The organism is Mesorhizobium sp. WSM4814 (genome assembly GCF_055811595.1).
Genome location: NZ_JBVVQT010000006.1, coordinates 113,620 through 228,962, shown reverse-complemented (window position 1 = coordinate 228,962; position 115,343 = coordinate 113,620). Strand labels below are relative to the sequence as shown.

At 63.3% G+C, this 115,343-nt stretch carries 102 protein-coding genes, 1 other RNA gene and 4 pseudogenes (2 of these 107 only partly in view); 71 read left to right on the top strand and 36 right to left on the bottom strand.

Annotated elements, in window-relative coordinates:
- Positions 1–217 carry the 5' end (the start) of a c-type cytochrome gene (locus tag AC0L2V_RS13050; protein ID WP_473510274.1) on the bottom strand. Its footprint begins 458 nt before the window's first position, so only the first 217 of its 675 coding nucleotides appear in the window; it begins with the start codon at positions 215–217; the stop codon falls past the left edge of the window.
- Positions 218–410: 193 nt separating this feature from the next.
- Between AC0L2V_RS13050 and AC0L2V_RS13045 the strand changes: the two genes are divergently transcribed.
- The 4 genes from AC0L2V_RS13045 to AC0L2V_RS13030 all read left to right on the top strand — a co-directional run bounded on the left by AC0L2V_RS13045 (position 411) and on the right by AC0L2V_RS13030 (position 3,622).
- Positions 411–1,139, top strand: coding sequence for a 3-deoxy-manno-octulosonate cytidylyltransferase (locus AC0L2V_RS13045; protein ID WP_473510272.1), 729 nt, complete (start codon positions 411–413; stop codon positions 1,137–1,139).
- 27 nt (positions 1,140–1,166) lie between these two features.
- Positions 1,167–2,030, top strand: a complete 864-nt coding sequence (locus AC0L2V_RS13040; RefSeq protein WP_473510270.1) for a prephenate dehydratase — start codon at positions 1,167–1,169, stop codon at positions 2,028–2,030.
- Between the two features lie 44 nt (positions 2,031–2,074).
- Positions 2,075–2,878, top strand: coding sequence for an alpha/beta hydrolase (locus AC0L2V_RS13035; RefSeq protein ID WP_473510269.1), 804 nt, complete (start codon positions 2,075–2,077; stop codon positions 2,876–2,878).
- Positions 2,879–2,971: 93 nt separating this feature from the next.
- Positions 2,972–3,622 (top strand): glutathione S-transferase family protein, encoded by a 651-nt coding sequence (locus tag AC0L2V_RS13030; RefSeq protein WP_473510267.1) that lies wholly within the window; start codon positions 2,972–2,974, stop codon positions 3,620–3,622.
- Here AC0L2V_RS13030 and AC0L2V_RS13025 read toward each other — a convergent pair.
- Genes AC0L2V_RS13025 through AC0L2V_RS13015 form a run of 3 tightly spaced genes read right to left on the bottom strand, consistent with a single transcriptional unit; the run spans position 3,619 to position 5,326 of the window.
- A complete protein-coding gene (locus tag AC0L2V_RS13025; RefSeq protein ID WP_473510265.1) occupies positions 3,619–3,912 on the bottom strand; it encodes a Dabb family protein in 294 nt (97 codons plus the stop codon). The genes AC0L2V_RS13030 and AC0L2V_RS13025 overlap by 4 nt on opposite strands.
- A gap of 18 nt (positions 3,913–3,930) precedes the next feature.
- Complete coding sequence (gene nudC, locus AC0L2V_RS13020) at positions 3,931–4,872, bottom strand: NAD(+) diphosphatase (RefSeq protein ID WP_473510263.1); 942 nt, start codon at positions 4,870–4,872, stop codon at positions 3,931–3,933.
- 34 nt (positions 4,873–4,906) lie between these two features.
- On the bottom strand, positions 4,907–5,326 hold the full coding sequence (locus tag AC0L2V_RS13015; RefSeq protein WP_023802081.1) for an HIT domain-containing protein: 420 nt from the start codon (positions 5,324–5,326) through the stop codon (positions 4,907–4,909).
- A 365-nt stretch (positions 5,327–5,691) separates the two neighbouring features.
- Here AC0L2V_RS13015 and ffs point away from each other — a divergent pair.
- The 12 genes from ffs to AC0L2V_RS12955 all read left to right on the top strand — a co-directional run bounded on the left by ffs (position 5,692) and on the right by AC0L2V_RS12955 (position 18,405).
- Positions 5,692–5,788, top strand: an RNA gene (gene ffs, locus AC0L2V_RS13010) — signal recognition particle sRNA small type.
- Positions 5,789–5,893: 105 nt separating this feature from the next.
- On the top strand, positions 5,894–7,708 hold the full coding sequence (locus AC0L2V_RS13005; protein WP_473510259.1) for a DNA polymerase III subunit gamma/tau: 1,815 nt from the start codon (positions 5,894–5,896) through the stop codon (positions 7,706–7,708).
- Between the two features lie 94 nt (positions 7,709–7,802).
- The gene (locus tag AC0L2V_RS13000) at positions 7,803–8,126 is read left to right on the top strand and encodes a YbaB/EbfC family nucleoid-associated protein (RefSeq protein WP_065005911.1); all 324 of its coding nucleotides are present in this window, start codon (positions 7,803–7,805) and stop codon (positions 8,124–8,126) included.
- 238 nt (positions 8,127–8,364) lie between these two features.
- On the top strand, positions 8,365–9,252 hold the full coding sequence (locus tag AC0L2V_RS12995; protein ID WP_473510257.1) for a cell wall hydrolase: 888 nt from the start codon (positions 8,365–8,367) through the stop codon (positions 9,250–9,252).
- Positions 9,253–9,376: 124 nt separating this feature from the next.
- On the top strand, positions 9,377–9,982 hold the full coding sequence (recR, locus tag AC0L2V_RS12990) for a recombination mediator RecR (protein ID WP_023802085.1): 606 nt from the start codon (positions 9,377–9,379) through the stop codon (positions 9,980–9,982).
- Positions 9,983–10,158: 176 nt separating this feature from the next.
- The gene (locus AC0L2V_RS12985; RefSeq protein WP_473510255.1) at positions 10,159–11,430 is read left to right on the top strand and encodes a lytic murein transglycosylase; all 1,272 of its coding nucleotides are present in this window, start codon (positions 10,159–10,161) and stop codon (positions 11,428–11,430) included.
- A gap of 319 nt (positions 11,431–11,749) precedes the next feature.
- Positions 11,750–13,393: an ABC transporter substrate-binding protein gene (locus AC0L2V_RS12980; protein WP_473510254.1), complete on the top strand. Its 1,644-nt coding sequence runs from the start codon at positions 11,750–11,752 to the stop codon at positions 13,391–13,393.
- Positions 13,394–13,411: 18 nt separating this feature from the next.
- Positions 13,412–14,479, top strand: coding sequence for an ABC transporter permease (locus AC0L2V_RS12975; RefSeq protein WP_473510252.1), 1,068 nt, complete (start codon positions 13,412–13,414; stop codon positions 14,477–14,479).
- Entirely contained in the window at positions 14,476–15,396 is a 921-nt protein-coding gene (nikC, locus tag AC0L2V_RS12970; RefSeq protein ID WP_473510250.1) for a nickel transporter permease, read from the top strand. The genes AC0L2V_RS12975 and nikC overlap by 4 nt, the downstream gene beginning before the upstream one ends.
- A complete protein-coding gene (locus tag AC0L2V_RS12965) occupies positions 15,393–16,226 on the top strand; it encodes an ABC transporter ATP-binding protein (RefSeq protein ID WP_473510248.1) in 834 nt (277 codons plus the stop codon). The genes nikC and AC0L2V_RS12965 overlap by 4 nt, the downstream gene beginning before the upstream one ends.
- Positions 16,223–16,972, top strand: a complete 750-nt coding sequence (locus AC0L2V_RS12960) for an ABC transporter ATP-binding protein (RefSeq protein ID WP_473510247.1) — start codon at positions 16,223–16,225, stop codon at positions 16,970–16,972. Before AC0L2V_RS12965 ends, AC0L2V_RS12960 begins: the two co-directional genes overlap by 4 nt.
- 155 nt (positions 16,973–17,127) lie before the next feature.
- Positions 17,128–18,405, top strand: a complete 1,278-nt coding sequence (locus AC0L2V_RS12955) for a 4-aminobutyrate--2-oxoglutarate transaminase (RefSeq protein WP_128247975.1) — start codon at positions 17,128–17,130, stop codon at positions 18,403–18,405.
- 169 nt (positions 18,406–18,574) lie between these two features.
- Here the strand turns inward: AC0L2V_RS12955 and AC0L2V_RS12950 are convergent, their stop codons facing one another.
- Positions 18,575–19,828 (bottom strand): NAD(P)/FAD-dependent oxidoreductase, encoded by a 1,254-nt coding sequence (locus AC0L2V_RS12950; RefSeq protein ID WP_473510245.1) that lies wholly within the window; start codon positions 19,826–19,828, stop codon positions 18,575–18,577.
- A 470-nt stretch (positions 19,829–20,298) separates the two neighbouring features.
- On the opposite strand from AC0L2V_RS12950, the gene AC0L2V_RS12945 reads away from it, so the two are divergent.
- The 18 genes from AC0L2V_RS12945 to trmB all read left to right on the top strand — a co-directional run bounded on the left by AC0L2V_RS12945 (position 20,299) and on the right by trmB (position 38,503).
- On the top strand, positions 20,299–21,591 hold the full coding sequence (locus AC0L2V_RS12945) for an imelysin family protein (RefSeq protein ID WP_473520261.1): 1,293 nt from the start codon (positions 20,299–20,301) through the stop codon (positions 21,589–21,591).
- Positions 21,592–21,721: 130 nt separating this feature from the next.
- Positions 21,722–22,033 carry a (2Fe-2S)-binding protein gene (locus tag AC0L2V_RS12940; protein ID WP_023802096.1) on the top strand — a complete coding sequence of 104 codons (312 nt, stop codon included), beginning with the start codon at positions 21,722–21,724 and terminating at the stop codon, positions 22,031–22,033.
- Entirely contained in the window at positions 21,999–22,484 is a 486-nt protein-coding gene (gene bfr, locus AC0L2V_RS12935; protein ID WP_023802097.1) for a bacterioferritin, read from the top strand. The genes AC0L2V_RS12940 and bfr overlap by 35 nt, the downstream gene beginning before the upstream one ends.
- 12 nt (positions 22,485–22,496) lie before the next feature.
- Positions 22,497–24,104, top strand: coding sequence for a di-heme oxidoreductase family protein (locus AC0L2V_RS12930; RefSeq protein WP_473520249.1), 1,608 nt, complete (start codon positions 22,497–22,499; stop codon positions 24,102–24,104).
- A complete protein-coding gene (locus tag AC0L2V_RS12925; protein ID WP_473520248.1) occupies positions 24,104–25,183 on the top strand; it encodes an imelysin family protein in 1,080 nt (359 codons plus the stop codon). The genes AC0L2V_RS12930 and AC0L2V_RS12925 overlap by 1 nt, the downstream gene beginning before the upstream one ends.
- Positions 25,184–25,185: 2 nt before the next feature.
- Entirely contained in the window at positions 25,186–26,292 is a 1,107-nt protein-coding gene (locus tag AC0L2V_RS12920) for a DUF1513 domain-containing protein (RefSeq protein ID WP_473520260.1), read from the top strand.
- A gap of 181 nt (positions 26,293–26,473) precedes the next feature.
- Entirely contained in the window at positions 26,474–27,163 is a 690-nt protein-coding gene (tsaB, locus tag AC0L2V_RS12915) for a tRNA (adenosine(37)-N6)-threonylcarbamoyltransferase complex dimerization subunit type 1 TsaB (RefSeq protein WP_473520247.1), read from the top strand.
- A complete protein-coding gene (rimI, locus tag AC0L2V_RS12910) occupies positions 27,163–27,657 on the top strand; it encodes a ribosomal protein S18-alanine N-acetyltransferase (protein ID WP_023802102.1) in 495 nt (164 codons plus the stop codon). The genes tsaB and rimI overlap by 1 nt, the downstream gene beginning before the upstream one ends.
- Before the next feature lie 143 nt (positions 27,658–27,800).
- Complete coding sequence (gene olsA, locus AC0L2V_RS12905; protein WP_473520246.1) at positions 27,801–28,601, top strand: lyso-ornithine lipid O-acyltransferase; 801 nt, start codon at positions 27,801–27,803, stop codon at positions 28,599–28,601.
- 99 nt (positions 28,602–28,700) lie between these two features.
- Positions 28,701–30,122, top strand: coding sequence for a tRNA (N6-isopentenyl adenosine(37)-C2)-methylthiotransferase MiaB (gene miaB / locus AC0L2V_RS12900; RefSeq protein ID WP_287258257.1), 1,422 nt, complete (start codon positions 28,701–28,703; stop codon positions 30,120–30,122).
- An 83-nt stretch (positions 30,123–30,205) separates the two neighbouring features.
- Positions 30,206–31,198 carry a PhoH family protein gene (locus AC0L2V_RS12895; RefSeq protein WP_287305617.1) on the top strand — a complete coding sequence of 331 codons (993 nt, stop codon included), beginning with the start codon at positions 30,206–30,208 and terminating at the stop codon, positions 31,196–31,198.
- Positions 31,199–31,210: 12 nt separating this feature from the next.
- Positions 31,211–31,717, top strand: a complete 507-nt coding sequence (ybeY, locus tag AC0L2V_RS12890; protein WP_473520245.1) for an rRNA maturation RNase YbeY — start codon at positions 31,211–31,213, stop codon at positions 31,715–31,717.
- Positions 31,718–31,744: 27 nt separating this feature from the next.
- The gene (locus tag AC0L2V_RS12885; RefSeq protein ID WP_023802107.1) at positions 31,745–32,818 is read left to right on the top strand and encodes a hemolysin family protein; all 1,074 of its coding nucleotides are present in this window, start codon (positions 31,745–31,747) and stop codon (positions 32,816–32,818) included.
- Between the two features lie 158 nt (positions 32,819–32,976).
- The gene (locus AC0L2V_RS12880; RefSeq protein WP_287376207.1) at positions 32,977–33,801 is read left to right on the top strand and encodes an alpha/beta fold hydrolase; all 825 of its coding nucleotides are present in this window, start codon (positions 32,977–32,979) and stop codon (positions 33,799–33,801) included.
- A gap of 181 nt (positions 33,802–33,982) precedes the next feature.
- Positions 33,983–35,575 carry an apolipoprotein N-acyltransferase gene (gene lnt / locus AC0L2V_RS12875; RefSeq protein ID WP_473520244.1) on the top strand — a complete coding sequence of 531 codons (1,593 nt, stop codon included), beginning with the start codon at positions 33,983–33,985 and terminating at the stop codon, positions 35,573–35,575.
- A 139-nt stretch (positions 35,576–35,714) separates the two neighbouring features.
- A complete protein-coding gene (locus AC0L2V_RS12870) occupies positions 35,715–36,134 on the top strand; it encodes a helix-turn-helix domain-containing protein (RefSeq protein WP_473520243.1) in 420 nt (139 codons plus the stop codon).
- A 327-nt stretch (positions 36,135–36,461) separates the two neighbouring features.
- Positions 36,462–37,775, top strand: coding sequence for a methionine adenosyltransferase (metK, locus tag AC0L2V_RS12865; protein ID WP_210163894.1), 1,314 nt, complete (start codon positions 36,462–36,464; stop codon positions 37,773–37,775).
- 26 nt (positions 37,776–37,801) lie between these two features.
- Positions 37,802–38,503 carry a tRNA (guanosine(46)-N7)-methyltransferase TrmB gene (trmB, locus tag AC0L2V_RS12860; protein WP_473518123.1) on the top strand — a complete coding sequence of 234 codons (702 nt, stop codon included), beginning with the start codon at positions 37,802–37,804 and terminating at the stop codon, positions 38,501–38,503.
- A gap of 77 nt (positions 38,504–38,580) precedes the next feature.
- Here the strand turns inward: trmB and AC0L2V_RS12855 are convergent, their stop codons facing one another.
- Entirely contained in the window at positions 38,581–38,745 is a 165-nt protein-coding gene (locus tag AC0L2V_RS12855) for a hypothetical protein (protein WP_077377234.1), read from the bottom strand.
- 321 nt (positions 38,746–39,066) lie between these two features.
- Here AC0L2V_RS12855 and rimP point away from each other — a divergent pair, with 321 nt between their 5' ends.
- From rimP to AC0L2V_RS12805, 10 genes are all read left to right on the top strand, one after another.
- Positions 39,067–39,711, top strand: a complete 645-nt coding sequence (gene rimP / locus AC0L2V_RS12850; RefSeq protein WP_473520242.1) for a ribosome maturation factor RimP — start codon at positions 39,067–39,069, stop codon at positions 39,709–39,711.
- 48 nt (positions 39,712–39,759) lie between these two features.
- Positions 39,760–41,355: a transcription termination factor NusA gene (nusA, locus tag AC0L2V_RS12845; RefSeq protein WP_023802116.1), complete on the top strand. Its 1,596-nt coding sequence runs from the start codon at positions 39,760–39,762 to the stop codon at positions 41,353–41,355.
- Positions 41,356–41,393: 38 nt separating this feature from the next.
- The gene (locus AC0L2V_RS12840; RefSeq protein WP_091599993.1) at positions 41,394–42,044 is read left to right on the top strand and encodes an RNA-binding protein; all 651 of its coding nucleotides are present in this window, start codon (positions 41,394–41,396) and stop codon (positions 42,042–42,044) included.
- Positions 42,041–44,608: a translation initiation factor IF-2 gene (infB, locus tag AC0L2V_RS12835; RefSeq protein WP_023802118.1), complete on the top strand. Its 2,568-nt coding sequence runs from the start codon at positions 42,041–42,043 to the stop codon at positions 44,606–44,608. The genes AC0L2V_RS12840 and infB overlap by 4 nt, the downstream gene beginning before the upstream one ends.
- A 226-nt stretch (positions 44,609–44,834) precedes the next feature.
- Positions 44,835–45,272: a 30S ribosome-binding factor RbfA gene (rbfA, locus tag AC0L2V_RS12830; protein WP_128169859.1), complete on the top strand. Its 438-nt coding sequence runs from the start codon at positions 44,835–44,837 to the stop codon at positions 45,270–45,272.
- On the top strand, positions 45,272–46,234 hold the full coding sequence (truB, locus tag AC0L2V_RS12825; protein ID WP_287217761.1) for a tRNA pseudouridine(55) synthase TruB: 963 nt from the start codon (positions 45,272–45,274) through the stop codon (positions 46,232–46,234). Before rbfA ends, truB begins: the two co-directional genes overlap by 1 nt.
- 43 nt (positions 46,235–46,277) lie before the next feature.
- Positions 46,278–47,372 (top strand): magnesium/cobalt transporter CorA, encoded by a 1,095-nt coding sequence (corA, locus tag AC0L2V_RS12820; RefSeq protein WP_473510217.1) that lies wholly within the window; start codon positions 46,278–46,280, stop codon positions 47,370–47,372.
- A 77-nt stretch (positions 47,373–47,449) separates the two neighbouring features.
- The gene (gene rpsO / locus AC0L2V_RS12815; RefSeq protein ID WP_274609416.1) at positions 47,450–47,824 is read left to right on the top strand and encodes a 30S ribosomal protein S15; all 375 of its coding nucleotides are present in this window, start codon (positions 47,450–47,452) and stop codon (positions 47,822–47,824) included.
- 405 nt (positions 47,825–48,229) lie between these two features.
- On the top strand, positions 48,230–50,377 hold the full coding sequence (pnp, locus tag AC0L2V_RS12810) for a polyribonucleotide nucleotidyltransferase (RefSeq protein ID WP_023802123.1): 2,148 nt from the start codon (positions 48,230–48,232) through the stop codon (positions 50,375–50,377).
- A gap of 91 nt (positions 50,378–50,468) precedes the next feature.
- Positions 50,469–51,482: a class I SAM-dependent methyltransferase gene (locus tag AC0L2V_RS12805; RefSeq protein ID WP_473520241.1), complete on the top strand. Its 1,014-nt coding sequence runs from the start codon at positions 50,469–50,471 to the stop codon at positions 51,480–51,482.
- A 142-nt stretch (positions 51,483–51,624) separates the two neighbouring features.
- On the opposite strand, the gene fabI is transcribed toward AC0L2V_RS12805, so the two are convergent.
- The 3 genes from fabI to fabA all read right to left on the bottom strand — a co-directional run bounded on the left by fabI (position 51,625) and on the right by fabA (position 54,317).
- Positions 51,625–52,437 (bottom strand): enoyl-ACP reductase FabI, encoded by an 813-nt coding sequence (fabI, locus tag AC0L2V_RS12800; protein WP_023802125.1) that lies wholly within the window; start codon positions 52,435–52,437, stop codon positions 51,625–51,627.
- A gap of 12 nt (positions 52,438–52,449) precedes the next feature.
- Positions 52,450–53,670, bottom strand: coding sequence for a beta-ketoacyl-ACP synthase I (gene fabB, locus AC0L2V_RS12795; RefSeq protein WP_473520240.1), 1,221 nt, complete (start codon positions 53,668–53,670; stop codon positions 52,450–52,452).
- A gap of 128 nt (positions 53,671–53,798) precedes the next feature.
- The gene (fabA, locus tag AC0L2V_RS12790) at positions 53,799–54,317 is read right to left on the bottom strand and encodes a 3-hydroxyacyl-[acyl-carrier-protein] dehydratase FabA (RefSeq protein ID WP_473520239.1); all 519 of its coding nucleotides are present in this window, start codon (positions 54,315–54,317) and stop codon (positions 53,799–53,801) included.
- 241 nt (positions 54,318–54,558) lie between these two features.
- On the opposite strand from fabA, the gene irrA reads away from it, so the two are divergent.
- Positions 54,559–54,990 (top strand): iron response transcriptional regulator IrrA, encoded by a 432-nt coding sequence (gene irrA, locus AC0L2V_RS12785; RefSeq protein WP_023802128.1) that lies wholly within the window; start codon positions 54,559–54,561, stop codon positions 54,988–54,990.
- Positions 54,991–55,075: 85 nt separating this feature from the next.
- On the opposite strand, the gene AC0L2V_RS12780 is transcribed toward irrA, so the two are convergent.
- The gene (locus tag AC0L2V_RS12780; RefSeq protein ID WP_023802129.1) at positions 55,076–55,633 is read right to left on the bottom strand and encodes an SH3 domain-containing protein; all 558 of its coding nucleotides are present in this window, start codon (positions 55,631–55,633) and stop codon (positions 55,076–55,078) included.
- A 158-nt stretch (positions 55,634–55,791) separates the two neighbouring features.
- Between AC0L2V_RS12780 and AC0L2V_RS12775 the strand changes: the two genes are divergently transcribed.
- On the top strand, positions 55,792–56,793 hold the full coding sequence (locus AC0L2V_RS12775; protein ID WP_023802130.1) for a 2-hydroxyacid dehydrogenase: 1,002 nt from the start codon (positions 55,792–55,794) through the stop codon (positions 56,791–56,793).
- Positions 56,794–56,821: 28 nt separating this feature from the next.
- Here AC0L2V_RS12775 and AC0L2V_RS12770 read toward each other — a convergent pair whose 3' ends face one another.
- From AC0L2V_RS12770 to AC0L2V_RS12695, 16 genes and pseudogenes are all read right to left on the bottom strand, one after another.
- Positions 56,822–57,304, bottom strand: a complete 483-nt coding sequence (locus tag AC0L2V_RS12770; protein WP_473520238.1) for a GNAT family N-acetyltransferase — start codon at positions 57,302–57,304, stop codon at positions 56,822–56,824.
- 18 nt (positions 57,305–57,322) lie between these two features.
- Positions 57,323–58,078: a molybdopterin-synthase adenylyltransferase MoeB gene (locus AC0L2V_RS12765; RefSeq protein WP_473520237.1), complete on the bottom strand. Its 756-nt coding sequence runs from the start codon at positions 58,076–58,078 to the stop codon at positions 57,323–57,325.
- Positions 58,079–58,223: 145 nt separating this feature from the next.
- On the bottom strand, positions 58,224–59,402 hold the full coding sequence (gene recF, locus AC0L2V_RS12760; protein ID WP_473520236.1) for a DNA replication/repair protein RecF: 1,179 nt from the start codon (positions 59,400–59,402) through the stop codon (positions 58,224–58,226).
- Between the two features lie 128 nt (positions 59,403–59,530).
- A complete protein-coding gene (gene dnaN, locus AC0L2V_RS12755) occupies positions 59,531–60,649 on the bottom strand; it encodes a DNA polymerase III subunit beta (protein WP_023802134.1) in 1,119 nt (372 codons plus the stop codon).
- A gap of 334 nt (positions 60,650–60,983) precedes the next feature.
- The gene (gene dnaA / locus AC0L2V_RS12750) at positions 60,984–62,456 is read right to left on the bottom strand and encodes a chromosomal replication initiator protein DnaA (protein WP_023802135.1); all 1,473 of its coding nucleotides are present in this window, start codon (positions 62,454–62,456) and stop codon (positions 60,984–60,986) included.
- A gap of 934 nt (positions 62,457–63,390) precedes the next feature.
- On the bottom strand, positions 63,391–63,657 hold the full coding sequence (gene rpsT, locus AC0L2V_RS12745; protein WP_023802137.1) for a 30S ribosomal protein S20: 267 nt from the start codon (positions 63,655–63,657) through the stop codon (positions 63,391–63,393).
- A 225-nt stretch (positions 63,658–63,882) separates the two neighbouring features.
- Positions 63,883–64,656 (bottom strand): enoyl-CoA hydratase, encoded by a 774-nt coding sequence (locus tag AC0L2V_RS12740; RefSeq protein ID WP_473520235.1) that lies wholly within the window; start codon positions 64,654–64,656, stop codon positions 63,883–63,885.
- Between the two features lie 78 nt (positions 64,657–64,734).
- Entirely contained in the window at positions 64,735–65,643 is a 909-nt protein-coding gene (mutM, locus tag AC0L2V_RS12735) for a bifunctional DNA-formamidopyrimidine glycosylase/DNA-(apurinic or apyrimidinic site) lyase (RefSeq protein WP_473520234.1), read from the bottom strand.
- Complete coding sequence (locus tag AC0L2V_RS12730) at positions 65,636–66,868, bottom strand: phosphopentomutase (RefSeq protein WP_473520233.1); 1,233 nt, start codon at positions 66,866–66,868, stop codon at positions 65,636–65,638. The genes mutM and AC0L2V_RS12730 overlap by 8 nt, the downstream gene beginning before the upstream one ends.
- A gap of 234 nt (positions 66,869–67,102) precedes the next feature.
- Positions 67,103–67,723, bottom strand: a complete 621-nt coding sequence (locus AC0L2V_RS12725) for a TadE/TadG family type IV pilus assembly protein (protein ID WP_027151707.1) — start codon at positions 67,721–67,723, stop codon at positions 67,103–67,105.
- 35 nt (positions 67,724–67,758) lie between these two features.
- Positions 67,759–68,316 carry a TadE/TadG family type IV pilus assembly protein gene (locus AC0L2V_RS12720; protein ID WP_023802142.1) on the bottom strand — a complete coding sequence of 186 codons (558 nt, stop codon included), beginning with the start codon at positions 68,314–68,316 and terminating at the stop codon, positions 67,759–67,761.
- Positions 68,317–68,467: 151 nt separating this feature from the next.
- Positions 68,468–68,890, bottom strand: coding sequence for a pilus assembly protein N-terminal domain-containing protein (locus tag AC0L2V_RS12715; protein WP_473520232.1), 423 nt, complete (start codon positions 68,888–68,890; stop codon positions 68,468–68,470).
- A 486-nt stretch (positions 68,891–69,376) separates the two neighbouring features.
- Positions 69,377–69,934: pseudogene (locus AC0L2V_RS12710) on the bottom strand (transposase); the annotation flags it as partial.
- A gap of 105 nt (positions 69,935–70,039) precedes the next feature.
- On the bottom strand, positions 70,040–70,399 hold the full coding sequence (locus AC0L2V_RS12705) for a DMT family transporter (protein ID WP_091599962.1): 360 nt from the start codon (positions 70,397–70,399) through the stop codon (positions 70,040–70,042).
- Between the two features lie 4 nt (positions 70,400–70,403).
- The gene (locus AC0L2V_RS12700; protein WP_091599960.1) at positions 70,404–71,105 is read right to left on the bottom strand and encodes a class I SAM-dependent methyltransferase; all 702 of its coding nucleotides are present in this window, start codon (positions 71,103–71,105) and stop codon (positions 70,404–70,406) included.
- A gap of 23 nt (positions 71,106–71,128) precedes the next feature.
- The gene (locus tag AC0L2V_RS12695) at positions 71,129–72,115 is read right to left on the bottom strand and encodes a glycosyltransferase (protein WP_091599958.1); all 987 of its coding nucleotides are present in this window, start codon (positions 72,113–72,115) and stop codon (positions 71,129–71,131) included.
- Positions 72,116–72,244: 129 nt separating this feature from the next.
- Here AC0L2V_RS12695 and AC0L2V_RS12690 point away from each other — a divergent pair, with 129 nt between their 5' ends.
- A complete protein-coding gene (locus tag AC0L2V_RS12690) occupies positions 72,245–74,050 on the top strand; it encodes a GtrA family protein (RefSeq protein ID WP_473520231.1) in 1,806 nt (601 codons plus the stop codon).
- Between the two features lie 115 nt (positions 74,051–74,165).
- Positions 74,166–74,404: pseudogene (locus AC0L2V_RS12685) on the top strand (diguanylate cyclase domain-containing protein); the annotation flags it as partial.
- On the opposite strand, the pseudogene AC0L2V_RS12680 reads toward AC0L2V_RS12685, so the two are convergent.
- Positions 74,394–74,651, bottom strand: a pseudogene (locus AC0L2V_RS12680) (transposase); the annotation flags it as partial. The pseudogenes AC0L2V_RS12685 and AC0L2V_RS12680 overlap by 11 nt on opposite strands.
- A gap of 175 nt (positions 74,652–74,826) precedes the next feature.
- Here AC0L2V_RS12680 and AC0L2V_RS12675 point away from each other — a divergent pair.
- The 10 genes and pseudogenes from AC0L2V_RS12675 to AC0L2V_RS12630 form a co-directional block, all read left to right on the top strand.
- A pseudogene (locus AC0L2V_RS12675) lies at positions 74,827–75,105 on the top strand (GIY-YIG nuclease family protein); the annotation flags it as partial.
- Positions 75,106–75,442: 337 nt separating this feature from the next.
- Positions 75,443–75,625, top strand: a complete 183-nt coding sequence (locus tag AC0L2V_RS12670) for a Flp family type IVb pilin (RefSeq protein ID WP_091600306.1) — start codon at positions 75,443–75,445, stop codon at positions 75,623–75,625.
- Between the two features lie 156 nt (positions 75,626–75,781).
- Complete coding sequence (locus tag AC0L2V_RS12665; protein WP_473510194.1) at positions 75,782–76,300, top strand: A24 family peptidase; 519 nt, start codon at positions 75,782–75,784, stop codon at positions 76,298–76,300.
- A gap of 210 nt (positions 76,301–76,510) precedes the next feature.
- Positions 76,511–77,323 carry a Flp pilus assembly protein CpaB gene (gene cpaB / locus AC0L2V_RS12660; protein ID WP_091600308.1) on the top strand — a complete coding sequence of 271 codons (813 nt, stop codon included), beginning with the start codon at positions 76,511–76,513 and terminating at the stop codon, positions 77,321–77,323.
- The gene (locus AC0L2V_RS12655; protein WP_091600309.1) at positions 77,320–78,837 is read left to right on the top strand and encodes a type II and III secretion system protein family protein; all 1,518 of its coding nucleotides are present in this window, start codon (positions 77,320–77,322) and stop codon (positions 78,835–78,837) included. Before cpaB ends, AC0L2V_RS12655 begins: the two co-directional genes overlap by 4 nt.
- A gap of 13 nt (positions 78,838–78,850) precedes the next feature.
- Positions 78,851–79,588 carry a CpaD family pilus assembly protein gene (locus AC0L2V_RS12650; RefSeq protein WP_473510192.1) on the top strand — a complete coding sequence of 246 codons (738 nt, stop codon included), beginning with the start codon at positions 78,851–78,853 and terminating at the stop codon, positions 79,586–79,588.
- A 49-nt stretch (positions 79,589–79,637) separates the two neighbouring features.
- Positions 79,638–80,921: a CpaE/TadZ family protein gene (locus tag AC0L2V_RS12645; protein ID WP_208602567.1), complete on the top strand. Its 1,284-nt coding sequence runs from the start codon at positions 79,638–79,640 to the stop codon at positions 80,919–80,921.
- A gap of 29 nt (positions 80,922–80,950) precedes the next feature.
- Positions 80,951–82,465 (top strand): CpaF family protein, encoded by a 1,515-nt coding sequence (locus AC0L2V_RS12640; protein WP_473510190.1) that lies wholly within the window; start codon positions 80,951–80,953, stop codon positions 82,463–82,465.
- A gap of 29 nt (positions 82,466–82,494) precedes the next feature.
- A complete protein-coding gene (locus AC0L2V_RS12635; RefSeq protein ID WP_473520230.1) occupies positions 82,495–83,508 on the top strand; it encodes a type II secretion system F family protein in 1,014 nt (337 codons plus the stop codon).
- An 11-nt stretch (positions 83,509–83,519) separates the two neighbouring features.
- Positions 83,520–84,536: a type II secretion system F family protein gene (locus tag AC0L2V_RS12630; protein WP_287055824.1), complete on the top strand. Its 1,017-nt coding sequence runs from the start codon at positions 83,520–83,522 to the stop codon at positions 84,534–84,536.
- Positions 84,537–84,786: 250 nt separating this feature from the next.
- Here AC0L2V_RS12630 and AC0L2V_RS12625 read toward each other — a convergent pair whose 3' ends face one another.
- The gene (locus AC0L2V_RS12625) at positions 84,787–85,608 is read right to left on the bottom strand and encodes a tetratricopeptide repeat protein (RefSeq protein ID WP_091600344.1); all 822 of its coding nucleotides are present in this window, start codon (positions 85,606–85,608) and stop codon (positions 84,787–84,789) included.
- Between the two features lie 122 nt (positions 85,609–85,730).
- On the opposite strand from AC0L2V_RS12625, the gene AC0L2V_RS12620 reads away from it, so the two are divergent.
- The 5 genes from AC0L2V_RS12620 to pdeM all read left to right on the top strand — a co-directional run bounded on the left by AC0L2V_RS12620 (position 85,731) and on the right by pdeM (position 91,999).
- Entirely contained in the window at positions 85,731–87,095 is a 1,365-nt protein-coding gene (locus tag AC0L2V_RS12620; protein WP_473520229.1) for a leucyl aminopeptidase family protein, read from the top strand.
- Positions 87,096–87,157: 62 nt separating this feature from the next.
- Positions 87,158–87,508: a MarR family transcriptional regulator gene (locus AC0L2V_RS12615; protein WP_473520228.1), complete on the top strand. Its 351-nt coding sequence runs from the start codon at positions 87,158–87,160 to the stop codon at positions 87,506–87,508.
- Between the two features lie 32 nt (positions 87,509–87,540).
- Positions 87,541–88,401: a C40 family peptidase gene (locus AC0L2V_RS12610; protein WP_473520227.1), complete on the top strand. Its 861-nt coding sequence runs from the start codon at positions 87,541–87,543 to the stop codon at positions 88,399–88,401.
- Between the two features lie 362 nt (positions 88,402–88,763).
- Positions 88,764–91,286 carry a ligase-associated DNA damage response DEXH box helicase gene (locus AC0L2V_RS12605; protein ID WP_473520226.1) on the top strand — a complete coding sequence of 841 codons (2,523 nt, stop codon included), beginning with the start codon at positions 88,764–88,766 and terminating at the stop codon, positions 91,284–91,286.
- Positions 91,283–91,999, top strand: coding sequence for a ligase-associated DNA damage response endonuclease PdeM (gene pdeM / locus AC0L2V_RS12600; RefSeq protein ID WP_473510181.1), 717 nt, complete (start codon positions 91,283–91,285; stop codon positions 91,997–91,999). The genes AC0L2V_RS12605 and pdeM overlap by 4 nt, the downstream gene beginning before the upstream one ends.
- Positions 92,000–92,005: 6 nt before the next feature.
- Here pdeM and AC0L2V_RS12595 read toward each other — a convergent pair whose 3' ends face one another.
- From AC0L2V_RS12595 to AC0L2V_RS12585, 3 genes are read right to left on the bottom strand one after another with little or no spacing between them, the layout of a single operon-like run.
- A complete protein-coding gene (locus tag AC0L2V_RS12595; RefSeq protein ID WP_473520225.1) occupies positions 92,006–92,941 on the bottom strand; it encodes a dimethyl sulfoxide reductase anchor subunit family protein in 936 nt (311 codons plus the stop codon).
- Positions 92,942–92,950: 9 nt separating this feature from the next.
- Complete coding sequence (locus AC0L2V_RS12590; RefSeq protein WP_473520224.1) at positions 92,951–93,685, bottom strand: 4Fe-4S dicluster domain-containing protein; 735 nt, start codon at positions 93,683–93,685, stop codon at positions 92,951–92,953.
- Entirely contained in the window at positions 93,682–96,609 is a 2,928-nt protein-coding gene (locus AC0L2V_RS12585) for a molybdopterin oxidoreductase family protein (protein ID WP_473520223.1), read from the bottom strand. Before AC0L2V_RS12585 ends, AC0L2V_RS12590 begins: the two co-directional genes overlap by 4 nt.
- A gap of 279 nt (positions 96,610–96,888) precedes the next feature.
- Here AC0L2V_RS12585 and AC0L2V_RS12580 point away from each other — a divergent pair, with 279 nt between their 5' ends.
- Entirely contained in the window at positions 96,889–97,791 is a 903-nt protein-coding gene (locus tag AC0L2V_RS12580) for a LysR substrate-binding domain-containing protein (RefSeq protein WP_473520222.1), read from the top strand.
- Between the two features lie 6 nt (positions 97,792–97,797).
- On the opposite strand, the gene AC0L2V_RS12575 is transcribed toward AC0L2V_RS12580, so the two are convergent.
- The 4 genes from AC0L2V_RS12575 to AC0L2V_RS12560 form a co-directional block, all read right to left on the bottom strand.
- Positions 97,798–99,054, bottom strand: coding sequence for an Hsp70 family protein (locus AC0L2V_RS12575; RefSeq protein WP_473520221.1), 1,257 nt, complete (start codon positions 99,052–99,054; stop codon positions 97,798–97,800).
- A gap of 109 nt (positions 99,055–99,163) precedes the next feature.
- A complete protein-coding gene (locus AC0L2V_RS12570) occupies positions 99,164–99,955 on the bottom strand; it encodes a TIGR02186 family protein (protein WP_473490491.1) in 792 nt (263 codons plus the stop codon).
- Positions 99,955–100,878, bottom strand: coding sequence for a sulfite exporter TauE/SafE family protein (locus AC0L2V_RS12565; RefSeq protein ID WP_091600326.1), 924 nt, complete (start codon positions 100,876–100,878; stop codon positions 99,955–99,957). Before AC0L2V_RS12565 ends, AC0L2V_RS12570 begins: the two co-directional genes overlap by 1 nt.
- Positions 100,879–101,067: 189 nt before the next feature.
- Positions 101,068–105,099 (bottom strand): peptidoglycan-binding protein, encoded by a 4,032-nt coding sequence (locus AC0L2V_RS12560; RefSeq protein ID WP_473520220.1) that lies wholly within the window; start codon positions 105,097–105,099, stop codon positions 101,068–101,070.
- A gap of 445 nt (positions 105,100–105,544) precedes the next feature.
- On the opposite strand from AC0L2V_RS12560, the gene AC0L2V_RS12555 reads away from it, so the two are divergent.
- The 7 genes from AC0L2V_RS12555 to AC0L2V_RS12525 all read left to right on the top strand — a co-directional run bounded on the left by AC0L2V_RS12555 (position 105,545) and on the right by AC0L2V_RS12525 (position 114,373).
- Complete coding sequence (locus AC0L2V_RS12555; protein WP_473520259.1) at positions 105,545–106,003, top strand: MerR family transcriptional regulator; 459 nt, start codon at positions 105,545–105,547, stop codon at positions 106,001–106,003.
- 295 nt (positions 106,004–106,298) lie between these two features.
- Positions 106,299–108,095: an acyl-CoA dehydrogenase gene (locus AC0L2V_RS12550; protein WP_473520219.1), complete on the top strand. Its 1,797-nt coding sequence runs from the start codon at positions 106,299–106,301 to the stop codon at positions 108,093–108,095.
- Positions 108,096–108,151: 56 nt separating this feature from the next.
- Positions 108,152–109,321 carry an acyl-CoA dehydrogenase family protein gene (locus AC0L2V_RS12545; RefSeq protein WP_473520218.1) on the top strand — a complete coding sequence of 390 codons (1,170 nt, stop codon included), beginning with the start codon at positions 108,152–108,154 and terminating at the stop codon, positions 109,319–109,321.
- 30 nt (positions 109,322–109,351) lie between these two features.
- Entirely contained in the window at positions 109,352–110,560 is a 1,209-nt protein-coding gene (locus tag AC0L2V_RS12540; protein WP_473490486.1) for an acetyl-CoA C-acetyltransferase, read from the top strand.
- Between the two features lie 14 nt (positions 110,561–110,574).
- Positions 110,575–112,794 carry a 3-hydroxyacyl-CoA dehydrogenase NAD-binding domain-containing protein gene (locus tag AC0L2V_RS12535; protein ID WP_473520217.1) on the top strand — a complete coding sequence of 740 codons (2,220 nt, stop codon included), beginning with the start codon at positions 110,575–110,577 and terminating at the stop codon, positions 112,792–112,794.
- 82 nt (positions 112,795–112,876) lie between these two features.
- Complete coding sequence (locus tag AC0L2V_RS12530; RefSeq protein ID WP_473520216.1) at positions 112,877–113,527, top strand: S24 family peptidase; 651 nt, start codon at positions 112,877–112,879, stop codon at positions 113,525–113,527.
- Between the two features lie 9 nt (positions 113,528–113,536).
- Positions 113,537–114,373 (top strand): thermonuclease family protein, encoded by an 837-nt coding sequence (locus AC0L2V_RS12525; RefSeq protein ID WP_473520215.1) that lies wholly within the window; start codon positions 113,537–113,539, stop codon positions 114,371–114,373.
- Here AC0L2V_RS12525 and AC0L2V_RS12520 read toward each other — a convergent pair.
- Positions 114,336–115,343: the 3' portion of a lysine--tRNA ligase gene (locus AC0L2V_RS12520; protein WP_091600333.1), read on the bottom strand. It continues 642 nt past the right edge of the window; 1,008 of the gene's 1,650 nt are visible here — the last part of the coding sequence; its start codon lies off the right edge, out of view; it ends in the stop codon at positions 114,336–114,338. The genes AC0L2V_RS12525 and AC0L2V_RS12520 overlap by 38 nt on opposite strands.

Below are 115,343 nucleotides of genomic sequence, written 5' to 3'. Positions count from 1 at the left end.
CGACATTGGCGTTGGCCAGGAGGTCGGCGATCGGCTTGGCTTCGGCGGGGGCTGCCGGGCCGCCCTCGGCAGGCTCCTCGGTCGCCTCGATGGCGTAGCCGGGTTTTTCCGGTGCTGGGGAGGCGAACAGCGCGTCGGATATGATGCCGACCGAGAAGACGACGAACACGGTTCCGAGCAGGCCGCCGATCAGCTTGTTGATTTCGAAAGAGTCCATACGCCCCAGGCTCCCTTTTCCGGCGGACCGATCCGTCCACTCCGTCCGTCGGTAATCGTGAACCACCCCGCGAGGCGGTCAAATCGGGCGGAAACTAGGTCTTTTGCTCTGGCGTTGCAACACCTATAAGGGCGCTTCCAGTGAGACCTTTTGCCACTTTTCCCTTCCTCTTTTTCGGATGCTTCATCACCCGATGTCCACGCTCATCCTCATCCCGGCCCGCATGGCCTCGACCCGCCTGCCGGGCAAGCCGCTGGCCGACATCGCCGGCGTTCCGATGATCGTCCATGTCGCCCGCCGCGCCGCCGAGGCGGGGCTCGGCCGGGTGGTGGTCGCCACCGATACTGACAGCGTGGCGGAGGCGGTGCGGACGCACGGTTTCGAGGCGGTGATGACGCGCGTCGGCCATGAATCGGGCTCCGACCGCATCTTCGAGGCGCTGGCCACGCTGGATCCCGGGCGCAAGGTCGAAACGATCGTCAATGTGCAGGGCGACCTGCCGACCATCGATCCCGACATCATCAAGGCTGCACTGAAGCCTTTCGAGGATGCGACGGTCGACATCGCCACGCTTGGCATCGAGATCGTCCGCGACGAGGAAAAGACCAACCCGAATGTCGTCAAGATCGTCGGCTCGTCGCTGTCGGAGACACGGTTGCGGGCGCTCTATTTCACCCGCGCCACCGCACCCTGGGGCGAGGGGCCGCTCTATCATCACATCGGCCTCTATGCCTATCGCCGCTCAGCGCTCGAGCGGTTCGTCGCGCTGCAGCCGTCGCCGCTGGAACGGCGCGAGAAGCTCGAGCAGTTGCGGGCGCTGGAGGCCGGCATGCGCATCGACGCCGAGATCGTGCAGTCGGCGCCGTTCGGCGTCGACACGCCGGACGATCTCGAACGCGCCAGAACCGTCCTTTCAACCTGAGACATCTGGACACCTGAGACATTTGGCATGCCTGAGAAAACCAACAGAATAGCCTTCCAGGGCGAGCCGGGCGCCAATTCCGACACCGCCTGCCGCAACATGTTCCCTGATATGGAGCCGTTGCCGTGTCCGACCTTCGAGGACGCTTTCAATGCGGTCGAGACCGGCAAGGCCGACCTCGCCATGATCCCGATCGAAAACACGATTGCCGGGCGCGTCGCCGACATCCATCATCTCCTGCCGGAATCGAAGCTGCACATCGTCGGCGAATATTTCCTGCCGATCCATTTCCAGCTGATGGTTCTGCCGGGCGTCAGGCGCGACGAGATCAAGACCGTGCACAGCCACATCCACGCGCTCGGCCAGTGCCGCAAGTATATCCGCAAGAACGGCTGGAAGCCGGTGGTCGCCGGCGACACGGCGGGCGCCGCCAAGCTGGTTGCCGAGCTGAAGGACCGCACCATGGCCGCGTTGGCGCCGGCGCTGGCTTCGACGCTCTACGGGCTCGACATCATCGAGCAGAATGTCGAGGATACCGACAGCAACGTCACCCGGTTCGTCGTGCTGACCAGGAACAGGCAGTGGGCCGAACGTCCCTCGGCCGAGGCTAGGATGATGACGACGTTCATCTTCCGCGTCCGCAACGTGCCGGCCGCGCTCTACAAGGCGATGGGCGGCTTCGCCACCAACGGCGTCAACATGACCAAGCTGGAGAGCTACCAGCTCGGCGCATTCACGGCGACCCTGTTCTATGCCGACATCGAGGGTCATCCCGACGATCCGCTGGTAAAACTGGCGCTCGACGAGCTTGCCTTCTTCTCGCGCGAAATGCGGATTCTGGGCGTCTACCCGGCCAGCCAGTCGCGCGAGCAATGGAAGGTGGCGGACTAGCGCAGCGCCTTGCCAGGTGACGAGCATCGGGCGACATTCCTGCGATGTGGCTTTTGAAACTGACGCTCGCGGTCGCTGGATTGTATGCGGTGATTGTTGCCGTCGTGTATGCGCTCCAGTCCTGGCTGATTTTTCCGGCCGGCCTTGCGGGGTTCGGACCCGATCTGCCGGCTGGGGCCCGCCATGTCGAACTGGCGACGGGGGATGGCGAGCGCGTCGTTCTGGTCCGCCTGCCGGCAAGGCAGGCGCCGGCCGAGCCACGCCCGCTGCTGCTGGGGTTCGCCGGCAACGCCTGGAACGCCGACGCACTTGCCCTCATGCTGCACCAGTTATTTCCCGAACACGAGGTCGCTGCGCTGCACTACCGCGGCTATGCGCCGAGCAGCGGCAGCCCGTCGGCCGCCGCCCTGTTCGAGGACGCCCGACGCGCCCATGACCAGCTGGCCAGCGATGCCAAAGCCGGCATCGTCGCCATCGGCCTTAGCATCGGCGCTGCGGTTGCGGCCGATCTGGCGACGGCCCGGCCGTTGCGCGGTATCGTCACGGTGACCCCCTTCGATTCGCTCAGAGAACTCGCCGCTCACCACTATCCCTGGCTGCCGGTGCGCCTCTTGCTGCGGCACCGCATGGAGACGGCAGAAACGCTGCGCAACCTCGATGTGCCCACGGCCGTCATCACCGCCGAGAATGACACCATCGTACCTGCGGCGCGTTCGGCACCTCTGCGCGAGGCTGCCCGTGACCTGCGCAGCCACATCGCCATAGCGGCTGGCCACAACGACCTCTATGGCCATCCCGACTTCGCCGGAGCGCTACGCGCCTCCGTTGCGGCGGTCACGCGCGATTGAAAAACAATTCGCAGATGTCGGAATTCCGGCGCGACATTCGTCCTTTGCTTGCCGCAATCTGAAGAAGGGAGACGACGAGATGAAGGCCTGCCCATGACCCCCACCATCACTGCCTTTGAACGGTCGCCCGATCGCGGCAGGGGACTGGCGCGCGACATGCGTGTTCGCTGGGCGCTTGAAGAAGTCGGCCCGCCCTACAAGGTTCGTCTCGTTTCGTTCAAAGCGATGAAGGAACCCGCGCATCTCGCGCTTCATCCTTTCGGGCAGATTCCGACCTTTGAAGAAGGCGATCTCGCGCTGTTCGAGTCGGGGGCGATCGTGTTCCATATCGCCGAGCGCCATGCGGGCCTGCTGCCAGACGAGGCGAATGCCAGGGCGCGCGCAATCTCATGGATGTTTGCCGCGCTAAACACCGTGGAGCCGCCGATCCTTGAACGCCAAACCGCCGTGCTCCTGGAGCGCGACGAGACCTGGCACGAACAGCGCCTGCCTATGGTCGAAGATCGCATCCGTGACCGGCTGGGCGAGCTTTCCGGTCGTCTTGGCGATGCCGACTGGCTCGATGGCGCGTTCAGCGCCGGGGACCTGATGATGGTGCACGTGCTGCTAAGGTTGAGCGGGTCGGGTATACTGGACGAATATCCGAATCTCTCCGCCTATGTCGCCCGCGGCGAAGCCCGGCCCGCCTACAAGCGTGCTTTCGCCGCTCAGCTGGCGGTTTTCACCGGCAAGTCACCAACTTAGCTCAGCGGCGCGTAGTCGATCTCCAAAAACGCCGCGACTTCCGGGATCCAGCGGTCGCGGACGAAGGCGACGTGATCGGGATGGTCGTTGTAGCCGGAATAGGCAGCCTGGTCGGCGAACTCCATCGAGAAGCCGAAGCGATAATCGTTCTTCGGGCTGACCTGCCGCAACTGCTCGAATTTCTCGACGCCCGGTATCGCCGCCAGTATTTTGGCGTCTGCCAGAAATTTTGCCTCCTCGGCCGAGTTCTCCTTGTGCCTCAGCCTGAACACCACTGTATGACGGATCATTTTTGCTTCCCCTGCAGGCTATGCGCTGTCGGCCCAGGCGCGGATGAGGTTGTAGGCGATCGCCCCCTTCGGCGGCGTGACCAGGCCGCCCGGATGCTCGCGGGCCAGCATCGACAGCACCTCGTCGCGAAAGAACCAGCGGCAGTCTTCCAACTCGTTGAGGTCGGCCTGGATGTCGTCGTTGAGCGGCTCGCCGAAGCAGCCGATCATCAGCGAATAGGGAAACGGCCAGGGCTGGCTGGCGTGATAGACGACGCGGCCAAGCCGGATACCGGCTTCCTCCAGCGTTTCGCGGCGCACCGCCGCCTCGATCGTCTCGCCAGGTTCGATGAAGCCGGCAAGCGCCGAATACATACCGGGCGCGAAATGCCGGCCGCGACCGAGCAGGCATTTTTCCCGCGTCGCCGTCAGCATGATCGCCACCGGGTCGGTTCGCGGAAAATGCTCGGTGGCGCAGGCCGGGCAAAGCCGCTTGTAGCCGCCGGCCCGCATCGCGGCTTCGGCGCCGCATTTGCTGCAGAAGCGGTGGCTGGCATGCCAGGCGAGCAGCGCTGCTCCTTGCGCCATCGCGCCGGCCGCCGCCTCGTCGATCAGCCCCTGCATGTAGACCGAGCGATAGTCGATGGCCTTGATCGTCTCCGGCAGTTGTTCGGGATCGAGCCCGGCCGGCACGGCGAGCACCGGGCCGCTGTCGGAAAAACCGAGCAGGACGCCACGGTCGAGCAACGCCTCGAGCGGCTGGCTTTCCTCGGCGCCGAACCAGGGGTCGAAGCCGCCACCAATGAGCTTCAGGTAGAGCCGCCCGCCATGCATCAGCAAAAGCCTGGCTGAAGGATCGGCGAGCGCCTTTTCGACGGAATCGTCGGCGCGGTTTTCCGATTGCCGGTCGATCATGTTGCCGGCAAAGCCGACGAACTGGCTCGGCTCGCGCAAGGGCGCGTCAAACAGGCGGAAGCTCATCGAGACCCAACTTCAGGATGGACATGGGAAAGGCTTATAGCGCCGCCTTTATCTTCTGCGCAAACCGGCGCAGGTCCGAGCGCTCGTAGGGCTCGCGCATGCCGTGCCCCCACACCGGGCCCGGCCAGCCGGGATCTCCTTCCGAGCGCGCAATGACATGGACATGCAACTGGCGGACGATGTTGCCAAGTGCGCCGCTATTTATCTTGGTGCAGCCGGTCACGCTTTTCAGCGCCTGCGCCACCATATTGGTCTCGAAGGTCAGCATCGCCTGGTCGAGCGGCGTCAAATCATGGATTTCCTCCGCGCCCGGCCGTTGCGGCACCAGAAGCAGCCACGGCCAGCGGCGGTCGTTCATCACGCGCAACTCGCACAGGCCGAGCCACATCAACTGCTCGCTGTCGGCCTCCAGACGAGCATCCAGCGTGAATCCGGCCTCGAGGCCCGGCGACATCGGCGTTTCCTTCACTTTTGTAGTATTTTTTACTTCATGGACGCTAGAGCGGCTGCCGTTAGCCCGCAAGAGGGCGGCAAGCGAATCAAGGCCGATCGTGGCGATGATGGTCCGGCGAAGAACTCAGGGTATGGCCTGCCAAGACTTTGGGCTGGAATGAAGCCACCATCTCGCGCCCCCTCTGGTCTGCCGGCCATGGCTTTCGCTCATCTGTTCTTGCTTTGTGCCGGCCGCTATGCCAGTAGTTTCAACATGGTGCTTAATCGCGCCAGCGATCCGCCTCCGAGGCGGTTTTTTATTTTCTGGTTTCGCCGCCCGTCACTGCGCCCTTGCATTTCATCGCCGGATTGCCGATATGGGAAGCGGGAGGTTGGTGGTGGACGGTCCACTCGCCAACCGGGTCAGGTCCGGAAGGAAGCAGCCCTAACGAGCCCGGAACGGGTCATTGTTCCAGCCTCCCACCTCTTCGCCTTTCTCCCGCGATATTGACGGCGCCAAGCCCTGCGGGCGAAACTATGCGCAGAAATCGGCCGCCTTGAGCCGCGGCCCTTGGAGCTTTACGGGCGAATGAGCGAAGCCGGAAATTCGGGAACGGAAAAGGCCGCCGCCTACCGCGTTCTGGCGCGCAAATACCGTCCCGCCAATTTCTCCGAACTGATCGGCCAGGAGCCGATGGTCCGCACCCTCACCAACGCTTTCGCCACCGGCCGCATCGCCCAGGCCTGGATGCTGACCGGCGTGCGCGGTGTCGGCAAGACGACGACGGCGCGCATTCTCGCGCGGGCCCTGAACTACAAAACATCTGATGTCGACCAGCCTTCGGTCGATCTTGCCGTGCCGGGCGAGCATTGCCAGGCGATTATGGAAGGCCGCCATGTCGACGTCATCGAGATGGACGCCGCCTCGCACACCGGCATCGACGACATCAGGGACATCATCGAGCGCGTGCGTTATGCGCCGGTGTCGGCGCGCTACAAGGTCTACATCATCGACGAAGTGCACATGCTCTCGACGCAGGCCTTCAACGGCCTGCTGAAGACGCTGGAAGAGCCGCCGCCGCACGTCAAATTCATCTTCGCCACCACCGAAATCAGAAAAGTTCCGATCACCGTTCTGTCGCGTTGCCAGCGCTTCGATCTCAGGCGTATCGATGCCGGCACATTGGTCGCGCACCTCTCCTCGATCGCCGGAAAGGAAGGCATCGCGGTCGATGACGACGCGCTGGCGATGATCGCCCGCGCGGCCGAGGGCTCGGCGCGCGATTCGCTGTCCATTCTCGACCAGGCGATCGCCCATGGCAGCGGCGCGGTCAGCGCCGAAGCGGTGCGCGCCATGCTCGGGCTGGCCGACCGCGCCCGCATCGTCGACCTGTTCGAACATGTGATGAAGGGCGATGTGGCGGCCGCACTGGCCGAATTCCGCAACCAGTACGACACCGGCGCCGATCCGGCCGCTGTGCTGACCGACCTGGCCGAGTTCAACCATCTCGTCACCCGGCTGCGCTTCGTGCCGACAGCCCTCGAGGACGCCTCGCTGTCGGAGGACGAGCGCCGGCGCGGCGCCGATTTCGCCAAGGCGCTGTCGGTCAGGGTGCTGTCGCGGACCTGGCAAATGCTGTTGAAAGGCATTCCCGAGGTGCAGTCCTCCAACCGGCCGGTCAGCGCCGCCGAAATGGTGCTGATCCGGCTGGCGCATGCCGCCGACCTGCCGACGCTGGACGAGGCGCTGAAATCGCTGGAGAGCGCAGCGTCGGTGCCGAATGGCGCGCCACGCTCGAATGGTGCGCCCGCAAGCTCTGGCCCAGCAAATCCGGGTAATGGTGGCGCCAGCGCCGTGGCGCAGGCGCGGATGCCGACGGCCAATGGCGGCGCCCAGACGATGCGGCTGGTCGAACCCGAGCCGATGCCTGCGCCTTTCGTTCCGGCGCCGGAGCCGGTCGCCGATGCGCCGCCAGTGCCGGTTAAATCGCTGGCCGACATCGTCGCCCTTGCCGACGCCCAGCGCGACATCGCTTTCAAGGTGCTGGTCAAGCGCTGCGTGCGCCTGGTGCGCATCGAGCCGGGCCGTATCGACGTCAGCCTGACCGATGACGCGCCGAAGATGCTGCTCAATGATCTGACCGCCAAATTGCGCGCCTGGACCGGCCGCAACTGGCTGGTGTCGCTGTCGAAGGAAGCGGGCGGCCAGACGCTGGCCGAGATGGAATCGACCAAACGCGAAAACGCCCTCCTCGATGCCAAGAGCGACCCGACCGTCGCCGCCATCCTGGCGCGGTTTCCCGGCGCCAAGATCATCGACGTGCGTATTCCCGACGCACCGGAAGCCGATGCGGCGGAGGCAGAGGTTCCGATCGAGCCGGCCACCGACGAAGACGAAACCTGAGCAACCGAAGGTCAGCGAAGCAAAAAATTGAGAGCCGGTTTTCGGAGAAGATCGTGCTTAAACAAGAAACAAATCAATCGTAGAGGACAACGCGATGAAAGATCTTCTCGGCCTGATGGGCAAGGCGAAAGAAATGCAGGCCAAGTTCCAGGCCATGCAGGACGAGATCGCCACCTTGGAAGCCACCGGACAGGCCGGCGGCGGCTTGGTCAGCGTGACGCTGACCGGCAAATTCGAGATGAAGGCGCTGAAAATCGACCCATCGCTGTTCAAGGAGGACGAGGTCGAGATTCTGGAGGATCTGCTCCTCGCCGCCCACAATGACGCCAGGGCCAAGGTCGAGCAGATGATGCAGGAAAAGACCCAGGCGCTGACCGCCGGACTGCCGATACCGCCGGGAATGAAGCTGCCGTTCTAAGGTGCTGTATGCCGGTCGAGCGAGCCCATGGCTTTGGCCCGGCCGGCCACGCTGCGAAGGCTGCGACGCTCGAAGGTCATGCCGTTACAATGGCCGAAGAGCGCAGCGGTCAACGCGGCCAGCTGTGTCCATTAGGCAACTCCGCTCACTTAATAACGCTTTAGCCATCTTTTTGCCCGAAAGTGTCTCATTCTTGCCGCAACCAGGGGCGGGCTGGCGACAGAATGAGGGGATATCTTTGATCGTGACCCGATGGAAGACGCCGTTGCTGCTCGGCGTCATCACCTCTCCGCTGTTTTTGGCCGCCTGCAGTCAGACCACGCACGGCCTGTCCGTGGCCAGCCTGACCGATACCGCTAGGTCCCGGCCCTACAATCACACAGCGAAGGACAAGGAGTGCCTCCAGCGCGCGATGTTCTTCGAATCCAACCGGTCGAGCCGCGACGGCATGATTGCCGTCGGCACGGTGGTGATGAACCGGCTGCGCTCCGGCAAGCACGGCAACACCATCTGCCAGGTGGTCGGCGAACGCGGCCAGTTCGCGCCGGGCGTGATGACACGGCCGATGAATTCGAAGGCGATGCCCGATGTCGAGGAAGCCGCCGAGGCGGTGCTCAAGGGCGAGCGCAAGACCAAGCTGAAGAACTCGATGTTCTTTCACACCGCCGGCCTGCGTTTCCCCTACAAGAACATGCACTACACCATGGTCGCCGGCGGCAACGCCTTCTACGAAAAGCGCGGCCGCAACTGGAAACCACTGCCGGACGAGCCAACCGTCGCGGTGGCGCAGGCGACGCCGCGGCGGTCGCGCGCCGCACCGGTGACGCTCATGGCCTCTGCTGCGCCGGCCGCCAAGGCGGCGCCCAGCAAGGTGACCTATGTGACGGCGATCGCATCGCAGCCGGCAAAGGCTACTTCAGGGAAGGCAACACCGGAGAAGGTGACCTTTGTGGCGATGCAGGAGCCGGACGCCGCCCGTTTCGGCAGCACCGCCGGTGCGCAACCGGCTACGTCATTTTCGGCGGCGCCGGCCGAGCCGACGATGTCGTTTGAATCGACACCCGAGAACACCGATGCCATCGGCGCGATGATCGCCGGCCAGGGCAGGCCGCTGCAAGCCTACTGAGCTATTGATAGTCGACGTCGGCAACGCAAGCCGACGCGATTGTCCCGCAGCAGCGTCGTTGCGTTCGAAGGACACGCGCCGCAGGACAGTTCCAAAACCCATTGAAAAATCCTAAACCGATGCGATGTCGAAGCGAATCGCCGGTCCCGAGATCGAACGCCTGATCCAGCTCCTGGCCAAGGTGCCGGGGCTTGGGCCCCGTTCGGCCAGGCGGGCAGCGCTTCACCTCATCAAGAAGAAGGAGCAGTTGCTGTCGCCGCTCGCCGCCGCCATGAGCGAGGCGGTCGACAAGGTGCGCATCTGCTCGACCTGCGGCAATGTCGATACGTCCGACCCCTGCATGATCTGCACCGATCCGCGCCGCGACGCCGGCACGCTCATCGTCGTCGAGGACGTGGCCGACCTGTGGGCGCTGGAGCGGGCGGCCGCCATGAATGTCCGCTATCACGTGCTCGGCGGCTCGCTGTCGCCGCTCGACGGCATCGGCCCCGAGCAGCTCAACATCCGCTCGCTGGTCGACCGCGTCGCCGGCGGCGAGGTCAAGGAGGTGATCCTTGCCGTCAACGCCACCGTCGAGGGCCAGACCACCGCGCATTATCTCACCGATCAATTGTCCGGCTTCGATATCAAGGTGACGCGGCTGGCGCATGGCGTCCCGGTCGGCGGCGAACTCGACTATCTCGACGAAGGCACGCTGGCCGCCGCGCTGCGCTCGCGGACGGCGTTTTGAGGCGATTGGGGGGAGGTATTCTTGAGATGATTGCGTTCTGTGGCGCCCCCCTCTGTCCTGCCGGACATCTCCCCCACTTGGGGGGAGATTGGCTGTCATCCCGGCTTTCGCAAACCTCCAGCGTTGGAGGAAAAGCGCCGTGGTCAAAGCTGCCAATCTCCCCCCGAGTGGGGGAGATGTCCGGCAGGACAGAGGGGGGCGCCACAGAACGCGGACTTCGCGGACTGGCGATTTTTCTGGTCGCGCTAACCGGACTTTTGATTTCCACCCCCGCCTCCGCCACAAAACTCGACACCCAGTTCCGCGCCTGGCTCAACAACGACCTCTGGCCCGAAGCCAACGCCAACGGCATCTCCAGAAAAACCTTCGACGCCGCCTTCGACGGCATCAAACCGAACCTCAAACTGCCCGACCTGGTAATGCCGGGCAAAAAAGCGACGACGCCGCAAAAGCAGCATCAGGCCGAGTTCGATTCGCCCGGCGCCTATTTCGCCGAAAAGACGGTTCGCGCCGTGACCGCTGGTGGGCGCACCCGCAAGGCGGCCAATGCCAGGACCATTGCCGCGATCGAGAAGCGCTACGGCGTGCCGGGCGAGGTGCTGCTGGCGATCTGGGGCCGCGAGAGCGGCTTTGGCGCGGCGAAAATGCCTTACGACGCCTTCGAAGTGCTGGGGACCAAGGCCTTCATGGCGACCAGGAAGGATTTCTTCCGTACCGAGCTTATGGCGGCGCTCGAGATCGTCGAGCGCGGGCTGGCCCCGGTCGGCGCGATGAAATCGTCATGGGCCGGCGCACTCGGCCAGCCGCAGTTCATGCCGAGTTCGTTCCTCAAACATGCCGTCGACTTCGATGGCGACGATCGGGTCGACATTTGGAACTCGGTGCCGGACACGCTGGCCTCGATCGCCAACTACCTCGTCCATTATGGCTGGGTGAAGGGCCGCGGCTGGGGTTTTGAGGTGACGGTGCCGGAAGCGGTCTCCTGTTCGCTCGAAGGCCCGGACCAGGGCAAGAGGATTTCCGAGTGGGCTGATCTGGGCATCAAGCGCATCGCGGCAAGACCGTTCCCGGCGCGCGAATTGAAGGCCGAAGGCTTTCTTCTGATGCCGGCCGGGCGCAGCGGTCCAGCCTTCATCGTCACGCCCAATTTCTACGTCCTGAAGCAATACAACACCAGCGATCTCTACGCCCTGTTTATCGGCCACGGCGCTGACCGCATCGCCAACGGCGACAGCAATTTTTCGGGGCGCTGGCGTGCGGTCGGCGGGCTCCACAGGTCCGACATCGCCACCTTGCAGCGGGCGCTGGAGGCCGAGGGCTACGACGTCGGCAGCGCCGATGGCCTGCCCGGTTTCAAGACGCGCCGGTCGATCGGCAAATGGCAGGCGAAGAACGGTCGCGCCGCCACCTGTTTTCCCGACGCCGACCTGGTCACCGCGTTGAAATAGCTGCACTCCGGGTGTCGTTTTCGGCGGTGGTTGCTTGCCTGATCTGGTCCAACAAACAGCTTTGCAAATGCTCGTTGCCGCGCCTGAAACCGCCGGATATGGTGAGGCCGAACTGGATAAAAATCACCTAGACGCCGGTTCAGGGTCACCGTCCGATTAGAGCGCCGCGCGTCCGTTGGACGCGCAAGGGACGCTCTAAGACTTTGAACTACACATCGTGCTTTCCGAAAATCGATTCCGATTTTCGGGCCGATGTGTCAAGTAAATGCCAAAACCCTGAGCCGGGAACTCAGGTCAACAAAACAGGGAACAGTTAAAAATGATGATGGAAAAGTTTGCCCTACGCTCCCGCGTCCTGCTTGCCGGCGCAGCCATGTCCGCGCTGCTTCTGGCCGGTGCGCCTGCCCTTGCTGTCACGCCGGCCGACACGCTGGTCGAGGGTTTCGCCATCGACGACATCATCTCGATGGATCCGGGCGAGGCGTTCGAGCTGTCGACCGCCGAGGTCACCGGCAACACCTACGACCTGCTTGTCCGCCTCGACTTGAGCGACACGTCCAATGTCAAGGGCGATCTCGCCGAAAGCTGGACTGTCTCCGACGACGGCCTGACCTACACTTTCAAGCTCAAGCCCGGGCTGAAATTTGCATCGGGCAATCCGATCACCGCGGCTGATGTCGCCTATTCGTTCGAGCGCGCCATCAAGCTCGACAAGAGCCCGGCCTTCATCATCGGCCAGTTCGGCATCAATGGCGACAACGTCACCGAGAAAGCCAAGGCCATCGATGACACGACGTTCCAGTTCACCGTCGACAAGGCCTATGCGCCGAGCTTCGTCCTGAACTGCCTGTCGGCAACCGTCGCCTCGGTTGTCGACAGCAAGCTGGTCAAGGAGCATGCCGCCGCGGTGACGCCCAGCGATGACTACAAATACGACAACGACTTCGGCAACGCCTGGCTGAAGACCGGCTATGCCGGCTCCGGCGCCTTCAAGCTGCGCGAATGGCGGGCCAACGAGGTCGTCGTCATGGAGCGCAACGACAATTACCACGGCGAAAAGGCCAAGCTCGCCCGCGTCATCTATCGCAACATGAAGGAAAGCTCGGGCCAGCGCCTGGCGCTGGAGGCCGGCGACATCGACGTTGCCCGCAATCTCGAGCCGAACGACCTCGACGCCATCGCCAAGAACGCCGATCTCACCACCACCAGCGCGCCGAAGGGCACGGTCTTCTACATCAGCCTCAATCAGAAGAACCCGAACCTCGCCAAGCCGGAGGTTCGCCAGGCCTTCAAATATCTCGTCGACTATGATGCCTTGAGCTCGACCATCCTCAAGGGCATCGGCGAGATCCACCAGACCTTCCTGCCAAAAGGCGTGCTTGGCGAGCTGGACGAAAATCCGTTCAAATTCGACCTCGCCAAGGCCAAGGAACTGCTCGCCAAGGCCGGCTTGGCCGACGGCTTCAGCGTCACCATGGACGTACGCAACACCCAGCCGGTGACCGGCATGGCGGAATCGTTCCAGCAGACGCTCGGCCAGGCCGGCGTCAAGCTGGAGATCATTCCCGGCGACGGCAAACAGACGCTGACCAAGTACCGCGCCCGCAACCACGATATCTATATCGGCCAGTGGGGTCAGGATTATTTCGATCCGAACTCCAATGCCCAGACCTTCGCCAGCAACCCCGACAATTCGGATGAAGGCAAGACCAAGACGTTGGCGTGGCGCAACGCCTGGGACATTCCGGAATTGAGCAAGGAAACCGAGGCGGCCCTGCTCGAGAAGGACCCGGCCAAGCGCGCCGCAATGTACCAGGATCTGCAGAGGAAGGTTCTCGAAGCCAGTCCTTTCATCATCGTCCACCAGCAGCTGGAAGTGGCCGGCCTGCGCAAGAACCTCAAGGGTTTTGCGCTCGGCCCGAGCTTCGACACCAATTTCGTCAGCCAGATCTCCAAGGAGTGACGCCGGCGGACGCGCCGCGTGAGTACTGTTGAAAGCGAAGCGACGGCAGGGCGCGGCAGCGCCCGTGCTGTCGCTGTCGCCTCGTCGATCGCCCGTTTCCTGGTCACCGCGATAACCACCTATCTCGGTCTTCTCGCGGTGACCTTCTTCATCGGCCGGGTCATCCCGATCGACCCGGTGCTGGCGGTGCTCGGCGACCGGGCGCCGGCCAATGTCGTCGAGCGGACGCGCCGCGAGATGGGGCTCGACCTGCCGCTGATCGAGCAGTTCTACATCTATGTGAAGAATGCCCTGAACGGCAATTTCGGCACCTCGGTGCTGACCACCAATCCTGTCATGACCGACATCCGCCGCGCCTTTCCGGCGACGATCGAGCTGGCGACGCTGGGAACGCTGATCGGTGCTTTGCTTGGTGTGCCGCTCGGCGTGCTGGCCGCGGTCCGGCGCGGCAGCATCATCGATCAGATTGTCCGCATCATCGGACTGGTCGGCTACTCCGTGCCGATCTTCTGGCTGGGACTGCTGGCGCTCGTGCTGTTCTACGCCAGGCTGCAATGGGTGGCTTTTCCCGGCCGCCTCGACATCGTCTACGAATACACCTTCACCCCGATCACCGGCTTTTATCTCCTGGATGCGCTGTGGCAGCGGCAGTGGGATGTGTTTCGCGATGCCTTCCGCCACATCATCCTGCCGGCCTCGCTGCTTGGCTATTTCTCGCTCGCCTATATCAGCCGGATGACGCGATCGTTCATGCTGAACGAGCTTGCCCAGGAATATATCGTCGCGGCGCGCGCCAAGGGCCTGTCGGAAACGCGCATCATCTGGGGCCACGCGCTGCGCAACGCGGCGGTGCCGATGGTCACCGTGATCGCACTCTCCTATGCCGGTCTGCTCGAAGGCTCGGTGCTCACCGAGACCGTGTTTTCCTGGCCGGGTATCGGCCTCTACATCACCAATTCCCTGCAGAACGCCGACATGAACGCCGTGCTCGGTGGCACCATCATCATCGGCTCGGTGTTCATCGGCATCAATCTCCTGTCCGACCTGCTCTACCGGGTGCTCGACCCAAGGACCAAGGTACGATGAGCGCTGAAGCAATCCAGAGCCGCCGCGACTGGCTGCTCAGCGAGCGGCCGGCGTCGCGCATGCAGGCCAGGCTCGGCCGCGCCTATGTCGCGTGGCGGCGCTTTTCAGCCAACCGGCTGGCGTTTCTCGGCCTGCTCATCATCATCGCTTTGCTGGTGGTCGCCGCCTTTGCCAATGTGCTGGCGCCCTATTCGCCGACATTCGGCGACCTCAAGGGCTCGCGGCTGCTGGCGCCAAGTGCCGAGCACTGGTTCGGCACCGACGACCTTGGCCGCGACATCCTTTCGCGCGTCATCTTCGGCTCGCGATGGACGCTTTACGTCGTCATTCTCGTCGCAGTCATCGCCGCTCCTATCGGCCTGCTGGTCGGCACAGTCGCCGGTTATGCCGGCGGCTGGATCGATGCGATCCTGATGCGTATCACCGACATCTTTCTCGCCTTTCCGAAGCTGATCCTGGCGCTGGCCTTCGTCGCCGCACTTGGCCCTGGCATCGAGAATGCGGTGCTCGCCATCGCCGTCACCTCATGGCCGCCCTACGCCCGTATCGCGCGTGCCGAAACGCTCACCGTGCGCAATTCGGATTACATCAAGGCGGTGCAATTGATGGGCGCCTCGCCGTTCCGCATCGTGCTGCGCCATATCATGCCGCTCTGCATCTCGTCGCTGATCGTCAGGGTGACGCTCGACATGGCCGGCATCATCCTGACCGCCGCCGGTCTCGGCTTCCTCGGCCTCGGCGCGCAACCGCCGCTGCCGGAATGGGGCGCGATGATCGCGTCGGGCCGCCGCTTCGTGCTCGACCAATGGTGGGTGGCCGGTGCACCGGGCTTTGCCATCCTCATCGTCAGCCTCGGCTTCAACCTGCTCGGCGACGGCCTGCGAGACGCGCTCGACCCGCGCAGTGGTGACCAATGAGCACGCTTCTCGAGGTCGACGATCTGCGCGTCACCTTCCCGACGCGCACCGGCCGCATCGAGGCGGTGCGCGGCGTTTCCTTTTCGCTCGGCCGCGAACGGCTCGGCATCGTCGGCGAGAGCGGTTCCGGCAAGTCGCAGACCGGCCGCGCCATCATGGGCCTGACCCCGCCGCAGGCCGAGGTCACGGCCAGGAAACTTGCCTTCGACGGCATCGACCTGCTCGCCGCCTCGCCCCGCGACCGCCGGGCGCTCCGCGGCAAGCGCATCGCCATGATCCTGCAGGATCCAAAATACTCGCTCGACCCGGTGATGAGCATCGGCCGCCAGATCGTCGAGACGCTGCGCACGCATGAGAAGGTCGGCAAGGCCGAAGCCCGCGATCGCGCGCTTGCCATGCTGGAGGCGGTGCAGATCCGTGACCCCGCCCGTGTCTTCGACCTGCATCCGCACGAGGTGTCGGGCGGCATGGGCCAGCGCGCCATGATCGCCATGATGCTGATTGCCGGGCCGGAGATGATGATCGCCGACGAACCGACCTCGGCGCTCGACGTCACCGTTCAGCTCGACGTCCTCGGCATCCTCGACAGGCTGGTCAGCGAGCGCGGCATGGGGCTGATCTTCATCTCGCACGATCTGCGCCTGGTCTCGTCCTTCTGCGACCGGGTGATCGTCATGTATGCCGGCAGGGTGGTCGAACAGCTCAAGGCGTCGGAGCTCGGCCGCGCCCAGCATCCCTATACGCGCGGCCTGCTCAACTGCATGCCCAAGATCGGCGCCGACCGCCACCCGCTGCCGGTGCTCGACCGCAAGCCGGAGTGGGCGGCATGACGGCAGCACTTTCCGCCGACAGGCTGGAGGTGGTCTTCGACCGCTTTCGCGCGCTGAAGGGTGTCAGCCTCGAGGTGCAATCCGGCGAATCCTTCGGCCTGGTCGGCGAATCCGGCTCCGGCAAATCGACGCTGTTGCGCGCGATTGCCGGCCTCGCGCCGGCCGCTTCGGGCAGCATCACCGTCAACGGGAAAAAACTCGGCAAGCGCCGCGACAAGGCCTTCTATCGCGAGGTGCAGATGGTCTTCCAGGACCCCTACGGCTCGCTGCATCCGCGCCAGACCGTCGACCGCCTGCTGCAGGAGCCGCTCGCCATCCACGGCTTTGCCGATGGCGAGAAGCGCATCCAGCGGGCGCTCGACGAGGTCGGGCTCGGCACCGGCTTCCGCTTCCGCTATTCGCATCAATTGTCGGGTGGCCAGCGCCAGCGGGTGGCGATTGCGCGGGCGCTGATCCTCGAACCGGCGATCCTGCTGCTCGACGAGCCGACCTCGGCGCTCGACGCTTCCGTGCAGGCGGAGGTGCTCAACCTGTTGGAAGACATCCGGCGGCGGCGCAAGCTGACCTTCCTGATGGTCAGCCACGACCTCGCCATCATCACCCATATGTGCGAGCGGCTGATGGTGATGCAGAACGGCGAGGCGGTCGAGCACCTCACCGCTGATGACCTCGTCGAGCGCCGCGTCAGCAAGGATTACACGCGCAATTTGCTCAGGGCGAGCGAGGGGTTTGTGCGGACGGCGTGAGTCAAATCAGCTGTCCGCGAAGGAATGCGACCTTAGCGGCGGCAGGCCCAATCGCCTGGTGGCGCTGCCAACTTGAGGAAAACATGAAATAAGGCCAGAACAGTTCCCGGCAGTCATCCAAACGAGAACGGGCGTCGGCCCGGTGAGGGAACATCATGAAGAACTCAGCCATTTCCGAACGCAAGAACCAGTCGATCTCGCGCGGCGTCGGCATGACCACGCAGATTTATGCCGACCGCGCCGAGAACTCGGAAATCTGGGATGTCGAGGGCCGTCGCTACATCGATTTCTCGTCCGGCATCGCCGTCGTCAACACCGGCCACCGCCATCCCAAGGTGATCGAGGCGGTCAAGGCGCAGCTCGACCGCTTCACCCATACCTGCCACCAGGTGGTGCCCTATGAGAGCTATGTCAGGCTGGCCGAACGGCTGAACGGCTTGCTGCCGGGAAAATTCGACAAGAAGACGATTTTCGTCACCACCGGTGCCGAAGCGGTGGAGAACGCCATCAAGATCGCCCGCAACGCAACCGGCCGTCCGGCGGTCATTGCCTTTGCCGGCGGCTTCCATGGCCGCACCTTCATGGGCATGGCGCTGACCGGCAAGGTTGTGCCCTATAAGGTCGGCTTCGGCGCCATGCCGGCCGATGTTTTCCACGCGCCGTTCCCGGTGGCGCTGCATGGGATCACGGTCGCCGATTCGCTGGCCGCGCTCGACCGGCTGTTCAAGGCCGATGTCGATCCGGCCCGCGTCGCCGCCATCATCGTCGAGCCGGTGCAGGGCGAGGGCGGATTTTACGAGGCGCCGCGCGACTTCATGACGGCGCTGCGCAAGATCTGCGACCAGCACGGCATGCTGTTGATCGCCGACGAGGTGCAGACCGGTTTTGCCCGCACCGGAAAGATGTTCGCCATGGATCATCACGAAGTGGCGCCCGACATCACCACCATGGCCAAGAGCCTTGCCGGCGGCTTCCCGCTGTCGGCGGTCACCGGCCGCGCCGAGATTATGGATGCGCCCAGCCCCGGCGGGCTTGGCGGCACCTATGGCGGCAGCCCGATCGGCGTTGCCGCGGCGCATGCCGTGCTCGACGTGATCGAAGAGGAAAAGCTCTGCGACCGCGCCAACACGCTGGGCAACCGGCTGAAGCAGCGGCTGCAATCGATCCGCGACGACACGCCGGAGATCGTCGATATCAGAGGCCCGGGCTTCATGAACGCTGTCGAGTTCAACGATGTGAAGAAGGGCCTGCCGTCGGCCGAGATCGCCAATGCGGTCCGGCTGAAGGCGCTCGACAAGGGCCTGATCCTGCTCACCTGCGGCGTCTACGGCAACGTCATCCGCTTCCTCGCGCCAATCACCATCCAGGACGGCGTCATGAACGAAGCGCTCGACATCCTGGAAAGCTCGATCCGCGAGGTCCGCGCCGCCTGAGCGGATCTTTCTCCCTTCTCCCCTTGTGGGAGAAGGTGGATCGGCGCGCAGCGCCGAGACGGTTGAGGGGTGTTGGACGGAGTGCCAAGCTGGAACACCCCTCATCCGACCTCGCTTCGCGAGGCCACCTTCTCCCACAAGGGGAGAAGGGAAGGATATCAACACATCCTTATTCAGCGGCGCGGACGGGCTCTACCTGCTGGAAAGCGGCGAGCGCCGCCTTCAATCCGTCCGGTCCCGTCGCAACCGTCTGCGGCGTCGGCGAAAAGCCGGCGCCGAGCATCTTGCGGCCAAGCATGTGGTCGCCAGGCCGGTTGACCGATTCGATGCCGAGCAGACGATTCCCAGCATAGTGGTAGATGGAGAACCGGTTCTCGTTTACGTCGCCGAGCACGACATGGCTGTCGCCGCCCGAAATCAGGCCGACCATCTGCAGCTTGATGTCACCGATGTCGGACCAGAACCACGGCACCGCCGCAAAGGCGTCCGCATGGCCGAGAACGGTGCGTGCTGCAAGACGCGCCTGGTCGGTCGCATTCTGCACCGATTCCAGCCGCACATCGCCGCCGGTGAGCCAGTGCCGGTAGGAAGCGGCATCGCCAATGGCGAGGATTTCGGGCACCGACGTGCGCATCTGCTGGTCGACGCGGATGCCGTTGGCGATAGTGATGCCGGCGGCTTGCGCCAGTTCGACATTCGGCACGACGCCGATGCCGATGATGACCATCTGCGCCGGCAGCCGATCGCCGGATGCGGTGATTGCCGCCGAGACATGGCCGTTCTCGGCTTCGAGCCGTGCAATCGTGGTGCCGGTGAGAATGCGCACGCCGGTCGCTTCCAGCCGCTGCCGCACGTGGCGCGCGATGATCGGCGCCACCGCCCGGCCGAGCAGCCGGTCGACCGCCTCGACCACGATGACCTTGCGGCCGGCCGCTGTGAGCGTCGCGGCGATCTCCAGCCCGATGAAGCCGCCGCCGAGGATGACGACATCCTCGCTCTGCGCGCTCAATTCGCGGATCAGGCGCGCGTCGGCGAGCGAGCGCAGCGACACCACGCCCGAAAAATCCGAACCCGGCAGCGACAGCATGCGCGGCCGCGAACCGGTCGCCAGGATCAGCCGGTCGAACGGCAGTGTGCCGCCATCCGATAGCTCCAGCCTGCGGCCGCCGGCATCGATGCGATCGATGCGGACGCCCGGCCGGTAGTTGATCGCGCTGCCGGTATAAAAAGCCTCGCCGCGCAGCGGCTGCGGTTTGGCCTCCTGATCCTTGATGAAGGTCTTCGATAGCGGCGGCTTGTGGTAGGGCAGTTCGTCCTCATCGCTGATGAGGATCACGGGTTCGTCGTAGCCGTCCTCGCGCAGGCTGGCGGCCGCTTGCACGCCCGCATGACCCGCACCGACAATGACCACACCGTTTTTCATCGCAGCCCCAATTCCTCATCTCTCCTAGGCGTTATCCAAGTCTAGGACGTCTCGCCAAGTGGCGATTGTCTGACGCCGCCGCAAGACCACCCTTGCGGGTCGCACCCGGAATGGCGGTCTGTCAATCGTTCGTTCGACGGCGGCGCGGCAATACGGCTAAAGTTGATACTTGCAGTTTAGAATAATTCTAAACTGTTGTTTCAATTGGCTTTTCTCTCTGAAATTGGTTGACTTCCGGCACCTTCATCGCTTTATGGAAGCGTGCGCGTCAAGCGCATCCCTTTGATGTCTGGGCCTTGAACCCTTTCGATTGGAGGCATTTCGATGTCTTTCTTCCGCAAACCGCGCTATGCCGCGGCCTGTATCTCGCTCAATGGCATGGACCTGCCTTGGCGCCGATTGCCTGCCGACGCGCCTTTGGCGCCGGCATTTTCACTGAATTCCCGAGGGAGAAGACAATCATGAGAGCGATGATCACGGCGCGATATGGCAGCAGGCTTGCAGCGATCGGCGCCACGGTGGTCTTGACGGCGGCGATATTCGTGCTGCCGGCCAAGGCGGAAACCGATGCCAAGGCGGTCATCAAGACCTATTCCGATATTGCGCTCGCCAAATATGAGGATTCGCTGACCACGGCGCAGGCGCTCGGCAAGGCTGTCGACGCGCTGCTCGCCAAGCCTTCGGTGGAAACGCTCACCGCCGCCCGCGAGGCCTGGAAAGCGTCGCGCGTTCCCTATCAGCAGACCGAAGTCTATCGCTTCGGCAACGCCATCGTCGACGACTGGGAAGGCAAGGTGAACGCCTGGCCGCTGGACGAAGGCCTAATCGATTATGTCGCCGAGAACTACGGCACCGAGTCGGACGCGAATGCACTGTATACCGCCAATGTGATCGCCAACAAGTCGATCGAGATCGACGGCAAGAAGATCGACGCCACCAATCTTACTCCCGAGTTCCTCTCCGGCACGCTGCAGGAGGCCGGCGGCATCGAGGCCAATGTGGCGACCGGTTATCACGCCATCGAATTCCTGCTGTGGGGCCAGGACCTGCACGGCACCGGGCCGGGCGCTGGCGAACGGCCCTATACCGACTACGACCTCGCCAACTGCACCGGCGGCAATTGCGATCGTCGCGCGCAGTACCTGAAGTCGGCGAGCGAGCTTCTGGTTTCCGATCTGCAGGACATGGTCAACGACTGGAAGGAAGGCGGCGCCGCCCGCAAGAACCTTGTCGATGGCGAGCCGAAAGCCGGCATCTCGACCATCCTCACCGGCATGGGCTCGCTGTCCTACGGCGAACTCGCCGGCGAGCGCATGAAGCTCGGCCTGCTGCTGCACGACCCGGAAGAGGAGCATGACTGCTTCTCCGACAACACCTACGATTCCCATCTCTACGATGCCGTCGGCATTCGCGCCGCCTATAAGGGCAACTACACCCGCCTCGACGGCACCGTCGTCAAAGGACCGTCGGTATCCGACATGGTCAAGGAGGCCGATCCGGCGGTCGACAAGGAACTGTCGGACAAGCTTGATGTCACCGTCGCCAAGATGGAAGCCATCAAGGCGCGAGCGCTTGGCGGCGAGGCCTATGACCAGCAGATCGGCGAAGGCAATACGCAAGGCAACGCCACCGTGCAGGCGGCGATCGACGCGCTGGTCGACCAGACCAAGTCGATCGAACGCGCCGTCGGCATCCTGAAACTCAATGCCATAGCCTTCGAGGGCTCGGACAGCCTCGATGCGCCGGACAAGGTGTTTCAGTAAGGCGTCGATGCCCGGAGCCCGAACCGAAAGTCCGCGTCGCGAAGTGGAAGTCGGTCTCGGCTCCAGGCTCCACTCAAGAAAATAAGCCACACGGCGCTGAGCACGCGCCGTCAGCCACACAGAGCAAATAATGCTGATCTGCCATTGCAACATCATCACCGAGAAGGAGATTGAGCAGACGATCGTCGGGCTGCTGGATCAGGATCCCTGGCAGCTTATCGTGCCGGCGAAGATCTATCATGCCATGCAGAAGCGTGGTCGCTGTTGCGGCTGCTTCCCAAATGTGGTCGAAACGATCATTCGGGTAACCGAAAATTACCACGCCCGCTCGGAGGCGAGCGGCGTGGACGTCGTTTCACACCTGGATCGCGTCAGAGGCCTGCGCGTCCAATACGGGAGCAGAACCCATGAAAGGCGAACAACAGATCATAGAGCGGCTTAACGAAGCTCTGTTTCTGGAACTTGGAGCAGTCAATCAGTACTGGGTGCATTTCCGGCTGCTGGAGGACTGGGGATACGCCAAGCTGGCAAAGAAGGAACGCGCCGAATCGATCGAGGAGATGCACCATGCCGACCGGCTCGTGGCCCGTATCATCTTCCTTGAAGGCCATCCGAACCTGCAGTCGGTAGCGCCGCTGCGCATCGGACAGAATGTCAAGGAAGTGCTCGAATCGGATCTTGCCGGCGAGTATGACGCGCGCACTGCCTACAAACGGTCGCGCGAGATTTGTGACGAAGCAGGTGACTATGTGACGATGAAGCTGTTCGAGGATTTGTTGTCCGACGAGGAAGGTCATATCGACTTCCTCGAGACGCAACTCGACCTGCTCGCCTCGATCGGCGAGGAAAAATACGGCCAGCTCAACGCCGCATCGGCCGACGAGGCGGATTAGGGACATGCGGGAATGCGGCGCCGCTTAGACTACTTGCGCCGCTTGCGGCGGGCCGAGGATTGCGGCCTGCCGTCCCAGCACAACCTGCGATACGGCTGGCTTCGCCGGCTTTCGCCTGCCGTAGTGGTCGTGCTGACCGCCTCGGCGCTGGCCGGCGCGCCCGAACCGGCGGGTCTCGCCACCAGCCGTGCCGATCTGACGCCGAAGGATCTGGCGCGCGCCATTGCCATCACCAGGCCGACCAGGGATTTCTCCAAGCCCGAGCAGTTCGAGCCGATGCAGGGCGGCGCCGGCACGTCGCGGAAAGGCGCCAACAAGGACGCTTTCTCGCAATCTTCCGCCAATGTCACTTTCGAGGAACAAGGCACCTTCAAGCTCGGCAATGCTCTTTTCCGCAAGAACTGGGTGTCATCGCCCTCGTCGACGCAGGCATCGGACGGGCTTGGTCCGCTGTTCAACGAGCGGGCGTGCCAGAATTGCCATCTGAAGGACGGTCGCGGTCATCCGCCGCAAGCCGACAGCGGCACCACCTCGATGTTCCTGCGGCTGGCGCGGCAGGCGAGCACCGAGGAGGAGAAAGCAGCGCTCGCCGCCGGCAAGGTGCTCAACTTCCCCGATCCGGTCTACGGCTCGCAATTGCAGGAACTGGCCGTTCCGGGCCTTCGCGGCGAAGGCAGGATGCGTGTCGTCTATCAGGAGCAAAAAGCCACCCTGCCGGACGGCACCGTGGTTTGGCTGCGCAAGCCGAGCTATTCGGTCGATGATCTTGCCAACGGGCCGCTCGATCCGCACACCACGCTTTCGCCGCGCTTGACGCCGCCGATGATCGGCCTCGGCCTGGTCGAGCAAATCGCGCCGGCCGACATTCTCGCCAGTGCCGATCCGGACGATCGCAACAGTGACGGCATCTCCGGCAAGCCCAATATCGTGCGCGACGGCCAGAGCGGCGAGCCGACGCTCGGCCGCTTTGGCTGGAAGGCGCAGACACCTTCGATTCGCCAGCAAGCGGCGGACGCGTTCGCCGGCGACATCGGCATTTCGACGCCGGAAGTGCCGAACCACTGGGGCGATTGCACCGCGGCCGAAAAGAACTGCCTTGCCATGGCCAACGGCGTACAGGAGCGGCTCGGCCCGGTCGAGGCGCCGCCGCCGGTGATGGACCTGGTCACCTTCTATTCGCAAAACCTCGCCGTGCCGGCGCGGCGCGATCTCGACAAGCCCGATGTGCTGGCCGGCAAGAAGCTGTTCTACGACATGGGCTGCATTGCCTGCCATACGCCGAAATTCGTCACCCGCCGCGGCACGCCCAACAAGGCGCAGGCCTTCCAGCTGATCTGGCCCTATTCCGATTTTCTGCTGCACGACATGGGGCCGGGCCTCGCCGACGGGCAAGCGGTGGGCGATGCCAGCGGGAGCGAATGGCGCACGCCGCCGCTGTGGGGCATCGGTCTTACCCAGACCGTCAACGGCAACACCTTCTTCCTGCACGACGGGCGGGCGCGCACCCTGACCGAGGCGATCCTGTGGCATGGCGGCGAGGGGCAAAAGGCGCGCGACCGCTTTGCCGCCGCCGCCGCGCCCGATCGCGCCGCACTGATCAAATTCCTGGAGTCTTTGTGATGTCGAAGCGTCTGGCGTTTGTCCTGGTTCTCCCGCTGGTCCTCGCCGGCTCATTGCCGGCGTCCGCAGCGGTGAAGGCTTCCGACGTGATCCAGCGAGCGATCGACGGCTTTGTCCGCCCGGCCTATGCACGCCTGCAAGACCATGCCGACAGCCTGAGCAAGGCAGTGCGGACGCTGTGCGACGCGCCTTCGCAGGACCATCTCGATGCGGCGCGCGCCGAATTCTCCGGCACCGTGGATGCCTGGTCGGTCGTCGAGATCATCCGCATCGGGCCGATCACGCAGAACAACCGGCTGGAACGCATGCTGTTTTGGCCGGACCGCAAGAGCATCGGTCTGAGGCAGGTGCAGGCGGCGTTGGCCAGTAAAGACCGGACCGCCGCCGATCCGGCCCATCTGGCGAAAAAGAGCGTCGCCATGCAAGGGCTCGGCGCGCTGGAATTCGTGCTTTACGGCGACGGCGCCGAGCGGCTCGCCGGCAGGGACGATCCCTATCGCTGCGCTTACGGCGCGGCCGTCGCCGGCAACATCGAAACGATTGCCGCCGAGGTCAGCGACGCCTGGAACAAGCCCGACGGCTTTGCAGCACTTTGGGCCAATCCGGGGCCGCAGAACGCACTCTACCGCGACGGCACGGAAGCGGTGACCGAACTGGTCGGCGTCTTCATCAACGAACTGGAGATGGTCCGTGACGTGCGCCTGAAAGGTTTTCTGGGCAGTAGCCCGCAGGCCGACAAGCCGAAACAGGCGATCTACTGGCGTTCACAAAACACCGCGCGTTCGCTGACCGGAAATCTTTCGGGCATGGACGCTCTGTTCCAGGCTTCGCAGCTTGGCGACGCGCTGTCGCCCGATGCGCGCTGGATGGCGGAATCGATCCACATCCAGCTCGTCAACGGCGCCGCCGACGCCACCGCCATCAGAGGCCCGATCGACAAGGCGCTTGCCGATCCGGCGCTGCGCCAGAAGCTCGACCATTTCTCGCTTGTGACATCCAGCCTGTCGACCCTCATCGGCACCAGGCTAACCGCCGAATTCGGCCTGACCGCCGGGTTCTCGTCGCTCGACGGAGACTGATTCTGAAAACGTCGCTGATCGACCGCCGCGACTTCCTGAGGGCTGCCGGGGCAGGCTTTGTTGCCGCGATGGCGCCGCCGGCATGGGCGAAGACGCTTAGCACGGACGCCGTCTTCGCCACCGCTTTCGTCAAGCGCGACGGCAGCTATGGCGCGGCGATCCTGTCCGAGGCCGGCAATGTGCTGCATGCCATCGACCTGCCCGCCCGCGGTCACGACGTCACCTTCGATCCGCTGTCGAAACGCTCGGTGGTCTTTGCCAGGCAGCCCGGCACTTTCGCGGTTGTGTTCGACCATACCGGCCGCGACGAGCCGCTGACCATTGCCAGCATCAGTGGCCGGCATTTCTTCGGCCACGGCGTGTTTTCGACCGACGGTGCGCTGCTCTACGCCACCGAGAACGATTTCGACAATGCCGCCGGCGTGGTCGGCGTCTATGACGCGCGTGCGAAATTCAAGCGCGTTGGCGAGTTCCCGACCTATGGCATGGGTCCGCACGAGCTGCTGCTGCTCGGCGACGGCAGGACGATTGCCGTCGCCAATGGCGGCATCGAGACGCATCCCGATTATGGCCGCGCCGAGCTCAACGTCGCGACGATGAAGCCATCTTATGTGCTGGTCGACCGCCTTACCGGCGACCTTGTCGAAAAGCACGAATTGCCGCCGGCGCTGCACCAGCTTTCGATCCGGCATATGGATACCGACAAATCCGGCGCGGTCTGGTTCGGCTGCCAGTACAGGGGGCCGGGCGGCGATCGTCCGTTGCTGGTCGGCCGCGCCGCGCGCGGCAAGGATCTGCAACTGCTCGACATGCCGCAGGACGTGCTGTCCGGCTTCAGGAATTACATCGGCTCGGTCGCCGCCAACCCTGCTTCCGGTACCGTCGCAGTGTCCTCGCCGGAAGGCAACTCGCTTGCCATCATCGATGCGGCCAGCGGCCGGATCGTCGCCACCAGCGCACTGGCAGAGGTCTGCGGCGTGGCGCCCGACGGGACGAGCTTCATGGCGACGACCGGCACGGGGCAGATAGCCCAAGCCGGCGGCGCGACACGGTCCGAGCCGAACTATGTCTGGGACAATCACATGCTGCGCATCGACCAGGCCGCATAGTGCGGCACTGGTTCATTGACGGTTGTGGTCGCCGAGAGTTACCTCTTTTTGGGCGAGGTCGAAGCGAAGCCGCCAAACGATTTATGCATTATCCCCTTGCAGGGACGAGCCATGGCAGGCACAGGGAAATTGTCTTTCGAACCCCCTGTGCCCCAAGCGGGCGCTGCCAACCGGCCGTCTCATGAAGTTGCTTGCCATCGATTGTGCCGCCAATCTCTGCGCCGCCTGTGTCTACGACGCGGCGGCCGGGAAGGAACTCGGCCGCTCGGTGCTCGATCTCGGCAAGGGCCATGCCGAACATCTGATGGCAGTGATCGAAGAGGCGTTGACGATCGGCGGCACCGACTATGCCGGTCTTGGCGCCATCGCTGTCTCCACCGGCCCGGGCTCCTTCACCGGCCTGCGCGTCGGCGTCTCGGCGGCGCGGGGCCTGGCGCTGGCGCTGAAAATCCCGGCAATCGGGGTGACGACGCTGGAAGCGCTGGCGGCGCAGGCGAAAGAGACATTTCCCGGCCGCGCCGTGCTGGCCGCGCTCGACGCCGGCCGCGAGGAGATCCATGCGGCGCTTTACGACGAAGCATCCGTTTTGATTTACGGTCCCGCGGTGGCCACGCTTTCGCAAGCCGCCGCCATGGCGGTTGACGGGTTTCCGGTTCTGGCCGGCACCGCGGCCACGCAAATTGCTGCATCGGCCGGGCGCGCCTTCGACGTCGGCCCGACAAGCGCCACTTCGGATATCGCAATCTATGCCCGGCTGGCCGCTGCCAAGGGTGAAGGCGAAAAGCCGAAACCGCTTTATCTGCGCGGAGCTGACGCCAAGCCGCAGGCCGGGTTTATCCTGTCCAGGAAGAAAGCCGGGAAGATAAACTGATGCGCATTCCTTTCCTCCAGCCGCGCCGCAGGGACTTTGCGCTCGAGCCGCTGACGGTCGCCGACAGTGCGGCCCTGTCGGTGCTGCATCGCGAGGATTTCGTCCGGCCGTGGAGTGATGACGAATTCGCCGCTCTGATCGAGCAGGACACGGTGTTCGGCTATGCCGCGCGCGAGACCGGCCAGGGTGCCAAGCCGCCGGTCGGTTTCGTGCTGGCGCGCCTGGCGGCCGGCGAAGGCGAGGTCCTGACTGTCGCGGTGGCGCGCTCCCATCGCCGCCAGGGCCTTGGCTGGCAACTGATGGATGCGGTGCTGCGCGAACTGCATGCGCAACGCGCCGAGGCGCTTTTCCTCGAGGTCGACGAGACCAACGTCGCCGCGATCGCGCTCTATCGGCGGCTGGGATTCCGCGAGGTCGGCAAACGTGCCAACTACTACAGATCGCCCGAGCACGGCCCGACCGGAGCGCTTGTCATGCGCCGCGATCTTCGCTAGCGCATCGGCCCGCAAATCGGAACCGATTCTCGGAAAACACGATGCGCAGGTTGAGATGCGCAGATTAAAAAGCGCTAGAGCGTGCTTGGACGTCCAGTTGGACGCGTCGCTCTAGCCAGAACTCGGGACAGGGCCAAGAGCGAATGATCGGAAAAATCAGGATTTTCCTGGCGCTGGGCCTCGTTGTCGCAGGCTCGTTGATCCTCGTGCCGTTGCAGATACTGTCGATGAAGACCGCCCTGTGGCGCGAGACGTTCATCCTGAAGATCTGGCACCGGCTCATCATCCGGGCGCTCGGCATGCGCATCCACGTCAAGGGGACCTTGTCCAATCAGCGCCCGTTACTGGTTGCGTCGAACCACGTTTCATGGACCGACATCATGGTGCTGGGGTCGATGGCCGACGTGACGTTCATCGCCAGGGCCGACATGGCCGGCTGGCCGTTGATCGGCATGTTGTCGAAGCTGCAGCGCACCGTTTTCATCGAGCGCGAGCGCAAACGTTCGTCGGGCGACCAGGCGAGCGAGATCGCCAGCCGCATGGCCAAGGGCGACGCCATGGTGCTGTTTGCCGAAGGTTCGACCAGCGACGGCAACATGATCTTGCCGTTCAAGAGCACGCTGTTCGGCGCCGCCTCGATGGCGATTTCGGAAGGGGCGGCCGAAACGGTCTTCATCCAGCCGGTGGCGATCGTCTATACGCGCCTGCACGGCGTGCCGCTCGGCCGCAGGCACCGGCCGATTGCCGCCTGGATCGGCGACGAGGATTTGATGCCGCATCTCAAGGTGCTGATGGCGGAGGGCGGGCTCGATGTCGAAGTGCATTTCGGCGAGCCGGTCGCCTTCTCCAAGGGCTCCAGCCGCAAGGAAACGGCCAGGCTGATGGAAAGTCAGGTGCGTGATATGGTGCAGGCGGCGCTCGCCGATCCGCGCCCGAGCCGGTAAGCCGGAAAAGCTCCAGCGCTTTGCGCGTCCAAAGGAGGCGCGGCGCTGTAAGGCAGAATCGTCTGTTTTTTGTCGGGGAAAGGCGTTAGAAGCCGCCAGATGGAATTGAACACGATCGAACGGGACGACATCGATACTGCGACCGAAACTGCGGTCGCGCCGCCTGCCGCGAGCCGGAAGGTCTTCGTCAAGACCTATGGCTGCCAGATGAACGTCTACGATTCGCAGCGCATGACCGACGCGCTGGCCGCCGACGGCTATACTGCGACGGATGCGATCGGCGAGGCCGATCTGGTGCTGCTCAACACCTGCCATATCCGCGAGAAAGCCGCCGAAAAGGTCTATTCCGAACTCGGCCGCATTCGTGAGATGAAGGCCGAACGGGCTCGGGCCGGCCGCGAGATGCTGGTCGGCGTCGCCGGCTGCGTGGCGCAGGCCGAGGGCTCCGAGATCATCCGCCGCTCGCCTTCTGTCGATCTGGTCATCGGCCCGCAGACCTATCATCGGCTGCCCGACGTGCTGGCACGGGTGCGCGGCGGCGAAAAGATCGTCGAGACGGACTACGCCATCGAAGACAAGTTCGAACATCTGCCGCAGCCGAAGCGCGCCGAGATCATCAGGCGCGGCGTCACCGCGTTCCTGACGGTGCAGGAAGGCTGCGACAAGTTCTGCACCTTCTGCGTGGTGCCCTATACCAGAGGCTCGGAAGTGTCGCGGCCGGTGGCGCAGATCGTCGCCGAGGCCGAGCGGCTGGCGCAAGCCGGCGTGCGCGAGGTGACGCTGCTTGGACAGAACGTCAATGCCTGGCACGGCGAAGGCGAAGCCAAAGGGGGCAAGACCGAGGAATGGGGTCTTGGCCGCCTGCTGTTCCGGCTGGCCGAGATTCCCGGGCTGGCGCGGTTGCGCTACACCACCAGCCACCCGCGCGACATGGACGACGAATTGATCGCCGCTCACCGTGACTTGCCGGCGCTGATGCCCTATCTGCATTTGCCTGTGCAATCCGGCTCCGACCGCATCCTCAAGGCGATGAACCGCAGGCATACGGCAAAAGATTATTTGACGCTGCTCGACCGGATCCGCGCCGCACGGAGCGATATCGCGCTTTCGGGCGACTTCATTGTCGGCTTTCCCGGCGAGACGGATGCGGATTTCGAGGCGACGATGGACCTTGTCCACCAGGTGAACTATGCCTCGGCCTTCTCGTTCAAATATTCGCCGCGCCCCGGCACGCCGGGCGCGGAAATGGCCGATCATGTGCCGGAAGCGGTCAAGGACGAGCGCCTGCAGCGACTGCAGGCGCTGTTGCTGACCCAGCAGCAGGAGTTCGGCGCCAGCCTGGTCGGCAGCACCATCGACACGCTGATCGAGAAGCCGGGCCGTCAGGCTGGCCAGAAGGTCGGCCGCTCACCGTGGCTGCAGCCGGTTATTGTTGATGAAAAGTCCGGCGAAATCGGTGAGATTATCCAGGTACGAATCACGAAGACGGGTTACAACAGCCTGTTCGCCGAATTGGCCTGAAGGTCTCGGCAGATGAGGAGAGACGGTTGAGCGCTGCGGAAGTGAAGAACCTGCCCCAGAACCTACCATCGGGGGCTTCGGATATGGCGCACATCGTTCTGACTTTCGACAACAACAAGCTTGCCAGCGCCCTTTATGGCCAGTTCGACGAGAATCTGGCCAGGCTCGAGCAGAAGCTTGGCGTCGATATCCGCTCGCGCGGCAACCAGCTGACCATCAAGGGCTCCGCCTCGGCCGCCGAGCAGGCGCGCCGCGCCCTGGATAATCTCTACGGCATTCTCCAGAAAGGCGCTGACATCGGCCAGTCGGACGTCGACGGCGCCGTGCGCATGGCGATCGCCGCCGACGACCAGCTGACGCTGCCGACGCTGGAGCGCAAGGGCAAGGTGTCAGCCGCCCAGATATCGACGCGTAAGAAGACGATCTATGCCCGCTCGCTCAACCAGGACGCCTATATGCGCGCGCTGGAGCGGTCCGAGCTCGTCTTCGGCATCGGCCCGGCTGGCACTGGAAAAACCTTCCTGGCGGTGGCGCATGCGGCGATGCTGCTCGAACGTGGCATGGTCGAGCGCATCGTGCTGTCGCGGCCTGCCGTCGAGGCCGGCGAGCGGCTCGGCTTCCTGCCCGGCGACATGAAGGAGAAGGTCGATCCCTATCTGCGGCCGCTCTATGACGCGCTTTACGAGATGATGCCGGCCGACAAGGTCGAGCGGGCGATTGCCGCCGAGGTGATCGAGATCGCGCCGCTGGCCTTCATGCGCGGCCGCACGCTGGCGCACTCCGCCGTCATCCTCGACGAGGCGCAGAACACCACGCCGATGCAGATGAAGATGTTCCTGACCCGTCTCGGCGAGAATTCGCGCATGATCGTCACCGGCGATCCGACCCAGATCGACCTGCCGCAAAACACCAAATCCGGTCTGGTCGAGGCGCTCAGGATCCTCGACGGCGTCACCGGCATGGTGACGGTGCGCTTCAACGAAGGCGACGTCGTCAGGCATCCGCTGGTCGCCGAGATCGTCAAGGCCTACGACCGCGACGGCAAGCTGGCCCGGGGCCTGGGCGCCGAAGGCTGAAGATGCAGCCTTATGGCTGAGGACAAAAAATCTGTAGGCGGGGATCTTCCGGTCCCCGTCGACATCGATATAGCAGTCGAAGCGGGCGACTGGCCCAATGAGGCCGCGCTGACGCGGCTGGTCGATCGCGCCGTTGCCGCCGCGTTTGCCGAAACCGGCGCGGCCGGCCGTTCCGAGCTCAGCATCGTTTTTTCTGACGATGCCCACATCCGCAGTCTCAATGCGGGATGGCGCGGCAAGGACAAACCGACCAACGTCCTGTCTTTCCCGGCTTTTCCGCTCGCCAAGGGCGGTCCGCTTCCGCCCATGCTGGGCGACATTGTGCTGGCCGCCGAGACGGTTGCGCGCGAAGCCGCACTGGAAGACAAGCCTGTCGACAACCATATCACCCATCTTGTCATCCATGGCCTGCTGCATTTGCTGGGCTACGATCACGAGACCGACGCCGAGGCCGAAGAAATGGAAGCCGTCGAACGCGCAGCACTTGCAAGGCTTGCCATTCCCGATCCCTACGCGTAACTAAAAAGATCAAATGACCGGACGACGATGAACGACAAACCAGAGACTGCCGCCCACCCAGACGCCGGCAGTGCGACCAAGCCATCCGAACAGACGGAAGAGGACTCTAGTCCGAGTACCACGACCGGCAGCTTCGCCAGCGAGCCATCGCCTGCCGGTCCTTCCCTGTTCGATCGCGTGCTCGGCCTGTTCAGGCAGCGCAACGGCACCAGCCTGCGCGAGGAGATCGCCGACGCGCTTGCCGAAACGGCGAGCGATGCCGGCGCCTTTTCGCCCGGCGAACGGGCCATGCTCAACAACATTCTGCGCCTGCGCGAGGTTCGCGTCGAGGATGTCATGGTGCCGCGCGCCGACATCGAGGCGGTCGAGATCACGACGAACCTGGGCGATCTTCTGGGACTGTTCGAGCAGTCCGGCCATTCCCGCATGCCGGTCTATTCGGAGACGCTCGACGACCCGCGTGGCATGGTCCACATCCGCGACGTGCTCGCTCACATCACCAAGCTGGCCCGCGTCAGAAAGAGCAGGACGACCAGGAAAGCCGCCCCTGCCACGCTTCTCGATCTCGCCAAGGTCGATCTCACGCGCACCATCGGCGACCTGACCCTGATCCGCCCGGTGCTTTTCGTGCCGCCGTCGATGCTCGCCTCCGACCTGATGGGGCGCATGCAGGCGATGCGCACCCAGATGGCGCTGGTCATCGACGAATATGGCGGCACCGATGGTCTGGTCTCGCTCGAGGATATCGTCGAGATGGTGGTCGGCGACATCGAGGACGAGCACGACGAGGACGAGCCGATGATCACCCAGACCGGCGAGGGCGTGTTCGTCGTCGACGGCAAGGCCGAGATCGACGATGTCGCCAAGATGATCGGCGAGGATTTTGCCGCCGGCGAGCATGGCGAATATGTCGACACGATCGGCGGCATGATCTTCAACACGCTTGGCCGGGTCCCTGCACGCGGCGAAGTGGTGCAGGCCATCCCCGGCTTCGAATTCCATGTGCTCGACGCCGATCCACGCCGCGTCAAGCGTGTGCGCATCGTGGAGACCCAGAAAAGCGAGCGCCGGCGGCGCGCCGTCCGCGCCGAGCAGGCGTGAAAGACGCCGCTCGCCAGATGACGGTCGACGATCCGTTCAAGCACTTGCGAACCAATTCGTACGGACGGCTCTGTCCTGAATACCAGCTTTATTTGAGCGTCGGATTTTCCCAAAAACCGGTTTCCACCTTTAGGGCCGACGCTCTATGAGAATATCTGATGTCGTGGAAACTCGATGAGACCGTGGAAACATCTGCGGGCACTGTGGCAGCGGGGCGATCTGGTAGCGGGCCTGCGCTCATGCTGGCGCACGGCTGGCCGTGGTCTTCGTTCTCATGGCATCGGATTATTCCAGATCTTGCAAGGCGGTATCGTGTCCACTGGTACGATATGCCCGGATACGGGCGATCGGACAAAGGCGCGGAGCAACGCACCTCACTCGACGTGCAAGGAGAAGTATTCGCCGAGATGCTCGCGCATTGGGACCTGGAGCAGCCCATCGTTGTTGCCCATGATTTCGGCGGAGCGACGACGCTACGGGCGCATTTGCTGCATGGCTGCGACTTCGAGCGGTATGTCCTGATGAATGTCGTCGCCATGCGCCCTTGGGGATCGGAGTTCTTCGATCATGTCGGTCGCCATGTGGATGCCTTTCTGGGCCTGCCGCCGCATATCCACAGAGCGGTCGTGGAAGCATATATCAAGGGGGCGATCGTAAATGACATCGCGCCCGGAGATTTCGAGAGGCTTGTCGAGCCGTGGCTTGCCGAAGAGGGACGCGGAAGCTTCTATCGGCAATTCGCGCAAGCCGACGAAAAATATACCGCCGAAGTCGAGCCGGCGTTCGGGGATATCAGGTGTCCGGTAAAGATAATTTGGGGCAAGGACGATCCATGGATCCCGCTGGAGCGAGGCAAAGCGCTTCATGCGCTGATCCCGCAGGCATCGTTTGAAACATTACCTGGCGTCGGTCACTTGCCTCAGCTCGAAGCCCCGGATCTCGTGCTGGAACGGCTGAACGCATTTCTATCACGCGCATTATAGTGATACACCGGCACGTGCGGTCTGCGCGACAATTCACATGCGACACTTACTCTTGCCGGCGTCGGTCGCCCCACCTGTCCAGCAGACCTAATCCGGCAGTCTGGCTGAAGCGTGGCCGTTTGGAGCGTGGACTGCGGCCTGATAAATCTTCTGCCGTGATTCGCACGACTCGGAAGCATCGATGAAGCGCCTGGCCGGCCGGATAATTCTGCTGTGGGGCTGGCGCCGCGCGCTTGTGGCGTTTCTTGCCGGTGCGCTGGCGGTTCTTGCCCAGGCGCCTTACGATTTCTTCGCCGTCTGTTTCGTTTCGTTTCCGCTGCTAGTCTGGCTCCTCGACGGCGCCACCGGCGAAGCCTCCGATGGCTGGTTCCGGCATTTGCGGCCGGCCTTCGCCGTCGGCTGGTGGTTCGGCTTCGGCTATTTTCTAGCCGGCCTATGGTGGATCGGCTCAGCACTTCTGGTCGAGGCCGACAGTTTCGCCTGGGCGCTTCCCTTCGCAGTGGTCGGAATTCCGCTGGCGCTCGCTTTTTTCTATGGCTTCGCGACAGCGGTTGCCCGGCTGCTGTGGAGCAACGACATCGGCCGCATCGCCGCCCTTGCCTTCGGCTTCGGCCTGGCCGAATGGCTGCGCGACTTTCTGTTCACCGGCTTTCCCTGGAATGCCGTCGGCTACGCGGCGATGCCGGTGCCCTTGCTTATGCAGAGCGTGTCGGTGACCGGCATGGTCGGCATCAACGCGCTGGCGGTCTTCGTCTTTGCCTTGCCGGCCCTGCTTGCGGCGCGCCGGCATATCCGCCTTGGGGGTGCACTGGCTGCCGTTCTCGTCGCGGCCCATGTCGGCTTCGGCTATGTCAGGCTTGCTGCCAAGGTCGAACCCGCAACCCGCGCAATCGACGTCCGCATCGTGCAGCCGGCCGTCGACCTCAGCGAAAAGTGGGACCCTTCTGTGCCCGACCGGATTTTCGCTACACTGATGGGGCTTTCGGCCAAGGCGCCAGAGACTGGTCATGCCAAGCCGCAATTGATCCTGTGGCCGGAAACCTCCGTGCCGTTTTTTTTCGCCGAACGTCCCGATGCGCTGACCGCGCTGGGAGAGATGCTTGGCGACGGCCAGACGCTGATCGCCGGCGTCGTCCGGGAGGAAGGCGGGTCGGCGGAAGATGCCGACAGGCGGTACTACAATTCGGTGGTGGCAATCGACGACAAGGGTCAAATCGCCGATGCAGTCGACAAGGTTCATCTGGTGCCCTTTGGCGAATATCTGCCTTTTGCCGACCTGCTTGGCCGCTTGGGGCTCAAACAACTCGTCGCCGGGCCGACAACCTACGCGGCGGGCAATGAGCGGCACCCGATCGCGTTGCCCGGCGGCATCAGCGTGCTTCCGTTCATTTGCTACGAAGTCATTTTTCCCGATCTGGTAGCGGTTGACGCAACGTCAGCTGAGCTTATTGTGAATGTCACGAACGACGCGTGGTTCGGTGACACGCCGGGTCCGTACCAGCATTTCAGGCAGGCGCAGATTCGTGCGGTGGAGAACGGGGTGCCATTGTTGCGTGCAGCCAATAACGGCATTTCCGCTGTCGTCGATCCGCGCGGACACATCCTCGACGCGCTGGCAATCGACGCCCGCGGAGCCATCGATGTCCACGTGCCGATTTCCAATCGAGCCATCGTTTCTTCCAGCCAAAGACGCATTAATGGACTGATGATCATGTTGCTGTTCGCTCTCGCCGCTTTCACAATGAATGTAAGGCAACGGCTACGGGCGAATTGACAGTCGACACATTAGAAACTCATACTGTAACCGCCTGAAATTTCTCGAAGTCAGCACGTCGGTTCTGTTGGGGCACTGGCCGCCGGCTTCGTTTTGGGCAGAAAAACACAAAAAGCCGGAAAAATTCGGCGAGGAAAAAATGGCAGAAGAAAACAAGAAGAAGCCGAATCCTATCGACATCCATGTCGGAAGTCGCATCAGGCTTCGTCGCAATATGGTGGGAATGAGCCAGGAAAAGCTGGGCGAGAACCTCGGTATAACGTTTCAGCAGATACAGAAATACGAAAAGGGTACCAATCGCGTTGGCGCCAGCCGTTTGCAGGCAATCGCCTCGATACTGGGTGTGCCCGTCGCTTTCTTTTTCGAGGACGCGCCGGGCCAGGAGGCCGTGGGCAACCGCGGATTTGCCGAGGATGCATCAATGGCTTCTGCTGTCGAATTCTGCGGCAGTCCTGAAGGTCTTCAACTCAACCGGGCCTTCGTCAAGATCACCGACGTGAAGATACGCCGCAAGGTTATCGAGCTTGTGAAGGCCCTTTCCTCCGACGCAGTCGATTGATTACGCAGATTGGTCTGGGTCGATTGATTGGGCAGCCGTTGAAAAGTCGAACAAAGCGAAGCCGTCATTGCGGGCAGGCAATTTCTTGCGATCTCGCGCATCGTGGAATTTACATCCCGCAAGCATGCAGGAGAGCGGATCGATTTTGCTCGACAGCCATGCTTAAAGTCTTTCTCATCAACGTGTTGAAGCTAAAGCACGTGCTGGAGCCAGGCAGGCTGGCGGCATCCTGCCGGCGGTCAAAGTGGTACAAGATAATGGCACCCACCGCTTGACGAGCGTTGCTCGGCACAGCTAACACGTGGCGCGCCAATCGGCAGCGTGCCGATGATTTTTCAAGAGGGGACACCCGTGACGCGGCAAAACTATCTATTCACCTCGGAATCCGTTGCCGAGGGTCATCCCGACAAGGTCTGCGACCGTATCTCCGACGAGATCGTCGATCTGGTCTATCGCGAGGCCAGAAAGACCGGCATGGATCCCTGGAAGGTCCGCGTCGCCTGCGAAACGCTGGCGACCACGAATCGCGTCGTCATCGCTGGCGAGGTGCGCGTCCCCGAGACCCTGCTCAAGAAGGACAAGGCCGGCAACATCCTGATGGATGCCGCCGGTCATCCGCTCGTCAATCCGGCGAAGTTCAAGTCGGCCGCCCGCAAGGCGATCCGCGAAATCGGCTATGAACAGGCCGGTTTCCACTGGAAGACGGCAAAGATCGAGGTTCTGCTGCACGGCCAGTCACCGGATATCGGCCAGGGCGTCGACAATGCCTCCGACCGGCAAGGCGAGGAAGGGGCCGGCGACCAGGGCATCATGTTCGGCTATGCCTGCCGCGAGACCCCGGATCTGATGCCGGCGCCGATCTACTACAGCCACAAGATCCTCGAACTGCTGGCCGCCGCACGCCACGAAGGCAACGGCGACGCCGGCCGGCTCGGGCCGGACGCCAAGAGCCAGGTCACCGTCCGCTATATCGACGGCAAGGCGGCGGAAGTGACGCAGATCGTGCTGTCCACCCAGCATCTCGACGCCAGCTGGGATTCGAAGAAGGTCCGCAACGTCGTCGAACCCTATATTCGCGAGGCGCTGGGCGACCTTAAGATCGCCGACAGCTGCAACTGGTACATCAACCCGACAGGCAAGTTCGTCATCGGCGGGCCCGACGGCGACGCCGGCCTGACTGGGCGCAAGATCATCGTCGACACTTACGGCGGTGCTGCGCCTCATGGCGGCGGGGCTTTTTCCGGCAAGGACACCACCAAGGTCGACCGTTCCGCGGCCTATGCGGCCCGCTACCTCGCCAAGAACGTGGTGGCGGCGAAGCTCGCCGATCGCTGCACCATCCAGCTTTCCTATGCCATTGGCGTGGCCCAGCCGCTGTCGGTCTATGTCGACCTGCACGGCACCGGCAGGGTCGATGAGGCAAAGCTCGAGCAGGCGCTGCGCACCGTGATGGATCTGTCGCCGTCCGGCATCCGCCGCCATCTCGATCTCAACAAGCCGATTTATGCCAAGACGTCGTCTTATGGTCATTTCGGCCGCAAGGCCGGCCGCGACGGGTCCTTCTCCTGGGAAAAGACCGACCTCGCCAAGGCTCTCAAGGACGCACTCGCCGAAGCGCCTGCCGAAGCAGTCGCGGCCTAGCCGCGGCGCCCATAGATCCGGAAGACATGGATCCGAAAGACCGGCCAAGCCGTGCGACCGAAGCATTTTTCGGTCGCCGGCGCGGCAAGGCCATCCGTCCGCAGCAGGCAGCGGCACTGGAAAGCGGTTTCAGCACCTACCGGCTTGATCTGACGGCCGGACCGCCGGCCGACTTGCGCAGCCTGTTCGAAGCCGATGTCCGCGCCATTCATGTCGAAATTGGTTTTGGTGGCGGCGAGCACCTGCTGCATCGGGCGACGGCGGCTCCTGAGACCGGTTTTGTCGGCGTCGAGCCTTTCGTCAACGGCATGGCCAAGATGATGATGGCGGTCAGGCAACGGCCGCTTGCCAATCTTCGGGTCTATGACGACGACGCCACGCGCCTGCTCGACTGGCTCCCGCAAGCCTCGCTCGACGGCATCGACCTTCTCTATCCCGATCCCTGGCCGAAGAAGAAACACTGGAAGCGCCGCTTCGTCAGTCCGGTCAATCTCGACCGTTTCGCGCGCGTGCTGAAGTCAGGCGGAACATTCCGCTTTGCGTCCGATATCGATAGCTATGTGAACTGGACGCTGCTGCACTGCCGGGCACATGAAGCGTTTGCGTGGCAGGCTGAAGAGGCAGCCGACTGGCAGCGGCCCTATAAGGGTTGGCCGGGTACGCGCTACGAGGCGAAGGCCGTTCGCGAAGGCCGTCGGCCAGCCTACCTCACCTTCGTCCGAAGATAGTGCTATTCAAAGCGCGCCTAGCGCACTTTGCCGTCGACGAGGACCAGAGATGTCCTCCTGCGTCGCCGGACTTAGACTTAGAAGCGGCCGATCTTGTTGAAGGCGGCCGGATCCATGCCGAGATTGCGCAGATCGTGCGCGCGCGGCTTGCGGCCGGCTTCGACGGCGTGCGAAGCGGCGACGGCGCTGCCGAACACGGTGAAGAAATCGCCGATGGCCGAGAAAACCTTGCGGTTGGTCATGGTTATGCCCTTTCGCCTGCTGCAATGCGTGATTGATTTTGTGCAACGCAACATAGATAGGCGCGTACTGCCTGATATCACAGGGACGTTGGCGCATGGCCGCCATGCGCCCTGTGCAACGCTGCCGCCCCCGACAGTTTCGCCCACCCTGCATGCGGACAACTCATCTGCTTACCGACACGGACTGCATGCGGACTTGAAACGACGGCTGCGATCGTCTATATCAGGCTCAAATTCTTGGTCGGTATGGCGAAGAGTGGGTCCACCCGGTCCCGCTCTTTTTTGTTACCTTCCGGCCGCCGACGAAGCGACAGGAATAGAATGACGGCAACGGTACCCGACAGCGACGACCGCATCATCCGCGAAAGCGGCATCGATGCGCGCATCGCGCTGATCGTGCAGCCGGTTCTGCGTGCCATTGGCTTCCGCCTTGTCAGGGTGCATCTGACGAGCCAGAACGGGCTGACGCTGCAGATCATGGCCGAACGCGAGGACGGCACCATGACCGTCGAGGATTGCGAAGAGGTCAGCCGGGCAGTGTCGCCGGCGCTCGATGTCGATGATCCGATCGAAAAGGCGTATCATCTCGAAGTGTCGTCGCCGGGAATCGACCGGCCGCTGGTTCGCAAGTCGGATTTCGCGACCTGGACGGGTCATCTGGTGAAGATGGAAACCTCGGTCCTCGTCGCCGACCGCAAGCGCTTCAAGGGCAAGATCGCCGAGAGCGACGCGGACGGCGTGCTGATCGAGCGCGACAAGGCGGCCTATGGCGAACAGCCGACGGTGCGTGTGCCCTACGATGCGATTGCCGAAGCACGGCTGATACTGACCGACGACCTTATCCGCGACGCACTGTCGAAGGACAACAGGGCGCGCAAGGAAGCCAAGAAGCGCCGCGGCGAGCCCGAAGACGCGCCAGAGGGCGTGGAAGCGGGCGCGGAAGATGAAACCGAACAGGAAATGTAATTGGGCTGCCGGGCGCAAAGGCTCGGCAACAGGCTCGGGAGAAAAAAGATGGTTGTAAGCGCAAACAGGCTTGAACTGCTGCAGATCGCCGATGCGGTCGCGCGTGAGAAGTCGATCGACAAGTCGATCGTCATCGCCGCCATGGCCGATGCGATCCAGAAGGCGGCGCGCTCGCGCTATGGCCAGGAAACCAACATCCGTGCCGACATCAATCCGAATACCGGCGAGATGAAGCTGCAGCGGCTGATGGAAGTGGTCGAGAAGGTCGACGACTATGCGACGCAGATCGCCATATCCTCGGCGCGTGAGCGCAATCCCGACGCCCAACTCGGCGACTTCATTGCCGAACAGCTGCCGCCGATGGATTTCGGCCGCATCGCCGCCCAGTCGGCCAAGCAGGTCATCGTGCAGAAGGTGCGTGAGGCCGAGCGTGACCGCCAGTACGACGAGTACAAGGACCGTATCGGCGAGATCGTCAACGGTACTGTCAAGCGCGTCGAATACGGCAACGTCATCGTCGATCTCGGCCGCGGTGAGGCGATCATCCGTCGCGACGAGCTGATCCCGCGCGAAAATTACAAATATGGCGATCGCGTCCGCGCCTATGTCTATGACGTGCGCCGCGAGCAGCGCGGTCCGCAGATATTCCTGTCGCGCACCCATCCGCAGTTCATGGCGAAGCTGTTCACCATGGAAGTGCCGGAAATCTACGACGGCATTATCGAGATCAAGTCGGTCGCCCGCGATCCGGGTTCGCGCGCCAAGATCGCCGTCATCTCGCGTGACAGTTCCATCGATCCGGTCGGCGCCTGTGTCGGCATGCGCGGCAGCCGCGTTCAGGCGGTGGTCGGCGAATTGCAGGGCGAGAAGATCGACATCATTCCGTGGTCGCCTTCGGCCGCTTCCTTCATCGTCAACGCGCTGCAGCCGGCGGAAGTCGCCAAGGTCGTGCTCGACGAGGACGCCGAACGCATCGAGGTCGTGGTGCCGGACGACCAGCTGTCGCTGGCCATCGGCCGCCGCGGCCAGAACGTCCGGCTCGCCTCGCAGCTCACCGGCTGGGATATCGACATCCTGACCGAGCAGGAAGAGAGCGAGCGCCGCCAGAAGGAGTTCGTCGAACGCTCGGCTCTGTTCATGGATGCGCTCAACGTCGACGAGATGGTCGGCCAGGTGCTCGCCTCCGAAGGCTTCACCAGCGTCGAGGAAGTCGCCTATGTCGATGCCGACGAGATCGCGTCGATCGACGGCTTCGACGAGGACACCGCCTCGGAAATCCAGGCTCGCGCCCGCGAATATCTGGAGAAGATCGAAGCCGAGCATGACGAGAAGCGCAAGGCGCTCGGCGTCAAGGACGAGTTGCGTGAGATTCCAGGCGTGACCACCGCCATGATGGTGACGCTCGGCGAGGACGGCGTGAAGACGATCGAGGATTTCGCCGGCTATGCGGCCGATGATCTGACCGGCTGGAAGGAACGCAAGGACGGCGAGACGAAGGTATTCCCGGGCGTGCTCGCCAATCACGGTGTGTCGCGGGCCGATGCTGAACAGATGGTTCTGGCTGCCCGCCTCAAGGCCGGCTGGATCACCGAAGACGAGCTTGCAGCCGAAGACGTGCCGGCTGACGAAGCCGTTGGTGCGTGAGGTGAAACCGCATCGCACACAAGCCGCCCTTGGACGAGATGAACGATCGCACTTGCATCGTCACGCGCAAACAGGCCGAACCGGATGAACTGATCCGTTTCGTCGTCGGCCCGGATTCGGCCGTCGTTCCGGATATCAAGAAAAACCTGCCCGGACGCGGTTGCTGGGTGACTGCCGACCGCCTACATATCGACAAGGCGGCAGCGAAAAACCTGTTCGCTCGCGCCTTCAAGGCGCAGGTGACCGTGCCGACCGACCTCGGCGACATGGTCGACGGGCTGCTTTCCAGATACGCTCTGGGCATGCTCGGTCTTGCCCGCAAGGCAGGCGCGATCGCGCTCGGCGCCACCAAGGTTGAGAGCGCGGTGCGTGGCGGGCTGGCGCTTTTCGTGTTGCATGCGACCGAGGCGTCAGATGACGGCGTCCGCAAGATCAGCCAGGCGCGACGGGCAACCGTCCACCTCGGTGGCCCCGCCATCCTTGCATACAAACTTTTCTCCGAGGCCGAGTTGAGCTTGGCATTGGGGGGTACAAATGTGATACATGCTGCCGTTCTCGCGGGAGACGCGGGCAGGGCGGTCCAGAAGCGCATGGTTGCGCTCGACCGGTATCGGGGCGGTTCCCCGGACGATCTGGCAATGCTTGCGGCCGTTGCTGACGAAGATGATGCCGCAGAGGATATGGAATGAGCGATACGAAATCGGGCGACGACAAGACGTTGAGTGTTACGCCGAAGAAGACTTTGACGCTGAAGCGCCCCGGTACGGAACAGGGCACCGTGCGCCAGAGCTTCTCGCATGGCCGCACCAAGGCGGTCGTGGTCGAGACCAAGAAGCGCAAGTTCTCGCTGCCCGGTGACAAGCCGGAGCCGGCTGCTGCCCCTGTGTCCGTCTTCACGCCGAAGCCACCGGTCGCGGCAGCGCCGGTTGTGCAGGAAGCGCCCAAGGCGCCGCCGCCTCCGCCGCCGGTCGAACGCGGCGGCATGGTGCTGAACCAATTGTCGCGCGATGAGATGGAGGCGCGCCGCCGGGCTCTGGAGGGTTCGAAGGTGCGCGACGTCGAGGATCGCCAGCGCGCCATCGACGAGGCCAAGCGCCGCGCCGAGGATGAAGAGCGCCGCCGTCGCGAGCGCGAGGAATCCGCGCGCCGCCAAGCCGAGGAAGAAGCCCGGCTGCAGGCCGAGGCCGAGTCCCGCCGGCGTGCCGAGGAAGAGGCGCGCCGCCGCGCGCCGCTCACCGCCGAACTGGCGACAGTCGACGACGAGGACATCAAGCCGAAGCGGACCGGCGCCGGTGCCCCGGTGCGCCGTCCGGTCACGCCGGAAGTGGCGCGTCCGGCCAAGCCGACCAAGGGCGAGGAAGATCGCCGCCGCGGCAAGCTGACGCTGAATGCCGCACTTTCCGATGAGGATGCGCGTGCGCGTTCGCTGTCGTCGATGCGTCGGCGCCAGGAGAAATTCAAGCGCGCGCTGCATAACGAACCGCGCGAGAAAGTCATGCGCGAAGTGATACTTCCCGAAACCATCACCATCCAGGAACTGGCGCAGCGCATGTCCGAGCGCGCCGTCGATGTGGTCAAGTTCTTCATGAAACAGGGCCAGATCCTGAAGCCGGGCGACGTCATCGACGCCGACACGGCCGAACTGGTCGCTACCGAATTCGGCCACACGGTTCGCCGCGTCGCCGAGTCCGACATCGAGGAAGGCCTCTTCAACATCGCCGATCGTCCCGAGGATCTCGAGCCGCGTCCGCCGGTGGTGACCATCATGGGCCATGTCGATCACGGCAAGACGTCGCTGCTCGATGCCATCCGCAATGCCAATGTTGTGTCCGGCGAGGCCGGCGGCATCACCCAGCATATCGGCGCCTATCAGGTCGAGAAGAACGGTAACAAGATCACCTTCATCGACACGCCTGGCCACGCCGCCTTCACGGCGATGCGCGCCCGTGGCGCTCAGGCGACCGACATCGCTATCCTGGTAGTGGCGGCCGACGACAGCGTGATGCCGCAGACGATCGAATCGATCAGCCATGCCAAGGCGGCCGGCGTTCCGATCATTGTGGCGATCAACAAGATCGACAAGCATGACGCCGACCCGCAGAAGGTGCGCTCGGAACTGCTACGCCACGAAGTCTTCGTCGAATCGATGGGCGGCGAGGTGCTGGACGTCGAAGTGTCGGCGACCAAGGGTACCAATCTCGACAAGCTACTCGAAGCGATCCTGCTGCAGGCCGAAATCCTCGACCTGAAGGCCAATCCGGACCGCACCGCCGAGGGCGTCGTCATCGAAGCCCAGCTCGACAAGGGCCGCGGCCCCGTCGCCACGGTGCTGGTCCAGACCGGCACGCTGATGCCTGGCGACATCCTTGTTGCCGGTAACGAATGGGGCCGGGTGCGCGCGCTGGTCAACGACCGCGGCGGGCAGATCAAGGAAGCGCCGCCGGCGATGCCGGTGGAAGTGCTCGGACTGCAGGGAACCCCGCAGGCCGGCGACCGCTTCGCCGTCGTCAACAACGAGGCCCGCGCCCGCGAGATCACCGAATATCGCCAGCGTCTGGCGCGTGAGAAGGCGGTGGCCAAGCATGCCGGCCAGCGTGGTTCGCTCGAACAGATGATGTCGCAACTGCAGACGAGCGGGCTGAAGGAATTCCCGCTGGTCATCAAGGGCGACGTGCAGGGCTCGATCGAGGCGATCAGCGCGGCGCTGGACAAGCTCGGCACCGACGAGGTGCGTGCGCGCATCGTTCATGCGGGCGCCGGCGGCATCACCGAAAGCGATGTCTCGCTGGCGGAAACCTCGGGCGCCGCAATCATCGGCTTCAACGTTCGCGCCAATGTGCAGGCGCGTGCGGCGGCTGCGGCTGCAGGCATCGAGATCCGCTATTACTCGATCATCTACAACCTCGTGGATGACGTGAAGGCGGCGCTGTCCGGCCTGCTGTCGCCGGAGCGTCGCGAGACCTTCATCGGCAATGCCGAGATCCTCGAGATCTTCGACATCACCAAGGTCGGCAAGATCGCCGGCTGCCGTGTCACCGAAGGCAAGGTCGAGCGCGGTGCGGGCGTTCGCCTGATCCGCGACAACGTCGTCATCCACGAAGGCACGCTGAAGACGCTGAAGCGCTTCAAGGACGAAGTTGCGGAGGTTCCGGGTGGCCAGGAATGCGGCATGGCCTTCCAGAACTACGAAGACATGCGCGTCGGCGACGTCATCGAGTGCTTCCGCGTCGAGATGGTGACCAGGACGCTCTGAATTCGAGCAACTTGAGTTCGAGCATTTACAGACCGGGCGGTGGTCGAAAGGCTGCCGCCTAAACCATGATCCCGAAAAGTGGTATCCGGTTTTCGGAGAAGATCATGGTCAACAAAAAATAGAGCCTGATCCATCCCGATTTCTATCGGGATGGATCAGGCTTTAAAGCATATGAGACATGCGGCACGGTCCCATCCCGTGCCTCACGATTTCAGGATAGAGAAAAATGCCCCGTTCAACCACGTCAGGTCCATCCCAGCGCATGCTTCGCGTCGGCGAGCAGGTGCGGCATGCGCTGTCGGAAACCTTGCAACGTGGCGAGATCCTCGATCCGCTGATCGAGAATTCGGTGGTTTCGGTCTCGGAGGTGCGCATGTCGCCCGATCTGAAGATCGCCACCGCTTTCGTCTCGCCGCTTGGCGCCAGTGATGCCGATGCGGTGGTTGAGGCGCTCAACAAGCATGCGAAATTCGTGCGCGGCCGCGTTTCCGGCGCGCTCCGGCAGATGAAGTACATGCCGGAATTCCGCTTCCGGCTCGACACCAGCTACGACAATTTCCAGAAGATCAACGAATTGTTGCACTCGCCCGAAGTGGCGCGCGATCTCGGCCCAGACGCCCAGATCGGCGACCAGAACAAAGACAACGACAAGGACGAAAAATAGTGGCGCGTCGCGGCAAGAAGAAGGGTCGGCCGATCTCCGGCTGGCTGGTGCTGGACAAACCCGTCGGCATGGGTTCGACCGAAGCCGTCTCCAAGATCAAATGGCTGTTCCAGGCGGAAAAGGCCGGCCATGCCGGCACGCTCGACCCGCTCGCTTCCGGCATGCTGCCGATCGCGCTCGGCGAAGCGACCAAGACCGTCCCATATGTCCAGGATGGCGCCAAGGTCTACCGCTTCACGGTTGCCTGGGGTGAGGAGCGTTCGACCGATGACCTCGAAGGGCCGGTGACGAAAAGCTCCGACCAGCGTCCGGCTGAAGCCGATGTGCTTTTGCTGATGCCGAAATACACCGGCGTCATCATGCAGACGCCGCCGCAATTTTCGGCCATCAAGATCGCAGGCGAGCGCGCCTATGATCTTGCCCGCGACGGCGCGACGGTCGACATTCCGGCGCGGGAAGTCGAGATCGGCCGCCTCGACCTGATCGAGCACAGTGCGGACAGCACCATTTTCGAGGTCGAATGCGGCAAGGGCACCTATGTCCGCTCGCTGGCCCGCGACATGGGCCGCGATCTCGGCTGTTTCGGTCACATCGCCGAACTGCGCCGGATCGAGGTCGAGCCGTTCACGCAGGAAGACTTCGTCACCATCGCCGAGCTGGAAGCCGCCCGCTTCGGCGAACAGCCAGATGAGGGTTCGGATTCGGCGGACACGGTGCCGGTCGACTTCGACGCCATCGACGCGTTTCTGGTCGACACGTCAGCCGCGCTCGACTGCCTGCCGCAGATCGCGATCAGCGACGACGCGGCAACAAAAATCCGCCTCGGCAACCCGGTCATCATCCGTGGCCGCGACGCGCCGGTGGAAGCCGAGGAAGCCTGCGCCACGGCGCGCGGCAAGCTGGTCGCCATAGGCGCCATCGAGCAAGGCATGTTCAAGCCGAAGCGGGTCTTTGCCGGCTGAGCCCCCTCGTCTAATCTCGATCAGAGGTACATTCGAGGGGCACATGGCAAAGGCCGAGACGATCAGGAAGCGGGCGCCGGTGACAGAACGGCGGCCGCCGATCGGCGCATCACCAGGCACACTGATCGCCGACCCTGCGGCGCGGCGCAGCGAACTGCGACTGACACTGATGTCGCCCGACAAATTCGAGACAATCGAAGATGCCAGCATCAACGACCTGAATGCTCATTGCAACGCATGGCCGGTCATCTGGCTCGATTGCACCGGTCTCGCCAACATCCCGCTGATCGAGGAGATCGGCCGGATTTTCAGCCTGCATCCGCTGGCGCTGGAAGACGTCGTCAACACCGGCCAGCGGCCGAAGGTGGACTTCTTCGAGGACCATGCCTTCGTCGTCGTCAGAATGATCGACGACGTCACCGCGCATCGCTACGAGCAGATCGCGGTCTTCTTCGGCAGGAACTTCGTCGTCACCTTCCAGGAGCGCGAAGGCGATCCGTTCGATCCCGTGCGCAAGCGCATCGAAAGCTCGATGCCCAACCGGCTGCGCTCACGCGGCGCCGACTATCTCGCCTATGCGCTGATCGACGCCATTGTCGACAGTTATTTCCCGCCGATCGAGACCGCCGGCGACTTGGTCGACAGCATCGAGGACCAGATGCTGCGCGCGGCGGATAGGCACCAGATGCGGCGGCTTCACGAGTTGCGGCGCGACGCCAACGTGCTGAAGGGGGTACTTTGGCCGATGCGCGACGCGCTGGCGACGCTGATCCGCAACGACGTGCCCTACGTCAAGCCCGAGACCAAGATCTTCCTGAACGACACGCTCGATCACTCGCTTCGGCTCATCGAACTGGTCGAAACCCAGCGCGACATGCTGACCGGTCTGATCGAGATGCATCTGTCGCTGAGTCAGGCACGCACCAGCGACGTCATCAGCTATCTGACGATCGTCTCGGTGATCTTCATCCCGCTCACCTTTCTCGCTGGCGTGTGGGGCATGAACTTCGATCCCGAAGCCTCGCCATGGAACATGCCGGAGCTGAAGGCCCAATACGGCTATCCGGCAGCGCTGGTGTTCATGGCCGTTGTCGCGCTCGGGCTTGTCGCCTTCTTCAGATGGAAGAAGTGGCTTTAGCCGAGGCGAAATCTTCGTTTGTGCAGCAAAAAGCCGGCTTGTGAATTGGGCTGGTGTTTTTGCCTGAATTGCCCTATATGCGCCGCAGCATCGTGCAATGCCACGTTGCTTGTACCGGCCCCTGCTGGACGACATCCCGGCCGAGGGCGTCCCGTTTCCTCAAACAGATAAGGAAAAACACGATGTCGATTACTGCCGAGCGCAAGAAGGAATTGATGGGTGAATTCGCAACCGCCAAGGGCGATACCGGGTCTCCGGAAGTCCAGGTGGCCATCCTTTCCGAGCGCATCAAGAACCTGACCGACCATTTCAAGGACCACAAGAAGGATAACCATTCCCGCCGTGGTCTGCTCGCTCTCGTCTCCCAGCGCCGCAGCCTGCTTGATTATCTCAAGCGCAAGGATGACGCGCGCTATCAGACGCTGATCGAGAAGCTCGGTCTGCGCCGTTGACGAATTGACCGGCGGGTTCTTTCGAGAGCCCGCCGGTCGCGCATTGGAGCAGTCCGTTGCTCCAATGAAGGAAGTAGAGCGCCGCGCTTCGATTTGGACGCGCACATGGGACGCTCTGAACTTTGAATTTGCGCAAGGCATTTCCGAGAGCCGCGGTTTTCGGGTCATGCGCAAGGCCAGTCGGATCGATTGGCCAGACCCGGTTTCGATATAGCACAGGGCCATTCGAAACCGCCCATGGACGGTCATGGGGCAGGATTGCAGGACGCTCGCGCGGCACCCGCGCCGGATTTACCCGAGCTTCCCGTTGTCTTGCCCGTGGCTGCCCGAGAAACGAAGCCAAGGGAAAGGGGCACTCGCGCACGGTGAAATGGCGCGGCCCTTTCCGCATATGAAGGACAAGACATGTTCAATCACCACAAAGTGGAAATCGAATGGGGCGGCCGTCCGCTCATCCTCGAAACCGGCAAGATTGCGCGCCAGGCTGACGGCGCGGTGCTCGCCACCTACGGCGAAACCAAGGTTCTCGCCACCGTCGTTTCGATGAAGGAACCAAAACCGGGCCTCGATTTCTTCCCGCTGACCGTCAACTACCAGGAAAAGACCTATGCCGCCGGCAAGATCCCGGGCGGCTATTTCAAGCGCGAAGGCCGTCCGAGCGAAAAGGAAACGCTGGTTTCCCGTCTCATCGACCGTCCGATCCGCCCACTCTTCGCTGACGGTTACAAGAACGACACGCAGATCGTTGTCACCGTCGTCCAGCATGATCTCGAAAACGACCCGGACATCCTGTCGATCGTCGCCACCTCGGCGGCTTTGACGCTGTCCGGCGTCCCTTTCATGGGTCCGATCGGCGGCGCCCGCGTCGGCTACATCAACGGCGAATATGTGCTCAATCCGCATGTCGACGAGATGCAGGAATCCAAGCTTGACCTGATCGTCGCCGGCACCTCCGACGCCGTGCTGATGGTCGAGTCCGAAGCCAAGGAACTCGGCGAGGATCTGATGCTCGGCGCCGTCATGTTCGGCCATCGCGGCTTCCAGCCGGTGATCGACGCCATCATCAAGCTGGCAGAAGTCGCCGCCAAGGATCCGCGTGACTTCACCGCGCCGGATTATTCGGCGCTTGAAGCCGAGATGCTGAAGATCGTCGAAGGCGAGCTTCGCGATGCCTACAAGATCACCGACAAGCAGAAGCGCTATGCCGCCGTCGACGCCGTCAAGGCGAAGGTCAAGGCTGCGTTCGCACCCGCCGAAGGCGAAGAAGCCAAGTATACGTCCGAGCAGATCGGTACCGTGTTCAAGGAGCTCCAGGCCAAGGTCGTGCGCTGGAACATCCTCGACACCGGTTCGCGCATCGACGGCCGCGATCTGAAGACGGTTCGCAAGATCGTCTCCGAAGTCGGCGTCCTGCCGCGCACCCACGGCTCGGCGCTGTTCACCCGCGGCGAGACCCAGGCGCTGGTCGTCGCCACGCTCGGCACCGGCGAGGACGAGCAGTATGTCGATTCGCTGACCGGCATGTACAAGGAGAAGTTCCTCCTTCACTACAACTTCCCTCCCTATTCGGTCGGTGAAACCGGTCGCATGGGTTCGCCCGGCCGCCGCGAGATCGGCCACGGCAAGCTCGCCTGGCGCGCGATCCGTCCGATGCTGCCGACATCAGACCAGTTCCCCTACACGCTGCGCGTCGTTTCGGAGATCACCGAGTCCAACGGCTCGTCGTCGATGGCTACCGTCTGCGGCACCTCGCTGGCGCTGATGGATGCCGGTGTGCCGCTGGCCAAGCCGGTCGCCGGCATCGCCATGGGTCTGATCAAGGAAGGCGAGCGCTTCGCGGTGCTCTCCGACATCCTCGGCGACGAGGACCATCTCGGCGACATGGACTTCAAGGTTGCCGGCACCGCCAACGGCATCACCTCGCTGCAGATGGACATCAAGATCGAGGGCATCACCGAGGAGATCATGAAGATCGCACTGGATCAGGCCAAGGACGGCCGCCAGCATATCCTCGGCGAAATGGGCCATGCGCTGTCCGGCGCGCGCTCCGAACTCGGCGAATTCGCGCCGCGCATCGAGGTCATGCACATCCCGACCGACAAGATCCGCGACGTGATCGGCTCGGGCGGCAAGGTCATCCGCGAGATCGTCGAAAAGACCGGCGCCAAGATCAACATCGAGGACGACGGCACGGTCAAGATCGCTTCGTCCAACGCCAAGGAGATCGAGGCGGCGAAGAAGTGGATCCACACCATCGTCGCCGAGCCGGAAGTCGGCGAAATCTACGAGGGCACGGTCGTCAAGACCGCCGACTTCGGCGCTTTCGTCAACTTCTTCGGTCCGCGTGACGGCCTCGTCCACATCTCGCAGCTCGCCAATGATCGCGTCGCCAAGACCTCCGACGTCGTCAAGGAAGGCGACAAGGTCTGGGTCAAGCTGATGGGCTTCGATGAGCGCGGCAAGGTCCGCCTGTCGATGAAGGTCGTCGACCAGGCCACCGGCAAGGAAATCGCCCGCGACAAGAAGGCCGACGGCGAAGAAGACGCCGCCTGAGCGATCTGACCCAACAATCGAAATGGGCGCGCCGACAGGTCGCGCCCGTTTTCATTTTCTGCACAAGCCAGCTGCACTTCGAGATCGAAAAATGTCCGCCGAGCCGCTGAAGACACTGTTCCATCCGTTCGAGGCCGAGGCTGTTTCCTTGCCGCGCAAGGGCAAGCGTGTCCTCTTTCTGGGCGCTGAGCCGGGCTTCCGCCTGCCCGAAGGTTTTGATGCAGCACTGCATCTGGTGCAAGGCTTCCGGCCGCACTTTCGCGCGCTGCAGGCGGCCGGTTTCACCGTCACGCCGCGCCCGGAGGGCGAAGGTTTCGATGCGGCATTGGTGCTTGCCGGCCGCCATCGCGGGCAAAACGAATTGCGCATCGCCGAGGCGATTGAGCGTGTGCGGCCGGGCGGATCGATTGTCGTTGCCGGCGCCAAGGACGATGGCATTGCCAGCCTGCGCAAGCGCATCGACGAGCTTGTGCCGCTCGACGGCCATTTGCCGAAACATCACGGCATCGCCTTCTGGTTTCATCAACCTGCCGATGCCGCGGTCGCAGCGGCACTTCGCGCCGCCAATCCAGCCCTTCTGGTCGAGGATCGGTTCCGCACCGCACCAGGCATGTTTTCTTTCGACAAGATCGATGCAGGTTCGAGATTGCTGGTCGACAATCTGCCCGGCGACCTGCGTGGCAGCGTTGCCGATTTCTGCGCCGGCTGGGGCTATGTGGCGGCCGAGGTCGCCGCCCGCTCACCTGGCATATCGGCGCTCGATCTCTACGAGGCCGAGTTCGATGCGCTGGAGGCGGCGAAATTCAATATCGGCAGCACAGCGGCGGAACCCAACTTCTTCTGGATCGATCTTTTGAGCGAGCCGGTCGAGCGGCGCTATGACGCCATCGCCATGAACCCGCCCTTCCATCGCAGCCGGGCGGCCGAGCCCGAGATCGGCGCCGGCATGATCCGCGCCGCGGCAAAGGCGCTGAAGCCGGGCGGTCGGCTGTTCATGGTGGCGAACCGCCAGCTTCCCTACGAGCCGGTGCTGGCGGCCGCCTTCTCCAGCCATGCCGAGATCGCCCGCGACGGCATGTTCAAGGTTTTCGCGGCGCGCCGCTGAAGGCGGAGTTCACGGGACCAATGCATGTCGGGCAAAAGTGCGCAGCGGTTTTGCGATAACGACATGCATAAACAAGAACTTAAAGCGCGTCGCATGAATCCATTCAAACGCGACGCGCTTTAAGGCATCTTCTGCGGCCGAATTACTCTCGTCCGCTGTCGGTCCGCTTCAGCTCGTCGAGCGCCGGCATCGACACGATGTGGTAGCCGGAATCGACATAGTGGATTTCGCCTGTGACGCCCGACGACAGGTCGGACAGCAGATAGAGCGCGGAACCACCGACTTCGTCTATTGTCACCGTACGGCGCAGCGGCGAATTGCGCTGCTGGTAGGAAAACATGTGGCGTGCGTCGGAAATCCCGGCGCCGGCCAGTGTCCGCACCGGTCCCGCGGATATGCCGTTCACCCTGATGCCGCGCGGGCCGTAGTCGTTGGCGAGATAGCGGACGCTGGCTTCAAGCCCGGCCTTGGCGACGCCCATGACGTTGTAGTTCGGCATGACGCGGACCGAACCGGCATAGGTCAGTGTGATCATCGAGCCGCCGTCCTTCATCAGCGCGGCCGCATGACGGGCGACCTCGGTGAAGGAATAGCAGGAGATGACCATGGTGCGGACGAAATTGTCGCGGCTGGTGTCGGCGTAAAGGCCTTTCAGCTCGTTCTTGTCGGAAAAGCCGATGGCGTGGACGACGAAGTCCAGGCCGCCCCAGGCCTCGCCCAAGGTCTCGAAGGTAGCGGCAACCGATGCGCTGTCCTCGACGTCACAAGGCACGACCAGCGAGGAGCCGAGCTTGTCGGCGAGCGGCTTGACCCGGCGCCCGAAGGCTTCGCCCTGATAGGTGAAGGCGAGTTCCGCCCCATGTTCGGACAGTTTCCGGGCGATGCCCCAGGCGATCGAATGGTCGTTGGCGACGCCCATGACAAGCCCGCGCTTGCCCTTCATCAATCCGTCCATGGTCGGCTGTCCTTATGCGGAATAGCGCTGGAAAATCAGCGTTGCGTTGGTGCCGCCGAAACCGAACGAGTTGGACAGGACGGTGTCGATCCTGGCATCGTCGATGCGCTCTCTCACGATCGGCATACCCTCGAATTCCGGATCGAGCTGCTCGATGTGGGCGCTCTCGCCGATGAAGCCGCCTTGCATCATCAGGATCGAGTAGATCGATTCCTGCACGCCGGCCGCACCCAGCGAATGGCCGGTCAGCGATTTCGTCGAGGTGATGAACGGCATATTTTCGCCGAACACCTCGCGGATCGCGCCCATTTCCCTGGAGTCGCCGACCGGCGTCGAGGTGCCGTGCGTGTTGATGTAGTCGACCGGCGAAGAGACGGTCGCCAGCGCCTGCCGCATGCAGCGCACCGCGCCTTCGCCCGAGGGCGCCACCATGTCGAAGCCGTCGGAGGTCGCGCCATAGCCGACGACCTCGGCGTAGATCTTGGCGCCGCGCGCCTTGGCGTGCTCGAGCTCTTCCAGCACCAGCACGCCGGCGCCGCCGGCAATGACGAAGCCGTCGCGATCGACGTCATAGGCGCGCGAGGCAGCCGATGCCCGATCGTTGAACTTGGAGGACATGGCGCCCATCGCATCGAACAGGTCCGACATCGTCCAGTCGAGGTCCTCATGGCCGCCGGCGAAGACCATGTCCTGCTTGCCCCACTGGATCAGTTCGTAGCCATTGCCGATGCAATGCGCCGAGGTCGAGCAGGCCGAAGAGATCGAATAATTGACGCCGTGGATCTTGAACCAGGTGGCGAGCGTCGCCGAAGCGGTCGACGACATCGCCTTCGGCACCGCGAACGGGCCGATTCGCTTGGGGCTGCCGTTCTTGAGCGTGGTTTCAGCGGCCTCGACGATGGTTCTGGTCGATGGTCCGCCCGATCCCATGACGATGCCGGTGCGCTCATTGGTGATGTCGTTCTCGCCAAGTCCAGCGTCCACGATCGCCTGGTCCATGGCGACATGGTTCCAGGCCGCACCTTGCGACAGGAAGCGCATGGCGCGGCGATCGATCAGCGCCGAGGGGTCGAGCGTCGGCGCTCCCCAGACCTGGCAGCGGAAGCCGTGTTCGGCGAAGGAATCGGAGAAGCTGATGCCGGATCTGGCATTATGCAGCGAGGCCTGCACCTCGTTGGCGTTGTTGCCGATCGACGACACGATGCCGAGGCCTGTCACTACGACCCGTCTCATTCGCAACTCCTTCCAGCGCATGAACCCGAAACCTGCCGGACCGAAACCTGCCGGACAAGGATGCGCAAATTAAGTTCTACAGCTTCCTTTGCGCCTCCCGCGGACTCGCCGCGCTGCGCAGGCGCCGGTCAGGCGGCGGCCGATTGCTTGGACAGACCCACCTTGAGATCCGTTGCTGCGTATATGGGTTCGCCATCCGCCTTCAGCCAGCCATCGGCGATACCCAGCACCAGCCGGCCGCGCATCACGCGCTTGAAGTCCACGCCATATTCTACCTTCTTGACCGACGGCGTCACCATGCCTTTGAATTTCACTTCGCCGGTCGACAGCGCCATGCCCTTGCCCAGCTCGCCGAGCCAGCCGAGGTAGAATCCCGTCAATTGCCACATGGCGTCGAGGCCCAGGCATCCCGGCATGATCGGGTTGCCGATGAAGTGGCAGGCGAAAAACCACAGATCCGGCTTGATGTCGAACTCGGCGCGGATGAAGCCCTTGTCGAAGGCGCCGCCGGTCTCGCTGATTTCGGTGATGCGGTCGAACATCAGCATCGGCGGATAGGGCAGCTGGGCGTTTCCAGGTCCGAACAGCTCGCCGCGGGCGCAGGCAAGCAGTTCCTCGTAATCGTAGCTGGATTTCGAAACCGCCATCAGTCTCCGTCCCCAATAATCGTCCGGGCGGTAGCGCGCCCTGTCGTTGGTTCCTAACACAATCTATTTCCGGCCGGAAACCGGCGTTTGCGCTTAACCTGCCCGCCTGCCGGGGTCAATGCGCGCTATTGATCGTATTCGGCCGACAGAATATATGTCGGGTTATGTCTAGGTTCGGTCAATGTTCGTTTTTTGCCGTTCTGGGCAGCTCTTGAGGCGAAACTTGAGCTTGGACGGATAGATGGATCTGGGCTGCCGGAAGGAAAATGTCGCTGTGGACAAGCGGGTTCGCGAAGCTGGCCTGAGGCCGACGCGTCAGCGCATTGCGCTGGCCGATCTGCTTTTTGCCAAAGGCGACCGCCATCTGTCGGCCGAGGAACTGCACGAGGAGGCGATCGCCGCCGGCGTGCCGGTATCGCTCGCCACCGTCTACAACGCCCTTCATCAATTCACCCAGGCGGGCCTTCTGCGCATCCTGGCCGTCGAGGGGTCGAAGACCTACTTCGACACCAACACCTCCGATCACCATCATTTCTACATTGAGGGCGAAAACAGGATTTTCGACATCGCCAGCGGTCCTGTCACGGTTTCCAACCTGCCGGAGCCACCGGAGGGGATGGAGATCGCCAATGTCGATATCGTCGTGAGGCTGCGCCCGAAACGCTGCGAGTGATCGGCGCTTTTACGCATGTCGTTATCGCAGAACCGCTGCGCACTTTTGCGCGACATGCCCGTCATCCCGAACCGACAGGAAGAGGTCAGTCCTTGACCCGTTCGCCCGGATAGGCGCCCCAGACCAGCGACTGGGCGAGCCAGCCGGTGTGGCCATTGAAGGTCATTTCGCACCACTCGCCGTCACAGGACTTGATCGTGCCCATGGCGCCCGGCTCGACAATTGCGACGATGCCGGCGTCCTTTTGCGGGTCGTCGAGCAGGTTGATTCGGGCATCTTTGCCGCGCTGCCAGGGTGCTACGATCGCCGTGCGGCGACCTGAAAGCAGCGACTGGTTGATCCAGCCTTCCGAGCCGTCGGCATCGCGCACCCGACGCCAGGTGTCGAATTCCTGGATGATCTCCATCGGCAGGCCGGGCTTCATATACATCCAGTCGACGGAATAGTTGACGCCTGGTCCGACGCGGGAGTTGACGCGGCCGGCCTTCAGGCTGACGAAGCGCGGCAGCGGCAGGCCGCTCGGCCCGAGCGTGACGCTCTGGGTCGGTGCTGCCGCATTCTGTGCCGCCACATCCGGGGAATAAAGCAGAGCGCCGAGAAATGCTGCGCTGAGGGCCAGGCGGAGCGACGCGAAACCAGACACTTTCGTTCCCTTTCGGCGCCGGCTCATCGGCCCTGGCGCCCCTTTTTCTTTGTCTTCGGCGGAACCTCTTGTTACATGGAGAACTGGCACCGCGACCGGCCTGCAGTTTCGCCTGTCTTGGTTAAAGAGGTCTCAACGAGGTCGGGTTCGAGGAAACAATGGTAGGCAGAAAAAGGCCCCTCGTCGTCATCACGCGCAAGCTGCCCGACCCGGTCGAGACCCGCATGCGTGAGCTTTTCGACGCCCGGCTGAATGTCGAAGACCGGCCGATGACGCAGCCGGAATTGGTCGCGGCGGTCAAGGAAGCCGACGTGCTGGTGCCGACCATAACCGATCAAATCGACGCGGCGCTGATCGCGCAGGCCGGCGACAACCTCAAGCTGATCGCCAATTTCGGCAACGGCGTCGACAAGATCGACGTGTCAGCAGCAGCGAAGAAGGGCATTACCGTCACCAACACGCCGAACGTGCTGACCGAAGATACCGCCGACATGACCATGGCGCTGATGCTGGCGGTGCCGCGGCGGCTGGCGGAAGGCGCCAATGTGCTGACCGGCGACAAGAAATGGGCCGGCTGGTCGCCGACCTGGATGCTCGGCCGGCGTATCTGGGGCAAACGCCTCGGCATTGTCGGCATGGGCCGCATCGGCACCGCCGTCGCCCGGCGGGCCAAGGCCTTTGGCCTGTCGATCCACTATCACAACCGCCATCGCGTCCTTGCCGCCGTCGAGGATGAGCTGGAGGCGACCTATTGGGAAAGCCTCGACCAGATGCTTGCCCGCATGGACATCATTTCGGTCAATTGTCCGTCGACGCCGGCGACCTTCCATCTGCTTTCGGCGCGGCGGCTGGCGCTTCTGCAACCGTCCGCTTACATCGTCAACACGGCGCGCGGCGACATCATCGACGAGGACTCTCTGGTCAAGCTGATCCAGGACGGTAAGATCGCCGGCGCCGGGCTCGATGTCTACGAGCATGAGCCGGCGCTGAACAGCAAATTGCTGAAGCTCGCCGCCAAGGGCAAGGTCGTGCTGTTGCCGCATATGGGGTCGGCGACGCTCGAAGGCCGGATCGACATGGGCGAGAAGGTGATCATCAACATCCGCGCCTTCTTCGATGGCCATCGGCCGCCGGATCGCGTACTGCCGCTGCGGACGTGACCGGCTGCCATCTTAAGTTAGCGTATACTTACGAAAGCACCTTGCGCATGCTGATCGAGGTCGGTCGGTCATAGCCACTGTGCGCCGTCCGTTCCGTTTCGCGAAAGCCAAGGCGGGCAAAGGCCGCGTGATTCCCGGTCAATTCGATCCGCGTCTGAAGCTCGATCGCAGGCTTGCCGCGGTTGCGGGCAAGATCCTCGACAGCTTGCATCAGCCGCCTGGCGATGCCTTGTCCCCGAAAATCCGGTTCGACCGCGAGCTTTCCGACATAGAAATCTCTGGCCCGCTCAAGGACAAAAACGCAGCCGACAATCCTGCCGTCGTTCAGCGCCGCAAAGCCCGTCTCCTGCCGGGCCTTGTCCCGGAGATTTTCGACCGTGAGCCGATGCGCCGAGGATGGCGGATCGATGACGCCGTCCATGGCAGCGAAGGCGCGCATGATCAGCGACAGCACCTCGTCCCAACGGTCGAAATCGGCCGGAAGCTGCGCGACGGAAACCAGGCTGCCCAAAATCTAGCTGCTCTTGTTCTAGCTGCTCTTGTAGCGGATCGTGTCGAAGCGGGCGGCCAATGCATCGTAAAGCAGCAGCCGGCCGACCAGCGGTTCGCCGATGCCGGCGATCAGCTTGATCGCCTCCATGGCCTGCAGCGTGCCGACGACGCCGGTCAGCACGCCGAGCACGCCGGCCACGGCGCAGGATGGCACCAGGCTCGGCGGCGGCGGTTCCGGAAACAGATCGCGATAACTCGGATTCGGCCTGCCGTCCGTGCCGGTCTCGAACGGTTTCAGCACGGTCACCGAGCCGTCGAAGCGGCCGACGGCGGCATGGACCAGCGGCCGCTTTTCCGCAGCGCAGGCGTCGGCCACCGCATAACGGGTTTCGAAATTGTCGGAGCCGTCGACGACGATGTCATAACGGGCGACAAGGGCAGGGGCGTTGTCCGCCGTCAGCCTGAGATTGTGCAGTTCCACGGCGACGTTGGGGTTGATGCGGGCGATCGCCGCCTTGGCACTGTCGGTCTTCGCCATGCCGACAGCGCCGGTGCCGTGGATCACCTGCCTTTGCAGGTTCGACAGCGAGACGCTGTCGTCGTCGACGATGCCGAGTGTGCCGACGCCGGCTGCGGCAAGATATTCAAGCACCGGCGCTCCCAGCCCGCCGGCGCCGACGACCAGGACCCGAGCCCGCTTCAGTCGCTGCTGGCCGGCGCCACCGATCTCGGGCAGCACGATGTGGCGGGCGTAGCGTTCGAGTTCTTCGTTGGTGAGTGCGGTGGTGGTCATCGCCGGACCATATAGGGGGTGAATAGTGAATGGTGAATAGTGAGTAGTGAGTAGTGAGTAGGGAGTAGCTGGTAGCCGGTAGTGGGGGACAGTGGACAGTGGACAGTGGACGTGGACAGTGGAGTGAGCGTACACTCACCACCATTCACCATTCACCATTCACCATGGTCGGCCTAACCGCCCCATGATCGACGGTCAAAAACTGCGCGCGTCCGTTGAGATTGGAAAACAGCGCCGCATCGGTCCCGGTCATGAAAGCCTGGCAATTCAGCTCTTCGAGGATCGAGAACAGCGCGGCGCGTCGGCCCGCGTCGAGATGGGCGGCGATTTCGTCGAGCAGCAGGATCGGCGTCATGCCAGACATCTCGCCGGTCAGCCGGGCGTGCGACAGGACCATGCCGACCAGCAGCGCCTTCTGCTCGCCAGTCGAACAGAGTTCGGCCGGCATCGCCTTGGGCCGGTGCCGCACCACCAGGTCCGACCGGTGCGGGCCGTCGAGCGTGCGCCCGGCGGCGCGGTCGCGATCGCGAGCTTCGGCAAGCGCGCGGCGGAACCGCTCCTCGACATCGACAGCCGCGGAGGTGCCGACCTCGCTTTCCAGCGCGCCGGACAGGCCGATGTCGGCTTGCGGAAACGGACCGGAGCTTGGCAGCCTGTCGATCATGGCGGCGAGCAGGCGCACCAGTTCGGCACGCGCCGCGGCAATCGCCACACCGGTTTCGGCCATTTGCGTCTCGATCGCATCGAACCAGGCGCCATCGCGCGAGCCTTCGGCGAGCAGTCGATTGCGGCCGCGCATCGCTTTTTCGTAGTCGAGCGTGCGCTGGCCGTGGCCCGGATCGATCGCCAGCACCTGCCGGTCGAGAAAGCGCCGCCGATCTGCGGCCGGCCCGGTGAACGATGCATCCATCGCCGGTGTCAGCCAGACGACGCGCAGCCATTCCAGCATGTCCTCCGCCGAGCGCGCCGCCGCGCCGTTGATCCGCACCCGCCGGCCGCCTTCGGCGGCGTCGCCGCCTGCGATGCCGGTGCCGATCTCGACCGGGCCGTCCGGCCCATCGAGCCGGGCATGAATGGCAAAGCCGCCGTCGCCGCCTTCGCGCGCCACGTCGGCATAAGGCGCACGGCGCAGGCCGCGCCCCGGCGTCAACAGGGAAATCGCCTCCAGCAGATTGGTTTTGCCGGCACCATTGTCACCGGAAAAAACCACCGGGCCGGGATCGAGATCGATCGACAGTGTGGTGTAATTGCGGAAATTGGTAAGCGAAAGCTTACTTATATGAGTCTGCTGATCGCGCTCAGGCTGCTTCGCAACTCCGGTCATGACAGCAAGATGGCCTCGTTCCGGCCTAAAGCGCGCCGCGTTTGACCGGCCTCACGCGACGCGCTTTAGGTTGTTGTTTTATGCATGTCGTTATCGCAAAACCGCGGCACACTTTTGCGCGACATGCATCAGACCCGCATCGGCATCAGCACGTAGAGCGTGGTTTCGTCGGCCATGTCGTGGATCAGCGTTGGCGAGCCGGCATCCGCCAGCATGAATTTTGCCTCGGTGCCGGTCAACTGGGCGGCGACGTCGAGCAGATATTTGGCGTTGAAGCCGATTTCGATCGCGTCGGACGAATAATCCGCGGCCAGTTCTTCGGTGGCGCTGCCCGAATCCGGATTGTTGACTGCAAGCGTGACCTGGCCTTCTCCAATGGAAAGCTTCACCGCCCGGCCGCGTTCGGACGAAATGGTCGAGACGCGGTCGACGGCGGCGGCGAAACTCTGGCGGTCGATGATCAGCTTCTTGTCGTTGCCGGTCGGGATCACCCGCTGATAGTCCGGGAAGGTGCCGTCGATCAGCTTCGAGGTCAAAACGACGCTGCCGATGGTGAAACGGATCTTGGTGTCGGACAATTCGGTGGTCACCGCGATATCAGGGTCATCGACGAGCTTTTGCAATTCGCTGACCGTCTTGCGCGGAATGATGATGCCCGGCATGCCTTCCGATCCCGCGGGCGCGTCGATCTCGGCGCGCGCCAGCCGATGGCCGTCGGTCGCTACCGAGCGCAGCTTCAGCTTGCCGTCGGCGTCATGCGTGTGCAGGTAGATGCCGTTCAGGTAGTAGCGCGTCTCTTCGGTGGAGATGGCGAATTGGGTCTTCTCGATCAGGCCCTTGAGCGCGACCGAATCGAGCCGGAAGATATGCGAGAACGATCCGGCCGAAAGCTCCGGAAAATCGGATTGCGGCAGGCACTGGAGGCGGAAGCTCGAGCGGCCCGAGGTCACCGTCATGGCGTTGCCGTCTTCGTCGGTCTTCAGCATGACCTCGGCGCCGTCGGCGAGCTTGCGCACGATGTCGTAGAGCAGATGCGCCGGAACCGTCGTCGCCCCGCCGCGCTCGACCTTGGCGGGCGTGGCTTCGGTCACCTCCAGGTCGAGGTCGGTCGCCTTCATTTCTAGGGTGGCGCCTTCGGCGCTCAGCAGCACGTTCGACAGGATCGGTATGGTGTTGCGCCGCTCGACCACTCGATGAACGTGGTTGAGCGACTTCAGGAGATTTGACCGTTCCAGGATAACACGCATGACGAAACAGGCTCGCTTGAATGAATGAGCGGGTCTCCGGCAAGCGGCAACCCGCGAAAGGTCTGAACAGGCTCAGAATCTGCACAAACTGACAGGAAAAAACCGGTGAACGCAAGCCCGTGCTGACGGTTCGGGCCGGTTACACGGGCTTTCCTAGGATAAAACTGGGCAAGCCCGCAAGCCAATGCTCGTCGCCCAAAAGTATGCCCTCGGGTCAGGCCCGGGTCAGGTCCGAGGGTGCGCAGCGGTTTTGCGGCAACGACGTGCATAAGGACGAAGATAACAAGCGCGTCGCGGCCATCCAGACGCGACACGCCTTTGTTTTTCGGGCCGGTCAGGCCTGGTCGTTGATCAGTCTTCTTAGCAATTCGAGTTCCTGCGCCAGCGTGTTGTCGACGCCTGAAAGATCCTCGATCTTGCGCACGGCGTGCAGCACCGTCGTATGGTCGCGGCCACCGAAACGCCGCCCGATCTCCGGCAAGGAGCGCGGTGTCATCACCTTCGACAGGTACATGGCGACCTGCCGCGGCTTGACGATGGTGCGGGTGCGCCGGTTGGACAGAAGTTCCGTCTTCGACACATTGTAGTGGCGCGCGACGATGCGCTGGATGTCCTCGATGCGCACCCGCTTCGGCTCGCCCGAACGATAGATGTGGCCGAGGATCTCGTCGATGCGGTCGATGGTGATCTGCGGTTCGAACGACTGGCGGAACAGAAGCTGGTTGAACGCACCTTCGAGTTCACGCCCGCTGCCGGTCACCGTGCGGGCGACATGGTTGAGGATCTCCTCCGAAATGTCGAGCGATTGATCGTCGGCCTTGGCGGTGGCAAGGCGCAACTTGAGCATGCCGATCCGCATGGCGAAATCCGGCGCCGACATTTCGAGCGCGACGCCGCCGTTGAGGCGCGAGCGGACGCGGGGCTCCAGCGATTCCAGTTCCGACGGCGGCCGGTCGGCGGCGACCACCACCTGCTTGGCGCTGTCGAGCAGCATGTTGATCAGATGGCAGAATTCATGCTGGATCGACTTGCCTTGCAGGAACTGCATGTCGTCGATGATGAGGAGGTCGATGTCGCGCAATTGTTCCTTCAGCGTCAGCGCGTTGTTGTCGCGGATCGCGGTGGCAAACCGCCACATGAAATATTCGGCCGTGAGATAGACGACGCGCGATTTCGGATTCTGCTTCAGCGATTCCGCCGCGATCGCCTGCAGCAGGTGCGTCTTGCCCAGCCCCACCGTCGCGTGCAGAAACAGCGGATTGAAGCGCACCGCGCTCGACTGCGATTCCGCCACCGCCTTGGCGGCGGCGAAGGCCACCCGGTTCGACGGTCCTTCGATGAAGGAGCCGAACGTGTAGCGCGGGTCAAGCGGCGAACCGAGCACATTGTGCCGGAACTCGGTCTCGGCAGGCATTCCCGGGCGAGGTGCCGGTACCCGCTCCACCCTGCCGGGGGCCGCTGTTCCCGCGGCCAGCGCCGTTTGCGCCTGCCTGGTCATCTTGCGCGCCGGGGCCACTTCGGGCTCGACGCCGTTGCGCCCCGGGCGGGTAGCGGTGCGCACGACGATCTCGATCTTGAGGATTTCAGGATCCTCGTGTTTCCACAGCTCGGCGATGAGGTCGAGGTAGTGGCCGTTGATCCACGAGCGCAGGAAGGCGGTGGGCACCGAGATGCGGACAATGCCCCGGGACGCCTCGGCGACCTTCATGCGCCCGAACCAGCTCGAATAGACTTCGGTTCCCAGACGCGCCTTCAACTGGGCCTTGACCCGGTCGAACTTTTGTTCCGCGTCGATGGAAGCCGACATAGCGTCCCCTCCGGTTAAGGTCCCAGGGAATGGGAGGTCGCCCGTAAGCTCCCTTTCGATGCCGCTCTGCATGATCGAGTTCCTTGTCCTTTTGTACCTTTTTCCGCCGGGAATGCGCCTCCTGCATCCATGTTTCCGGCGACCGTGTCCTCACAGCGACACCATCGCCGCCGCCGGCAGCTGATGTCGCCTCATTGTCGGGGAACCGGCGCCGGCTCCTCGGAGCCAGCCCGCTTTGGTCATGTCAGGGCAATACAATTCCGCCCGGCGAAACGCCGGCGCGTCATTGATCTGCCATGTACAATTACGCCATTCCCCTACCGTATCGAAAAGGCAAACCAAACCCGTACGCGGAGATGATCCGCGTCATGAATTCTGCCATTTTGTGCTGGCCGATTCAGGCTGGGTTAAGGGCCAACGGCCCGTCCCTCTCGATAGACAGACCTTAGCGAAATCGCTGTGGATAGGGCAAGGCCACGACTAACGGATTTTTAAGGAATGTGGTTAGCGCAAACGTGTTCGGAGCCTGCGTTGCACTGGCTTGTTTTGACAAACCCATTGTGATTCAAACCCTTTTCCGGCGAATGTGAAAAAGGCCGCGTCGCGCGAAATTTTATCAAATAATTTTCTTGACAGGCAATTGTCCCCCATCCCTCGCACCCGATGTGAACAAGCTGTGGATGACCGTCCGCAACCGTTTGAAAAATAAAGGTGATTTTCGGCAGTTGATATTTTCGCCGCGAACGCTTTCAGCGGCTGCGCCTGTCAGCCGGCATGTATATGCCGGCAAACCAATTCGAACTTCGAAATCGTGCGGGGTGTTGCTTGCGGGCTTTCTTTTTAAGTACTTGCCGGCAAACGAAAAAACCCGGCACGAGCGGCCGGGTCTAAAAAGGACAAGTTTAGTAAAGGTATATCAGCCCGGATATCCGGGTTAGGCCGACAACACCTTGAGGCGCTGGGCCAGGCGCGACACCTTGCGGGATGCCGTATTCTTGTGCACCACGCCCTTGCTCGCGGCGCGCATCAATTCCGGCTCAGCCACCTTGAAAGCAGCCTGCGCGGCCGCCTTGTCGCCCGAGGCGAGCGCCTCTTCGACCTGGCGGATGTAGGTCCGCACGCGCGAGCGGCGGTTCTTGTTGATCGCCGTGCGGCGGGCGATCTTGCGCGTTGCCTTTTTGGCCGAGGAGGTATTGGCCATGATGCCTCTCTTCTGATCTGGTGGGCGCATGCGGGATGCCGCAAGGCGCAAAAAACAAACGGGCAGCCACAGGGCCGCCTCGGTTGGTGCGGCTTATAGTTCAGCTTTTCCGGCGCGTCAACGCTGCTTCGCCTTCTTTTTGGGCCGCTGCTGTCGCTCGCTCCCGGCTGATGTCGTCACGATCTACCAGTTCGAGAAATTTGGCTACCAGTTCGAGTAATTTGGCTACCGGTTCGAGAAATTTGGCTTCCGCTTTTCGACAAAGGCCGCCATGCCTTCCTTCTGGTCATCGAGCGCAAACAGTGAGTGAAACAGCCGGCGCTCGAACCGCAGCCCCTCGGCCAGTGTCGTTTCATAGGCGCGGTTGACGGCCTCTTTCGCCATCATCACCGACGGCAGCGAAAAATCGGCTATCTTGGCCGCCGCGTTCAACGCCTCCTCGAGCAGCTCGCCGGCGGGCACGACACGCGACACCAGGCCGCAACGCTCGGCTTCCGCCGCATCCATCATCCGTCCGGTCAGGCACATGTCCATCGCCTTCGACTTGCCGACGAAACGGGTCAGGCGCTGCGATCCGCCCATGCCCGGCATGACGCCGAGCGTGATCTCGGGCTGGCCGAACTTGGCATTGTCGGCGGCAATGATGAAATCGCACATCATCGCCAGCTCGCAGCCACCGCCGAGCGCATAACCGGCCACCGCCGCGATGACAGGCTTGCGCGCCCGGGTGAACTCTTCCCAGCCGATAAAGAAATCCTGCACATAGGCGTCGACAAAAGAGATCGCCTGCATTTCCTTGATGTCGGCACCTGCCGCGAAGGCTTTTTCGGAGCCGGTGATGACCATCGCGCCGATGTCGGCATTCGCGCAGAAGCCGTTCACGGCCGCGACCACGTCCGCCAGGACCTGCGAGTTCAGCGCATTGAGCGCCTTCGGCCGGTTCAGCGTGATCAGCCCTACCTTGCCGCGGGTTTCGACGATAATCGTTTCATAGGCCATGACTGTATCTCCTCACTCGGTCATCTCCTTGCATCAGGCATCGTTCACCCTGGCACCTGGCTTACACCCCCACCTAAGTCACAACTGACAGCTCCGGCAATAGAAGGTGGAACGCCCGCTTTGCACGATGCGGTCTATATGGCCGCTGCAGCCGTGCTTGGAGCAGGGCTCGCCCTCGCGATCATAGACCGCGAACGAATGCTGGAAATAGCCCAGGGACCCGTCGGTCTGCACGTAGTCGCGCAGCGACGATCCACCGGCGGCGATCGCATCGCCGATCACTTCGCGGATTGCTTCGGCCAGGGCGTCGCGCTGCTGTTTGGCCTTCTTTCCAGGCTTTGCGATGGTGCCCGCCTCGCGCAGCGGCGACAGGCCGGCGCGCCACAGCGCCTCCGACACGTAGATATTGCCGAGCCCGGCGATCAGCCGCTGATCGAGAAGTGCTGCCTTTAGCGGCGACTTCCGGCCTTTCAGCAGCGAGGCGAGCAGTTCGCCGTCCAACGCATTGCCTGTCGGCTCGACGCCAAGTCCCGCCAGCATCGGATGCGTGTCAGGTGTCCCTTCCGAAAACAGCATGAAGCCGAAACGGCGCGGATCGTTGAAGGTCACCCGGGACCGGGCGCCTTGGGGAGAGACGACATGGAAGACGACATGGTCGTGTACCGCGCTCTTCGGGCGCTCATGATAAAACGCGCCCGGCATTTCGCTGCTGTCGGGTAGTTCCCCGCCATCGGAGGTTTCGATGCGGAACGAGCCCGACATGCCGAGATGGCAGATCAGCACCGGGCCGCCTTCCAGATGCATCGTCAGATATTTGGCCCGGCGGCCGAGCGCCGTAATCGTCTTGCCGGTCAGCCTCTCCAAAAAATTCTCGGGAAACGGAAAGCGCAGGTCGGGCCGGCGCGCCTCGACGCGGGCGATGCGGGCGCCTTCCAGAACCGGCTGCAGGCCCCGCCGCACCGTTTCGACCTCAGGCAACTCAGGCATGGCCGCCTATCGCTGTGTAGAAGGAGGTGCCGTGACGGCCGCGTGCCAACCCAAGATGCTCGGCGACGGTTTCACCGATGTCGGCGAACGTCGCTCTCAACCCGATGTCGCCGCCAAAGCCCGGTCCGGTGCCGATCACCGGAATGCGTTCGCGCGTATGATCGGTGCCGTGCCAGGTCGGATCGTTGCCATGGTCGGCCGTGAGGATGAGAAGGTCGCCTTCCCCGAGCCGTGCAAGCGCCTCCGGCAGCCGCCGGTCGAAGGCCTCGAGCGCGGCGGCATAGCCGGCAACGTCGCGCCGATGGCCGAACTCGGTGTCGAAATCGACGAAATTGGCGAAGACGAGATCGCCGTCGCCCGCGTCGTCCATCGCGCCGAGCGCCTTGTCGAACATCGCCATGTTGCCGGCGGCCTTGCGCACTTCCGAAATGCCGCGATGGGCGAAGATGTCGCCGATCTTGCCGACCGCGATGACCCGGCTGCCGCGCGCCGTCAGCCGGTCGAGCAGGGTCGGTTCGGGCGGCGGCACCGAATAGTCCCGGCGGTTGTGCGTCCGTTCGAAGCTGGCGGCGGTTTCGCCAATGAAAGGCCGTGCGATCACCCGTCCGATGTTCAGCGGATCGACCAGCCTGCGCACCAGCTTGCAGAATTCGTAGAGCCGCTCCAGGCCGAAGTGAACTTCATGCGCGGCGATCTGCAGGACGGAGTCGACCGAAGTGTAGCAGATCGGCTTGCCGGTGCGGACATGCTCCTCGCCGTACCGCTCGATGATCTCGGTGCCCGGAGCATGGCAATTGCCGAGAATGCCCGGCACCTTTCCTTCGCGAATGATCGCTTCGGTCAGGTCGGCTGGAAAGGCGGGAACCGTGTCCGGGAAATAGCCCCAGTCGAAGCGGACCGGCAAGGCGGCGATTTCCCAATGGCCTGACGGCGTGTCCTTGCCGCTGGAAATCTCCTGCGCCGCGCCGTGGAAGGCGGAGGCAAGCAGGCCGCCGCTGTCGAAGCAGAATCCTGTCGCGGTTTTCGCCGCGTGCGCCAGGCCGAGCGAAAGCATGTTGGGCACGAAAAGCGGGCCTTTGCGCAGCCCCTCGCGATCCGCCCGGCCTTCCGCGCAGGCTCGAGCGATGTGTCCGAACGTGTTGGAGCCGGTGTCGCCATAGCGCTCGGCGTCGGCCGCGCCGCCGATGCCGAAGGAATCGAGAACAAAAAGGAAGGCGCGCGCCATTGCAGGGGATCATTATTATCGTTTGTCTGTCCGCCCAGACATAGGCGGCCGCGCCGCCATTGGCAATTCGGAACCAGACGGCTGTGTGCACATCCGGGCGCGATGGTAGAGATATCGCCGGCATCGGCGTGGATCGACGAAAACGAGAGGGAACTCACATGCGACATGCAAGGCATCCGCGGCTATCGTGCGCCTGGTGTCAGGCCGATAGCAATGGCGATCGGCCGCCGTCGTTCAGCAGGTGTCGCAGGTAATCGTCGGGCTCCTGCGGGGCCTGAGATAATAAGTTTCGCCCATCGATATCGAGTTGAAAGCCGAACTGAAGCCAAGCCGCTTTTCACTATCCGCCGACCAGGTGATGATCGGCTCGTATGCCAGATTGCTTTCGACGCGAACGAGAAACGTGCCCTTGACCTCGAGCTGCGGTGCAACCGTGGTGACGGAGTTTTTGGCGGCGCCGGCGCTGAAGGCATCGCCGACCATCTTGCGTGACCAGGCGACCAGCACCCGCGGCGTCGGCTCGTTCGTGACCTCTATTGCGGTGATGGTGATTTCCGGGGTCGATCGGTTGTACGGCTGAAGGGTGGAGTTGCCGATCTGCATGATCGCATCGAGTTCGGCCGGCGTGACGGTCTGCTGCTGGGTGACGAGATCCGCCACCATGCTGCCGATGCGACTGACCTTCTTGTTGGTCTCGATGGCTTGCGAGGCTTCCATGGTCAAGAAGTACATCATCAGCAGGACGGGCACGATGAAGGCAAACTCAACCGCCGCGACACCGCGGCGATCACGGCAGAACCGTATGGCTTTCGCGCATATCCCAGCGGTCCTCATATGTGCCCCCGCACGCCCCATGCTATCGTCCTTTTCCCACGCAGCGGTTTGCATTTTCAGTCGTCGAACGGCTCGTTCTTCCAGGTCATCGATGCGAAATGCAGCGTGTTGCCGTCTTTCAGATTGGCCATCGACTTGGCCATGAAATCGGTCATGACGGGCCATTTGTAAAAAACCCGCAGCATGTTTATTGATTCAGCCAAGCCCGGGGATACCGTAAAAGTCGAGGGGGTCGTACCGGTCAACGCGATTTCGCCGTCTTGGATATTGAAGCCTGCCTGGGCCGCAGCGGCGAAGCTCGGATACGCGCGCAGATCCACTTCCAATCCCGGGCAGTCCTTGGCGACCATGATCTCCAGCCGGCTGCAGATCATGGACTTCAGCGTCGCCTCGGTCACGTTGGCCTGCCTTATCTGGCCAGTCCGCAGCTGGCGCGCGACATCGTCGGTGATATTGGCCATCACCTCTTGCCCGGCAAATGAAATGCAGCTCTCCAGTATGGCAAAGACGAGGAGCGCAAATGGCACCGCAAGCATCGCGAACTCCAAAGCGGTGCTGCCGCGCCGGTCGCCAAGGAAGCGCGCTGAAAGGCTTGATCGTCCTGCTTTGCTCATGTCCTGTGCCTGCCGATCCCTTAGGGGTGTCGGGCAACGTTAGCGCAAACCCATTGAAGTGCGGTTTTGATGATCGTTAAATTCGAAGGGGAGGTTTTAACAGGCCGATAACCGAAGCGGCTTTTTCAGCGAGACGAAACGGTCGGGTCGCTTACTGGCCGGCGCTCATCTCGGCTTCCGAGGTCTTCTCCGCCTCGCTTTTATATGAGCTTTCGCAATATGGCGTGCACGACATGGTCTGTATTTCGGCGCGTCGATAGATGCGCACCGAGGACGCGTCCTGGCGCACGACGGTGATCTGCTCGTCGACGATCGGACGGCCCTCCCGATCGAGGACGACGAGGTTGGTGACGCCGAAGCCCTTGCCCGTCAGCACGATCGTCGAAGCGTCCTGCACCGAGGCGTCGGCGATCGCCGGATTGCCGACGACGATCGTATCGGCAGCGCGCGACAATTTGACGATCTTCGCCTGGTTCATGGTGACCTCGATGCCGGCGCCGGCCTTGGCCGTCACGACGAAGGCGGTGGCGGCAAGCAGCGCGGCAATTGGAAAGGACGATCTCGGCCCGGTCATTGAAGCGCTCCACGGCGGCAATTTGCTCAACGGAACATGAACGAGATTGGTGAAGCAAGGGTTAAGCGGAGGGGAGCCGTGATGATGTCGGGCTCGGCCCTTTGATCGCCTGGAGCTGGGATCGCCAGGAGCGGCCCGCCCTCTCCTAGTTCCTCTGCACAGGCCACCATGCCTTCGTCATCCCAGGGTCTGCGCCGCGTCGCTTCGCTCCTTGCTTCGCCCTAGGATGACGAAGTCGTGGTGGTTTATGCCAATCGCCAGCGTTGGAGATTTGGCTGCCCGACCGGCCGGCAGCGAAGGTCCACTTTCAGCGGCGAATCTCAGTGGCAATCGCAAACCTCCAAGATTAGCCGAAACACCCCTCGCTTCGTCATCCCAGGGCGGAGCAGGAGCGAAGCGACGTCGCGGAGACCCTGGGATCCATGCCGTTACATCAGCCGAGGAATGCAACGGCCCAGGATAAATGCCGTGATCCTTCGCGCCCTAGCCGTGGAAGAAGCACCCCTCCTGATTGCCGTGCACGGGATCGTCGGTGGCGTCCAAATCGAGCACGATCTCCTCGGGCGGCGCCGCGTGTGCGCCCATGAACAGCTCGACGAACAGCGCCTCGATCGCCGCCGGATCATGGCTGATCTTGTGATAGCGCGAAGGCTCGCGCCGGCTCAGCTCCAGCCGGTTGAGCGTCGACTTGCCGGCCACGGCCGCGCATTTCTGGGGACGGCGCGCCTTGAGTTTGCCGGCCAGCACCGCCATCACCGGATCGTGGCGCAACTCGTCGTGGTCGTTCAGGTCTTCATAGCCGAGCGCCATGGCGAAGATGCGCTGGCCAACCAGTGTCTTCACTTCATGCTCGATCAAGTCCCCGTTGCGCGCGTCCGTGAAGCAACGGGCAAAGCGGCCGACCAGTCCGATCGCCCGGTCCGTCAGCCCCAGCAGAAGCGCGCCGGCATCCGAAGTGATCGTCCCGCCGTCAAAACCAGCCACAACCGCGCGCTTTTCGACGGGTGCAAAATCAAACTGTTCTGCGCTACACTCTGTTTGCATCGGGGCGCCTCGCAATCAAAGCTAAGCTGTTGTCGCAAAACAACTTTCTCTGATTCGCAGCCCCGATGCACTTCAACTGTGTGAGATATCCGGGCTAAAGGGGCGTCAACCGTTGACGACGAGCAGTCCGGCGATGATCAGCGCGGCACCGAGCCCGTAGCGCAGGCTGAGTTGTTCGCCGAGCAGCGACCAGGCGAGCAGCGGCACGGCGCAAAAGGTCAGCGCCATGAACGGATAGGCGACCGTCAGCGGAACGGATTTCAGCACATAGATCCAGACGATGGTGCCAAAGCCGTATATGGCGAAGGCGGCGATCAGGTAAGGGTCGGCGAACAGCGCGAGCACACTCGGAACGTCCGTGCCGCCGGCCCGCGCGCTGGTCAGTTTGAACAGCACCTGACCCGCCGAGATCAGCAGAGGCGTCAGCACGAGCCCTGCGAGAACGGGAAACGAATAGACTCCCACGGCTTCAGGCTTCCAGCCGGTCTTCCGAGTAATAGATATCGCGGCCGATATCCACGCACGCATGATTCCGCGGCACCGGATGCACGGCCCGCAGGAAGGAATGCGTGTAGGGGAAGAAGTTGAAATGCGGGTTGAACGAATAGCGGTATTCGCGTTCGCGCGGCACGACGATGATCAGGCGCGTGCGGCAGATGCGGCGCAGTTCGGCGATCGCCTGCCGGTACTCCAGAACGTGTTCGATGACATGCGTGCAGATGACCGTGTCGAAGGCCGCATCTGGAAAGGGCAGATATTCTATACGAGCGGCAACGTAGTCGACGCCGGGGATCGCCGCCGCGTCCGCCACCACGAAGTCGACGCCGGTATAATGGCCGGCGCCATCCCGCGCCTCGCGGATGCGCTTGATCAATACGCCGGTGCCGCAGCCGACATCGCAGACGCTGTCGCCGACCGTGTCGGCGATGATGCGCTCGATGCAGGCTTCGGAATTGTCCGTGCCCTCATGCACGCGCGGATGCTCGCGATAGAGCGTTTCGTATTCATCGGCCGTCAGGAACGGCGCACGCTCACGGAAGGCCGCAAGCCGGGTGATGTGGCCGCCCCAGGCCATACTGGCGACGCCCCGGAACAGGGCGGAGTCCCGCACGATCGGCGGCAGCACATCCTCGAGGACGAAGCGGATGCGGTTTGTGGTTTCTCTATTCACGGGTGCGGCTCCGATGGTGGACGTCAGGCCACGTCGCGGCGGCTGGCGCCGATGATCGCGTCGGGTTTGCCCGCGCCGAAAGTCGGAAGGGAGAGATAAAAGATACGCTTCTGTTCCGCCCGGCCGCGCGACACCGAGTCGAGAATGAGCCCGGTCATGGCCATCAGTACCGAGAGCAGCAGCAAGCCGATGGACAGCACCCAGGTCGGCATGCGCGGGACCAGGCCGGTCTCGAAATATTCGACCAACACCGGCGCCATCAGGATCAGGCTGGCAACCAGGAGTACGGCGGCGATGGCTCCGAAGAAACGGAAAGGCTGTGTCTCCTTCATCAGCATCGCGAACATCAGCAGGATTTTGGCGCCATCGCGGACGGTGGACAGTTTCGACGACGACCCTTCCGGCCGGCGGCCATAGTCGAGCAGGATCTCGGCGACCGGCAGTTTGAGCTGCGAGGCGTGGACGGACATTTCCGTCTCGATCTCGAATCCGCCGGAGACGGCCGGAAAGCTCTTCACAAAACGTCGCGTAAAAGCGCGATAGCCGGAGAAGATATCGGTAAAGTCGCGTCCGAAAAGGCGTTTGTAGAGGCTGTTGAAGATGCGGTTTCCGAAGGCATGTCCGGATCGGCCAGCATCCGCGGTCACGCCGCGACGCGTGCCGACCACCATGTCGCAGCGCTCGGTGATCAGCGTGTTGATGAGAAGCGGCGTGTCTTCCGGCGCATAGGTGCCGTCGCCATCGGCCATGAGATAGATATCGGCGTCTATATCGGCGAACATGCGCCGTACGACATTGCCTTTTCCTTGCCGCGCTTCGCGGATCACGATGGCGCCGGCGGAGCGCGCCTTGAGCGCGGTGAGATCGCGCGAATTGTTGTCGTAGACGTAGACTGTTGCGGCCGGCAGCGTCTCGCGAAAGCGACGCACGACGTCGCCAATGGTTTGTTCCTCATTGTAGCAAGGAATCAGGATCGCGATCGTCAGGTCGGGACGCGTGCTGTGTGGCATCGTGGAACTCCGGCGGGGTGGAGAATGGGCCGCGACCGGTCCGCGTCCGCTCCGCACCTTGAGCTTTACTATTTATTGAAGCCGTTAAGGCTAGGTTTAAGTTGGGACGAATTCACCGGAACCATCGACATGTCCAACGCCACCACGCTCGCTATCGCGCGGCCGTCGCGTCTTGAAGGTTGGAAGGCCGACCTCGCCGCGAGCCTGCTCGCGGCGCTGGTGATGGTCGGTGCGCAGGCCGCGACCGGTTTCCCGACATTGTTCGATTCTGGCGGCGATAACGACAGCATGATGCGGCTGGCGCAGATCCGCGACTGGCTGGGCGGACAATCGTGGTTCGACCTCCACCAGTACCGCATGGGGCCGGACGGCGGCTTCGTCATGCACTGGTCGCGCATCGTCGATGTGCCGATCGCGGCGATCGTTTTGGCAGTGGCGGCGCTGACCGGCAGCATGGCCACGGGCGAGGTGGTTGCCGAGATACTTTGGCCGGCCTTGCTCAGCATCGCGGCGCTGTTTCTCATCGTCCGGGCGGCGCGGCTGCTGGCCGGTCCGCACACAATGCTTCCGGCGCTGGTGATCGGCGCCATAACGCTGAATGCCATGGGCCTGTTTACCGCGCGGGCGCTGGACCATCACAACCTCCAGGTCGTGTTCGCCCTGGCCATGGTGACGCTGCTGCTGGCGCCCGGATGGCGCAGGGCAGCGGGCAGCGGCGTTTGCGCTGCCCTGATGCTGGCGATCGGCATGGAGACCGCGCCTTATGTCGCGGTGGCAGGCGCTTGCGTGGCGGCGGCGCTGTTGTTTTCACGCAAGGACGGTCCCGGCGATGCGATCGGTTTCGGCCTTGGCTTCGCCGGCGCGGCCGCTCTCGCGCTCGTTGCGACCGTGCCGCCATCGTCATGGTGGATCGCGCAGTGCGACGCCTATTCGGCACGGCTGGCTGTGGTCGCCCTGCTGGGCGGGCTCGGGCTTGCCGCCACTGCCACCGTCACTATTTCGAAGGGGATGCCGGCGCGGCTTGCCGGTCTCCTGATCCTGGTGATCGCCGTCGGCGCCGCCGCGATCCTGATCGCCCCGCAATGCTTGGGCGACCCTTTTGTCGGACTCGATCCAAGGATGCGCGATTTTTGGCTGAATTCTGTGGCCGAGGCGCAACCGCTATGGAACATAGTCGCGTTGCAACCCGAGAATGTCGCCCAGAATTATGCGACGCCGGCCATTGCTGTGGGGATACTTGTCACGGCGACGCTGCGGCACGGCGTGCGACGGCCTGAAGTGATGCTTCTCGGCTTCCTGGTGGCAGCCACCGCCGTCAGCGTCTGGCAGATACGCGGTACGAGTTTCTCGCTGCCGTTCGCCATCATCCCGCTAGCCGCAATGGTGGCGGCCGCGAGGCGCGATGCGCAGGGGCGCACCGCCAAGGCGACGCTCAAAATGGTCTTCGCCTGGCTGATTTCGCTGACGCTGGTATGGAGCGCCGGTTCGCATGTGATCGCCAATGCCATCGCGCCGAAGCAGAACGCTGGCGCCACAACCGCCGGCAAGGGCAAACTGTCCTGTACCGCCGATGCAACTTATGCCTTGCTGGCCCAACAGCCGCCGACCACGGTGCTGACGATCTCGAACCTTGGCGCACCGATGATCGCGACGACGCCTCACCGGGTTCTCGCAGGGCCTTATCACCGCAACAATGCTGGCAATATCGCGGTGCTCGATGCCTTCATGGGAACGCCTGATCAGGCGCATGCAGTCATGCGACGCGAGAAGATCGGACTGCTCGCCTTCTGTCCCGGAAATGACGAGACCGGGTCGCTGGTGGATTGGGCGCCCAACGGCCTGATGGCGGATATCGTCAAGGGGGACGCTCCGTCCTGGCTTGAGCCGATATCGGAGACGCTGGACCAGCCACTCGTCCTCTACCGGGTTCACTGAACCGGCAGCCGCGCGCCAATCGAACGATCATCGATTCGGCAAGTGGTGCCGATACGTTTCATCAATGTTTTGCTGCCACGATCATCCCGTACTTTGCGCGCACACAGGAATTTTGATGCAGCCGTCCTTCGCTCACGGCCCGGACCGCAGCGAAAGCACTGATCTTGCTTTCACCGATCCGTTGACGGCGCTGGGCAATCACCGGCGTTTTTCCGACAAGATCGACCGGCTCATCAGCGACCGGGCAGGCGACCCCGCACGGTCGGCATCCTCGATCTCGGCGGCTTCAAGCCGATCAACGACCTGTTCGGCCGCAAGGCCGGCGACGCGATCCTCGTCCAGGTCGCGATGCGGCGTTCAGGTCTTCATAGCCGAGCGCCATGGCGAAGATGCGCTGGCCAACCAGTGTCTTCACTTCATGCTCGATCAAGTCCCCGTTGCGCGCGTCCGTGAAGCAACGGGCAAAGCGGCCGACCAGTCCGATCGCCCGGTCCGTCAGCCCCAGCAGAAGCGCGCCGGCATCCGAAGTGATCGTCCCGCCGTCAAACCCAGCCACAACCGCGCGCTTTTCGACGGGTGCATCGGGGCGCCTCGCAATCAAAGCTAAGCTGTTGTCGCAAAACAATTTTCTCTGATTCGCAGCCCCGATGCACTTCAACTGTGTGAGATATCCGGGTTAGCCACAAGCCACCATGTCTTCGTCATCCTATCAGCCGAAGAATGCAGCGGCCCAGAACGGCACTTGCATCCGCAACGGTCCGAGCTACCCTTTGTCCATGACCGGCTATATGACCGCGAGCCAGAAGCGCGGCACGATCTACATCGGCGTAACAAACGATCTTGGCCGCCGTATGCCGGAGCACAAATCCGGCGAAGGCTCGCGCTTCACCAGCCGCTACGGCGTGCAGCGCCTGGTCTGGTACGAGGAACATTTCGACATTCGCGACTCCATCCGGCGCGAGAAGTCGCTGTAGCGCTGGCCGCGCCAGTGGAAGATCGAGCTGATCGAGAAGGCCAATGCAGAATGGTTCGAGCTTTTTCGCGGAACGGGGTGGCGCCGCGTCGCTTCGCTCTGGGATGACGAAGGGGGGATGCATCCGCTAGTCTCAAAGACGGGATTTATCGACGTTCGTTGCCGATCACCGATCGTCAACATCACTGTGTCGAGGAACCAGGTCGCTAAATTGCGCCTTTCGCAGCCTGCCGTGCCTGTCGGATCCATAGGCGTCGCTTAGTCTACAATTAACCAGGCAATGCCATCGAGGCCGGAAAGGAATCGGTAAGGCTGTTTATTAAGCCGATTGAAAGAGCTTCTCGATAGATTGGCAGTATCCGATCAGCCAACAGAGAAGTTGACGGAATTGCTGTAACACCTGGAGTAGGAGCTCTCGAATGTCTAATCTCATTGCACGTTTTGTGAAGGACGAATCCGGCGCGACCGCCATCGAATACGGTCTGATCGCCGCTCTCATCGCGCTCGCCATCATGGTCGGCGCCGGCCAACTCGGCACCGCGCTGAACACCAAGTTCAACGTTATCGGAAACGCGGTGACCAACGCCCCCGTCGCCCCCTAAGGCAGCTAGCGGCGCTCAGCTGTTTCCAGATAAGGGCCGCCGCACTGGCGGCCCTTATCTAATCGTATCGGACGATTGAAATTTCGGCCTCACCAATCGTTAATCGGACATGCCTAGGCTGGGGCCGGCCACAGTTTGACCACAGGCGCCACGCCCATGCTTGAAGCCCTGATCTTCGTTGTCTTTCCGTTCTGCATGCTTTTTGCCGCGATCTCCGACATGCTGTCGATGACGATCGCCAATCGCGTGCCTGTGCTGCTTGTCGCCGTCTTCGCCCTGGTCGCGCCGCTGACCGGCATGGACTGGGCAAGCTATGGCTGGCATTTTGCCGCCGGCGGCCTGGTCCTCGCCGTGACCTTCGGGCTGTTCGCGCTCGGCGGCATGGGCGGCGGCGACGCCAAGCTGCTGGCCGCCAGCGCCGTCTGGATGGGGCTGAACATCCACCTCGTCGAATACCTCCTGGTTTCGACCGTCATCGGCGGCCTGCTGACGCTCGCCATCCTCGTCTATCGGAAATCGCCGCTTGCGGCCGTCACAAGCCACAATCCGTTTTTACGCCATTTCGCCGACGAGACATCAGGCGTTCCCTATGGCATTGCGCTTGGCATTGGCGGCCTGCTCACCTTTCCGGCTTCCCCGTTGATGGCATGGGCGCTCGCAAGCCTGGCGGCCTGATTCTTCCCGCGTCAGGCCTGCCTTTCACATTCGATTTGGCGTTTAAACAGGCGGCTTTGGCCGCCTTTTTTGCGGTCCGGACCGATGTCTCAAATTTATGTAAACCTTAAATTAATCACGATCGTAAGTATTAAATTAACCTTGTTTTGACGATTGCCGCTGCATGGTCCGGCTTGGCTAGTTTGTTTGCCAAGGACGAGGTTCGGACAGATGCCAGCATCCCGACTGATCATTCTGGGCGTGGCGGTCGCCGCGGCGGGTGGCGCAGGATATGTCGCAAAAAACATGGTGGCGACGCCGCCGCCTCAAATCGTCGATTCCGGCCCCCAGGCGCCGGCAATCGCGCTGCAGGACGTGCTTGTCCTGTCCGGCGACGTTCCGATGGGCAGTCCGCTGGAGAACAACATCAGTTGGCAGTCCTGGCCGGCCGACGGCATCAACGCGAATTTCATAACCCGCGCCGCGGAGCCCGATGCGCTGGAGAAGCTGAAAGGCGGCGTCGCCCGTGTGGCGATGTATGCCGGTGAGCCGTTGCGGCGCTCCAAGCTGATCGGCGAGGGACAGAGCTTCATGTCGTCGATCCTGCCCTCCGGCATGCGGGCCGTCGCCACAGCCGTATCGGCCGACACGTCGGCCGGCGGCTTCATTCTTCCCAATGATTTCGTCGACGTCATCATGACCCGCAGGGCCGATCCGGCAGCCGGCGGCAGCGGCTTTACCACCGAGACCATCCTCAAGAACATTCGCGTCCTGGCGATCGACCAGACCATCCAGGAGGACGAGGAAGGCAAGCGGACCAGGGTCGGCCAGACCGCGACGCTGGAACTGACACCGCAGCAGGCGGAAATCATCACCGTCGCCCAGCAGATGGCGGATCGCCTGACATTGGCGCTGCGGTCGATCACCGACACCCAGGAGAAGAATCTGGGCGAGGCCGACTATCTCGTTTCCGGCAATGGCCGGCGCGGAACAGTGCGCCTGATCAAGTCGGGCGAAGTTTCCGAAGTGGGAGCAAGGCAATGAGGTTAAACGCTCCGGTCACACTGGCTGCGGCTCTCGGCCTGTTCCTGCTTGGAACGAATGCACATGGCCTCATCGAGGCGAATGCGGCAGGCGCCGAGGTGTCGGCTTCGACCGCCACCCAGCGCGTCAAGCTCGGTCTCAACAAATCGGTGGTCATCGACCTGCCGAGCGATGCCTACGATATTCTCGTCGCCAACCCGGCGGTCGCCGATGCGGTGACCCGCACCGCCAGGCGCATCTATCTCTTCGGAAAGGCGGTCGGCGACACCAACATCTTCGTCTTCGGCCCTAATGGCGAACAGATTGTCAGCCTCGACCTGGCGGTCGAACGCGACGTCGCCGGACTGGAAGACTATATCAGGCGCTTCATACCGTCATCGAGCATCACGGTCGAATTGCTGAACGACAACGTCGTCCTGACCGGAACCGTGGACACTCCGCTGGATGCCAAGCGCGCGGAACAGCTGGCCACCATCTTCGTGTCCGGCGGTGAAGCGACCACGGGACAGTATTCGCAGACCGCCTCCGGCGGCTCGGCCGAAGCCGGTGTCGACATCGACAATCCGGATTCCGAGCGTCGCGTCAGCCAGATCGTCAACCTGCTGCAGATCATCGGCGACGACCAGGTGACGCTGAAAGTGACGGTGGCCGAAGTCAGCCGCTCGGTGATGAAGCAGCTCGGCGTCAACCTGATCGGCAGCGGCAGCAGCAATGGCATCAGTTGGAGCGCGTTGAGCGACAATTTCACCGGCCTGGGCAAGTCGCTGTCGAACTCTGGCCTGGCTATCGGCACCTCGACGCTGGACGCCTATATCAACGCCATGGAGCAGTCAGGCGTCATGAAAACCCTGGCCGAGCCGACGTTGACGGCTGTATCCGGCGAGAAGGCGACCTTCAAGGTCGGCGGCGAGTACAATATGGTGACGGGCGTTTCCCAAGCTGTGTCCGACGATAACCAGACCGGTGTGAAGACGTATGACATCGAGAAGCTCGAATACGGCATTGGCCTGGAATTCCAGCCGGTGGTGCTGTCTCCCGGCCGCATCAGCCTGAAGGTCAGGACGTCGGTTTCCGAGCCGACGACCGAGGCATCGGTATCCTTATCCGAGGGTGTAACAAGCCCCGGCACGAACGTCCTGTCGCTCCGTAAACGCTTGGCCGACACCACGGTGGAGCTGCCTTCCGGCGGCTCGATGATGATCGCCGGCCTGGTACGGGATGACATCAGGCAAGCCGTCAACGGCCTGCCTGGGCTGACCAAGATTCCGGTGCTCGGCACGCTGTTCCGCAGCCGGGATTTCGTCCGCAACGAGACCGAGCTGGTCATCATCATTACGCCCTATCTGGTGAAGCCGGTGACGCGCAACGCCCTTGCCAAGCCGGACGACAATTTCAACGCCGCCAGCGATGGCGCCGGCATGTTCCTTGGCCGTGTCAATCGCGTCTACGGCACCATGCAGACCGACAAGCCCAACGGCCGTTACCACGGCGTCGTCGGCTTCATCTACAAGTAAGGGGGAAGCGGACATGTCTCGGTCAGCATTGAAGCCAAGGACAATCATCGCAGCGATGCGGTCCGGCCGGTCGCGGATCAGCCAGCCGGTCGTTCCGCTCCTGGCGGTTGCGGTCGCCGCAATGCTGGCGGGCTGCGCCAACCGGGACAGCATCACGGTCGGCGCTGTTCCGGACGACTATCGCACCAACCATCCGATCGTCATTGCCGAGAAAAACCAGAAGATCGACCTTCCGGTCGGCGCCGGCGATCGCGGCATGACCGGGTCGCAGCGCGACACGCTTCTCGGCTTCCTGGATGGCTATGACAAGAGCGCCGCTCCGACCTTGACGATCTCGATCCCGAGCGGTTCGGCGAACGAGATCGCCGCGACCGCGGCCGGTCGCGATTTCGCCAGGCTTGCGATTGCCAGCGGCATCAGCCGCAGCCGGATCGTCATCACCACCTACCAGTCGGCTTCGCCCGAAGCGTCCGCGCCGATCCGCGTCGCCTATGTCACGGTGAAGGCGCAGACCGGCAGATGCGGACGCTGGCCCGAAGACCTGCTGCAGACCTCGGAAAACAAGCACTATGCCGATTTCGGCTGCTCGTATCAGAACAATCTTGCCGCCCAGATCGCAAACCCTACCGATCTGCTCGGGCCCCGCAAGCAATCCGTTATCGACGCAGAAAATCGCAGCGGGGTGATCGACGTCTACCGCGAGCGAGGCATTTCGGACGAGTTCCTCGGCAATTCGGAAGTCGAGTATTGAGCTTGAGCCGCGCCAGTCACGGGAAGACAAGTCACGGAAAGAAATGACAATGAGCAATCTTGCCTACGACACGGGGTTAGACGGCGGCGAAAGCTCGCAGCAGGATGTCGCCGCCATGCAGGCGCTGCGGCCGATTCCGCGCATCTCGATCCAGGCATTTTGCGAGACCGAGGGCGTTGCCAATCCGATCGAGCGCGCCGGCGAGGATCGCCGCATGGCCAAGGCCCATCTGAAGGTCCATATGGGCGGCATCGCCACCGCCATCGAGTTCTACCAATCGGCGCCGACGCCGAACCTGATCCTGCTGGAATCGCGCAGCGAGCCGAAGCAATTGCTCGAGCAGCTCACGCAGCTCTCCGAATACTGCGATCCGACCTCGAAGGTCGTGGTCATCGGCCACTACAACGATGTCGGGCTCTATCGCGAGCTCATCCGCTCCGGCATTTCCGAATATGTCATCGCGCCGGTATCGATGGCCGATATCGTCAGCGTGATTTCGACGATTTTCGTTGATCCGGAAGCCGAGCCGATCGGCCGCTCGATCGCCTTCATCGGCGCCAAGGGTGGCGTCGGCTCCTCGACCATTGCCCATAATGTGGCCTGGGCGATGTCGTCCCTGTTCAAGTCGGAAGTGGTTGTCGCCGACCTCGACCTGGCTTTCGGAACCGCCAACATCAATTTCGATCAGGATCCGGCGCAAGGCATTGCCGAAGCCGTTTTCTCACCGGAGCGCCTCGACGAGGTCTATCTCGATCGGCTGCTTGCCCAGTGCGCCGAGCACCTGTCGCTGCTTGCAGCGCCTTCAACGCTCGATCGGGTCTACGATTTCGACCCGGAGGCTTTCACCCAGCTTATCGACACGGCGCAGCGCAGCGTGCCGCTGCTGGTGCTCGATGTTCCGCACGTCTGGACGGGCTGGACGAAGAACATACTGGTCAAAGCCGACGAGATCGTGATCACGGCGACGCCGGAGCTGGCCAATCTGCGCAACACCAAGAATCTGGCCGACATGTTCAAGCGGCTTCGCCCGAACGATCCGCCGCCGAAGCTGATCATCAACCAGGCCGGAGTGCCGAAGCGCCCGGAGATTTCGTCGTCCGACTTCGCCGATTCGCTCGGCCTGTCGCCGATGTCGGTCATTGCTTTCGAGCCGCTGCTGTTCGGAAACGCCGCCAACAACGGGCGCATGCTCGGCGAAATGGATGCCAGGAACCCGGTTGTCGGCATTATCAACGAGATTGCGCATGTGCTGACCGGGCGCAGCGAAATCAAGGCAAGAAAGAAAGCGGGCCTCGGCAATCTCCTTGGCAAGCTCTCGCGCGGCAAGAAGTGATGCTTCCGGAGCGGAATTGGTAATCGATCATGTTTGGTAAAAGAGGCAGCGACGACGGCAGCCGGTTCACCCCGGAATTCCGTCAGCCGGCACCTGCGCCTGCCGCGCCGGCGGCAAAACCTGCGGAAACGGCGGTTCTCGCCAAACCCGCACCGCCGCCGTCATCCGGCACGCCTGGCGTGTCTGCCGCGCCGCCCGCACGCCGTGCTGTCGAGGCGCCGCCATTGGCGCCGGAGCCAAAAAAGCTCCAGCGCCAAAAGAGCGAAACCTACTACGACACCAAGAGCCAGGTCTTTGCCGCGCTCATCGACACCATCGACCTGTCGCAGCTCGCCAAGCTCGATCCCGAAAGCGCGCGCGAGGAAATCCGCGACATCGTCAACGACATCATCGCGATCAAGAATTTCGCGATGTCGATCGCCGAGCAGGAAGAACTGCTCGAGGACATCTGCAATGACGTGCTCGGTTACGGGCCACTGGAGCCGTTGCTCGCTCGCGACGATATTGCCGACATCATGGTCAACGGCTCCAAGGACGTCTATATCGAGGTCAACGGCAAGGTCGAGCAGACCGGCATCCGTTTTCGCGATAACCAGCAGCTCCTCAACATCTGTCAGCGCATCGTCAGCCAGGTTGGCCGCCGCGTCGATGAATCGAGCCCGATCTGCGACGCGCGCCTTCCCGACGGCTCCCGCGTCAACGTCATCGCGCCGCCGCTCGCCATCGACGGCGCCGCTCTCACCATCCGCAAGTTCAAGAAGGACAAGCTGACACTCGACCAGTTGGTCAAGTTCGGCGCCATTTCGCCGCCCGGCGCCGAGATTCTCAAGATCATTGGCCGCGTCCGCTGCAACATCGTCATTTCAGGCGGTACCGGTTCGGGCAAGACGACGCTGCTCAATTGCCTGACCAACTATATCGACCGCGATGAGCGCGTCATCACCTGCGAGGACTCGGCCGAGCTGCAACTGCAGCAGCCGCATGTCGTGCGTCTGGAAACCCGCCCGCCCAACCTCGAGGGCGAGGGCGAGGTGACCATGCGCGATCTGGTCAAGAACTGCCTGCGCATGCGGCCCGAGCGCATCATCGTCGGCGAAGTGCGCGGACCTGAAGTGTTCGATCTTCTGCAGGCGATGAACACCGGCCATGACGGCTCGATGGGCACGATCCACTCGAACAGCCCGCGCGAATGCCTGAACCGCATCGAATCGATGATCGCGATGGGCGGTTACACGCTGCCGCAGAAAACCGTGCGTGAAATCGTGGTCGGTTCTGTCGACGTGATCATCCAGGCCGCACGCCTGCGCGACGGATCGCGGCGCATCACCCACATCACCGAGGTGATCGGAATGGAGGGCGACGTCATCATCACGCAGGACATCGTTCTCTACAACATCAAAGGCGAGGACGCGAACGGCAGGCTGCTGGGCGAGCACGTTTCGACAGGCATCGGTCGTCCGCATTTCTGGGAGCGCGCCCGCTACTATGGCGAGGAACAGCGCCTCGCCAATGCGCTCGAGGCGATGGAGAAACGCGCTGACTGATCCATTTGGAGGCGTAGGGGCCAGGGCCGATGTTTGGAATTGACGGCACCGTGTTGGCATTTATCGTGCTCGCCGGCTTCAGCGCCGGCGCGGTCGCCTATGCTTTTCTGTTCAACCGGATCAGCACCGAAAAGCAGGTCGGCAGGCGGCTTGAAACGATCAAGACCGCCGAGACGGATGGTGCCGTCGTCAAGGCTTCGCGCGATCGCGTGGCGGAAGCGGCCAAGCGGCGCAAATCGGTTCAGGATTCACTGAAGGACCTCGAACAGAAGCACAAAACCAGCCAGAGCCTCGCCAAAAAGCCGCCCCTGAAGGCCCAGATCCGTCAGGCAGGCATGAAGGTCTCGCTCGAGCGTTTCTACCTCTACTCGGCGGTTTGCGGCGTCGTCCTGACGTTTCTTGCCTGGTTCGCCGGTGCGCCTTTGTATGTCTTGCCGGGTGCGCTGCTCGTCGGTGGCCTCGGCCTGCCACGCTGGTTCGTTTCGTTTAGCCGCGCCCGCCGGGTCAAGGCGTTCCTCAACGAATTTCCGAACGCGCTCGACATCATCGTGCGTGCGGTCAAATCCGGCCTGCCGCTGAACGACGCCGTCCGCCTGATCGCCAATGAATCCCCCGAACCGGTCAAGACCGAGTTCCGCCGCATCATCGATTCGCAGCAGATGGGCCTGTCGATCCCCGACGCCAGCCTGCGCATGGCCGAGACGATGCCGTGCACCGAGGCGAGCTTCTTCGGCATCGTCATCCAGATCCAGTCCCAGGCCGGCGGCAATCTGTCCGAGGCTCTGGGCAATCTTTCGCGCGTGCTTCGCGACCGCAAGAAGATGAAGGCAAAGGTCCAGGCGCTGTCGATGGAAGCGAAGGCGTCAGCGGTGATCATCGGCGCCTTGCCATTCGTCGTCGCCTGTCTCGTCTACCTGACAAGCCCGAACTACATCATGCCATTGTTCACCACCAGCGTCGGCAATCTGATCCTCGGCTGCTCCGCGGTCTGGATGTCGATCGGCATCCTGGTGATGCGCAAGATGATGAACTTCGAGGTTTAGGATTACACCGCATGACCGAGAACGTCGTCAAAACCCTTACCGATCCGGCATTTCTGATTGCCCTGCTGGTCGGCATTGCGGTGTTTGCCACCGTGTTCACGCTGCTGCCTGCCTTTGGCGGAAACCAGCTCAAGGCGCGCATGAAATCGGTGGCGCTGGAGCGCGACGAACTGCGCGCCAAGCAGCGTGCGCGGCTTGCCCTCGATGCCGATCGCCGCCGCAAGGGCCTGCGCGAGCAACAGTCGATCGGCATGCGCAATATTGTCGACCGGCTGGACCTCAGGCGCGCCCTTGCCGATGAAGGCACCTTGCAGAAACTCAAGGTGGCTGGCTTCCGCGGGCAGAATCCGTTGACGCGTTTCCTTTTCTTCCGTCTGATCCTGCCCTTTGTCGGCTTTGCCCTGGCTGCGATCTATCTGTTCGTGCTCGGCGGGTTGCCGGAGCAGCCGCCTCTCATCAAGTTGTTCGTCTGTATCGTCGTCGCCTATGCCGGTTTTTACGCGCCGGTGCTCTATGTCAACAACCGCGCCACCAAGCGCAAGCAGTCGATCCAGATGGCGTGGCCGGACGCGCTCGATCTGATGCTGATCTGCGTCGAATCCGGCATGTCGGTGGAGGCGGCGTTTCGTAAGGTCGCCGACGAGATCGGCGCGCAGTCGGTGGCGCTTGCCGAAGAGTTCATCCTGACCAATGCCGAGCTTTCCTATTTGCAGGAACGCAAGCAGGCCTACGAGAACCTTGCAAGCCGCACCGGCCTGGAATCGGTCAAGTCGGTGTCGCAGGCGCTGGTCCAGGCCGAGCGCTACGGCACGCCGGTGGCGCACGCACTGCGCGTGCTTGCCGGCGAAAGCCGCGACATGCGCATGAACGCCGCCGAGAAGAAGGCCGCGGCCTTGCCGCCGAAGCTCACCGTGCCGATGATCCTGTTCTTCCTGCCGGTGCTGTTCGCCATCATCCTGGGTCCCGCCGGCATCCAGGTCAGCGAGCGCGGCATTTTCGGCGACCAGCCGACATCGAGCAGCCAATAGGCGACAATGCCTTCGGCGTCTCGTACCCGATCGTTTCGAACCCGTATGCTGGCTGCCGTCGATCTCGACGGTCAGCGATCGGCTCCCCCTTCTCCCCTTGTGGGAGAAGGTGGCCGCGAAGCGGTCGGATGAGGGGTGCTCCAGCTTGGCACCGACGGCGCTCCGGCCAACACCCCTCAACCGTCTTGGCGCTGCGCGCCAATCCACCTTCTCCCACAAGGGGAGAAGGCAAGACCGCGCCGACGCGCGGTCAGTTGGTGGCGGGCTTTGTCTTGTCCTGGTCCTTGAGCTGGCTCCAGGCGTTCTGCTGGGCGAGCATCTGGCGAAGGTAAGTCACGTTCGCCTGCGCCTGTTCGGGCGACAGTTCCTGCGAGGCGATCGTCTCGGCCTCGTCGAAGCGGCCCTGCAGGCCGACGACCAGCGCCAGGTTCTGGCGGACGCGGCTGTCGGCATTCGGCTGCTGGGCCGCCGAGCGCATATAGGTTTCAGCCGTGCGCAGATCACCTTCCAGCACATAGGACATGCCGAGATTGGAAAGGATCGAAGGTTCGTTCGGCTTGAGGTCAAGCGCCTTGCGGTAATTCTGGCGCGCCCCGTCTCTCTGGCCAAGCTGGTCGAGAATAGCGGCTTCCGCCGACACCAGCTTCCAGTCGGGATATTCCGGTGTCTGCGCGCGGCGCACCGCATCGAGCGCCGGCTCGAACTGCCCGTTGGCGGCAAGTGCCTTGCCATAGGCGGCGAGCACGTCGCGGTCCTTCGGCAGCGCGATCGCCAGTTTGCGCATCACGGCGAGCGACTGGTCGGCGTCGCCATCCATTTGCAGCGCCGCGGCGTAATTCGTCGCGATCCGCTTGTCGTTTGGGTTCTTGGCGTAGGACTGACCCAGCGCGATCGTCGCCTTGTGCAACTCGCCGGCCGACATGGTTTCCAAGGGTTTGCCGCTGGGGCGTCCGATCGAGCCGGTCGTCAGCTTGCTGGTCCCGCAGCCTGCAACGCTGGCCGCGAGCGCTATTATGAACGCCGTGGTGATCAGCCGCTTGGCCGTGGCGTTGGTCATGCGGTTGGTCGGCATCTGCACCAGGGCCTCCATTCGTCAAATTGGCTTTTACGTGGCCATCTTCCCTCCCGCAGAAATATTCTGTTAACCCTAACGGATCGTTAAAAAGCGCCGACTCGGAAGCCGGAGATCATCGAATGCCAGTCGAACTCATCGAGGGAAAACTGAAGACCACTTTGCCGGTGTATCTGGTGGCGAAGGATCGACTGGATGCGGCAGGGCTTGCCTCCTCCTCGCTCGCCTGGGCGAGGGCCAACGGCTTTTCCGGTCAGGCCGGCCGGACGCTGATCCTGCCCGACGAAAACGGCGCGCTTGCCGGCGCCCTGTTCGGCACGGGCGACGGCGAAGGCGCGCTTGCCATCGGAGCGCTGGCGAGAGCCTTGCCCGCAGGCGATTGGCATTTCGCCTCCACACTGGCCGAGCCGGAAATCGTGGCCATCGCATTGGCGCTCGGCGGCTATATCTTCACCCGCTACGGCAAAAAGCCTGGCAAGACGCTGCGTTTTTCGCTGCCGCCCGGCGCTGAAGGGGCTTACGTTCGCCGCATCGCCGAGGGCGTTTTCCTAACGCGCGATCTGGTCAACACGCCGACCAGCGACATGGGACCTGACGAGCTGGAGAAGGCAGTTCGGACGCTGGCCGGGACGTACGACGCCGAAGTGTCGGTGACCAGGGGCGACGACCTGGTCAAGAAGAATTTCCCGATGATCCATGCGGTCGGCCGCGCTTCATCAGGCGCACCGCGGCTGATCGACATGATCTGGGGACCGGAGAACGCCCCGAAGGTGACGCTGGTCGGCAAGGGCGTCTGCTTCGACACCGGGGGTCTCGACATCAAGCCGTCCTCGGGCATGCTTTTGATGAAAAAGGACATGGGCGGCGCGGCCAACGTGTTGGGCCTCGCCTCGATGATCATGGCCGCCGGGCTGAAGGTCCGGCTGCGTGTGCTGATCCCGGCGGTCGAAAATTCGATTGCCGGCAACGCCTTCCGGCCCGGCGACGTGCTGGTGAGCCGCAAGGGCATCACCGTCGAGATCGGCAACACCGACGCCGAGGGACGGCTGGTGCTGGCGGACGCCTTGGCTCTGGCAGACGACGACGAGCCGCAACTGCTGATCGACATGGCGACCTTGACCGGGGCTGCTCGCGTCGCGCTCGGTCCCGATCTGCCACCGTTCTACACCGGCGATGAAGCGCTGGCCTCCGACCTGGCTGCGGCCTCCGTCGCCGTCGAGGATCCACTGTGGCGCATGCCGCTGTGGAAACCCTATGGCGCAAAGCTGTCGTCGAAGATCGCCGACATCAACAATGTCACGTCAGACAGTTTCGCCGGCTCGATCACCGCGGCGCTTTTCCTGAAACGCTTCGTCGAGAAGACCGCCGTCTGGGCGCATTTCGACATCTTCGCCTGGAACCCGTCCGATCGTCCGCAGGGCTTGGCCGGCGGCGAGGCGCAAGGCATCCGCGCGCTGGAAAGGGTTATTTCGAAACGCTACGCCTGACCGCTCCTGTTCAGCACGTGGACTGAAACGGAACCGAAACAATTTGCCGTCATTGTGGCCGGATGTCGATCTCGATGCGTCCAAGCCAGGCCTTGCGACTGTGGCAGCAGGTGATGCTGTCGCAGGTGCGCGATGATGCGCCGGACCTCACCATGCGCCAGACGGCGATCCTGTTCACGATCTATCTCGATCCACCGCCGCATACGGTGCGCGGGCTCGCCGCGCGGCTCAATGTCACCAAGCCAGTGATCACCCGGGCGCTCGACACGATGGGCGCAATGAAGCTGGTTTCGCGCCATCGCGATGAGTTCGACAAGCGCAACGTGCTGGTCAAGCGAACCGTAGAAGGTGCTCTCTTTGTCGAGCGCTTCGGCGATGTTATCATTGCCAGAGCCCAGGAATTGCCCATCTGACCGAACCGCCCTTCTGACACCGAGTTGCCGATTTGACCGCCAGGGATGCCCGCCTTCACGCCTTCCGTTCCGATCTCGCCGATGCCAGGCTGGAGGGCGAGGTCGCCGCCGATCGCTTCGTCGCCGGGCGGCCAGCGCGGATTTCAGCCGCAGTGGCCGATATCCGCAAGGCGCCGCGGCCGGATGCCGGCGTCAACACGCAAGCCCTGTTCGGTGACGACGTCCTCGTCTTCGAAGATGCCGAGGGCTGGGCCTGGATCCAGTCGGAGCGCGACGGCTATGTCGGCTATGTCGCCGACACCGTGCTGGGCGGACGGGACCATGCGCCCACCCATGTCGTCTCGGTGCCGCGCACCTTCCTCTATCCGGGACCTGATTTGCGGCTTCCGCTGAGCGGGCAACTGTCGATGGGATCGGCGCTGACGGTGACCGGCGCGGCAGAAACGCGCGGCACGCATTATGCGTTGCTGCCGTCCGGCGAGGCAGTCATCTCAGGCCATCTCAGGCCTCTAGGAGAGCCGGCTGCCGACTATGTCGCAGTCGCGGAGACTTTTCTCGGCACCCCCTATCTGTGGGGCGGCGCCTCCGGCTTCGGCATCGATTGCTCCGGCCTCGTGCAACTGGCGATGCACATGACCGGCAGGCAAGTGCTGCGCGATTCCGACATGCAGGCGGCGACCATCGGCGAGCCGCTCGACCCGGGTCCGGATCTTGCCGGGTTGCGGCGCGGCGACCTGGTGTTCTGGAAAGGCCATGTCGCTGTCATGACCGATCCGGAAACGATGATCCACGCCAACGGCCACACCATGCTGGTCTCGCGTGAAGGGTTCAGGCAGGCCGTCGCCCGCATCGGCTATCTCTATGGCGGTCCGACAGGGTTTAGGCGGCCTTAAGGTAAGCGCTCATCCTTCTCCCCTTGTGGGAGAAGGTGGCCGCAAAGCGGCCGGATGAGGGGTGTTCCAGGGAACGCCAACGCCTCATTTCTTCCAGCACGCCCCATTCGTCTTGCCGCTTCGCGGCAATCCACCTGGCGCGGTTCTTCCTTCTCCCCTTGTGGGAGAAGGTGGCCGCGAAGCGGCCGGATGAGGGGTGTTCCAGGGATCGCCAACGCCTCATTTCTTCCAGCCACCCCTCATCCGTCTTGGCGCTAACGCGCCAATCCACCTTCCCCCACAAGGGGGGAAGGAAAAACGCACGATCACCTTTTGTTCCGATTCTGCTTGGCGATTGCACGGCGCCGCGCTACCTCTGGCGGGTGACAGAGCAGCCGCGCCTCGCCGAACAGAATGCCGCCGTGCGCTTGCCCGAGCCATTCCTCAAATGGTTCGCGCAAAGAGGCTGGTCGCCGCGCGCCCACCAGATAGAATTGCTGGCGACTGCCCAGGCCGGGCAATCGGTTCTGCTGATCGCGCCGACCGGCGCCGGCAAGACGCTGGCCGGATTTCTGCCTTCACTAACCGAGTTGGCCGGGCGGCCAGGGGGAAAGCCAGGGCAGGCGCGTCGCGGCATCCACACGCTGTACATCTCGCCGCTGAAAGCGTTGGCCGTCGACATCGAGCGCAATCTCGGCAAGCCGGTGGAAGAGATCGGCCTATCTCTCACCATCGAGACGCGCACCGGCGACACGCCCGCGCACAAGCGCCAGCGGCAGAAGCTGGCCCCGCCCGACATCCTTCTGACGACGCCCGAGCAACTGGCGCTGCTGATTGCTGCGCCCGACGCCAGGCGCTTCTTCGAGGATCTGCGCTATGTCGTGCTCGACGAACTGCATTCCTTGGTGACGTCGAAGCGCGGGCATCTCCTGTCGCTCGGGCTGGCTCGGCTGCGATCCTTTGTTCCCAGCTTGCAGACGATCGGCCTGTCGGCGACGGTCGCCGAGCCGGACGAATTGCGGCGCTGGCTGGTCAGCCAGAATCCACCGGGTGGCATGGCCGAATTGATCGTCGTCACCGGAGGCGCCAAGCCCGACATCTCCATCCTCGACTCAGAACAGCACGTGCCGTGGGCCGGACATTCGGCCCGCTACGCGACACCGGAGATCTATAGCGAGATCAAGCGACACAAGACGACCCTGCTGTTCGTCAACACGCGCAGCCAGGCCGAACTGCTGTTCCAGGAATTGTGGCGGGTCAATGAGGACACTTTGCCGATCGCGCTGCATCACGGCTCGCTCGATGTCGCCCAGCGCCGGCGCGTCGAAAAAGCCATGGGCGAGAATGCCTTGCGTGCCATCGTCGCCACGTCGACGCTCGACCTCGGCATCGACTGGGGCGATGTCGACCTGGTCGTGCATGTCGGCGCTCCCAAAGGTGCGAGCCGGCTGGCGCAGCGCATTGGCCGCGCCAACCACCGCATGGATGAGCCGTCGAAGGCGATCCTGATTCCGGCCAACCGCTTCGAGGTGCTGGAATGCCGGGCGGCGCTCGACGCCAATTATCTCGGCGCCCAGGACACGCCGCCACTGGTCAATGGCGGGCTCGACGTGCTGGCGCAGCATGTCCTGGGTTGCGCCTGCGGCGCGCCTTTTCATGCCGATGCGCTGTTCGAGGAGGTGCGAACCGCCGCGCCCTATGCCGGACTCGACCGGCCGACGTTCCATCGTGTCGTCGACTTCGTCGCCACCGGCGGATATGCGCTGAAAAACTACGAGCGCTACGCCCGCATCCGCCTGAACAAGGACGGGCTGTGGCGCGTCTCCAATCCTCGCATCGCCCAGCAGTACCGGCTGAATGTCGGCACCATCATCGAGGTGCCGGCGCTCAACGTGCGTTATGTCAAGGCTGGCAGCAAAGGCTCTGCCTCGCGCGGCGGTCGGGTTCTCGGCAAGATCGAGGAGGCGTTCCTCGAAACGCTGACGCATGGCGACACCTTCATGTTCGCCGGCAAGGTGCTGCGCTTCGAGGGCATCCGCGACAATGAGTGCTTCGTGTCGAATGCGCCCGGCAGTGACGCCAAGGTGCCCTATTATGGCGGCGGCAAATTCCCGCTTTCGACTTACCTCGCCGAACAGGTCCGCATCATGCTGGACGACCCGCAGCGCTGGAAGAAGCTGCCGGAACAGGTCGCCGACTGGCTGCGCTTCCAGGCCGACAAATCGGTGCTGCCGAAGCGCGACGACCTGCTGATCGAGACCTTTCCGCGCGGCAACCGCTACTATCTGGTGGCCTACCCGTTCGAGGGCAGGCTGGCGCACCAGACGCTTGGCATGCTGCTCACCCGCCGCCTCGACCGGGCGGGAGCCAGGCCGCTCGGCTTCGTCGCCACCGACTATGCGCTTGCCATCTGGTCGCTGGCCGATATGGGCAGGATGTTCCGGGCGAAGAAACCGTCGCTGGCCGCGCTTTTCGACCAGGACATGCTGGGCGACGATCTCGAAGCCTGGCTGGCCGGCAGCTGGCTTTTGAAGCGCACCTTTCGCAATTGCGCGCTCATCTCCGGACTGATCGAAAAACGTCATCCGGGCCAGGAGAAGAGCGGCCGTCAGGTCACCGTCTCGACCGACCTCATCTACGACGTTCTGCGCAGCCATGAGCCCGACCACATCCTGCTGCAGGCGACGCGTGCCGACGCGGCCACGGGTCTGCTGGATGTCAGCAGACTTGCCGAGATGCTCTCGCGTATCCAGGGACGAATCGTGCATAAAGACCTCGAGCAGATTTCGCCGCTCGCCGTGCCGATCATGCTCGAGATCGGCAAGATGCCGGTGCATGGCGAGGCCGATGATACGCTGCTGATGGATGCGGCAACGCTGGTCGAGGAGGCCATGGGGACGAAATGACATTCGCACTCGCCATGACGGCGCTCCTGGCGGATGCCGATCCTGTCGGCATCGCCGGCGAGCGTGCGATCTGCGATCGGCGCGGCGTGCTTTATTTTCCCGAGCTTCGGCTTCTGACCGTGTCCGACCTGCATCTGGAAAAGGGTTCGTCGCTGGCACGGCGCGGTACGTTGATCCCGCCTTATGATACCGGTGCGACGTTACTGCGGTTGCAGGCGGTGATTGCCGATTATCAGCCGGCGATCGTCATCAGCCTAGGCGACAGCTTTCATGACGGCGGCGGCGCCGCGCGCATGCATGCGAGCTTTCGCGAACGGCTGGAAGCGCTGATGGCCGGTCGCGACTGGTTCTGGGTTGCCGGCAATCATGACCCGGATGCGCCGGCCGACCTGCCCGGCGAGACGGTGCGCGAGCTGGCCATAGGCTCTCTCGTATTCCGGCACGAGCCTTCGGCGGTGAGAGTGGAAGGCGAGGTATCAGGTCATCTGCACCCTTGCGCCCGCATCGTGCAGCAGGGCCGCTCGGTGCGACGGCGCTGCTTTGCCGGCGACGGCGGCCGCATGATCATGCCGGCCTTCGGCGCCTATACCGGCTCGCTCAATGTGCTCGACCGCGCCTATGCCGGGCTGTTCCGCCGCGAGACGCTGATGGCCTATATGCTCGGCACCGAGCGCATTTTTGCGATTTCCCACGCGATGCTGCGGCCGGGCTGAGCTGCTCTATCGGCCGTAGTAGAGGGTGACGGTGTGTTTCGCTTCGGCGAAGAACAGCCAGCGTTCGACCAGCATGCCGGCGAATTGGGCTGATGTGGCGAGTGCCGACAGCACCGCCGCATAGGGCCATGGCAAGGCGAATGCGGCAATCAGCAGCAAGACGGGCAGAGCGAAGGCCAGCACTTGCGTGATCTGGCGCAGCCGCGCCTTGTGCTTGCGGGCGATGCGAAAGCCCATCTCCTTGAGCAGGTAGTTTTCTTCGGTGTGCGGCCATTCCAGCGACCGCACCGTACCGCCGGCAAGTCCGGTCGCGGTGTTGGCGTTGGTCGGGATTTCCAGCCTGTCATTGTAGCGCCAATTTGCCAGCTTCCAGCCCCAGCCGAGCAAGGTCAGCAGTACGCAACCTGTCAGAACGACAGCCGAGCCGAGGGCGAAAGCCTGCAGCAGCGCGTTGAGAAGCACACTGCCGCTCATCGCCGAAAAGATCAGGTAGCCGGGCAAAGTGAAGCGGCTGTGCCACTGGGCGATCGGCTTCAGCGAGGCATAGATCATGCCGGTGGTGCAGACGGTGGCGACCGCGCCGACCGCAGCCAGCAGCCCGGCGACGGCCACCCAGCCGTTTGTGCGGCCGAGGAACAGCCAGCCGACGGCGAACAATCCCGTCGGCACGAAGGTCGCGACCGAGGCAACGCCTTCGCGCGACAGCCATGAGCTGCGCCATTGCGAGAATGCTCTCCAGGCGCGTTCTGGTCGGCCGAGATGGCCGGCCGACGACAACAGGCCGGCCGAGATCAGGCCGAGCGCCAGCCCCATGCCGACGAGGCCGAGCCAGAAGTCAGGCGGGACAAATCCTTGTCCGGCCAGCACGCCGAGCAGCGCGAGCAGGCCGTAACCGGCGCCCGTGGCAGTGGTGAAGAAGACGACGGAGAAGGCTGGATGCATGGATGCTGATCAATGCGAGAGCATGCGATCGACCCAGCCGAGGAAACCGCCTTCAACCCGCAACGGTTCGAGCCTCGGCGCCGGCACCGATGCAGCGCGCCGCGTGTGGGCGCGCGGCGGCAAATATTTGTTGGTCGGGTGATAGCCGAGTTCGGGCATCAGGTCGACGCCGCCGCGTTCGGCCACCAGTTGCGAGATCGCCGATGCCGGGTCGCCGAGATCGCCAAAGTGCCGCGCGCTGGTCGGACAGGCGGCGACGCAGGCCGGCACGCGGTCTTCTTCCGCCAGATTGTCGTTGTAGATGCGGTCGACGCACAGCGTGCACTTCTTCATCACGCCGACATCGGTGTCGAATTCGCGCGCGCCATAGGGGCAGGCCCAGCTGCATAATTTGCAGCCGATGCACTTGTCTTCGTCGACCAGCACGATGCCGTCCGAGGCCCGTTTGTAGGAGGCGCCGGTCGGGCACACGGTGACGCAGGCCGGTGTCTCGCAATGCAGGCAGGAGCGTGGGAAATTGACCGTGCGCCCACCCATCTCCGTCATGTGCTCATAGCTGTGCACGCGGTTGAACCAGACCCCGTCGGCATCGCCGCCATAAGGATCGATGTCGGTCAGCGGCGCCATGTGACCGCCGGTGTTCCATTCCTTGCAGGCGGTAACGCAGGCCTGGCAACCGACGCAGGTGTCGAGGTCGATGACCAGGCCGAGCTTCTTGTCGGTATGGGCGGGAAGGCAGGTCATGATCTCTCTCTTGCCCGGCGAAACTCGGCGCCGAAACTGAGCTTGTCGGGCGAGGGTTTGAAATGCGGTGGCTGCCGGAAGCGCTCGAACTGCGGCTCGGTGAAGCCGGCTTCTTCAGCCGCGCATTTGACGATGCGGACGCGCAGGTCGAACCATGCCGCCTGGCCGGTCACCGGATCGGAATTCGAGTAGCGCTTGCCGTTCGCATCGGCAGAAGTCTGGTCGCCGATGATGTGGTTGAGCAGGAAGCCGCGGTTGGATTCGGCCGCGTCGTCCTTCAGGCCCCAGCTGCCGCGCCGCTTGCCGATCGCGTTCCAGGTCCACACCGTGTCGGCGTTGACGCCGTCGACCAGCTTGATCTGTCCCTTGACCCTGCCGTTGATGCTCTCGATCCAAACCCAGTCGTCATCGGCAAGCCCGAGGCCGGCGGCGGTTTGGCTGTGCACGAACAGCCGGTTCTGGCTGGTGATCTGTCTGAGCCAGGCGTTCTGCGAGCCCCAGGAATGATACATGTGCATCGGCCGCTGCGTCAGCGCATGCAGAGGGTATTTCTCAACGTCGACAACCGCCTCCTCGAAGGGCGTGTACCAGAACGGCAACGGGTCCATATAGGTTTCGATGCGGCTGCGCTCCGCCTCCGGCGGCAGCACCCGGCCATGGCCGCGCGCGGCGAGGCGAAACCGCTGCATCGGCTCGGAATAGAGCTGGAACACGATCGGCTCGGCCTTCGGGATGAAACCCATGGTCTCGGCAAACTCGAGGTAGGATCGGTTGGCCATCTTGTAGTAGCGCTGGTCGTCGGCAAAATCGTGGTGCCAGAAGCCGCCATTGTCGATGTAGCGCTGAAGCTGGTCGGGATTGGCATCGCCCTTGCCGATCAAAATTCCGTCCTTGCCGCGCCAGCCGGCGAGCGGGCCGATGCCTGGCCTGCGCTCATGATTGACGATGTAATCGGCATAGTCGCGGTATTTGGCCGAGCCGTCGTCGGCGACGAAGCCGGGCAGGCCGAGCCGCGCGCCGAGCTCGATCAGCACCGTCTGGAACGGCCGCACGTCGCGGTCCGGCTCGACAACCGGATGGCGGATGGCGTCACCCGGTCCATCGGCATGGCTGATCGGCCGGTCGAGCAGGCTGATGCAGTCATGACGCTCGAGATAGGTCGTGTCGGGAAGCACGAGATCGGCGAACGGCACGGTCTCGGAATGATAGGCGTCGGAATAGATGATGAACGGGATCCTGTACTCGCCTGACGCATCCATGTCGGCCAGCATCGCCATCGTCTCGACGGTATTCATCGACGAGTTCCAGGCCATGTTGGACATGTACATGAACAGCGTATCGATCCTGTAGGGATCGCCGGCCCAGGCGTTACGGATGACCGTGTGCATGAGCCCGTGTGCTGCCAGCGGCGCATCCCAGGAATAGGCCTTGTCGATGCGGATCGGCGTGCCGACGTCATCGACCAGCAGATCGTCCGGGCCGCAGACGAAACCGAGCGGCATGCCTTCGAGCGGCGTCATCGGCCTGACGTCCTTGCCCGCCGGCTTCGGCCCCGGCGGCGCCGACCGCGGATAAGGCGGCTTGAAGCGAAACCCGCCGGGCACGTCCACCGTACCCAGGAGTACTTGCAGCAGGTGGATGGCGCGGCAGGTGTGAAAACCGTTCGAATGCGCCGAGATGCCGCGCATCGCGTGCATCGACACCGGCCGGCCCTTGATCGTCTCGTGTCGGCGGCCGGCCCAGTCGGTCCACGCCACCGGCAGTTCGATCGCCTGCTCGAAGGCGACATGCGCCAGTTCCGCGGCGATGCGGCGGATGGTGTCGGCGGTAACGCCGCAGCGTTCGGCGACCGCATCGGGAGAATAACTCTCGTGCAGGTAGCGGTCTGCGATAAGCTGGAAGACCGGTACGCAGCGGCGGCCATCGACCTGGAAGTTGCCGGTCAGCGCCGGCTTTGCGTCGGTATCGGTGGCGCTGACGGAGACTTTGGCCAGCCTGTCCCAGGCCAGCGGATTGCCGCCGCTGTCGCGTGCGAACAGCCCGTCATCTGCTGCACCCGGCTCCTGGATGACGAGGACATGGGCGTTGGTGTAGCGCAGCAAATAATCGAGATCGACGCGGCCGGCCTTCAGCAGTTCATGGATGAGAGCAAACACGAACAGGCCGTCGGTGCCGGGCCGGATGCCGATCCAGTCATCGGCAATGGCGTTGTAGCCGGTGCGGCAGGGATTGATCGAGACCACCTTGGCGCCGCGCGCCTTGAGCTTGCCGAGACCGATCTTGATCGGATTGGAATCATGGTCCTCGGCGACGCCGAACAGCATGAAGTATTTGGTGTTGTCCCAGTCGGGTTCGCCGAACTCCCAGAACGAGCCGCCGATCGTATAGAGCCCGCCGGCCGCCATGTTGACCGAGCAGAAGCCGCCATGGGCGGCGAAATTCGGCGTGCCGAACTGCCTCGCCCACCAGCCGGTCAACGATTGCGACTGGTCGCGGCCGGTGAAGAAGGCGAGTTTCTTCGGATCGGTGCGGCGGATTTTCGAAAGCCGTTCCGTCGCGATCGAGAAAGCCTCCTCCCACTCGATCTCGCGAAATTCTCCCGAGCCGCGCGGACCGCTGCGCAGCAACGGTTTCTTCAACCGGGCCGGGCTGTAGTGCTGCATGATGCCGGCGCTGCCCTTGCCGCACAGCACGCCGCGATTGACCGGATGGTCCTTGTTGCCGTTGATGTAGCGGACCTTGCCGTCCTTGATGTGGACGTCGATGCCGCAGCGGCAGGCGCACATGTAGCAGGTGGTCTTGGCGATGCTGTCTGAGACGTCAGGCGAGGTATCGACGCCGTCACCCTCGTGGGGCGCGCGGGTGTCGGCAAGCGACCGTTGGGACGGTGCGGAATTGGCGCCGCGCAGCGGTCCGTGGTTCATGATTCGGGGCTTTTGCGGTCTGCGAATTTGGCTCTCGTCTTCGGCCCGGGGCCGCGCATGTAATGTTCTTCCGGATGATAACGGTCGCCGGCAAGCCGACGCCGCAGACCGCGGGTCCAATGGGCAAACAAGGATTTGAACCGCCCGATCACTTTTCTACCCGTTGCAGGTTGGCCGCGATTTTTTTCCAACTCCGCCGGGAAAATTAGAACAAAGCAATCGATCCGTCTAACAAGTTGCTCTTGTAATTCCAATCGAAATTGTTTCTTAATTCTCCGCATGACCCTGGACCAACTGCGGATATTCGTTGCCGTCGCCGAACGGGGACACATGACCAAGGCGGCCGAACTGCTGGGTATTTCCCAATCGGCCGCCTCGGCCGCCATCCGCTCGCTCGAACAGCAGCATGGCGTCCAGCTGTTCAACCGGGTCGGTCGCAACATCGAACTGGCGCAGACCGGGCGCAGGTTTCTGCCCGAGGCGAAGGCCGTGCTCGAACGGGCGGCTGCCGCCCACGACGTGCTGGAGCACGTCTCGCAGACGATCACCGGCAGCCTTTCCATCGCCGCCAGCCAGACCATCGCCAGCTACTGGCTGCCGCGCCGGCTGGCCTCCTTCCACGAGGCCTATCCCGCCGTCAGGCTGAGCGTGACCATCGGCAACACCAGGCAGGTTGAGACCACCGTACTCGACGGTACGGCTGATTTTGGCCTGGTCGAGGGGCGCACTGAATCGGACATATTGCGGCGCGCCAAGGTCGATGTCGATCGCCTGATGCTGGTCGTGGCGCATTCGCATGCCGAGATCGCCGAAGTCTCGCGCGGGCATCCCGATATCAGGGAACTCCGCTGGATCATCAGGGAAGGCGGATCGGGCACGCGCGAGGTGCTGGAAGATCTTGCCCGCCGCGAAGGGATCTCGTTCGCGGACCTGCGGATATTCCTGGTGCTGCCGAGCAACGAGGCGGTCCGTCAGGCGGTCGAGGCCGGCGCCGGCGCCACCATCATTTCGGAGCTCGTTGTCGAACGCGCGGTCGCCGAGGGCAGCCTGCGAGCCGTGCCGATCGATCTGCCAAAGCGCGATTTCGCCATGATCACGCATCGTGACCGGCAGGCAAGTCTGGCCCAGATGGCGCTCAAGGCGCATCTGGGCGCGAGGGCCGGCGAGACCGTCCTCGGGTAAGCCGGGTCAGCCGAATTTCCGCTGCGCATCGAGCGCCAGCCCAAGCCCGACCGAGCCGAACATATCACCTTCGATGACCGACGCCTGCGGCACCAGGGCCAGTATTTGCTGCCTTGCCAGCGGGATGGCGGTCGATCCGCCGGTCAGGAACACCGCGGTGATGTCGGACGGTTTCACCTGCGCGTCGCGGATCGTCTCACCAACCGTTGCGGCCACCCGTTCGATATCCCTGGCGATCGTGGTCTCGATCCCGGCGCGCGTAATTTCGGTCGCAAACTTCGCTCCCGTCAGCGCGACCATCACCTCGGCGGACGGTTGCTCCGTCAGCTCGATCTTGGCCCTCTCGACCAAAGCGGCCAGCGCGTGCCCGTAACGATGCTCGACGATGTCGATGAAGCGGTCGACCAGGTCGGCGCGTTCCGCCTCGTAGCGGATCTGGCGCAGATGCGTCATCGCGCGGGCGGTGTAGACCAGATTGATGCGCTGCCATGTCGCCAGGTCGATGAAGTAGCTGGCCGGCAAGTTGCGCTTGCCGTCCTTGGTCGGCGAGAGGTAGCCGAGCTGCGGCATCACATGGGCGATGCTCAACAGCCGGTCGAAGTCGGTGCCGCCGATGTGGATGCCTCGGCTCGCCAGGATGTCGTCCTTGCGATCAAGGGAGCGGGCGCGCTGCGGCGAGACCCGCACGATCGAGAAATCGGACGTGCCGCCGCCCATGTCGACGATCAGCGCCAGTTCTTCGCGCGTGACTTTCTGCTCGTAGTCGAGCGCCGCCGCGATCGGCTCGAACTGGAAGGCGATATGCCTGAAGCCCTGGGTGCGGGCCGCGTTTTCGAGTTGACCTTCGGCCTTGGCATCGGCCTCGGCATCGTCGTCGACGAACTGCACGGGACGACCGAGCACCACGCTTTCAACCGTATCGTTCGCATCCTCTTCCAGCCTTTTCCTGAGGTGGCCGACGAACAGGCCGATGATCTCGGTGAAGGCGATCGATCGGGTTTTGATGCGCGTCTTTTCATGGACCAGCGTACCGCCGAGTACGCTCTTCAGCGAGCGCATCAGGCGACCCTCGATGCTGTCGGTATAGTTGGCGATGGCGCGGCGCCCAAAGTAGGTGCGGTTGTCCTCGAAATTGAAGAACACCGCGCTGGGCAGGGTCACCTCGCCGTCTTGCAGCGCCACCAGTTGCGGCTGCCCGTCCCTGATCACGCCGACGGTGGAATTCGAAGTGCCGAAGTCGATACCGCCGAATGCTGGTCGCATCGCAAAGTCCTGTATTTTTGATTTGGGGAGCGACAGCCGGTGTTCGGCCGGGCCGGGGTCGCGGTCTAACCCACGAGCGTAAAAAGGGGAACCGCCTTTTGAAAAGAGTTTAATCCTTCCGGAAGACGAGCCTTCCGAGCCAGCCTGTCAGCATGGCCAACGACACCGCGAAGACGCCATACAGGAAAGAATAATCGTGGGCGACGCGGAAGATCGACTGTTCGAAACCGGATTTGCGGATTTCGAGCTGGGCGGAGCTTTCCTTGATGAACAGGCCGCTCTTGAACAGGAACGCGCGTGCCTTGTGGGTGCCGACCGGAACATTGGGGGCGAGCCTGACGGTGGCGCGGAACAGGTTCTGCGACAGGAACTGCACGCCGCCGACATTCACGCTGTAGAGGCCGGTCGCCGTCTTTCGCTCGCGCAGTGCCGCGGTGAATTCCTGGATGGTCGCCGGACTTTCGCCAGCGTCGGCCGGCTGCATGTAGATGTTGGCGGCGCCGAGCGACAGTTGCTTGTAGCTGTTGGGGTCGGTGACGTCCTGCAGCGGCCGCGTCGTCGCCACCGAATAGGACACCGGCACATTCTTGAAGGTCTCGGACTCCAGATTGATCCAGATGCCGAGCACCCGGTCCTTGCGGCGCACGACGACCTTCCGGGCCGGACCCTCAAGCACGACGACGATGTCGTAGCGCCCCTGGCGCGCGACACGCGGGTCGGCATTTTCCAATGAGCCGAAGATGGTGAGGTCGGCGCCGGAAAAGCCGGCGGTGATCGAGACATGGTCGGTGGACAGGCCGATCTGGATGTTTTCGGTAACCGGCGTCTGCGCTCTTGCCGGTGACGAGGCGGCGAACAGCGACAGCGAGGCAACGGCCAGGAACGTCCTAAAACCCGCCATCAGGTCGGATCCGCGCCGGACAGCGAATAGAGGCTGGGCGGCGTCACGAACAGATCGATGGCGAGCCGGATGGCAACCGCCAGGACCAGCAGTGCCAGCAGCGCCCTGAGCTGCTCGCCGCGCAGCCTTTGGCCGGCCTTGGCGCCGTATTGCGCGCCGGCGACGCCGCCCGCCATCAACAAGAAGGCGAGCATGACGTCGACCGTCTGGTTGGTGGTGGCATGGACCAGCGTGGTGTAGGCCGAGGTGAAGATGATCTGGAACAGCGAGGTGCCGACGACGACGTTGGTCGGCACTTTCAAGAGATAGATCAGCGCCGGCACCATGATGAAGCCGCCGCCGACGCCCATGATCGACGACAGGAAACCGATGCCGGCGCCGAGGCCGAGCACCGGGATGACGCTGACGAAAAGCTTCGAGGCCCTGAACCGCATCTTCAGCGGCAAGCGGTGGATCCAGTTGTGCTGGCCGGATTTCTTCAGCACCGGTGCCGCGCCGCTGCGCGCGGCGCGCAGCGCATTGACGCTCTCGACCAGCATCAGCCCGCCAACGGTGCCGAGCAGCACGACGTAGAGCAGCGAGATGAACAGGTCGAGCTGGCCGAGCCGGCGCAAGAAGCCAAAGACGAAGATGCCGCCGGTCGAGCCGACGATGCCGCCGGCCAAAAGCACACCGCCGAGCTTGAAGTCGAGCGTGCCGCGCTTCACGTGCGACAATGCGCCGGAGAAGGAGGAGGCGATGACCTGGTTGGCGCCGGTGGCGACTGCGATCGCCGGCGGTATGTTGTAGAAGATCAGCAGCGGCGTGATCAGGAAGCCGCCGCCCACTCCGAACATGCCCGAGAGGAAACCCACCGCCGCGCCCATGGCCAGCAGCACGAAGATGTTGACGGAAATTTCCGCGATCGGGAGATAGATGCCCACCCGTCAGTCTCGATCAGTTTGCCCGCCGGCGAATGCAACCGTGGCGGGCATTCGCGCCAAAAGCCTGTCCGTTCTTGCGCCGGCCGGGCGGCGAAGTCAAACCTCGCCACGTCGCCGAAACAAAAAACAACTCAATCAGTTAACAGGCAAATGTGTGGCAAAGGCGTCGCGGAAACGACGCATCTGACGTTATTTGCGCGCAAGCAGCGCCTTGACCAGCTTTTCGTCGACCGTGCCGGTGGGCTTCAGGTCGTTGTCAGTCTGGAAAGCCATGATGGCATCCTTGGTTTTCTGGCCCATCACGCCATCGTCATTGCCGGCCTCGTAGCCGTTCTTGTTGAGAATGCGCTGGATGTTCTGAACGACCTTCTTCATGTCGACGCTGGCGGTCGTCTGCGGCGTGCCGTCCTGCCACGATTCGGGAATATCGGCCGAATTGGCCGCGGGATCGAGCGGCTTTGCCTTCCACAGCTCCGTGGCGGCGCGTGCGCGTTCGAGCTGCTCGGGCCTGAGCGCCTTGGCGATCTCGTCGCGCTTTGCCGCCGCATCCTTGTCGCCGGTCTTGGCGACGAGCGCGAACCATTTGTAGGACTCTTCGAGATTCTGCTTCATGCCGACGCCCTTCGCCGCCAGGATGCCGAGATTGAACTGGCTGTCCTTGACGCCGAGATCGGCGGCGGCCTGGAACCAGTGCGCGGCCGATTCATTGTCGGTCACGCCATCCGCCGCCATGGCGAAGAGCACGGCGAGGTTGTGCATGGCGCTGGCGTTGCCCTGTGCGGCGGCGAGCTGGTACCAGGTCTTCGCCTTCTTGACGTCGCGCGCGACGCCGGTGCCCTTCTCGTAGAAGTTGCCGATGCGGTATTCCGCCGGTGCGAAGCCGAGCTCGGCTGATTTCTCGTACCATTTGGCGGCCGCTGCCATGTCTTGCTTGACGCCGCGCGATTCGGCGTAGCGCGAGCCGATCTCGAACAGTGCCTTGGCGTCGCCGCCGGCCGCTGCGTCACGCAAGGCAGCCGGGCCGGCATCGGCTGGAATGTCGATCTTGGCAGTGGCCGCCGCCGTCGAAGCAACCGCTGAAGTGACCGTGCCGGTCATGTCCTGGGTCGCGGGGGTGGCGTCCGGCGTCGTCGCCATTGGTTCGGCGTCCGCAGCCGTCGGGCCCGCAGGTGCCGACGCTGTAACGTTCGCCGCCGCCGGATCGGGCGACGTCGTTGAAGCCATTGGCGCAGGAACAGGCTCGGCCGCGGACCCTGAGTCGACCGACGTTTCGGCATCCGCCGATCTTTCGCCATATGACGGCGTGACGATGGCGGCCTGCGCCGGCATGTCGTCCTCGGCTACCGATTCGGATGGCTCTGCCTGCCGGACAGCGTGGTCTGGTGCGCTATCCCCTGCAGTTTCTGTGTCCGTCTTCGGTTCGTTGACGGTACCGATCGATGCGGTTTCCGCTGGCTGCGCGGCCGCCATCGGCGCCGTATCGTTGCTGGCCATTTCGACCGGGTCGGAGACAAAGGCCTTGCCCAATTGCAGGCCGGCGAGCGCCAGCATGACCGCGGCGGCTGCCATCAGAATCGGCTTGCGTCGCGCCTTGAGCAAGTCGCCGATCCTGAGCGCTTTTACCGGCCCCCTCATCGTCGATTGCCGCTTGAGAGCGTCGGCCTCGGCAGCGGCCGCTTGCGCCGCGCGCCTGGCAGCGGCGATGAAGTCGGATTTCGATGCGTCGGCATTGCCGGCCCTGCCGGGCGGGCCGCGTTCGTCGCGCACGCGCTTCATGATGGCGTTGAGGTCAGGTGGGCCGGAGCCGGGCTCCAGCGGCCGGTTGGCAACCTTCGGGTCCAGCGGCTCGTCGAGATCGGCAATCGGTATCTCGACATCAGGCGCGGAGCCGGCAAGCGGTGGAACAATCGTCTCCTTCTTGGCCTTGAAGGCGCGCGCCAGTCCGCCGAGCATCGACTTCCGGCCGCCGGTCGGCTGGCTTTTTTCCGCCGTGTCCGAGCCAAGCGCCGCCATGGCCGCGGCCGCGGCGGCTTCGGCCGGCGTGCGCGTGCCCGGGTCGCTACGCGTGCCCAGGTCGCTACGCGTGCCCAGGTCGCTACGCGTGCCCAGGTCGCTACGCGTGCTCGGTTCGCTAGGCGAACTTGAGTCATCGCTGATCATGGCAGTGACATGGCTGTCGAGGTCGGCCATGTCTTCCGTCAGCGGCAGTGGCTGGTCGATGTCCATGGACGGCGCGTCACGTACGGCCATCTTTGACGATCGCACGCCGCGCCAGCTGTCCGGCTCGACCGGTTGCGTATCCAGAAGTTCGCTCACAGCGTCGGTCGGCTCGCCGGTTTCCAGCGAGCCCAGCCGGTCGACGATCTTGAGCAGCGTGTCGTGGATGGCTTCGAAGGTCCTCGAATTGCGCTCGTCGGAACGACGCGTCAGTGCTTCGAGCGTCTTCAGATCCTGGGCGAGGCCAGAGACGGCCGCCGTGTTGGCACTGGAGCCCGCCAACGAACGGACGGCGCTCTCGGCTGCCTCGCGCGCCGCGCTGAGGATGGAATCGCGGGTGCCAGCCAGCGACTTCTCGATTTCGTTGAGACGAGGGCTGATATCCTCCAATTCCGGCAGTGGCGCGCCGGGTTTCGAAAGGTGCGCCGACAGGCCCGCGACCTGCGCTTCCAGGCTGCGGATCAGGGCCGGGTCGATGCCGGCGACTTGTGCCGCCGATGAATCCAGCCGGATTGAAATGTCTTCGAGCCGGCTTTCCAGGCCACGGATCGCGGCTTCACCTGCGTGATCGGGAACGCGCGTCTCCAAGCGCTTGGCCAGCGCGCTGAAGCGGGCGTCGAGGGCGTCCATGATGCCGGCCCCGTCGATCTGCGGCATGCGCTGGTCCAGCCTGTCGGCAACTTCGTCCAACCGGCGCTCGAGATCGCGAAACAGCATGTTGCCTTGTTCGATCGCGTCGCCCTGGCGGCGCTCCATCATGCCGGACAGCACGTCGAAACGCTGTTCCAGCCCCTGGAAGATATAGTCGGCGTCCGGCATGGCAGGCGCCCGGTCGATCTTGTCGGCAATAAGCGCGATCTGCTTGTCGAGACGCTCCATCGCCTGCTCAGGCAAATTGGCCCGGCTGGCAAGATCGTCGACCCTGCTCGACAGCATGTTGAGGCGGTCGATGACCTCGCCGCTGGGGTGGACTTGCGTCACTTCCTCGATCTGTTCGGCAAGCGAGGCGATCCGCTTCTCGATACGCTCGAATGCTTCGGGGTCGAATGAATTGGCCTGCGCAGCGACGGTCGAGGCGACGATGGCGCGGGAAATCTCGTCCAGCCGCTCGTCGATCATCGCCAATGTGCTGCTGCCGAGACTGTCCTGCTGGCGGGCGAAATGCTCGACGGCGCCGGCAAGCGTGCGGACCTTCTCTTCGAGCGAGCGCAGCGAAAGCGATTCCGGCAGATTGTTGACGGCATTGCTGATCTGTTCGAGCCGTTCGGTCAGCATCGAAAGACCGGGTGCGTCCGACCGCTGTCGCTGATCGGCATCGACACGATCCTCAAACGCGGTCCAGCGGCGGTCGAACTCGTCCCAGCGGCGGCCGACCGCCTGCACGCTCTCCTCGCGCGCCAATGTGTCGAGCGCGGCCTTGACCTGCTCCAGATCGAGCCGGAGCATGTTGACGCTTCTGTCGTCGCTCTTTTCGGCCAGGGACTGGATGGCGCCGGAAAGCCGCTCGAACTCGACGCCGAGTTCGGCGCTGCCTTTGCCTCCCGCCGATAGGCCACCCGTCTGGGTGCTTGCCTGGAAAGCCCGCTCGATGTCGTTGCGCAGCGCTTCGAATTCGCGCTGCAGGCCGGCGGTCATCTGGTGGCGCAGTTCCTCGCGCAGGCCGCGCAATTCGCCGGCGATCTTGCCGACCACGGCGACGCCGTCTTCCTGGCCGCGCACGCGGTCGATGTCGCGGGCGATCGCCTGGTAATTCTCATCGAAGGCAGCCGGCGCCGGGCTTTTCGGCGGCTGCGCCGGGCGCGGATCCTCATAGGGCCGGGCGCTGGCATAGCGCGGCTCCGCGCTCAGCCGGCGCGGATCGGGACGTTCGCTCAAGTCCTCGCGCGTCCGCTCCAGCCGCTGCTCCAGCGTTTCCAGGGAGCGGTTGAGCTGTTCAAGCGTGGTGTACGCCCTGCGCTGCCGGCCGGTGTTGAGTGTATCGAGATAGGACCGCTTGCTGTTCATCGATGCGCCCGTTCACAATCGCTGCTGGCTTTATGACCAGTTCCCAAAGTCCTGCCGGAAACGAAGACGGCCGCGGCTTTGCTGCGGTGGACTCCGAAAAACCGTGAAAAATTCGCTACAGGATAACCACGGGTGACCGACATGCGCACAATTCGCCCAACGTGGTAAACAACGCGTTAACCAAGCTTAAGAAGTTGCAACGATGTTGACGAGCGCCTGAAGCGCCTGGCCATGCGCTGGCGGATGCGGCAAAAAGTTCCTCCCGCACGACGCCCTTGCTTCGTGAGGCGGCTATCGGTATAGAATTGACGTAAACGTAAGGGTGCAAGATTGTGCCGTTTGCGATTTGTTTGTTGAAACCACGAGTGGAAGCACGCCCCCGCTTCGACTCAGGCGACGTACGGTCCAGGACCGCGGCGCCACCAGATGGGGAAAGCCAGTGACCATGAAACTTGTTTCGCCCGGCCAAGCCGCGGCCAATACCAATGACATGTCCGATAAAGCCGGCGAGGATCTTGTCCGCATCGGCGAGATGGCCAAGAAATACGGAGTAACGCTGCGTACGCTGCGTTTCTACGAGGACAAGGGCCTTCTCAATCCGCAGCGCGACGGCTCGACCCGTCTCTACACGCGTCGCGACAAGGCGCGGCTGAAGCTGATCCTGCTCGGCCGCAAGGTCGGGTTCTCGCTGCGCGACGTCAAGCAAATGATGGACCTCTACGACCCCAGCGGTTCCAACACCAAGCAGTTGCGACTGACGCTCGACAAGTCGGAGAAGCAGCTTGCCCGCCTGCAGAAGCAGCGGGCTCTGATCGACGATGCCATCAACGAGTTGAGCAACTCGATGGCGGCGGTGCGTCAGATGCTGAGCGAACGCTCGCCGCAGGCCAGCGTCGCCGGGTAATTCTTCGCCCGCTTCCGGTGAACCTTCTGGGAGAGAGCCGCGTGGGGCTTGGCTGCGCGGCTCTTCCCTTTGTCTTGCGGCTGCGACGGGGACGAATATCTTTCAATCTGTTCGGACTGGCTACGGCCAGCGCCGTTACGCTATGAGCGAGCGGCGGGGATTAATTTGTCGCATCAAGAAATTGACGTTTACGCAAACGTCAACTTTTGCTATTCCGACCTGAACATTGGTCCGCATGCCCGTCTGACTTCACGTTGGGGGCTTCGGGGCCAAGGCCGCATGGTGGAGGAAATGCATGCCGATCTACAGGGCGCCGGTCCAGGACACGCTGTTTGTGCTGAACGAAGTGCTGGGCTACCAGCGCTATTCCAATCTTCCCGGATTTTCCGACGCGACGCCGGACGTGGTCGAGGCCATCCTCGCCGAGGGCGCCAAGCTCGCTGAAAATGTCATGCAGCCGCTGAACCGCGTCGGCGACATGGAAGGCTGCGAGCGCCATGGCGACGGTTCGGTGACGACGCCGAAGGGCTTCAAGGAGGCCTTCGACCAATACCGCGAGGGCGGCTGGTTGGGGCTCGCCGCACCCGTCGAATTTGGCGGCCAGGGTCTGCCTTACGCGGTGCATACCGCTGTTTCCGAATATATGATCTCGGCCAACATGTCGCTGATGATGTACCCCGGCCTGACGCAGGGCGCGATCGCCGCGATCATTACCCATGGCACCGACGAGCAGAAGGCGATCTGGTTGCCGAAGCTGGTCGAAGGCGTCTGGACCGGCACCATGAATCTGACCGAGCCGCATTGCGGCACCGATCTCGGCCTGCTGCGCACCAGGGCGGTTCCCAATGGCGACGGCACCTACAGGATTTCGGGCCAGAAGATCTTCATATCGGCCGGCGAGCACGACATGGCGGACAACATCGTCCACCTGGTGCTGGCCCGCATCGACGGCGCGCCGGAAGGCGTGAAGGGCATTTCGCTGTTCATCGTGCCGAAGCTCAAGCTCGATGCATCTGGCAATCCTGGCGAGAAGAACGCCGTCTCCTGCGGCTCGATCGAGGAGAAGATGGGCATCCATGGCAATTCGACCTGCGTCATGAATTATGACGAGGCACAAGGCACGCTGCTTGGCGAGACGAATGGCGGGCTGAAAGCGATGTTCACGATGATGAATGAAGCGAGGCTCGGCGTCGGCCTGCAGGGGCTTTCTGTGTCGGAGGTCGCCTACCAGAACGCTGTGTCCTATGCCAAGGATCGCCTGCAGGGACGCTCGCTGTCTGGGCCGAAGGCGCCGGACAAGAAGGCCGACCCGATCATCGTCCACCCCGATATCCGCCGCAGCCTGATGACCATAAAGGCCTTCAACGAGGCCGGTCGCGCACTGGCACTGTGGACGGCGATCAAGTCCGATATCGCCCACCGTGCCAGTGACGACAAGGACCGCCAGGCTGCCGACGACTACACCGGGCTGATGACGCCGGTGGTCAAGGGCGTGCTCACCGACAAGGGTTTCGACCACGCGGTGATGGCGCAGCAAGTGTTCGGCGGGCACGGCTATATCGAAGAGCACGGCATGAGCCAGTTCGTGCGCGATGCCCGCATCGCCATGATCTACGAGGGCGCCAACGGCATCCAGGCGCTCGACCTCGTCGGCCGCAAGCTGGCCTTGAATGGCGGCCGCGCCGTGCAGGCCTTCTTCAGGGAGGTCGGCGAATTCTGCGAGGAGAACCGCACTGATGAGAAGATGGCGCCCTTTACCAAGGCGCTGAAGAAGGGCCTCAACGATCTGCAGGCGGCGACGATGTGGCTGATGCAGAACGGCATGGCCAAGCCCGATAACGCCGGTGCCGCCTCGACCGACTACATGCATCTCTTCGGCCTGGTGGCGCTGGGCTATATGTGGGCGCAGATGGCCAAGGCGGCCGGGGCGAAATTGGCGAACGGCGCCAATGGTTCTCCGGCGTTCTACGATAGCAAGCTGGTGACGGCGCGCTTCTTCATGGAGCGGATCATGCCGGAAACGTCGGCGCACCTCGCCCGCATCTCCAGCGGCGCCGATACATTGATGGCACTGCCGGCGGAAGCGTTCTAAGCTCGACGTTCCCTCCCCTCAAGGGGAGGGGGACGTCGGCGCAAGGGAGAAACAGCATGACCAACCCCGCCGAAATTCTTGGCCTTCCCAAACCTGCCTGGGCGGTGGACGAGGTCGGCATGCTCTACGACATGGCGCACCGCTTCATGTCGGAAGAGATCGCGCCACGCTATGACGAGTTCGAGAAGAACGAGATGGTCGACCGTGAGTGCTGGCTGAAGGCGGGCGCGGCCGGTCTGCTCTGTGCCTCGATGCCGGAGGAATATGGCGGTTCGGGCGGGACATTCGCGCATGAGAGCGCCATCATCGAGGCGATCGGCCATGTCGGCGTCGACGGTTTCGGCATCGGCCTGCACAATTCGATCGTCGCCCCTTACATCCTCCACTACGGCTCGGAGGAGCAGAAGAAGAAGTGGCTGCCGAAACTGGCGACCGGCGAGCTGATCGGCGCCATCGCCATGACCGAGCCCGGCGCCGGCTCCGACCTGCAAGGCGTCAAAACGCGCGCCGAGAAGGACGGCAACCAGTACAAGGTCAACGGCTCAAAAACCTTCATCACCAACGGCCAGCTCGCCAATTTCATCATAATTGTCACCAAGACCGACCCCGAGAAGGGCGCCAAGGGCACTTCGCTGATCGTCGTCGAGACCGACGAGGTGGAAGGGTTCGAGCGCGGCCGCAACCTCGACAAGATCGGGCTCAAGGCCAACGACACGTCGGAACTGTTCTTCAACGATATGCGCGTGCCGACCTCCAATCTGCTCGGCCACGAGGAAGGCCAGGGCTTCGTCCAGTTGATGCAGCAATTGCCACAGGAGCGGCTGCAGATCGGCACCGGCGCCATCGCCATGGTCGAACGGGCGCTGGCGTTGACCATCGACTACGTCAAGGAGCGCAAGGCCTTTGGCAAGGCGATAATCGATTTCCAGAACACCCAGTTCAAGCTGGCCGAACTGAAGACCGAGGCGACCATAGGCCGGGTCTTCTACAATGACTGCGTCGCCCGCCATATCGATGGTGGTCTCGACCCGGTGACGGCCTCGATGGCCAAATACTGGCTGTCAGACCTGCAGGGAAAAGTCGTCGATGAATGCCTTCAATTGCATGGCGGCTATGGCTACATGAATGAGTATCCGATCGCCCGCATGTTCCGCGACGCCCGCGTCCAGCGCATCTACGGCGGCACCAACGAGATCATGAAATTGCTGATCGGGCGCTCTCTCTGAGAGACTTTCAGCAAACCAAGGAGCAGGAAAATGGCCGAAGCTTATGTCTATGACGCCGTGCGCACGCCGCGCGGCAGGGGCAAGAAGGATGGCTCGCTGCACGAGGTGCCGGCGGTGCGGCTCGGCGCCAAGGTGCTTGCGGCGATCCGTGACCGCAATGGGCTGGACACCGGCGCCGTCGACGACATCATCTTCGGCTGCGTCGATCCGGTCGGCGAGGCGGGTTCTGTCATTCCACGCGCCGCCGCCTTCGAGGCCGGTTACGACACGAAAGCGCCCGGCATGCAGATCTCGCGGTTCTGCGCCTCTGGCCTGGACGCCATCAATTTCGGCGCCGCCAAGATCGCGCAGGGCGCCGACGAGATCGTCATCGCCGGCGGCGTCGAATCGATGTCGCGCGTCGGCATGGGCGCGTCCGGCGGCGCCTGGTTCATGGACCCCTCGGTCGGCCTGCCGGGCTGGTTTGTGCCGCAAGGCATCTCGGCCGATCTGATCGCCACGAAGTACGGCTTTTCGCGCGACGACGTCGACGCCTATGCGGTCGAAAGCCAGAAGCGCGCCGCCAAAGCCTGGGGCGAAGGCCGCTTCAAGAATTCGGTGATCTCGATCAAGGACCAGAACGGCCTGACCATCCTCGACCACGATGAACACATGCGGCCTTCGACCGATATGCAGTCGCTGGCGGCCCTCAACCCGTCCTTCGTCATGCCCGGCGAAATGGGCGGCTTCGATGCCGTCGCAGTGCAGAAGCATCCCGAGGTGGAGGAGGTCAATCACGTCCACCACGCCGGCAATTCGTCTGGTATCGTCGATGGCGCGGCGGCCGTTCTGCTCGGCTCGAAGAAGGCTGGAAAGTCGCTCGACCTGAAGCCGCGCGCTCGAATCCGTGCATTCGCCAATATCGGTTCGGAGCCGGTGCTGATGCTGACCGGTCCGGTCGACGTGACCGAGAAGCTGCTGAAGCGTGCCAGGATGAAGCTGTCGGACATTGATCTGTTCGAGCTCAACGAGGCGTTCGCCTCGGTGGTGCTGCGCTACATGCAGGCTTTCGACATTTCGCACGACAGGATCAACGTCAATGGCGGCGCCATCGCAATGGGCCATCCGCTCGGCGCAACCGGTGCGATGATCTTCGGAACGGTGCTGGACGAACTGGAGCGCCGCGACCTGAACACCGCGCTGGTGACGCTCTGCATCGGCGCCGGCATGGGCACCGCAACGATCATCGAACGCGTCTGACGGGAGAGAAACCGATGAGCTACACCAACTTCACCCTCGACATTGACGCCGATGGCATCGCGCTGGTCACCTGGGACATGCCCGACCGCTCGATGAACGTCTTCACCGAAGAGGTGATGCTGGAGCTGAACGCCATCGTCGACAAGGTGGCGAGCGACGCGTCGATAAAGGGGGCGGTGATCACCTCCGGCAAGGACACGTTCTCCGGAGGTGCCGACATCACCATGCTGCAGAAGATGCTGTCGAAGTTCGCAGCCGATAAAGCCAAGGACCTGGACAAGGCGACCAAGGCATTGTTCGACAATGCCGGCTACATGACCGGCCTGTTCCGCAAGCTGGAGACCTCAGGCAAGCCGTGGGTATCGGCGATCAACGGCATCTGCATGGGCGGCGCGTTCGAGCTGTCGCTCGCTTGCCATGGCCGTGTCGCGGCCGATTCCGACAAGGTCAAGATGGCGCTTCCCGAAGTGAAGATCGGCATCTTCCCGGGTGCCGGCGGCACTCAGCGCGTGCCGCGGCTGACCGACCAGCAGCAGGCGCTGCAGATGCTGACGTCCGGTCAGACGCTGTCGCCGCAGAAGGCCAAGTCGATGGGCCTGATCCATGAGATTGCCGAACCGACGAAACTGGTCGAAACCGCCAAAGCCATGATCAAAAATGGCTTGAAGCCAGTGGCGCCGTGGGACGAGAAGGGCTTCAAGCTGCCCGGCGGCCCGGTCTATTCGGTGGCCGGCGCCAATCTATGGCCACCGGCAATCGCCATCCTGCGTCGCGAGACCTATGGCAACTATCCGGCTGCCGCAGCCATCCTGAAATGCGTCTATGAAGGCCTACTGGTGCCGTTCGATACCGGCTTGCGCATCGAGCAGCGTTATTTCACCGAGATCATGCAGACCAGGGAAGCGGCGGCGATGATCCGTTCGCTGTTCGTGTCGCTGCAGGAACTGAACAAGGGCGCGCGTCGTCCGGCCGGCGTGCCGGAAACCAAGTTCAAGAAGATCGGCGTGCTCGGCGCCGGCTTCATGGGCGCCGGCATCGCCTATGTCACGGCCAAGGCCGGCATTCCGGTGGTGCTGCTCGACCGCGACATGGACGCTGCCGCCAAGGGCAAGGCGCATTCGGACAGCCTGATCTCGGATCAGGTCAGGAAGGGCCGCGCCAAGCCGGAGGACAAGGACAGGCTGCTGTCGCTGATCACGCCGACGGCGGACTATGCCGACCTCGCAGGCTGCGACCTGGTGGTCGAGGCGGTGTTCGAGGATTCGGGCGTCAAGAAGGACGCCACCGAAAAGGCGGAGGCCGTGCTGAAGCCGGCGGCGGTCTTTGCGTCGAATACGTCCACCATCCCGATCACGTCGCTGGCGAAGAATTCGGCGCGGCCGAAGAATTTCATCGGCATCCATTTCTTCTCGCCGGTCGACAAGATGATGCTGGTCGAAATCATTTTGGGCAAGAAGACGGGCGACAAGGCGCTGGCCACTGCGATCGACTTCGTCCGCGCGATCAAGAAGACGCCGATCGTCGTCAACGACACGCGCGGCTTCTACGTCAACCGCTGCGTGCTGCGCTACATGTCGGAAGCCTACAAGATGCTCATCGAGGGGATTCCGGCGCCGATGATCGAGAACGCGGCGAAGGCCGCCGGCATGCCGGTCGGCCCCTTGGCGCTGACGGACGAAACGGCGATCGACCTCGCGCAGAAGATCATGAAGCAAACCATGCGCGATCTCGGCGACAAGGCGGTCGACCCGAAGCAGATGACGCTGATCAACACGCTGGTCGACACGCATGGCCGCTTCGGCCGCAAGAACGGCAAGGGTTTTTACGACTATCCGCAAAAGCCTGCCAAGAAGAAGCTGTGGCCGGGCCTGAAGGATCTCTATCGGCAGTTGCCGCCTGAAGAGGTCGACTATGAGGAACTGAAGCAGCGGCTCCTGGTCACCATCGCGTTGGAGGCGGCGCGGGTGATGGAGGAGGGCATCGTCACCGATCCGCGCGAGGCCGATGTCGGCTCGATCCTCGCTTTCGGCTTCGCGCCCTTTACCGGCGGCGTGCTGTCCTACATCGACGGCATCGGCGCAAAAAAATTCGTCAAGATCGCCAAGGGTCTTCAGAAGAAGTATGGCGGCGAGTTCAAAGCGCCGAAGCTCCTGCTCGAGATGGCAGAGAAGGGCGAGACTTTCTACGAACGCTTTGATCCCTATGCCAGGAGCGAGGCCAAGAAGGCGGCGTGACGCCGCCTTCGGTGGTGGACAAAATCACGGCCACCGGTTAGAACGGAGAAGGTATTTTTTCCTGTTCGGAAGGGGAGCAAAAGTGCTCTCGCATGATCGCGTTTGGGCCGCCATCGATGCTCTCGCCGAGCGCTATTCGCTCTCGGCCTCGGGGCTGGCGAAACGCGCGGGCCTCGATTCGACCGCCTTCAACAAGTCGAAGCGGCTGTCCTCGGACGGGCGGCCGCGCTGGCCGTCGACCGAGTCGCTGGCCAAAATCATCGAGGCGACCGGCGCCTCGCTCGACGAATTCACCGGACTGGTCGAAGGCCGGGGCAAGACCGTCCCCGGATCTCTGCCGGCACAGAAATCTTCGGTGCCGCTGCTCGGCTTCGCCCAGGCCGGCGCCGGCGGCTTCTTCGACGATGCCGGCTTTCCCGTGGGGCAGGGCTGGGACCTGATCGAGCTTCCGGCACGGGCGACCGAAATCTCCTATGCGCTGCAGGTCCAGGGCGATTCCATGCTGCCGCTCTACCGCAACGGCGACGTGCTGATCGTCGAGCCGGGCGCCGCCACCCGCAAGGGCGACCGCGTCGTCGTCAAGACCAATGCCGGCGAGGTAATGGCCAAGGTGCTGGACCGTCAGACGGCGAAGTCGATCATGCTGGTCTCGCTCAATCCCGATCACCCGGATCGCGACATCCCGATGCGCGATGTCGAATGGGTGGCGCGGATTGTCTGGGCAAGCCAGTAGGGGCCGCCGGTGAGTCCGCTTCATGCCGCCGCCGCGGTATTGACGATCCTGGCAATGGGGGCTGCGATTGCCGCAGGTGGCCGCTCCGTGCTGCAGGACGAAAATGGGCGCGTCGCGGCTCGGGCGCAGGCCAGCATCGCGGCGCAATCCCAAGCGCCTGCTACATCAGCAAATCCGCGACCCAAGGCGGCGAGCCCAGAGGCGCGTTCCAGGGCCATCGATCCCGAAGTCGTCGCGCCGCCGCAGCTTCAGCCGCAAGAGCTTGAGCGGGTCGAGCCGCGCGCGCCGCTGAGTGAGTTGGCGCTGGCCGGACCGCCCAAGCCGCCCAAAACGAAAATGCCCGACGACTGGAACGGGACAAAACTGTTCCAGCCGGTTGCATCGGCCGCCGGTGTGATCGAGGCCAAAGGCTACTCCGTCGCGATTTCCGGCGTCGACATCGTCAGGCAGGACGAAACGTGCACCGACGGCGGCAAATCGTGGACGTGTGGCACCCGGGCGCGAACGGCGTTCCGTGCCTTCCTGCGCGGTCGGGCGGTGGTCTGCACGGTGCCACCCGAGGGCGGCCGCGACCTGATCACCGCCGAATGCCGCGTCGGCAACCAGGATGTCGGCCAGTGGTTGATCGAAAACGGCTGGGCGCGCGCCGCCAACGGTGGCCCTTACGTCGAGGCCGGCGAGAAGGCCCGTATGGCGAGGAAGGGCATTTTCGGGCCGGCGCCCAGTCTCTCCGGCCTGCCTCCGGCACCAGCCCCCTTTGCGGCCACAGCGCAGCCGACGCAGCCGATTCTCGATCCTTCGGCGGCGGCTACGCCGCCAGCTGACCAGCCAGCGCCTTCTGAATGAGCGCGCGGGTTTCTGCTATTCCGTAGAGCGCAGCGAAGGAACCGAAGCGCGGGCCGCGCTCCTGTCCGATCAAAATCTGGTAGATCATCTGGAAGAAGGCGACGGAGACGCCCGGCCCGCCTTCCGGGCTCTGCTTCGAATGGTCCTGATAGCGCTCGATCTTGCGCGCGACGTTGAGAGCGGCATTCTGGATCGCCTCGCCATCGGCATCTGTCGGCAATGCGGCGAGCGCTTCGGACAGTTTCGTCAGCGCCTCGCGCTCGACCGCATCGGCGGCCCGGTACACCTTGGCCGGCTTCACGAAATCGTCGAAATAGCGGATCGCATACTCGGCCAGCCGGTCGAGCTCGGGATGGGTCTTCGGCGTCACGCCTGACGTGTGGCGCAAAATGAACCCCCACAGCACGTCCTTGTTCTGGGCGTTCGAGGCGCTGACCAGATTGAGCAGCAGCGCGAACGATACCGGCAGGTCGACGACAGGCGGGTTGCCGTCATGCATGTGCCAGACGGGATTTCCCAGCCGCTCCTTCCACTCCTGCCGGCGATAGGCGGACAGAAAGGCGTAATACTCGTCCACCGCCTTCGGAATGACGTCGAAATAGAGCTTCTTGGCCTGCCGCGGCCGCTGGTACATATAGAGCTCGAGGCTTTCGGTCGGCGCGTAGGTCAGCCACTCGTCGATGGTCAGTCCGTTGCCCTTCGACTTCGAAATCTTCTGGCCGTTCTCGTCCAGGAACAGCTCATAGACGAAATGCTCGGGAGCGCGCCCGCCCAGGATGTTGCAGATACGGTCGTAGATCACCGCATTCGTCTGGTGGTCTTTGCCGAACATTTCGAAATCGACGCCGAGCGCGGCCCAGCGCATGCCGAAATCCGGCTTCCACTGCAGCTTCACCCTGCCGCCGGTTATGGGCAGCGTGGTTTCGGTGCCGTCATCGTCGAAGGTGATAGTGCCGGCCTTGGCGTCGAC

Bases quoted from the DNA above. Each gene is read 5' to 3' on its own strand.
- AC0L2V_RS13045 (WP_473510272.1), top strand. From the start codon at position 411: ATGTCCACGCTCATCCTCATCCCGGCCCGCATGGCCTCGACCCGCCTG.
- AC0L2V_RS13040 (WP_473510270.1), top strand. From the start codon at position 1,167: ATGCCTGAGAAAACCAACAGAATAGCCTTCCAGGGCGAGCCGGGCGCC.
- AC0L2V_RS13035 (WP_473510269.1), top strand. From the start codon at position 2,075: ATGTGGCTTTTGAAACTGACGCTCGCGGTCGCTGGATTGTATGCGGTG.
- AC0L2V_RS13030 (WP_473510267.1), top strand. From the start codon at position 2,972: ATGACCCCCACCATCACTGCCTTTGAACGGTCGCCCGATCGCGGCAGG.
- AC0L2V_RS13025 (WP_473510265.1), bottom strand. From the start codon at position 3,912: ATGATCCGTCATACAGTGGTGTTCAGGCTGAGGCACAAGGAGAACTCG.
- nudC (WP_473510263.1), bottom strand. From the start codon at position 4,872: ATGAGCTTCCGCCTGTTTGACGCGCCCTTGCGCGAGCCGAGCCAGTTC.
- AC0L2V_RS13015 (WP_023802081.1), bottom strand. From the start codon at position 5,326: ATGTCGCCGGGCCTCGAGGCCGGATTCACGCTGGATGCTCGTCTGGAG.
- AC0L2V_RS13005 (WP_473510259.1), top strand. From the start codon at position 5,894: ATGAGCGAAGCCGGAAATTCGGGAACGGAAAAGGCCGCCGCCTACCGC.
- AC0L2V_RS13000 (WP_065005911.1), top strand. From the start codon at position 7,803: ATGAAAGATCTTCTCGGCCTGATGGGCAAGGCGAAAGAAATGCAGGCC.
- recR (WP_023802085.1), top strand. From the start codon at position 9,377: ATGTCGAAGCGAATCGCCGGTCCCGAGATCGAACGCCTGATCCAGCTC.
- AC0L2V_RS12985 (WP_473510255.1), top strand. From the start codon at position 10,159: ATGTCCGGCAGGACAGAGGGGGGCGCCACAGAACGCGGACTTCGCGGA.
- AC0L2V_RS12980 (WP_473510254.1), top strand. From the start codon at position 11,750: ATGATGATGGAAAAGTTTGCCCTACGCTCCCGCGTCCTGCTTGCCGGC.
- nikC (WP_473510250.1), top strand. From the start codon at position 14,476: ATGAGCGCTGAAGCAATCCAGAGCCGCCGCGACTGGCTGCTCAGCGAG.
- AC0L2V_RS12965 (WP_473510248.1), top strand. From the start codon at position 15,393: ATGAGCACGCTTCTCGAGGTCGACGATCTGCGCGTCACCTTCCCGACG.
- AC0L2V_RS12960 (WP_473510247.1), top strand. From the start codon at position 16,223: ATGACGGCAGCACTTTCCGCCGACAGGCTGGAGGTGGTCTTCGACCGC.
- AC0L2V_RS12955 (WP_128247975.1), top strand. From the start codon at position 17,128: ATGAAGAACTCAGCCATTTCCGAACGCAAGAACCAGTCGATCTCGCGC.
- AC0L2V_RS12950 (WP_473510245.1), bottom strand. From the start codon at position 19,828: ATGAAAAACGGTGTGGTCATTGTCGGTGCGGGTCATGCGGGCGTGCAA.
- AC0L2V_RS12945 (WP_473520261.1), top strand. From the start codon at position 20,299: ATGATCACGGCGCGATATGGCAGCAGGCTTGCAGCGATCGGCGCCACG.
- AC0L2V_RS12940 (WP_023802096.1), top strand. From the start codon at position 21,722: ATGCTGATCTGCCATTGCAACATCATCACCGAGAAGGAGATTGAGCAG.
- bfr (WP_023802097.1), top strand. From the start codon at position 21,999: ATGAAAGGCGAACAACAGATCATAGAGCGGCTTAACGAAGCTCTGTTT.
- AC0L2V_RS12930 (WP_473520249.1), top strand. From the start codon at position 22,497: ATGCGGCGCCGCTTAGACTACTTGCGCCGCTTGCGGCGGGCCGAGGAT.
- AC0L2V_RS12925 (WP_473520248.1), top strand. From the start codon at position 24,104: ATGTCGAAGCGTCTGGCGTTTGTCCTGGTTCTCCCGCTGGTCCTCGCC.
- tsaB (WP_473520247.1), top strand. From the start codon at position 26,474: ATGAAGTTGCTTGCCATCGATTGTGCCGCCAATCTCTGCGCCGCCTGT.
- rimI (WP_023802102.1), top strand. From the start codon at position 27,163: ATGCGCATTCCTTTCCTCCAGCCGCGCCGCAGGGACTTTGCGCTCGAG.
- olsA (WP_473520246.1), top strand. From the start codon at position 27,801: ATGATCGGAAAAATCAGGATTTTCCTGGCGCTGGGCCTCGTTGTCGCA.
- miaB (WP_287258257.1), top strand. From the start codon at position 28,701: ATGGAATTGAACACGATCGAACGGGACGACATCGATACTGCGACCGAA.
- AC0L2V_RS12895 (WP_287305617.1), top strand. From the start codon at position 30,206: ATGGCGCACATCGTTCTGACTTTCGACAACAACAAGCTTGCCAGCGCC.
- ybeY (WP_473520245.1), top strand. From the start codon at position 31,211: ATGGCTGAGGACAAAAAATCTGTAGGCGGGGATCTTCCGGTCCCCGTC.
- AC0L2V_RS12885 (WP_023802107.1), top strand. From the start codon at position 31,745: ATGAACGACAAACCAGAGACTGCCGCCCACCCAGACGCCGGCAGTGCG.
- AC0L2V_RS12880 (WP_287376207.1), top strand. From the start codon at position 32,977: ATGTCGTGGAAACTCGATGAGACCGTGGAAACATCTGCGGGCACTGTG.
- lnt (WP_473520244.1), top strand. From the start codon at position 33,983: ATGAAGCGCCTGGCCGGCCGGATAATTCTGCTGTGGGGCTGGCGCCGC.
- AC0L2V_RS12870 (WP_473520243.1), top strand. From the start codon at position 35,715: ATGGCAGAAGAAAACAAGAAGAAGCCGAATCCTATCGACATCCATGTC.
- metK (WP_210163894.1), top strand. From the start codon at position 36,462: ATGATTTTTCAAGAGGGGACACCCGTGACGCGGCAAAACTATCTATTC.
- trmB (WP_473518123.1), top strand. From the start codon at position 37,802: ATGGATCCGAAAGACCGGCCAAGCCGTGCGACCGAAGCATTTTTCGGT.
- AC0L2V_RS12855 (WP_077377234.1), bottom strand. From the start codon at position 38,745: ATGACCAACCGCAAGGTTTTCTCGGCCATCGGCGATTTCTTCACCGTG.
- rimP (WP_473520242.1), top strand. From the start codon at position 39,067: ATGACGGCAACGGTACCCGACAGCGACGACCGCATCATCCGCGAAAGC.
- nusA (WP_023802116.1), top strand. From the start codon at position 39,760: ATGGTTGTAAGCGCAAACAGGCTTGAACTGCTGCAGATCGCCGATGCG.
- AC0L2V_RS12840 (WP_091599993.1), top strand. From the start codon at position 41,394: ATGAACGATCGCACTTGCATCGTCACGCGCAAACAGGCCGAACCGGAT.
- infB (WP_023802118.1), top strand. From the start codon at position 42,041: ATGAGCGATACGAAATCGGGCGACGACAAGACGTTGAGTGTTACGCCG.
- rbfA (WP_128169859.1), top strand. From the start codon at position 44,835: ATGCCCCGTTCAACCACGTCAGGTCCATCCCAGCGCATGCTTCGCGTC.
- corA (WP_473510217.1), top strand. From the start codon at position 46,278: ATGGCAAAGGCCGAGACGATCAGGAAGCGGGCGCCGGTGACAGAACGG.
- rpsO (WP_274609416.1), top strand. From the start codon at position 47,450: ATGCGCCGCAGCATCGTGCAATGCCACGTTGCTTGTACCGGCCCCTGC.
- pnp (WP_023802123.1), top strand. From the start codon at position 48,230: ATGTTCAATCACCACAAAGTGGAAATCGAATGGGGCGGCCGTCCGCTC.
- AC0L2V_RS12805 (WP_473520241.1), top strand. From the start codon at position 50,469: ATGTCCGCCGAGCCGCTGAAGACACTGTTCCATCCGTTCGAGGCCGAG.
- fabI (WP_023802125.1), bottom strand. From the start codon at position 52,437: ATGGACGGATTGATGAAGGGCAAGCGCGGGCTTGTCATGGGCGTCGCC.
- fabB (WP_473520240.1), bottom strand. From the start codon at position 53,670: ATGAGACGGGTCGTAGTGACAGGCCTCGGCATCGTGTCGTCGATCGGC.
- fabA (WP_473520239.1), bottom strand. From the start codon at position 54,317: ATGGCGGTTTCGAAATCCAGCTACGATTACGAGGAACTGCTTGCCTGC.
- irrA (WP_023802128.1), top strand. From the start codon at position 54,559: ATGGATCTGGGCTGCCGGAAGGAAAATGTCGCTGTGGACAAGCGGGTT.
- AC0L2V_RS12775 (WP_023802130.1), top strand. From the start codon at position 55,792: ATGGTAGGCAGAAAAAGGCCCCTCGTCGTCATCACGCGCAAGCTGCCC.
- AC0L2V_RS12765 (WP_473520237.1), bottom strand. From the start codon at position 58,078: ATGACCACCACCGCACTCACCAACGAAGAACTCGAACGCTACGCCCGC.
- recF (WP_473520236.1), bottom strand. From the start codon at position 59,402: ATGACCGGAGTTGCGAAGCAGCCTGAGCGCGATCAGCAGACTCATATA.
- dnaN (WP_023802134.1), bottom strand. From the start codon at position 60,649: ATGCGTGTTATCCTGGAACGGTCAAATCTCCTGAAGTCGCTCAACCAC.
- dnaA (WP_023802135.1), bottom strand. From the start codon at position 62,456: ATGTCGGCTTCCATCGACGCGGAACAAAAGTTCGACCGGGTCAAGGCC.
- rpsT (WP_023802137.1), bottom strand. From the start codon at position 63,657: ATGGCCAATACCTCCTCGGCCAAAAAGGCAACGCGCAAGATCGCCCGC.
- AC0L2V_RS12740 (WP_473520235.1), bottom strand. From the start codon at position 64,656: ATGGCCTATGAAACGATTATCGTCGAAACCCGCGGCAAGGTAGGGCTG.
- mutM (WP_473520234.1), bottom strand. From the start codon at position 65,643: ATGCCTGAGTTGCCTGAGGTCGAAACGGTGCGGCGGGGCCTGCAGCCG.
- AC0L2V_RS12730 (WP_473520233.1), bottom strand. From the start codon at position 66,868: ATGGCGCGCGCCTTCCTTTTTGTTCTCGATTCCTTCGGCATCGGCGGC.
- AC0L2V_RS12725 (WP_027151707.1), bottom strand. From the start codon at position 67,723: ATGGGGCGTGCGGGGGCACATATGAGGACCGCTGGGATATGCGCGAAA.
- AC0L2V_RS12720 (WP_023802142.1), bottom strand. From the start codon at position 68,316: ATGAGCAAAGCAGGACGATCAAGCCTTTCAGCGCGCTTCCTTGGCGAC.
- AC0L2V_RS12715 (WP_473520232.1), bottom strand. From the start codon at position 68,890: ATGACCGGGCCGAGATCGTCCTTTCCAATTGCCGCGCTGCTTGCCGCC.
- AC0L2V_RS12695 (WP_091599958.1), bottom strand. From the start codon at position 72,115: ATGCCACACAGCACGCGTCCCGACCTGACGATCGCGATCCTGATTCCT.
- AC0L2V_RS12690 (WP_473520231.1), top strand. From the start codon at position 72,245: ATGTCCAACGCCACCACGCTCGCTATCGCGCGGCCGTCGCGTCTTGAA.
- AC0L2V_RS12670 (WP_091600306.1), top strand. From the start codon at position 75,443: ATGTCTAATCTCATTGCACGTTTTGTGAAGGACGAATCCGGCGCGACC.
- AC0L2V_RS12665 (WP_473510194.1), top strand. From the start codon at position 75,782: ATGCTTGAAGCCCTGATCTTCGTTGTCTTTCCGTTCTGCATGCTTTTT.
- cpaB (WP_091600308.1), top strand. From the start codon at position 76,511: ATGCCAGCATCCCGACTGATCATTCTGGGCGTGGCGGTCGCCGCGGCG.
- AC0L2V_RS12655 (WP_091600309.1), top strand. From the start codon at position 77,320: ATGAGGTTAAACGCTCCGGTCACACTGGCTGCGGCTCTCGGCCTGTTC.
- AC0L2V_RS12650 (WP_473510192.1), top strand. From the start codon at position 78,851: ATGTCTCGGTCAGCATTGAAGCCAAGGACAATCATCGCAGCGATGCGG.
- AC0L2V_RS12645 (WP_208602567.1), top strand. From the start codon at position 79,638: ATGAGCAATCTTGCCTACGACACGGGGTTAGACGGCGGCGAAAGCTCG.
- AC0L2V_RS12640 (WP_473510190.1), top strand. From the start codon at position 80,951: ATGTTTGGTAAAAGAGGCAGCGACGACGGCAGCCGGTTCACCCCGGAA.
- AC0L2V_RS12635 (WP_473520230.1), top strand. From the start codon at position 82,495: ATGTTTGGAATTGACGGCACCGTGTTGGCATTTATCGTGCTCGCCGGC.
- AC0L2V_RS12630 (WP_287055824.1), top strand. From the start codon at position 83,520: ATGACCGAGAACGTCGTCAAAACCCTTACCGATCCGGCATTTCTGATT.
- AC0L2V_RS12625 (WP_091600344.1), bottom strand. From the start codon at position 85,608: ATGCCGACCAACCGCATGACCAACGCCACGGCCAAGCGGCTGATCACC.
- AC0L2V_RS12620 (WP_473520229.1), top strand. From the start codon at position 85,731: ATGCCAGTCGAACTCATCGAGGGAAAACTGAAGACCACTTTGCCGGTG.
- AC0L2V_RS12615 (WP_473520228.1), top strand. From the start codon at position 87,158: ATGTCGATCTCGATGCGTCCAAGCCAGGCCTTGCGACTGTGGCAGCAG.
- pdeM (WP_473510181.1), top strand. From the start codon at position 91,283: ATGACATTCGCACTCGCCATGACGGCGCTCCTGGCGGATGCCGATCCT.
- AC0L2V_RS12595 (WP_473520225.1), bottom strand. From the start codon at position 92,941: ATGCATCCAGCCTTCTCCGTCGTCTTCTTCACCACTGCCACGGGCGCC.
- AC0L2V_RS12590 (WP_473520224.1), bottom strand. From the start codon at position 93,685: ATGACCTGCCTTCCCGCCCATACCGACAAGAAGCTCGGCCTGGTCATC.
- AC0L2V_RS12585 (WP_473520223.1), bottom strand. From the start codon at position 96,609: ATGAACCACGGACCGCTGCGCGGCGCCAATTCCGCACCGTCCCAACGG.
- AC0L2V_RS12580 (WP_473520222.1), top strand. From the start codon at position 96,889: ATGACCCTGGACCAACTGCGGATATTCGTTGCCGTCGCCGAACGGGGA.
- AC0L2V_RS12575 (WP_473520221.1), bottom strand. From the start codon at position 99,054: ATGCGACCAGCATTCGGCGGTATCGACTTCGGCACTTCGAATTCCACC.
- AC0L2V_RS12570 (WP_473490491.1), bottom strand. From the start codon at position 99,955: ATGGCGGGTTTTAGGACGTTCCTGGCCGTTGCCTCGCTGTCGCTGTTC.
- AC0L2V_RS12560 (WP_473520220.1), bottom strand. From the start codon at position 105,099: ATGAACAGCAAGCGGTCCTATCTCGATACACTCAACACCGGCCGGCAG.
- AC0L2V_RS12555 (WP_473520259.1), top strand. From the start codon at position 105,545: ATGAAACTTGTTTCGCCCGGCCAAGCCGCGGCCAATACCAATGACATG.
- AC0L2V_RS12550 (WP_473520219.1), top strand. From the start codon at position 106,299: ATGCCGATCTACAGGGCGCCGGTCCAGGACACGCTGTTTGTGCTGAAC.
- AC0L2V_RS12545 (WP_473520218.1), top strand. From the start codon at position 108,152: ATGACCAACCCCGCCGAAATTCTTGGCCTTCCCAAACCTGCCTGGGCG.
- AC0L2V_RS12540 (WP_473490486.1), top strand. From the start codon at position 109,352: ATGGCCGAAGCTTATGTCTATGACGCCGTGCGCACGCCGCGCGGCAGG.
- AC0L2V_RS12535 (WP_473520217.1), top strand. From the start codon at position 110,575: ATGAGCTACACCAACTTCACCCTCGACATTGACGCCGATGGCATCGCG.